This is a genomic window from Falsiroseomonas sp., from assembly GCF_041690465.1.
Taxonomy (GTDB): Bacteria; Pseudomonadota; Alphaproteobacteria; order Acetobacterales; family Acetobacteraceae; genus Falsiroseomonas.
On record NZ_JAWLHG010000003.1, the window covers coordinates 1 to 112,007 of the forward strand.

At 71.7% G+C, this 112,007-nt stretch carries 105 protein-coding genes, 1 tRNA gene and 1 pseudogene (1 of these 107 running past the window's edge); 55 read left to right on the top strand and 52 right to left on the bottom strand.

Translation table 11 applies throughout. From position 1 onward, the window contains the following. Window positions 1-88: 88 nt before the first annotated feature. The 9 genes from ACESM1_RS03885 to ACESM1_RS03925 form a co-directional block, all read right to left on the bottom strand. Window positions 89-970 carry a GTP-binding protein gene (locus tag ACESM1_RS03885; RefSeq protein WP_372617906.1) on the bottom strand — a complete coding sequence of 294 codons (882 nt, stop codon included), beginning with the start codon at window positions 968-970 and terminating at the stop codon, window positions 89-91. A 2-nt stretch (window positions 971-972) separates the two neighbouring features. Further along, window positions 973-3,039 carry a flagellar biosynthesis protein FlhA gene (gene flhA, locus ACESM1_RS03890; RefSeq protein WP_372617907.1) on the bottom strand — a complete coding sequence of 689 codons (2,067 nt, stop codon included), beginning with the start codon at window positions 3,037-3,039 and terminating at the stop codon, window positions 973-975. 3 nt (window positions 3,040-3,042) lie between these two features. Beyond that, window positions 3,043-4,428: a sigma 54-interacting transcriptional regulator gene (locus ACESM1_RS03895; RefSeq protein WP_372617909.1), complete on the bottom strand. Its 1,386-nt coding sequence runs from the start codon at window positions 4,426-4,428 to the stop codon at window positions 3,043-3,045. Then, window positions 4,425-4,751 carry a flagellar motor switch protein FliN gene (gene fliN, locus ACESM1_RS03900; protein ID WP_372617910.1) on the bottom strand — a complete coding sequence of 109 codons (327 nt, stop codon included), beginning with the start codon at window positions 4,749-4,751 and terminating at the stop codon, window positions 4,425-4,427. The genes ACESM1_RS03895 and fliN overlap by 4 nt, the downstream gene beginning before the upstream one ends. After that, window positions 4,748-5,353: a hypothetical protein gene (locus ACESM1_RS03905; RefSeq protein ID WP_372617912.1), complete on the bottom strand. Its 606-nt coding sequence runs from the start codon at window positions 5,351-5,353 to the stop codon at window positions 4,748-4,750. The genes fliN and ACESM1_RS03905 overlap by 4 nt, the downstream gene beginning before the upstream one ends. Beyond that, entirely contained in the window at window positions 5,350-6,354 is a 1,005-nt protein-coding gene (gene fliG, locus ACESM1_RS03910) for a flagellar motor switch protein FliG (RefSeq protein ID WP_372617914.1), read from the bottom strand. The genes ACESM1_RS03905 and fliG overlap by 4 nt, the downstream gene beginning before the upstream one ends. Further along, window positions 6,354-8,051 (bottom strand): flagellar basal-body MS-ring/collar protein FliF, encoded by a 1,698-nt coding sequence (fliF, locus tag ACESM1_RS03915; protein ID WP_372617916.1) that lies wholly within the window; start codon window positions 8,049-8,051, stop codon window positions 6,354-6,356. Before fliF ends, fliG begins: the two co-directional genes overlap by 1 nt. Before the next feature lie 104 nt (window positions 8,052-8,155). Beyond that, the gene (locus tag ACESM1_RS03920; RefSeq protein ID WP_372617917.1) at window positions 8,156-8,818 is read right to left on the bottom strand and encodes a flagellar hook assembly protein FlgD; all 663 of its coding nucleotides are present in this window, start codon (window positions 8,816-8,818) and stop codon (window positions 8,156-8,158) included. A gap of 15 nt (window positions 8,819-8,833) precedes the next feature. After that, window positions 8,834-10,342 carry a flagellar hook-length control protein FliK gene (locus ACESM1_RS03925; protein WP_372617919.1) on the bottom strand — a complete coding sequence of 503 codons (1,509 nt, stop codon included), beginning with the start codon at window positions 10,340-10,342 and terminating at the stop codon, window positions 8,834-8,836. A gap of 209 nt (window positions 10,343-10,551) precedes the next feature. Between ACESM1_RS03925 and ACESM1_RS03930 the strand changes: the two genes are divergently transcribed. The 7 genes from ACESM1_RS03930 (at window position 10,552) to ACESM1_RS03960 (ending at window position 18,422) form a co-directional block, all read left to right on the top strand. Next, window positions 10,552-11,919, top strand: coding sequence for a flagellar hook protein FlgE (locus tag ACESM1_RS03930; RefSeq protein WP_372617921.1), 1,368 nt, complete (start codon window positions 10,552-10,554; stop codon window positions 11,917-11,919). Between the two features lie 184 nt (window positions 11,920-12,103). Next, the gene (locus ACESM1_RS03935; protein WP_372617923.1) at window positions 12,104-13,633 is read left to right on the top strand and encodes a flagellar hook-associated protein FlgK; all 1,530 of its coding nucleotides are present in this window, start codon (window positions 12,104-12,106) and stop codon (window positions 13,631-13,633) included. Window positions 13,634-13,637: 4 nt separating this feature from the next. Next, entirely contained in the window at window positions 13,638-14,678 is a 1,041-nt protein-coding gene (locus tag ACESM1_RS03940; protein WP_372617925.1) for a flagellin, read from the top strand. 207 nt (window positions 14,679-14,885) lie between these two features. Further along, entirely contained in the window at window positions 14,886-15,377 is a 492-nt protein-coding gene (locus tag ACESM1_RS03945) for a flagellar biosynthesis repressor FlbT (protein WP_372617927.1), read from the top strand. A gap of 170 nt (window positions 15,378-15,547) precedes the next feature. Next, window positions 15,548-16,693: a flagellin gene (locus ACESM1_RS03950; protein WP_372617929.1), complete on the top strand. Its 1,146-nt coding sequence runs from the start codon at window positions 15,548-15,550 to the stop codon at window positions 16,691-16,693. A gap of 66 nt (window positions 16,694-16,759) precedes the next feature. Further along, the gene (locus ACESM1_RS03955) at window positions 16,760-17,137 is read left to right on the top strand and encodes a flagellar biosynthesis regulator FlaF (RefSeq protein ID WP_372617931.1); all 378 of its coding nucleotides are present in this window, start codon (window positions 16,760-16,762) and stop codon (window positions 17,135-17,137) included. A 1-nt stretch (window position 17,138) separates the two neighbouring features. Beyond that, window positions 17,139-18,422 carry a DUF1217 domain-containing protein gene (locus ACESM1_RS03960; RefSeq protein ID WP_372617933.1) on the top strand — a complete coding sequence of 428 codons (1,284 nt, stop codon included), beginning with the start codon at window positions 17,139-17,141 and terminating at the stop codon, window positions 18,420-18,422. Window positions 18,423-18,459: 37 nt separating this feature from the next. Here ACESM1_RS03960 and ACESM1_RS03965 read toward each other — a convergent pair whose 3' ends face one another. From ACESM1_RS03965 to ACESM1_RS03985, 5 genes are read right to left on the bottom strand one after another with little or no spacing between them, the layout of a single operon-like run. Next, complete coding sequence (locus tag ACESM1_RS03965; protein WP_372617935.1) at window positions 18,460-19,224, bottom strand: SDR family NAD(P)-dependent oxidoreductase; 765 nt, start codon at window positions 19,222-19,224, stop codon at window positions 18,460-18,462. 56 nt (window positions 19,225-19,280) lie between these two features. Continuing rightward, complete coding sequence (locus tag ACESM1_RS03970; protein ID WP_372617937.1) at window positions 19,281-20,276, bottom strand: TRAP transporter substrate-binding protein; 996 nt, start codon at window positions 20,274-20,276, stop codon at window positions 19,281-19,283. Between the two features lie 28 nt (window positions 20,277-20,304). Continuing rightward, window positions 20,305-21,576 carry a TRAP transporter large permease gene (locus ACESM1_RS03975; RefSeq protein ID WP_372617939.1) on the bottom strand — a complete coding sequence of 424 codons (1,272 nt, stop codon included), beginning with the start codon at window positions 21,574-21,576 and terminating at the stop codon, window positions 20,305-20,307. Window positions 21,577-21,579: 3 nt separating this feature from the next. Next, on the bottom strand, window positions 21,580-22,101 hold the full coding sequence (locus ACESM1_RS03980; protein WP_372618556.1) for a TRAP transporter small permease: 522 nt from the start codon (window positions 22,099-22,101) through the stop codon (window positions 21,580-21,582). A gap of 42 nt (window positions 22,102-22,143) precedes the next feature. Next, complete coding sequence (locus ACESM1_RS03985) at window positions 22,144-23,337, bottom strand: NAD(P)/FAD-dependent oxidoreductase (protein WP_372617941.1); 1,194 nt, start codon at window positions 23,335-23,337, stop codon at window positions 22,144-22,146. 91 nt (window positions 23,338-23,428) lie between these two features. On the opposite strand from ACESM1_RS03985, the gene ACESM1_RS03990 reads away from it, so the two are divergent. The 8 genes from ACESM1_RS03990 (at window position 23,429) to ACESM1_RS04025 (ending at window position 34,075) form a co-directional block, all read left to right on the top strand. Then, complete coding sequence (locus ACESM1_RS03990; RefSeq protein WP_372617943.1) at window positions 23,429-24,376, top strand: dihydrodipicolinate synthase family protein; 948 nt, start codon at window positions 23,429-23,431, stop codon at window positions 24,374-24,376. 3 nt (window positions 24,377-24,379) lie between these two features. After that, entirely contained in the window at window positions 24,380-26,110 is a 1,731-nt protein-coding gene (locus ACESM1_RS03995) for an FAD-dependent oxidoreductase (protein WP_372617945.1), read from the top strand. 94 nt (window positions 26,111-26,204) lie between these two features. Continuing rightward, window positions 26,205-27,338 (top strand): ATP-NAD kinase family protein, encoded by a 1,134-nt coding sequence (locus ACESM1_RS04000; RefSeq protein WP_372617947.1) that lies wholly within the window; start codon window positions 26,205-26,207, stop codon window positions 27,336-27,338. 19 nt (window positions 27,339-27,357) lie between these two features. Further along, complete coding sequence (gcvPA, locus tag ACESM1_RS04005) at window positions 27,358-28,767, top strand: aminomethyl-transferring glycine dehydrogenase subunit GcvPA (protein ID WP_372617949.1); 1,410 nt, start codon at window positions 27,358-27,360, stop codon at window positions 28,765-28,767. Then, complete coding sequence (gcvPB, locus tag ACESM1_RS04010) at window positions 28,764-30,323, top strand: aminomethyl-transferring glycine dehydrogenase subunit GcvPB (RefSeq protein ID WP_372617951.1); 1,560 nt, start codon at window positions 28,764-28,766, stop codon at window positions 30,321-30,323. Before gcvPA ends, gcvPB begins: the two co-directional genes overlap by 4 nt. Next, window positions 30,320-31,207 carry a polysaccharide deacetylase family protein gene (locus ACESM1_RS04015; protein ID WP_372617952.1) on the top strand — a complete coding sequence of 296 codons (888 nt, stop codon included), beginning with the start codon at window positions 30,320-30,322 and terminating at the stop codon, window positions 31,205-31,207. Before gcvPB ends, ACESM1_RS04015 begins: the two co-directional genes overlap by 4 nt. Then, window positions 31,197-32,915 carry an FAD-dependent oxidoreductase gene (locus ACESM1_RS04020; RefSeq protein WP_372617954.1) on the top strand — a complete coding sequence of 573 codons (1,719 nt, stop codon included), beginning with the start codon at window positions 31,197-31,199 and terminating at the stop codon, window positions 32,913-32,915. Before ACESM1_RS04015 ends, ACESM1_RS04020 begins: the two co-directional genes overlap by 11 nt. Before the next feature lie 2 nt (window positions 32,916-32,917). After that, window positions 32,918-34,075, top strand: coding sequence for an NAD(P)/FAD-dependent oxidoreductase (locus tag ACESM1_RS04025; RefSeq protein WP_372618557.1), 1,158 nt, complete (start codon window positions 32,918-32,920; stop codon window positions 34,073-34,075). Window position 34,076: 1 nt separating this feature from the next. On the opposite strand, the gene ACESM1_RS04030 is transcribed toward ACESM1_RS04025, so the two are convergent. Next, window positions 34,077-34,922, bottom strand: a complete 846-nt coding sequence (locus ACESM1_RS04030; protein ID WP_372617956.1) for an IclR family transcriptional regulator C-terminal domain-containing protein — start codon at window positions 34,920-34,922, stop codon at window positions 34,077-34,079. Window positions 34,923-35,109: 187 nt separating this feature from the next. Between ACESM1_RS04030 and ACESM1_RS04035 the strand changes: the two genes are divergently transcribed. Genes ACESM1_RS04035 through ACESM1_RS04070 form a run of 8 tightly spaced genes read left to right on the top strand, consistent with a single transcriptional unit; the run spans window position 35,110 to window position 42,687 of the window. Beyond that, on the top strand, window positions 35,110-36,438 hold the full coding sequence (locus ACESM1_RS04035) for an ABC transporter substrate-binding protein (RefSeq protein ID WP_372617958.1): 1,329 nt from the start codon (window positions 35,110-35,112) through the stop codon (window positions 36,436-36,438). A gap of 35 nt (window positions 36,439-36,473) precedes the next feature. Then, entirely contained in the window at window positions 36,474-37,439 is a 966-nt protein-coding gene (locus ACESM1_RS04040) for a carbohydrate ABC transporter permease (RefSeq protein ID WP_372617960.1), read from the top strand. Further along, window positions 37,436-38,266, top strand: a complete 831-nt coding sequence (locus ACESM1_RS04045; RefSeq protein WP_372617961.1) for a carbohydrate ABC transporter permease — start codon at window positions 37,436-37,438, stop codon at window positions 38,264-38,266. The genes ACESM1_RS04040 and ACESM1_RS04045 overlap by 4 nt, the downstream gene beginning before the upstream one ends. Further along, window positions 38,263-39,369, top strand: coding sequence for an ABC transporter ATP-binding protein (locus ACESM1_RS04050; protein ID WP_372617963.1), 1,107 nt, complete (start codon window positions 38,263-38,265; stop codon window positions 39,367-39,369). Before ACESM1_RS04045 ends, ACESM1_RS04050 begins: the two co-directional genes overlap by 4 nt. 16 nt (window positions 39,370-39,385) lie before the next feature. Beyond that, window positions 39,386-40,291, top strand: coding sequence for a dihydrodipicolinate synthase family protein (locus ACESM1_RS04055; RefSeq protein ID WP_372617965.1), 906 nt, complete (start codon window positions 39,386-39,388; stop codon window positions 40,289-40,291). A gap of 7 nt (window positions 40,292-40,298) precedes the next feature. Beyond that, window positions 40,299-41,081, top strand: a complete 783-nt coding sequence (locus tag ACESM1_RS04060) for an SDR family oxidoreductase (RefSeq protein WP_372617967.1) — start codon at window positions 40,299-40,301, stop codon at window positions 41,079-41,081. After that, on the top strand, window positions 41,081-41,818 hold the full coding sequence (locus ACESM1_RS04065; RefSeq protein WP_372617969.1) for an SDR family oxidoreductase: 738 nt from the start codon (window positions 41,081-41,083) through the stop codon (window positions 41,816-41,818). The genes ACESM1_RS04060 and ACESM1_RS04065 overlap by 1 nt, the downstream gene beginning before the upstream one ends. A gap of 20 nt (window positions 41,819-41,838) precedes the next feature. Next, the gene (locus ACESM1_RS04070; protein WP_372617970.1) at window positions 41,839-42,687 is read left to right on the top strand and encodes a sugar phosphate isomerase/epimerase family protein; all 849 of its coding nucleotides are present in this window, start codon (window positions 41,839-41,841) and stop codon (window positions 42,685-42,687) included. 15 nt (window positions 42,688-42,702) lie between these two features. Here the strand turns inward: ACESM1_RS04070 and ACESM1_RS04075 are convergent, their stop codons facing one another. The 5 genes from ACESM1_RS04075 to cysQ form a co-directional block, all read right to left on the bottom strand. After that, window positions 42,703-43,230, bottom strand: coding sequence for a chromate transporter (locus tag ACESM1_RS04075; protein ID WP_372617972.1), 528 nt, complete (start codon window positions 43,228-43,230; stop codon window positions 42,703-42,705). After that, window positions 43,227-43,796, bottom strand: a complete 570-nt coding sequence (locus ACESM1_RS04080) for a chromate transporter (protein ID WP_372617974.1) — start codon at window positions 43,794-43,796, stop codon at window positions 43,227-43,229. The genes ACESM1_RS04075 and ACESM1_RS04080 overlap by 4 nt, the downstream gene beginning before the upstream one ends. A 144-nt stretch (window positions 43,797-43,940) precedes the next feature. Further along, the gene (gene aqpZ / locus ACESM1_RS04085; protein ID WP_372617976.1) at window positions 43,941-44,717 is read right to left on the bottom strand and encodes an aquaporin Z; all 777 of its coding nucleotides are present in this window, start codon (window positions 44,715-44,717) and stop codon (window positions 43,941-43,943) included. Between the two features lie 165 nt (window positions 44,718-44,882). Next, entirely contained in the window at window positions 44,883-45,854 is a 972-nt protein-coding gene (locus ACESM1_RS04090; RefSeq protein WP_372617978.1) for an L-threonylcarbamoyladenylate synthase, read from the bottom strand. Next, window positions 45,851-46,615 carry a 3'(2'),5'-bisphosphate nucleotidase CysQ gene (gene cysQ / locus ACESM1_RS04095; protein ID WP_372617980.1) on the bottom strand — a complete coding sequence of 255 codons (765 nt, stop codon included), beginning with the start codon at window positions 46,613-46,615 and terminating at the stop codon, window positions 45,851-45,853. Before cysQ ends, ACESM1_RS04090 begins: the two co-directional genes overlap by 4 nt. 129 nt (window positions 46,616-46,744) lie before the next feature. Between cysQ and ACESM1_RS04100 the strand changes: the two genes are divergently transcribed. The 3 genes from ACESM1_RS04100 to ACESM1_RS04110 all read left to right on the top strand — a co-directional run bounded on the left by ACESM1_RS04100 (window position 46,745) and on the right by ACESM1_RS04110 (window position 50,233). Beyond that, window positions 46,745-48,220, top strand: coding sequence for a leucyl aminopeptidase (locus ACESM1_RS04100; RefSeq protein ID WP_372617982.1), 1,476 nt, complete (start codon window positions 46,745-46,747; stop codon window positions 48,218-48,220). 62 nt (window positions 48,221-48,282) lie between these two features. After that, complete coding sequence (locus ACESM1_RS04105) at window positions 48,283-49,761, top strand: leucyl aminopeptidase (protein ID WP_372617984.1); 1,479 nt, start codon at window positions 48,283-48,285, stop codon at window positions 49,759-49,761. 10 nt (window positions 49,762-49,771) lie between these two features. Next, a complete protein-coding gene (locus tag ACESM1_RS04110; RefSeq protein ID WP_372617986.1) occupies window positions 49,772-50,233 on the top strand; it encodes a DNA polymerase III subunit chi in 462 nt (153 codons plus the stop codon). On the opposite strand, the gene ACESM1_RS04115 is transcribed toward ACESM1_RS04110, so the two are convergent. Together ACESM1_RS04115 and ACESM1_RS04120 are read right to left on the bottom strand one after the other, a co-directional pair. After that, window positions 50,184-52,241: a sensor histidine kinase gene (locus ACESM1_RS04115; RefSeq protein ID WP_372617988.1), complete on the bottom strand. Its 2,058-nt coding sequence runs from the start codon at window positions 52,239-52,241 to the stop codon at window positions 50,184-50,186. The two genes, ACESM1_RS04110 and ACESM1_RS04115, sit on opposite strands and share 50 nt — an antisense overlap. Before the next feature lie 156 nt (window positions 52,242-52,397). Beyond that, on the bottom strand, window positions 52,398-53,378 hold the full coding sequence (locus ACESM1_RS04120) for a Bug family tripartite tricarboxylate transporter substrate binding protein (RefSeq protein WP_372617990.1): 981 nt from the start codon (window positions 53,376-53,378) through the stop codon (window positions 52,398-52,400). A gap of 143 nt (window positions 53,379-53,521) precedes the next feature. On the opposite strand from ACESM1_RS04120, the gene ACESM1_RS04125 reads away from it, so the two are divergent. Then, window positions 53,522-53,695: a hypothetical protein gene (locus ACESM1_RS04125; RefSeq protein ID WP_372617992.1), complete on the top strand. Its 174-nt coding sequence runs from the start codon at window positions 53,522-53,524 to the stop codon at window positions 53,693-53,695. Window positions 53,696-53,703: 8 nt separating this feature from the next. Here ACESM1_RS04125 and ACESM1_RS04130 read toward each other — a convergent pair whose 3' ends face one another. Beyond that, a complete protein-coding gene (locus ACESM1_RS04130; protein ID WP_372617993.1) occupies window positions 53,704-56,856 on the bottom strand; it encodes an AsmA-like C-terminal region-containing protein in 3,153 nt (1,050 codons plus the stop codon). A 17-nt stretch (window positions 56,857-56,873) separates the two neighbouring features. Here ACESM1_RS04130 and ACESM1_RS04135 point away from each other — a divergent pair, with 17 nt between their 5' ends. Both ACESM1_RS04135 and bcp read left to right on the top strand, forming a co-directional pair. Beyond that, window positions 56,874-59,876: a bifunctional [glutamine synthetase] adenylyltransferase/[glutamine synthetase]-adenylyl-L-tyrosine phosphorylase gene (locus ACESM1_RS04135; protein ID WP_372617995.1), complete on the top strand. Its 3,003-nt coding sequence runs from the start codon at window positions 56,874-56,876 to the stop codon at window positions 59,874-59,876. A 15-nt stretch (window positions 59,877-59,891) separates the two neighbouring features. Continuing rightward, window positions 59,892-60,446 (top strand): thioredoxin-dependent thiol peroxidase, encoded by a 555-nt coding sequence (gene bcp, locus ACESM1_RS04140; RefSeq protein WP_372617997.1) that lies wholly within the window; start codon window positions 59,892-59,894, stop codon window positions 60,444-60,446. A gap of 33 nt (window positions 60,447-60,479) precedes the next feature. Here the strand turns inward: bcp and ACESM1_RS04145 are convergent, their stop codons facing one another. From ACESM1_RS04145 to tyrS, 3 genes are all read right to left on the bottom strand, one after another. Then, window positions 60,480-61,313: a hypothetical protein gene (locus ACESM1_RS04145; RefSeq protein ID WP_372617999.1), complete on the bottom strand. Its 834-nt coding sequence runs from the start codon at window positions 61,311-61,313 to the stop codon at window positions 60,480-60,482. 147 nt (window positions 61,314-61,460) lie between these two features. Beyond that, the gene (locus ACESM1_RS04150; RefSeq protein ID WP_372618001.1) at window positions 61,461-61,955 is read right to left on the bottom strand and encodes an MOSC domain-containing protein; all 495 of its coding nucleotides are present in this window, start codon (window positions 61,953-61,955) and stop codon (window positions 61,461-61,463) included. Beyond that, window positions 61,955-63,187, bottom strand: coding sequence for a tyrosine--tRNA ligase (tyrS, locus tag ACESM1_RS04155; protein WP_372618003.1), 1,233 nt, complete (start codon window positions 63,185-63,187; stop codon window positions 61,955-61,957). Before tyrS ends, ACESM1_RS04150 begins: the two co-directional genes overlap by 1 nt. 104 nt (window positions 63,188-63,291) lie before the next feature. Here tyrS and ACESM1_RS04160 point away from each other — a divergent pair, with 104 nt between their 5' ends. Next, entirely contained in the window at window positions 63,292-64,413 is a 1,122-nt protein-coding gene (locus ACESM1_RS04160; protein ID WP_372618005.1) for an anhydro-N-acetylmuramic acid kinase, read from the top strand. A gap of 224 nt (window positions 64,414-64,637) precedes the next feature. Here ACESM1_RS04160 and ACESM1_RS04165 read toward each other — a convergent pair whose 3' ends face one another. Continuing rightward, window positions 64,638-65,306 carry an alpha/beta hydrolase gene (locus ACESM1_RS04165; RefSeq protein WP_372618007.1) on the bottom strand — a complete coding sequence of 223 codons (669 nt, stop codon included), beginning with the start codon at window positions 65,304-65,306 and terminating at the stop codon, window positions 64,638-64,640. Window positions 65,307-65,771: 465 nt separating this feature from the next. Here ACESM1_RS04165 and ACESM1_RS04170 point away from each other — a divergent pair, with 465 nt between their 5' ends. From ACESM1_RS04170 to ACESM1_RS04230, 13 genes are all read left to right on the top strand, one after another. After that, window positions 65,772-66,269, top strand: a complete 498-nt coding sequence (locus ACESM1_RS04170) for an Rrf2 family transcriptional regulator (RefSeq protein WP_372618009.1) — start codon at window positions 65,772-65,774, stop codon at window positions 66,267-66,269. A 19-nt stretch (window positions 66,270-66,288) separates the two neighbouring features. Next, complete coding sequence (locus tag ACESM1_RS04175) at window positions 66,289-67,380, top strand: cysteine desulfurase family protein (RefSeq protein ID WP_372618010.1); 1,092 nt, start codon at window positions 66,289-66,291, stop codon at window positions 67,378-67,380. Window positions 67,381-67,548: 168 nt separating this feature from the next. Then, window positions 67,549-68,757 carry a cysteine desulfurase family protein gene (locus ACESM1_RS04180; RefSeq protein ID WP_372618012.1) on the top strand — a complete coding sequence of 403 codons (1,209 nt, stop codon included), beginning with the start codon at window positions 67,549-67,551 and terminating at the stop codon, window positions 68,755-68,757. Between the two features lie 9 nt (window positions 68,758-68,766). After that, window positions 68,767-69,096, top strand: coding sequence for a ferredoxin family 2Fe-2S iron-sulfur cluster binding protein (locus ACESM1_RS04185; RefSeq protein ID WP_372618013.1), 330 nt, complete (start codon window positions 68,767-68,769; stop codon window positions 69,094-69,096). Beyond that, window positions 69,089-69,784, top strand: a complete 696-nt coding sequence (locus ACESM1_RS04190; protein ID WP_372618014.1) for a TenA family protein — start codon at window positions 69,089-69,091, stop codon at window positions 69,782-69,784. Before ACESM1_RS04185 ends, ACESM1_RS04190 begins: the two co-directional genes overlap by 8 nt. After that, window positions 69,781-70,893 carry a tRNA 2-thiouridine(34) synthase MnmA gene (gene mnmA / locus ACESM1_RS04195; RefSeq protein WP_372618016.1) on the top strand — a complete coding sequence of 371 codons (1,113 nt, stop codon included), beginning with the start codon at window positions 69,781-69,783 and terminating at the stop codon, window positions 70,891-70,893. The genes ACESM1_RS04190 and mnmA overlap by 4 nt, the downstream gene beginning before the upstream one ends. Window positions 70,894-70,936: 43 nt before the next feature. After that, window positions 70,937-71,013: transfer RNA gene (locus ACESM1_RS04200), tRNA-Met, on the top strand. 421 nt (window positions 71,014-71,434) lie between these two features. Beyond that, window positions 71,435-72,235, top strand: a complete 801-nt coding sequence (gene coxB, locus ACESM1_RS04205) for a cytochrome c oxidase subunit II (protein ID WP_372618018.1) — start codon at window positions 71,435-71,437, stop codon at window positions 72,233-72,235. 110 nt (window positions 72,236-72,345) lie between these two features. Further along, window positions 72,346-74,130 carry a cytochrome c oxidase subunit I gene (gene ctaD, locus ACESM1_RS04210; RefSeq protein WP_372618020.1) on the top strand — a complete coding sequence of 595 codons (1,785 nt, stop codon included), beginning with the start codon at window positions 72,346-72,348 and terminating at the stop codon, window positions 74,128-74,130. Continuing rightward, window positions 74,127-74,834: a cytochrome c oxidase subunit 3 gene (locus tag ACESM1_RS04215; RefSeq protein WP_372618022.1), complete on the top strand. Its 708-nt coding sequence runs from the start codon at window positions 74,127-74,129 to the stop codon at window positions 74,832-74,834. The genes ctaD and ACESM1_RS04215 overlap by 4 nt, the downstream gene beginning before the upstream one ends. A gap of 11 nt (window positions 74,835-74,845) precedes the next feature. Next, window positions 74,846-75,562 (top strand): heme-copper oxidase subunit III family protein, encoded by a 717-nt coding sequence (locus ACESM1_RS04220; protein WP_372618024.1) that lies wholly within the window; start codon window positions 74,846-74,848, stop codon window positions 75,560-75,562. Between the two features lie 10 nt (window positions 75,563-75,572). Continuing rightward, window positions 75,573-75,935: a cytochrome C oxidase subunit IV family protein gene (locus tag ACESM1_RS04225; protein ID WP_372618026.1), complete on the top strand. Its 363-nt coding sequence runs from the start codon at window positions 75,573-75,575 to the stop codon at window positions 75,933-75,935. A gap of 293 nt (window positions 75,936-76,228) precedes the next feature. Continuing rightward, a complete protein-coding gene (locus tag ACESM1_RS04230) occupies window positions 76,229-76,534 on the top strand; it encodes a hypothetical protein (RefSeq protein ID WP_372618028.1) in 306 nt (101 codons plus the stop codon). Window positions 76,535-76,586: 52 nt separating this feature from the next. On the opposite strand, the gene ACESM1_RS04235 is transcribed toward ACESM1_RS04230, so the two are convergent. The 6 genes from ACESM1_RS04235 to ACESM1_RS04260 form a co-directional block, all read right to left on the bottom strand. Beyond that, window positions 76,587-77,549, bottom strand: coding sequence for a Bug family tripartite tricarboxylate transporter substrate binding protein (locus ACESM1_RS04235; RefSeq protein WP_372618030.1), 963 nt, complete (start codon window positions 77,547-77,549; stop codon window positions 76,587-76,589). A gap of 63 nt (window positions 77,550-77,612) precedes the next feature. Next, window positions 77,613-78,752 (bottom strand): mandelate racemase/muconate lactonizing enzyme family protein, encoded by a 1,140-nt coding sequence (locus tag ACESM1_RS04240; RefSeq protein ID WP_372618031.1) that lies wholly within the window; start codon window positions 78,750-78,752, stop codon window positions 77,613-77,615. Next, window positions 78,749-79,918 carry a mandelate racemase/muconate lactonizing enzyme family protein gene (locus tag ACESM1_RS04245; RefSeq protein ID WP_372618033.1) on the bottom strand — a complete coding sequence of 390 codons (1,170 nt, stop codon included), beginning with the start codon at window positions 79,916-79,918 and terminating at the stop codon, window positions 78,749-78,751. The genes ACESM1_RS04240 and ACESM1_RS04245 overlap by 4 nt, the downstream gene beginning before the upstream one ends. Continuing rightward, on the bottom strand, window positions 79,915-80,922 hold the full coding sequence (locus ACESM1_RS04250; protein ID WP_372618034.1) for a hydroxyacid dehydrogenase: 1,008 nt from the start codon (window positions 80,920-80,922) through the stop codon (window positions 79,915-79,917). The genes ACESM1_RS04245 and ACESM1_RS04250 overlap by 4 nt, the downstream gene beginning before the upstream one ends. 3 nt (window positions 80,923-80,925) lie before the next feature. After that, complete coding sequence (locus ACESM1_RS04255; RefSeq protein WP_372618036.1) at window positions 80,926-82,065, bottom strand: mandelate racemase/muconate lactonizing enzyme family protein; 1,140 nt, start codon at window positions 82,063-82,065, stop codon at window positions 80,926-80,928. Then, complete coding sequence (locus ACESM1_RS04260) at window positions 82,062-82,835, bottom strand: FadR/GntR family transcriptional regulator (protein ID WP_372618038.1); 774 nt, start codon at window positions 82,833-82,835, stop codon at window positions 82,062-82,064. The genes ACESM1_RS04255 and ACESM1_RS04260 overlap by 4 nt, the downstream gene beginning before the upstream one ends. Window positions 82,836-82,933: 98 nt before the next feature. Between ACESM1_RS04260 and ACESM1_RS04265 the strand changes: the two genes are divergently transcribed. The 3 genes from ACESM1_RS04265 to ACESM1_RS04275 all read left to right on the top strand — a co-directional run bounded on the left by ACESM1_RS04265 (window position 82,934) and on the right by ACESM1_RS04275 (window position 87,904). Beyond that, window positions 82,934-83,257 carry an NIPSNAP family protein gene (locus tag ACESM1_RS04265; protein ID WP_372618039.1) on the top strand — a complete coding sequence of 108 codons (324 nt, stop codon included), beginning with the start codon at window positions 82,934-82,936 and terminating at the stop codon, window positions 83,255-83,257. A 407-nt stretch (window positions 83,258-83,664) separates the two neighbouring features. Further along, a complete protein-coding gene (locus tag ACESM1_RS04270; protein ID WP_372618040.1) occupies window positions 83,665-86,145 on the top strand; it encodes a PAS domain S-box protein in 2,481 nt (826 codons plus the stop codon). Between the two features lie 406 nt (window positions 86,146-86,551). After that, window positions 86,552-87,904: a replication protein RepA gene (locus ACESM1_RS04275; RefSeq protein ID WP_372618042.1), complete on the top strand. Its 1,353-nt coding sequence runs from the start codon at window positions 86,552-86,554 to the stop codon at window positions 87,902-87,904. 150 nt (window positions 87,905-88,054) lie between these two features. Here ACESM1_RS04275 and ACESM1_RS04280 read toward each other — a convergent pair whose 3' ends face one another. The 4 genes from ACESM1_RS04280 to ACESM1_RS04295 form a co-directional block, all read right to left on the bottom strand. Continuing rightward, window positions 88,055-88,885: a lytic transglycosylase domain-containing protein gene (locus ACESM1_RS04280; RefSeq protein ID WP_372618044.1), complete on the bottom strand. Its 831-nt coding sequence runs from the start codon at window positions 88,883-88,885 to the stop codon at window positions 88,055-88,057. A gap of 254 nt (window positions 88,886-89,139) precedes the next feature. Further along, entirely contained in the window at window positions 89,140-89,928 is a 789-nt protein-coding gene (locus ACESM1_RS04285; protein WP_372618046.1) for a response regulator transcription factor, read from the bottom strand. A 292-nt stretch (window positions 89,929-90,220) separates the two neighbouring features. Next, complete coding sequence (locus ACESM1_RS04290; protein WP_372618048.1) at window positions 90,221-91,030, bottom strand: slipin family protein; 810 nt, start codon at window positions 91,028-91,030, stop codon at window positions 90,221-90,223. Further along, window positions 91,027-92,586: an NfeD family protein gene (locus ACESM1_RS04295; RefSeq protein WP_372618049.1), complete on the bottom strand. Its 1,560-nt coding sequence runs from the start codon at window positions 92,584-92,586 to the stop codon at window positions 91,027-91,029. Before ACESM1_RS04295 ends, ACESM1_RS04290 begins: the two co-directional genes overlap by 4 nt. A gap of 138 nt (window positions 92,587-92,724) precedes the next feature. On the opposite strand from ACESM1_RS04295, the gene ACESM1_RS04300 reads away from it, so the two are divergent. Next, on the top strand, window positions 92,725-93,687 hold the full coding sequence (locus ACESM1_RS04300) for a Bug family tripartite tricarboxylate transporter substrate binding protein (protein ID WP_372618051.1): 963 nt from the start codon (window positions 92,725-92,727) through the stop codon (window positions 93,685-93,687). Window positions 93,688-93,708: 21 nt separating this feature from the next. On the opposite strand, the gene ACESM1_RS04305 is transcribed toward ACESM1_RS04300, so the two are convergent. Then, complete coding sequence (locus ACESM1_RS04305) at window positions 93,709-94,110, bottom strand: DUF4112 domain-containing protein (protein ID WP_372618053.1); 402 nt, start codon at window positions 94,108-94,110, stop codon at window positions 93,709-93,711. 377 nt (window positions 94,111-94,487) lie between these two features. Here ACESM1_RS04305 and ACESM1_RS04310 point away from each other — a divergent pair, with 377 nt between their 5' ends. After that, entirely contained in the window at window positions 94,488-95,876 is a 1,389-nt protein-coding gene (locus ACESM1_RS04310) for an L-serine ammonia-lyase (RefSeq protein ID WP_372618559.1), read from the top strand. A gap of 222 nt (window positions 95,877-96,098) precedes the next feature. On the opposite strand, the gene ACESM1_RS04315 is transcribed toward ACESM1_RS04310, so the two are convergent. Further along, a complete protein-coding gene (locus ACESM1_RS04315) occupies window positions 96,099-96,824 on the bottom strand; it encodes a glutathione S-transferase (protein ID WP_372618054.1) in 726 nt (241 codons plus the stop codon). A gap of 72 nt (window positions 96,825-96,896) precedes the next feature. Between ACESM1_RS04315 and ACESM1_RS04320 the strand changes: the two genes are divergently transcribed. After that, entirely contained in the window at window positions 96,897-97,133 is a 237-nt protein-coding gene (locus ACESM1_RS04320) for a hypothetical protein (RefSeq protein ID WP_372618056.1), read from the top strand. A 121-nt stretch (window positions 97,134-97,254) separates the two neighbouring features. Here ACESM1_RS04320 and ACESM1_RS04325 read toward each other — a convergent pair. From ACESM1_RS04325 to ACESM1_RS04335, 3 genes and pseudogenes are all read right to left on the bottom strand, one after another. Further along, window positions 97,255-97,371 (bottom strand): annotated as a pseudogene (locus ACESM1_RS04325) (IS630 family transposase); the annotation flags it as partial. Between the two features lie 90 nt (window positions 97,372-97,461). Next, window positions 97,462-98,094: a hypothetical protein gene (locus ACESM1_RS04330; RefSeq protein WP_372618058.1), complete on the bottom strand. Its 633-nt coding sequence runs from the start codon at window positions 98,092-98,094 to the stop codon at window positions 97,462-97,464. 86 nt (window positions 98,095-98,180) lie between these two features. Beyond that, window positions 98,181-98,885, bottom strand: a complete 705-nt coding sequence (locus ACESM1_RS04335; protein ID WP_372618060.1) for a VacJ family lipoprotein — start codon at window positions 98,883-98,885, stop codon at window positions 98,181-98,183. A gap of 233 nt (window positions 98,886-99,118) precedes the next feature. On the opposite strand from ACESM1_RS04335, the gene ACESM1_RS04340 reads away from it, so the two are divergent. Both ACESM1_RS04340 and ACESM1_RS04345 read left to right on the top strand, forming a co-directional pair. After that, window positions 99,119-99,919, top strand: coding sequence for a hypothetical protein (locus ACESM1_RS04340; RefSeq protein ID WP_372618062.1), 801 nt, complete (start codon window positions 99,119-99,121; stop codon window positions 99,917-99,919). Then, the gene (locus ACESM1_RS04345) at window positions 99,916-100,296 is read left to right on the top strand and encodes a hypothetical protein (RefSeq protein WP_372618063.1); all 381 of its coding nucleotides are present in this window, start codon (window positions 99,916-99,918) and stop codon (window positions 100,294-100,296) included. The genes ACESM1_RS04340 and ACESM1_RS04345 overlap by 4 nt, the downstream gene beginning before the upstream one ends. A gap of 7 nt (window positions 100,297-100,303) precedes the next feature. On the opposite strand, the gene ACESM1_RS04350 is transcribed toward ACESM1_RS04345, so the two are convergent. From ACESM1_RS04350 to ACESM1_RS04365, 4 genes are all read right to left on the bottom strand, one after another. Beyond that, window positions 100,304-101,299 (bottom strand): hypothetical protein, encoded by a 996-nt coding sequence (locus ACESM1_RS04350; protein ID WP_372618065.1) that lies wholly within the window; start codon window positions 101,297-101,299, stop codon window positions 100,304-100,306. Beyond that, window positions 101,296-101,712 carry a DUF6524 family protein gene (locus tag ACESM1_RS04355; protein WP_372618067.1) on the bottom strand — a complete coding sequence of 139 codons (417 nt, stop codon included), beginning with the start codon at window positions 101,710-101,712 and terminating at the stop codon, window positions 101,296-101,298. The genes ACESM1_RS04350 and ACESM1_RS04355 overlap by 4 nt, the downstream gene beginning before the upstream one ends. Window positions 101,713-101,814: 102 nt before the next feature. Beyond that, entirely contained in the window at window positions 101,815-102,582 is a 768-nt protein-coding gene (locus ACESM1_RS04360; protein ID WP_372618069.1) for a hypothetical protein, read from the bottom strand. Then, entirely contained in the window at window positions 102,579-103,523 is a 945-nt protein-coding gene (locus ACESM1_RS04365; protein WP_372618071.1) for a hypothetical protein, read from the bottom strand. The genes ACESM1_RS04360 and ACESM1_RS04365 overlap by 4 nt, the downstream gene beginning before the upstream one ends. Window positions 103,524-103,628: 105 nt before the next feature. Here ACESM1_RS04365 and ACESM1_RS04370 point away from each other — a divergent pair, with 105 nt between their 5' ends. After that, entirely contained in the window at window positions 103,629-104,228 is a 600-nt protein-coding gene (locus ACESM1_RS04370; RefSeq protein WP_372618073.1) for a hypothetical protein, read from the top strand. 122 nt (window positions 104,229-104,350) lie between these two features. On the opposite strand, the gene ACESM1_RS04375 is transcribed toward ACESM1_RS04370, so the two are convergent. The 6 genes from ACESM1_RS04375 to ACESM1_RS04400 all read right to left on the bottom strand — a co-directional run bounded on the left by ACESM1_RS04375 (window position 104,351) and on the right by ACESM1_RS04400 (window position 108,759). After that, the gene (locus tag ACESM1_RS04375) at window positions 104,351-105,145 is read right to left on the bottom strand and encodes a DUF4239 domain-containing protein (RefSeq protein WP_372618075.1); all 795 of its coding nucleotides are present in this window, start codon (window positions 105,143-105,145) and stop codon (window positions 104,351-104,353) included. Between the two features lie 83 nt (window positions 105,146-105,228). Continuing rightward, complete coding sequence (locus tag ACESM1_RS04380) at window positions 105,229-105,537, bottom strand: hypothetical protein (protein ID WP_372618077.1); 309 nt, start codon at window positions 105,535-105,537, stop codon at window positions 105,229-105,231. A gap of 22 nt (window positions 105,538-105,559) precedes the next feature. Next, complete coding sequence (locus ACESM1_RS04385; RefSeq protein WP_372618079.1) at window positions 105,560-105,994, bottom strand: hypothetical protein; 435 nt, start codon at window positions 105,992-105,994, stop codon at window positions 105,560-105,562. 57 nt (window positions 105,995-106,051) lie between these two features. Next, on the bottom strand, window positions 106,052-106,780 hold the full coding sequence (locus ACESM1_RS04390) for a hypothetical protein (RefSeq protein ID WP_372618080.1): 729 nt from the start codon (window positions 106,778-106,780) through the stop codon (window positions 106,052-106,054). Between the two features lie 36 nt (window positions 106,781-106,816). Beyond that, window positions 106,817-107,881: a PstS family phosphate ABC transporter substrate-binding protein gene (locus tag ACESM1_RS04395; RefSeq protein WP_372618082.1), complete on the bottom strand. Its 1,065-nt coding sequence runs from the start codon at window positions 107,879-107,881 to the stop codon at window positions 106,817-106,819. A 47-nt stretch (window positions 107,882-107,928) separates the two neighbouring features. Continuing rightward, complete coding sequence (locus ACESM1_RS04400) at window positions 107,929-108,759, bottom strand: hypothetical protein (protein WP_372618084.1); 831 nt, start codon at window positions 108,757-108,759, stop codon at window positions 107,929-107,931. 484 nt (window positions 108,760-109,243) lie between these two features. On the opposite strand from ACESM1_RS04400, the gene ACESM1_RS04405 reads away from it, so the two are divergent. The 3 genes from ACESM1_RS04405 to ACESM1_RS04415 all read left to right on the top strand — a co-directional run. After that, on the top strand, window positions 109,244-110,167 hold the full coding sequence (locus ACESM1_RS04405) for a LysR family transcriptional regulator (protein WP_372618086.1): 924 nt from the start codon (window positions 109,244-109,246) through the stop codon (window positions 110,165-110,167). Window positions 110,168-110,413: 246 nt separating this feature from the next. After that, window positions 110,414-111,661, top strand: a complete 1,248-nt coding sequence (locus ACESM1_RS04410; RefSeq protein WP_372618089.1) for an FAD-dependent monooxygenase — start codon at window positions 110,414-110,416, stop codon at window positions 111,659-111,661. Then, window positions 111,649-112,007, top strand: partial view of a M24 family metallopeptidase gene (locus ACESM1_RS04415; protein WP_372618091.1) — the 5' portion only. It continues 877 nt past the right edge of the window; 359 of the gene's 1,236 nt are visible here — the first part of the coding sequence; it begins with the start codon at window positions 111,649-111,651; the stop codon falls past the right edge of the window. Before ACESM1_RS04410 ends, ACESM1_RS04415 begins: the two co-directional genes overlap by 13 nt.

Consider the following 112,007-nt stretch of genomic DNA (forward strand, 5'->3'; position numbering starts at 1 on the left):
TCGCCAGACGACGCGTCACCGTCCTCTGGACCATGCTCCACTCGCGCCAGAACTTCGATCCAACCCGAAAAGCCGCTTGACTGGCGCATTACGCAGCCCCCTGCGCAAGTCTCTCGGCGAGCCAGGCCGGCGCCAGCGGCGTCAGGCCGGTGGCCACGTCCATGCCCGTGCCGGCTTCGGTGAAGGCGAGGTCCGCGGCCGCCGCGGCCGCCAGCACGCCACCCAGCCGCCTTGCCGCATCGAGCCGCGTCGGCAGCAGGTGGCGGCAGCCGAGCAGGTGGAAGGCGCGCGCCGTCTCGGCAGCCTCCTCCGCGTCGAGCCCGGCGGGCAGCACCAGCACGGAGGTGCCGCGCGCGGCCTCCGCCAGCGCGGCATGGCGGCGCGCGGCGGCGGAGTCGAAGGGGTCGCAGCCCGGCAGGTCCACCAGCGCCTGCTGCCCCGGCGCACGCCGCGCCAGCGCCTTGGCGAGCGACCCCGGCGAGGAGGCGATGGCCAGCGGCAGGTCCAGCACGCGCGCGAAGGCGGCAAGCTGCTCGGCCGCGCCGGCGCGCCGCCCATCCGCCGTGACCAGCAGCGGCGGCGTGCCGGCCAGCACCAGGCGCGTGGCGAGCTTGGCACAGCTCGTCGTCTTGCCCGCGCCGGGCGGGCCGGCAAGCAGCAGCGGCCCGCCATCGAGCGGCAGCTTCGCGAAGCGGAACTCACGCCCGATCGCCGTGTCCAGTTTCCCCCCGGTCAGGCGGTGCGCCAGCGCGGCGGGCAGGTTGTGCCGGCGCAGCACCGCCGGGATCGCGGCGGCCGTGGCGGCATCCGGCGCGAGCACCAGCGGCTCGTCGTCGCCGGTTTCCTGCGCGGCGGTCACCTCCACGCCGCCGGCCACGCGACGCGTGCCGAGGATCACCGCTTCCTCGCCGAGTTCGGTGCGCAGCACGGCCATGGCATCCGCCATCCGCGCCGCCGTGATGGTGCGCAACCTCACCCTGCCACCGTCCCCACCGTGCGGATGCGCGCGCGCGGGTGGATTTCGGCATGGGCGAGCACCGCGGTCTGCGGCCGGAAGCGCTCCACGACGGCGCGCACATGCGCGCGAATGCCGCCGGAGCACACCAGCACCGCCGGCTCACCGGCGTTGGAGGCCGCATCGAAGGCATCGCGCATCGCACCCATGAAGGCCGAGAGGCGGGACGGCGCCATCGCCAGCTGCTTCTCCTCCCCCGGCCCGACCAGCGCCTCGGCGAAGTCACGCTCCCATTCGGGTGCCAGCGAGATGATCGGGATGGCGCCATGTGGCGCGCGCGCGGCGTCGCTGATCTGCCGTGCGAGCCGCACGCGCACCGTCGCGACGATGCCTGGCAGGCTGCGCGTGTTCGCCGCCGCCGCTTCCTGGATACCCTCCAGGATGGTCGCGAGGTCGCGGATCGAGACGCGCTCGGCCAGCAGCGATTGCAGCACACGCTGCACGGTGCCGAGGCTGGCCTGCGAGGGGATGAGGTCGGAGACCAGGCGGCGATTCTCCTGCGGCAGGTCGTCCAGCAGCTTCTGCGTCTCCGCGAAGGAGAGCAGTTCCGGCATGTTGTCCCGCACGACCTCGGTCAGGTGCGTCGCCAGCACGCCGGCGGAATCCACCACCGTGCAGCCCAGCGCCAGCGCTTCCTCGCGGCGGGATTCCTCGATCCAGGCGGCGGGCAGGCCGAAGCTCGGCTCCTGCACGCGCTCGCCGGCGATGGGCGGCGGGTTGCCGGAGGGATCGATGGCGAGATGCAGCGGCGGCTTGAGCACGCCGCGTGCGGCCTCGATCTCCTTCACGCGCAGCACATAGGTGTCGGGTGGTAGTTGCAGGTTGTCCTGGATGCGGACGGAGGGCAGCACGAAGCCCATCTCCTGCGCGGTGGTGCGCCGCAATGCGCGGATCTGCTCCGACAGTCGCGGCGCGTCGCCGGCCGCCAGGCTGAGCAGCCCGTAGCCGAGCTCGAGCCGCAGCAGGTCCATCTTGAGCGCTTCCGCCGGCGGCGGCTCGGCGGGCGGGGGCGGGGGCGCGGCGGCTTCGGCTTCCTTGCGTTTCTCCTCGCGCCACTGCTCGCGCGCGATCCAGGCGGCGGCGCCGGCGAGGCCGAGAAAGGGCAGCATCGGCATGCCCGGCAGCAGCGCCATGAAGCCCGCCGCGCCGGAGGCCAGCGCCAGCGGCTTCGGTCCGCCAAGCTGCAGCGCCAGCGCCTTGTCGGCGCGCCCCTCCACGCCGCCCTTGGTCACCACGATGCCGGCGGCGACCGAGACCAGCAGCGCCGGGATCTGCCCGACCAGCCCGTCGCCGACGGTGAGGAAGGAGAAGGTGGAGATCGCCTCGCCGAAGGGCAGGCCGTGGCGCAGCGTGCCGATGCCGATGCCGGCGACCAGGTTGATCAGTGTGGTGACGAGCCCCGCGATCGCATCGCCGCGCACGAACTTCGCGGCGCCGTCCATCGCGCCGTAGAAGGAGCTCTCCTCCTCCAGCTCCTTGCGGCGCTTGCGTGCCTCGGCCTCGGTGACGATGCCGGCGGAAAGGTCGGCGTCGATCGCCATCTGCTTGCCAGGCATCGCGTCCAGGCTGAAGCGCGCGGCGACTTCGGCGATGCGGCCGGAGCCCTTCGTCACCACGACGAAGTTCACCACCAGCAGGATGGCGAAGACGATCACGCCCACCAGCACGTCGCCGCCCATCAGGAAGCCGCCGAAGGCCGAGATCACCGCGCCCGCCGAATTCGGGCCTTCATGGCCGGAGGTCAGGATGGCGCGCGTGGTCGCGACGTTCAGCGCCAGCCGCAGCAGGGTGGCCAGCAGCAGCACCGTCGGGAAGGAGGTGAAGTCCAGCGGCCGGTTCATGAACAGCGCCACCATCAGCACCAGCACGGAGGCGGTGATGGAGAGCGCCAGCCCCACATCGAGCAGCCATGGCGGCAGCGGCACCACCAGTACCGCGACGAGCAGCACCACGCCAAGCCCGAGCGCCACGTCGCCCGACGGCTTGGCGAGGCCGACCCAGTGCGGCAGGACGAGCGTGCGCATCGGCTACAGCGCGGGCAGCGGAATCGGCGCCTGGCCCGGCGCGGGCGGCACCGCGATGCCGGCAGCGCGATATTCCTGCAGCTTGTTGCGCAGCGTGCGGATCGAGATGCCGAGGATCTCCGCCGCGCGCGTGCGGTTGCCGAGGCAGTGCGACAGCGTCTCAAGGATCAGCTCCTGCTCGACCTCCTCCACCCTGCGCCCGACCAGCGCGGCGACGCGGCCGGGTGGCGTGGCCTGCGGCGTGGATGCGGGCGCGGCGGCGCCGGCTTCGGGCGCTCGGGGCGGTGTCAGCTCGATCGCCGCGATGCCGATCTCATGGCCCTCGGCCAGCAGCACGGCACGGTGGAGGCAGTTCTCCAGCTCGCGCACATTGCCCGGCCAGGGATGCGCGAGCAGCGCCGCGCGCGCCTGCGGCGAGAGCCGGCGCTGCGGCACGCCGTTCGCCTTGGCGTAGCGTTCGGCGAAATGCTCGGCGAGCGGCAGGATGTCCGCCGGGCGGGCGCGCAGCGGCGGGATGTGCAGCGCCAGCACGTTCAGCCGGAAGAACAGGTCCTCCCGGAAGCGCCCCTTCGCCACATCCGCGGCCATGTCGCGGTGCGTGGCGGCGAGCAGCCGCACATCCACCTTCACCGGCGCGCCGCCGCCCAGCCGGTCCACCTCCCGCTCCTGGATCACGCGCAGCAGCTTGGCCTGCAGGCGCGGGTCCATCTCGCCGATCTCGTCGAGCAGCAGCGTGCCGCCATCGGCCTGCTCGAACTTGCCCTTGCGCGCGGCGATGGCACCGGAAAAGGCGCCCTTCTCATGGCCGAACAGCTCCGACTCCAGCAGCGATTCCGGCAGGGCGGCGCAGTTCAGCGCAACGAAGGGGCCGCGGGCGCGGCGGCTCTTGGCGTGGATGTGGCGGGCAAGCACCTCCTTGCCGGTGCCGCTCTCGCCGGTGATGAGCAGGCTCGCCTCGGCGCGCGCGAGCTGGCTGGCACGCGCCAGCAGCATCGCCATCGCCGGGTCCCGCGCCACCGGCCCCTCCGCGGCGGGCTCCGCGCCGGCGGCTTCGAGCATCGCCACGATGAGGTCGGCATCCGGCGGCAGCGGCAGGAAATCGCGTGCACCCGCCTCGATGGCGCGCACGGCGGCATCGGCATCCTCGGCGCGGCCGCAGGCGACGATGGGGCAGGCGATGCGCTCGGCGGCCAGCGCGCCGACCAGCCAGGCGACGTCGTGCCGAAGGTCCACCAGCGCGAGGTCGGCACCGTCCAGGCGCAGCCGCGCAAGCCCCGCCGCAGCGCCCTCCGCATGCGCCAGCTTCGCGCCGCGCGCGATCGCCACGCGGGCGGCGGCGCCGAGCTCGCCTTCCAGCGAGCCGACGATCAGCAGCCTTGCCACGCTCATGCGCCCCCGCGATCGGCCTTGACGATCTCCGTCATCGTCACGCCGAGGCGGTTGTCATCCACCATCACCACCTCGCCGCGCGCGACCAGGCGGTTGTTGACATAGATGTCCACCGCCTCGCCCAGCTTGCGATCGAGCTCCACCACCGCGCCGCGGCCGAGCTTCAGCAGCTGGCTGACCTGCATCGTCGCGCGGCCGAGCACGGCGCTGACCTGCACCGGGATGTCGTAGACGGCATCCAGGTCGCGCTGCCCCGGCAGACCGCCGGCCGCCTGGGCCTCAGTGGCCGGCACCGGCTCGAAGCCTTGCTGTTCCGTGCTCATTCCTCATCGCTCCCGTAGCGGAAACCCGCCGCTTCCAGCGCCGCGCGCACGGCCTCGCGCCGGCGCGCCAGCGAGACGATCCGCGCACCGTCGCGCCATTCGATCCGCGCATCGCCGGGCGGCAGGGCAGGATCGCCCGCCACCTCCGGCCCGCCGGGCAGGCGTGCGGCGACGCCCTCCACCAGTGCCGGCGCGACCAGAAGCTTCGCCTCCGGCCGGTCCGTCAGCGCGGGCATCAGCGCGGCCGTGACGCGCGCGACCATCGCCGCGCCCGAGCGTGCGGCTTCCTCGGGCAGCGCCGCATCCATCGCGCCGAGCAGCGTGGAGGCCAACGCCTCGGCGGCTTCCTCGGCGACGCGCGCACCCTGCTGCGTCGCGGCGTCCAGCGCGGCGGCGATCACGCCGAGGCTCGCCGCGATGTGCGCCTGCTGCGCGGCGGCCTGCCGGCGCAGGCCTTCCTCCAGCCCTTCGGCGAAGCCGCGCGCGTGGCCATCGGCCTCGGCTTCCACGCGTACCGCCTCCAGCAGCGCCGGATCGGGCGGCGGTGGTGCTGCGACCGGCGGCGGCCGCGACAGGTCGGGCAGGGGCAGGGCGTATCTCATGAGATCATCTCATCCTCGCGCCCGTCGGCCAGCTGGATTTGGCCCTGCGCGGCAAGGTCCTTGGCCTGCGCGACGATGGTGGCCTGCGCCTCGTCCACCTCGCGCAGCCGCACCGGGCCGAGTGCCGCCAGGTCGTCGCGCAGCAGCTTCGCCGCACGTTCGGAGAGGTTGCGGAAGAACATCTCCCGCACGCCTTCCGAGGATCCCTTGAGCGCCAGCACCAGCTTGTCCTTCGGGACTGCGCGCAGCAGCACCTGGATGCCGGCGGAATCCAGCCGCTGCAGGTCGTCGAAGGTGAACATCAGCGCGCGGATCCGCTCCGCGCTTTCGCGGTTGCGCTCCTCCAGCGCGGCGAGGATGCGCGTCTCGGCGGTGCGGTCGAGGTTGTTGAAGATCTCCGCCATCACCTCATGCGCGTCGCGCCGCGAGCCGCGCGCCAGGTTGGACATGAACTCGAGGCGCAGCGTGCGCTCCACGCCTTCCAGCGCCTCCTTCTGCACGGTCTCCATGCGCAGCATCCGCATCACCACTTCCATCGCGAAGCCTTCCGGCAGCAGCGACAGGACGCGCGCGGCGTGGTCGGGCTTCACCTTGGAGAGCACGACGGCGACGGTCTGCGGGTATTCGTTCTTCAGGTAGTTGGCGAGCACCGCCTCGTTCACGTTGCCCAGCTTGTCCCACATGGTGCGGCCGGCGGGACCGCGGATTTCCTCCATGATCTGGCTGACGCGCTCCTTCGGCAGCGTCTTCAGCAGCAGCCGCTCCGTCACCTCGTAGGACCCGACAAGGTGCCCGGTCTGGCCGAGCGCCGCGCTGAATTCGCGCGCCACCTCCTCCACCTGCGCCGAGGAGACGGTGCCGAGGGCGGCCATGGAGAGGGAGAGGTCGCGGATCTCGTCCTCATGCAGGCGGGAGAAGATCTTCGACGCCTGCTCCTCGCCCAGCGCGAGCATCAGCGTTGCCGCCTTCTGCGGGCCGGTGAGGTCCTTGCCGCCGCTCATCAATCCACCTCTTTCGGGGTCAGCCAGCGGCGCAGCACGGCGGCGGCCTGGTCGGGGCTCTGGTCCACCAGCGCGGCCAGTTCCTGCAGCGCGGAGGCACGCATCTGCCCCTCGACCCGTGCGACGCTGATCATCTGATCCTCGCCGGGCTCGCCGCCCGCCGCACCGCCCGCCACCCCCGGCAGGGCCTGCGCGCCGGGGCTGCCAGGCAAGGCGGCGGTGCCGCCGGGACCTGCGGCTGCGGCGTCCGACATCGACCCGCCGGGCAGCGCGCCCGCCACGCCGGCAGCGGCGAAGGCCGGCGGCGGCGCCAGCGCCACGGCGAGGCGGCCGACGATCGGCCTGCCGAGCAGCATGATCGCCACCAGCGCCACCAGAGCCAGGATCGCGCTTTCCACGATGCGGCCCATCAGCGCCGGCGGCACGGTCTGGCCGAGGATCACGAAGCCCTGGGGCGGGATCTCGCCCGGCGGCGGCTCGGCGAAGCGCAGGCTCACCACCTCCACCCGGTCGCCGCGCTGCTCGTTGAAGCCGACGGCGGAGCGTGCGAGCGCTGCGATGCTCTGCATCTCATCCGCGGTGCGCTCGCGCCAGCGCGGCGGTCCGCCTTCCACCGGTTCCCACACGCCGTCCACCAGCACCGCGATGGAGACGCGGCGGATTGCAGGCTGCTCACGCGTGGTGTTGCGCGTGGTACGGCCGATCTCGAAGTTGGTGGTCTCCTCCTGCCGCGACTGCTCGGTGCGCGGACCGTTGTTCTGCGCATCGGCGCCGGGCAGCTGGTTGGCGACGGTGACGTTGCCGGGCTCGCTGCTGCGGCTGCTCTCGGTGGTGGATTGCGTGCTGCGCGGGACCTGGTTCTCCGGGTCGAAGCGCTCCTCCAGCGTCTGGACGCGGTCGAAATCCATCTCCACCGCGGCCTCGGCACGCACCCGTCCCGGGCCGAGGCTGCGCTCCAGCAGGTCCTCCACCGCACGCGCCAGACGCAGCTCCTGCGCGCGGCGCAGTTCCTCGCCGGTCTGTGCGGCAGCCGGACCGGCAAGCGGCTGGCCGCCGCGCGCCAGCAGCTCGCCGCGACTGTCCACGATGGAGACATTCTGCGGCCTGAGGCCGGGCACCGCGGCGGAAACCAAGTGCAGCACCGCCTGCACGCCCTCGCGGTCCAGCCGCTGCGCACCCTGCATGGAGAGCACCACGGAGGCCTGCGCCTCGCCCCGCTCGCGCGAGAAGGGCTCGCGGCGGGGCAGCACCAGGTGCACCCGCGCCTGGCGCACGCCGGCCAGGCCGCGGATGGAGCGGGCCAGCTCGCCTTCCAGCGCGCGCAGGCGGTTGATGTCCTGCTGGAAGGGGGTGGTGGTCAGGCTCTCGCCACGGTCGAAGATCTCGTAGCCGACGGAACCGCCGGCCGGCAGGCCATCGCGCGCCAGCAGCAGCCGCACGCGCGGCACCTCGGCTTCCGGCACCAGCACCTGGGTGCCGCCGCCGGCGATGCGATGCGGGATGCGCTGGCGTTCGAGTGCCGCGACCATCTGGCTGGCGTCGCGCTGGTCGAGGTCGCCATAGAGCAGCGCCATCGGCGGCTCGCTGGCGCGCATCGCCAGCACGACCAGCAGGCCGAGCACCGCGATGCCGACGCCGGCCAGCGCCGCCAGGCGCATCGGCCCGAAGCCGCGCAGCTGCGCGATCAGCCCGCCCATGCCACCGGCCCATCCATTGCGCATCCTGCGCGGTGCATTCGCTGCCCCCACCATGTCGGCGCTGCCGACCGGCAGGTTCTGCCGGGGGAGGAGTAACGGCCGGGTTAACTGCCGTCAGGAAGTTCGCGCAGACGGTCGAAGCCGACGGTCGCGCTGCCCAGGCGCAGCATCAGCGCATCCTCGATCCGTGCCGCGCCGGTGACGCGGCCGGTGACGGAGAAGTCGAGCGGCTGGGAGGTGCCGTCCGCCGCGCGGCCGGTCACCACGACGCGGTAGGCGCCGTCGGCGCGCTGCGTCCCGCGCGAGTCGCGCCCGTCCCATTGCCAGCTGGTCGGTGCGGCGCCGAGGGTCACGACCTCGCTGCGCAAGGTGGTGCCGCTGGAATCCTGCACCTCCACCAGCGCGCGGGCGGAGCGGCCGGCGGCGGGCAGCACGATCTCGGCGCGGCCACCCTGCAGCGGCAGCGAGTCGCTCTCCACCATGACGCGGCGGCCGATCAGGCTGGCGGTGTTGGCGAGCTGCCCGGCCTGCTGCAGGCCGAGCAGCCGTTCGAGCGTCTGGTTGCCGGCGATCTGCTGCTCCACCGTGGCGAACTGCACCAGCTGCTGCGTCAGGGTTTCGGTGTCCATCGGCTTCGTCGGGTCCTGGTTGCGCAGCTGCGTCGTCAGCAGCGTCAGGAATGTGCCGAGATCGGCCGAGAGTCGCGTGCCGCCGCTGCCGGAGGAGTAGGTGGTGGCCGTGCCGGCCGCGCTGATGGTGCCGCTCATCTTCTGGTGTCTCCGTCAGACCGCAAGGTCGAGAAGGCCGCGCGCCGTGGCGGCCGGGGTCGTCATGGGGATGGCGGCCTCCACCGCCTTGCGCGACGACGTTGCGCCGTTGCCGCCGCGTCGCTCACGACCTTGGGCACCCTCGCCGCCGAGGCCGAAGGAGAGCGTCGTGCCGCGCCCTTCGCCGCCGCCGAGCCCGGCATCGGCGAGCGCGCGCTCCAGCTCCGCGCGGTCGCGTTGCAGCAGGGCGAGGGTTTCCGGGCGCTCGGCGCGCAGGCTGATCAGCGCTTCGGCGCCGTTGCGCTCGATCGCCACCTCGACACGGCCGAGCTCGCCCGGTTCGAGGGTGAGGTTGATGCTGGCATCGGGGCCGAGCGCGAGCGCCACGGCGAAGGGCGCCACCTGGCGCGCCGGCCAGGGGACCGGCGTGGCGGGGCGGGACGGCGCCGGCGGCTCCGGGGCGCTTGCGGCAGGGCTGGGGGGGGCGGGCTGCGCGGGCAGGCCAGCGGGCTCGGTGCCGCCGGGGAGCGGCTCCGGCGCGACTGCGGCCTCAGGCGCGGGGCTGGCGAGAAGCGGCTCGGGGGAGGGCTCTGCGGGCAGGGGCGGCACGACTTCGGGCGTGACGGGTGGTGCTGCCGTTGGCAGGGCGGCCTTGTCGGCTGTTGCGCCGCCTGCGGCCGTGCGTTCCGGCGTGGCGCCACTCACTGCCGCGGCCGTCGTACGCGAGGCGGCCGTCGCCTGCGGGCGGGCCGGTGCGGCGGCCATGGCGACGATGCTTGCGGCACCGGGAGTGCTGGTCTCGATGGCCGCGGCCTCGGTCGGCGCGGGCGGTTTGACTGGCGGGGTGGTCGCGACGGCCGGCTCCCCGGCCGGCTGGGCGACCGCTGCGCCGGGCGTCGCGGTCTCGGAAGGCGTGACGGATGCGGTGGTCGGTGCCGCGGCCGCGATGGTGGGCGTCGCGACCATGGGCCTCGTGCCGCCGGCTTGCGGCAAGGCCGCTGCCGTCGCATCCGGCAGGGGTGCCGATGCGGCTTGCTGCGCCGTGCCCGCTTGCGCTGGTGCCGTTGGCAAGGTGGTGGGCGGCGGAGGCGTCGCGGACGCCGCCTCCGCCGTCGCGCCGAAAGCGACCGGCTCGGGCGGCGTGTCTGTGGTCGCGGGTTGCGTCTGCATTGTGAGCGGCGCCACCGGCATGTGGGCCGCCCCCGGCGGCAGCAGCGCAGCCGGCGCGTCCGACGGGGTGGATGGATGCGGCGAAAGGGGCAGCGGCGCCGGCAGCGCCGTCGGCGCCACCGCCGGGCCGGCGAATGGCAGGGCGATGGCGCGAGCCACATCGGGCAGCGGCGCGCCGGGCGCCGCTTCGGTCTCCTCCCCCGCATGCTCGGTTGCGATGCCTTCGGCGGTTGCCTGCGCCGGCGCGACGAGGCTGGCCAGCAGCGTGGCGAAGGCGCCGTCGCCGGGCGCGGCAGCCGCCGCGCTGGGCGGTGGTGGCGCTGTCGGCGGCAGGAGGGTGGCAAGAGCATCCATGGCAGTCGGCCTGGTCCGGGGCGATGCAGCGGGGCAAGCGCCGTGCCGCGCGCCGCGCCGCCACGCCGGGCAAGGCCGTGTCGCTCCCCGGCAGAAGCTGCCCAACCCCCCGGCAGGCCCCGCCGCCCGGGCTGCGCCGGGGCCGGGCCAGGGCTGGCACGCCGCTTGCGCTTCACGCTGCGACGATCCCTGTGAGGAAGAACTGAGACATGTCGCTGCTCGGCTCGATGACCACCGCGATCAGCGGACTTGCCGCCCAGGCGCGCGCGCTCGGTCACGTTTCCGACAACGTGGCCAACAGCCAGACCACCGGCTTCAAGCGCGTGGACACCAACTTCACCAGCTGGCTCACGCGCTCCACGCTGCGGCTGCACATGCCGGGCTCGGTGGAGGCGCGGCCGGACTACACCAACACCGTGCAGGGCACGATCGAGCAGGTGGAGAACCCGCTGGCGATGGCAATCGCCGGCCAGGGCTTCTTCTCCGTCGCCCAGGCGCGTGGCGGCCAGGGCGACGACGTGCTGTTCGACGATCGGCAGTTCTTCACCCGCGCTGGCGACTTTGCCATGGACCGCGACGGCTACATGGTGAACGGCCCGGGCTACTACCTGGAAGGCTGGCGCCTGCTGGCGAACGGCGAGCCGGACCGCACCACGCTGGAGCCGATCCGGATCAGCGAGCTGGTCTACAACCCGGTGCCGACCAGCCGCATCGACCTGGCCGCCAACGTCCCCTTCAACGTGCCGCAGGTGGCCGCCGTGCCGGCCGCCGCACCTTGGGCACCGGCCGAGGCGCCGGTCAGCAGCGTGATCCAGATCTTCGACGCGCTGGGCAACCAGCGGCAGGTGACGCTCGACTGGTGGAAGCTCGACGACGACACCTGGCGGCTGCGCATCGCCCCGGCCGATGACACGCTCGCCCCGGCCGATGGCCGCTTCGTGGACGTGAATTTCGGGGGCGTGATCGCCGCCGGGCCGCCTGTGGTCACGGCACCACCCGGCACCATCTCCTCCATCGTGCCGCTGGCCAACGTGACCGGCACGGTGCCTGCGCCGATCGCCGCCGGAGAGCCTGCCTCGCTCGGCTTCACCGCCGATTACGGCTTCGGCGCGCAAAACATCTCGCTCCGCCTCGGCGCCTTCGGCCTGCCGACCGGCCTGACCAACTACGCCGGCACCGAATACGGGGTGCGCGACCTGAGCCAGGACGGCGTGCCGCTCGGCGCCTTCTCCGGCGTGGCGGTGCGGGAGAATGGCGACGTCGCGGTGAACTACGACAACGGCCAGACGCGCATCGTCGCACGGGTGCCGGTGGTGGCCTTCAACGACCCGGACAAGCTGCAGCGGCTGGACGGCCAGGCCTTCCTGCGCACGGTGGAAAGCGGCGAGGCGCGGGTGACCGATGCGGCGTCCAACGGTGTCGGCAAGCTGGTCACCGGCTCGATCGAGCGCAGCAACGTGGACATCGCCAGCGAATTCTCGAAGCTGATCCTGGCGCAGCGCGCCTATACGGCGAACACGCGCATCGTCACCGCCAGCGACGAGATGCTCCAGGACACCATCAACATGCGCCGCTGATGCGGCGCATGTTGATGGGAGAGACTTCGTGATGCCCTCAGACGCCGGGCGGCCGCATCCGCGGCCTTGGCTTCGCGCCGGCCACTGGCGCGCCGGCGGCGCGGCTGGTCTGGGCGCGGCGCGCGTTCGCGCGCTCGGCCGGCCGGTGGCCGGCCGCCACCCCCATTTCCTGGAGTGACGTGCCATGTCGCTCGACCTTGCCCTCTCCGTCGCGCGCAGCGGTCTGCGGCTGCTCGATCGGCAGATGGCGCGCACCGCCGACGACATCGCCAATGCCGGCACGGAAGGCCACACCCGCAAGATCGTGCAGGGCACGGCACTCTCCGCGAACGGCGTCGGCATCGGTGTCCGCTCCCTGCCCGCCGCGCGCGACGTGGACCTTGCGCTCCAGGCCGCCGAGATGCGCGCGCGCGGCGATGCGGCGGCCGGCGCGCTGCGCACCCGGCTGCTCTCCGAGGTGGAGGTCGCGCATGGCAGGCCGGAGGATGGCGACAGCCTCGGCGGGCTGCTCGCCGACCTGCGCGCCAGCCTGGTCACGCTGCGCGAGGCGCCGGAGGATCCGATCCGCCGCAGCGGCGTGGTCATCGCCGCCGAGGATTTCGCCGCCCGCACCAACAGCGTCGCCGCCGCCATCGGCAGCACGCGCCAGGCCGCGCATGACGCGCTGGTCGCCGAAGCGCAGACGGCCAACGCCGCGCTCGCCGAGATCGGGAAGCTGACCCGCGACATCACCCGCGAGATCGCCGCCGGCCGCACCGCCGCCGACCTCGAGGATCGGCGCGACCTGGCGATCGGGCGGCTTGCGGAATCGATCGACCTCTCGGTGATCCGCGGCAACACGGGCGAGGTCACGCTGGTGGCGCGCGGCGGCCTGGTGCTGCCGCTCGACGGTGGCACCACCTTCTCCATCGCGCCCGCGACCGTCGGCGCCGGGGCGTATCACGGCGGGGCCGGCACGCTGCCCGGCGTGATGCTCGGCAACGAGGACGTGACGCGCCGGCTGCTCGGCGGGCGGATGGCGGCGGCGGCGGAGCTGCGCGACGTGACGCTGCCGGGCATGGCCGCCGAGCTCGACCTCGCCGCCGCGCACACCGCCACGCGCTTCGAGGCGCAGGGCCTGCGGCTGTTCACCGATGGCGCCGGCGCGGTGCCGGATGTGACGCTGCCCTATGCTGCGGCCGGCGGCGCGCTCGGTTTCGCGGCCGCGATCCAGGTCAACCAGGCGGTGGCAACGGATCCGGCGCTGGTGCGCAACGGGACGCATGCCGTCGTCGCGGTGCCGGGCGGGCCGACCGCCTTCACGCCCAACCCTGCTGCTGGCCCGGCCGGCTTCGCCACGCTGCTCGACCGCGTGCTGGACTTCACCTTCGGCGCGGAGGTCGCGCCGGGTGCGGCGCAGCCAGCCATCCCGACCGGCGGCCTTGGCCCGGATGGCACGTTGGTCTCCGCGCTCTCGGGGCTGTCGACGCTGGAAGCCTTCGGCGGCGCGCTGGTCGCTGCGCAGGCCGGCGCACGCAGCGAGGCGGAGGCGGCGCAGGGGCGCGCCGGCGCTCTGCGCGAACTTCTCGGCGCGCGCATGCAGGTGCGCTCGGGCGTGGACGTGGACCGCGAGGTGGCGGCGATGGTCGAGTTGCAGAACGCCTACACGATCAACGCCCGTGTCATCTCGACGCTGCAGGCGATGTGGGACTCCCTGTTCGGCGCGGTGAGGTAAGCGGATGGCAATGATCTCTACCATTGGCAGCCTGGCGCTGGACCAGGTGCGGCTGCGCGACCGGGTGGACCTGCTGACGCGCCAGCTCTCCACCGGCAACCGCGGCACCACCCATGGCGCGCTGGGCACGGAAGCCCGGCGCGCCATCGACCTGCGCGGCGACATCGCCCGGCGCGAGGCCTATGCCGGCGCCGCCGATACCGCGCTGGCGCGGATGGACCTCACGCAGGGTGCGCTCGGGCGGCTGGAGAGCATCGCCTCCGAACTGGCGTCCGAGGCGCTGCGCGCACGCACCCTGGGCGCCGCCGGCGTGGAGACGCTTGCCCGCAGCGCCCGCGCCGCACTGGAGGAAGCGGCGGCGGTGCTCAACACCCGCCATGGCGAGGACTACCTGTTCGCCGGCAGCGACCTCGCCGGCGTGCCGGTGCCGGATGCGGCGAACATCGCCACCGGCCCGATGGCGACCGCGATCGCGGCGGCCGTCGCCACGCTCGATCCGCTGAATGCGGCCGGCGTGCTGGCCGGCACCGCGCTGGCCGCAACCGACCCGGCGACGCGCCCCTTCAACGCCTTCCTCGAGGGCGCCGCGCTCGCCGAGCCACGGCGCGCGCTGCAGGTGGCCGATGGCGAGCGCATTGCCTGGGGCGTGCTGGCCAGCCAGGACCACACCGGCGAGGTGGCGCAATCCTGGGGCCGCGAATTGCTGCGCGGGCTGGCGACGCTGGCCGCGCTGACGCCCGCCTCCGCCGCGCAGGGGACGGGCTACGATGCGCTGCTGGACGGCGTCCGGCAGGGGCTGGATGGCGCCAAGCGCGGACTGGCGCAGGAACGCGGCATGCTCGGCTCGGCGGAGCGTCGCGTGGAGGCGGCGCGGGAAGGCCACCGCGACCTGATGGTGGCGCTGCGCACGCAGCTCGTCTCGGTGGAACAGGTGGACATCGCCGAGGTCGCCTCGGCGCTGCGCCAGACCGAGGCGCGGCTAGAGGCGTCCTATCAGGCGACGGCGACGGTCGCACGGCTTTCGCTGGCCTCGCTGCTGCGGTGACGGCGGGCCTTCAGGCCCGGTTAAGCCAAGGCATGCAGGATGCGGTCGTGCCACTCGCCGCGGAGTTCCCGCCCGGCGGGCGGCATGACCCGAGGAATGGGCACGCGGCTTTCCGCGTGGCGGCGACAAAACGCGCAACTGCCGGCGAGGGCCGGCTGCCGGCCTGGCGGCGCCCCCGCCGCCTGGTCGACAGGTTGGGAGAGTGGCATGTCCACATTGGTGCTCGAGATGCGGGCGGGCGACCTGATGGTGGTGAACGGCGCCTCGCTGCGCTTCCGCAGCCGGACGCGCGTGGAACTGGTGGCGCGGGCGCGCTTCCTGTTCGGCAAGCAGGTGATGTCGCCGGAGACGGCGACGACGCCGGCGCGCCGCATCTACTTCGCCCTGCAATGCGCCTATGTGGGCCCGGAGGAGGAGCGCGAGCAGGCGATGGCCGATGCGCACCGCCTGGTCGGCGAGTTCCAGGAGGCGACCACTTCCAACATGGCGCGCCAGCTGCTGGAACGGGCGCTGACGCTGGCCGAGCAGGATGAGTGGTACCAGTCGCTGCGTCTGATCCGCCATGTGATGCGGCACGAGGCGGCGGTGCTCGGTCTCGATCCCAACACCGGCACGCAGCTGCCGCCCGAGGCGTTGGCGCCGTTGCGCGCCGCCCCGGCGGCCGCGCATGGCGGCGCGCCTTCCGCCGCGCTGGGCTGAAGGAGATCGCGGCGCGTTCACCACTGCTTCATCCTCCCGTGCGAGGATGATGTCGTTCCGGTCCCCGAGCTTCGGGGACCGGCCCCGGTGCGGCAAGGCCCGCCGGATACCGTGATCGGGCGGCAAGATGCCCAACCCGTCGCGGACTCTGGACCAGGGAGATGGGGACCATGTCCTCCGTCAACACCAATGCCGCCGCGATGGCGGCCGTTCGTTCCTTGACCACGATCAGCCAGGACATGGGCAAGACCCAGCAGCGGATCGAGACCGGACTGCGCATCAGCCGCGCCAACGACGACCCCGCGGTGTTCTCGATCTCGCAGAACATGCGTGCCGACCTGAAGGGCATGATGGCGGTGAAGGACAGCCTGGCCTTCGGCAAGTCGGCACTAACCGTGGCGCGCGACGCGGCGACCAACATCTCGAACGAGCTGGCGACGCTGAAGCAGACGGTGACCCAGGGCCAGCAGCAGGGCCTCGACATCACCCAGATCAACAACCAGATCACCAACGCGCTGCAGAACATCGACGCCTTCGCGCGCTCCGCCACCTTCAACGGCGTGAACCTGCTGACCGCGGGCGTCGGTGGCGTGCCCGGCGTGACCGGCACCAACCTGAACATCGTGCGTGACATCAACGGTACGACCACCAACGTGACCGGCACCAACAGCACCGTCGCCGGCCTCGGCATCGACCAGCTGACGGCCACGACCGGTGCACGCCAGCTGACCTTCGACAACACGCTGGCGCCGGCACTGGGCGAGAACGTGACGGTGACGATCGGTGGCCGCGACCTCGTCTTCGAGTTCAATGACGGCTCGGCGCCGCTGACCTCGCAGCCGGATGCGACGACGGATGTGTTCGACGTGCAGTTCACCGGCACCGACAGCCCGCTGACGATGGTCTCCAACCTGATCACCACGATGCAGCAGAACGGCGTTAACGCGACGCTGAACAATCAGGGCCAGCTGGTCATCAGCGGCGCCGCCACGGCGCTGACCACCTCCGTAACCGGTGCCACCGCGGGCGTGGTGCCCGGCGGCACCGAGGCGATCACCGCGGTCGAAGGCGCCATCGACCTGATGGGCACGCGGCTTTCCAACCTCGGCGCCAACCTGCGCCAGGTGGAAGGCCTGCAGAACTTCACCGCGCAGCTGAACGACTCGATCAAGGAAGGCCTCGGCGCGCTGGTGGATGCCGACCTCGCCGAGGAATCGGCGCGGCTGACCAGCCTGCAGACCAAGCAGCAGCTGGCAACGCAGTCGCTCTCCATCGCGAACCAGCAGAGCCAATCGCTGCTCAGCCTGTTCCGCTGATCCACAAGGCGGCCGGGGCGCAGCGCGCGTCCCGGCCGTTTCCTTCACCGGGGAAAACCTCGTCGCATGAGCCTCGCCCGCTACACCGCCGTGCAGAACGCCGCCTCGCCGCGAGACATCGAGCTGCGCGCCTTCCGCTACGTCAACGGGCTGCTCGCCGCAGCCGGAGATACGGCGGCGCGCGCCATGGCGCTGAACAAGACTCACCAGCTCTGGTCGCTTTTGCTGGCCGACCTGATGCTGCCGGGCAACGCATTGCCGGCCGATCTCAAGGGCCAGCTCATCTCACTCGGCCTGTGGGCGCAGCGTGAGGCGGCGGCCCGGCTGGATGACGCCGGCGGTCTTGCACCGCTGATCGAATTGCACCGCGACATGATCGCGGGGCTGGAGGCGCAGGTCGTTACCGCCGCAACGGCGCCTGCCTTCGTCGTCGGCGCGGCCTGACATGCTGGCCGGCCTCGGCGCTGCCTCCGCCCTTGCGGTGGCCGAGCGTCAGGGCGCGGCGCTCCAGGCCCGCTTCGCGGCACGGCGCGACAACGCCGCCGATGCCGAACGCCTGCGCGAGGCGGCGGGCCGCATCACCGACGTCGAGGCGTTGCTGAAGGATCGCCGCGCGCTGACCATGGTCCTCGAGGCTTTCCAGCTTGAGCCCGAGATCAACAAGACAGCGATGCTGCGCAAGGTGCTCACCGAGGATCCGGCCGACGAGCGCAGCCTCGCGAACCGCATGGCCGATCCGCGCTGGCGCGAGCTGGCCAACGCCTTCGCCGCACGCCGCGCCGTGGCGCTGACGCCGGAGCAGGTTGCGGCGCAGACCACCGAACAGCTCCGGGCGCTGCCGCTCAACAGCATGGCGGGGCTGGGCTTCCTCCAGGTGCAGGCGCTGGAAGCGGAGCAGGTCGCTGCGCTGTCGCCGGAGCAGATCGCCGCGATCTCGCCGGATGCGCTGTTCGGCATGGACCTCGGCGACGTGACCGCGATGACCGCCGATCAGGTTGCGGCGCTGACGCCGGCACAGCTGCGCGGAATGACCCCGGCGCAGATCTGGGCGATCGAGCCGGCCGACCTGGCCACGCTTGGCGAGTCGCAGCTGCGCGCGCTGACGCCGCAGCAGATCGAGCTGATGAGCGTGGCGCAGGTCTCCGCGCTGCGGCCCGAGCAGCTCGAGGCCTTCACTGCCGGGCAGGCGGCGGCCTTCACCGCACCACAGCTCGACGCCATCGGGGAGCTTGGGCGGGCGACGCTGGCCGCCGCGCCCCGGCTTGTGGCAGAGGAGCCGGTCGCCGAGGCACGCCGGCCGCTGGCCGATGCGGGCCTGGTCGAGCGCGTCATCTCGCAATCCATGGTCAATCGCTACGAGAAGGCGATGGGCGATGCCAATCCGGGCCTGCGGGAGGCGCTGTATTTCCGCCGCATGGCCAGCAGCGTGACGACCATCGGCGGCCTGATGGCCGACCGCGCGCTGACCGAGGTGGTGCGGGGCGCGCTCGGCCTGCCGCAGCAATTCGGCCTGCTCTCCTTCGAACAGCAGCGCGACACGCTGACACGCCGGCTCGACCTGGCGCAGTTGCAGGACCCGCGGGAGGTGGCGCGGCTGGCGCAGCGCTATGTCGCGCAGCTGCAGCCGGCGGATACGGCCGCGAGCGGCGTGGCGGCGCTGTTCGCCAACTCCGGCGGGGTCGAGGGCGTCATCGCGCTGGCCGGCCAGCAGCTCTCGCTGCGCGCCTGACTGCGCTTATCCGCCGCGCTGCCTTGCCGGTCGCGCCTCAGCGCAGGTAGGAGGCGCCGTTCACGTCGATGGTCGCGCCGGTCAGGTGGCGGATACGGCCCGTCGCCAGGAAGGCGACCAGCTCCCCCAGTTCCTGCGGCGGCACCCATTCACCCATCGTCAGACCGGCGGTGACCCTCTCCTCCCCGCCGGCGACGGCTGCCGCGTCCACGCTCATCTGCGTGCGCACCACCCCGGGTGCCACGATGTAGGAGAGCACGCCGGCCTTGGCGTAGTGCCGCGCCACGGTCTGCGCCGCCGCCTTCACCGCGGCCTTGCTCGCGGCATAGGCAATGGTCGCCTGGCTGCCCGAGCCGCGCTGCGCCGCCCAGGAGGACATGGTGACCAGCACGCCACCACCCTGTGCGACGAAATGGTTGACCGCATGCTTCATCAGCCGTGTGGGTGCCGCGACATTGACCCGCCACTGCGTCTCCCAGGCGTGGTCCCAGGCCTCCAGCCCGTCTTCGATGCCGCCCGTGTTGAGAAACACCGCGGCGTTCAGCACGACGACATCTATGCGCGGCACGAGGGCGAGCGCCTGCTGCCAGAGCCCGTCCATCGCGCGCGGCTCGGCCTGGTCGGCGGTGAGGATATGCTGTCGATCGGCCGGCACCGCCGCGAGCGCGGCTTCAGCACCGGCATGATCGGCACGGCAATGCGCGAGCACCGTCGCGCCCGCCGCGCCGACCGCTCGCGCGATCTCCGCGCCGATGCCCTTCGAGGCGCCGGTGACGAGAACGGTCTTCCCTGCCAGCTGCACGCCTATCCTCCCGTGGTCCGCGGCGCGGGCCAGGTGGCCCGCGCCGTGTGCTCGCCTCAGGCGCGGCCTTTCGCTGCGTTGATCTTCTCCACCCAGGCGCGGCCGTTCGGCGCCTCGGCGAGGATCGCATCGTAGCTGCGGCGCGCGATGACCTTGAAGGGCTCGAGGTCCGGCTCGTGCACGGTGATGCCGCGCGCGCGCACGGTGGCCAGGCCGGCGACGTTCAGTTCGTCATGCTTGCCGAGGCCGTGGCGGATCGCCTCCTTCGCGGCGGTGCGCAGCGTCGCCTGCACATCGGCCGGCAGCGCCCGGAAGCGCGCGCCGCTGACGGCGAACACCGTGGTGGACTGGTGCACCTTGGTCAGGGCGTAGTGCTGGATCACCTCCACGAAGCGGTCGGCGACCACCGCGTCCGACGAGATCTCCAGCGCATCCACCACGCCGTTCTGCAGTGCGAGGAAGACCTCGCCATAGGCCATCGGCGTCGCCTGGGTGCCGAGCACGCGATAGGCCTCGACGAAGCCCGGCGTCTGCAGCACGCGGATCTTCAGGCCCTGCAGGTCGGCCGGCGTGCGGATCGGGCGACGGCCGGCGATGTTGCGCTCGAAGATCGCGCCGAAGCCGAGGCCCATCATGCCGAGAGGCTCGAGCAGGCCGAGCATCTCCTCGCCGACCGGGCCCTGCAGCACGCGGTTGGCCTGCGGGTGATCGTCGAAAACGTAGGGCAGCGAGAGCACGCGGTAGTCGCGCACCACCGTCTCCAGCGAGGAGCCGCCGACGAAGGCGCCGTCGATCACGCCGGTGCGCAGCGACTGGATCAGGCGGCCCTCATTGCCCGCGGCGCCGCCGCCCTGGATGTTGACGGTGACGCGGCCGTTGGTGCGCTGCGCCGCTAATTCCTTGAAGCGCTCGAAGATCACCTGATAGGCGCTGGTGGCGCTCAGCACATGGCCGAGGTTCATGGTGATGGCCTGCGCGCGCGCCACGCCCGGTGCGGCGAGCGCGAGGCCGGCGGTGGCAAGCCCGAGGCCGCGGCGGGTGATGGTGGTCATTCGGTGGGTCTCCTCTCCCTGGTTTGCTCTAGCGAACCAGCGCCAGGCTCAGCGCGGGCACGTAGGTGATGATCGCGAGGTTCAGCAGCAGCACGCCGAGGAACACCAGCAGCGGCCGCATCAGCTGCTCCATGCTGATCCGCGCGATGCCGCAGGCGACGAACAGGTTCACGCCGACCGGCGGCGTCACCATGCCGACGGCGAGGTTGACGATGACGATCAGCCCGAAATGCACCGGGTCGATCCCGAAGGACTGTGCGACAGGCGCCAGGATCGGCGCCAGGATGATGATGGCGGCGAAGGTCTCCATGAACATGCCGACGACGAGCAGGAACAGGTTGACCAGCAGCAGGAAGACGACCGGATCGGAGGACACGCCGGAGAGCATCGCCGCGATCTGCTGTGGCGCCTGCAGCAACTGCAGCGCATAGCCGAACATCGCGGCGAAGCCGACGATGATCATCACGACCGAGGAGGTCAGTGCGGCGTCGGCGAATATCTTCGGCACTTCGCGCAGCCGGATTTCCCGGTAGACGAACAGGCCGAGGAAGAGCGCATAGACCACCGCCACCACCGCCGCCTCGGTCGGCGTGAAGATGCCGCCATAGATGCCGCCCAGGATGATCACCGGCATCAGCAGCGAGAGGAAGGCGCGGCGGAACTGCACGAACAGGTTGGCCGCGTAGTGGCCGGCGCTCGGGCGGATCCGCTCCCCATGGCCGGCGGCCAGCGCCATCAGGCTTGCGGTCAGCATCAGCGACAGGCCGATCATCAGCCCGGGCAGGGCGCCGGCGATGAACAGGTCGGTGATGGAGACGCCGGTCAGCACCGCATAGATCACCATCGGGACCGAGGGCGGGATGATGACGCCGAGCTCGCCGGAGGAGGCGACGACCGCGGCGGAATAGGGCCGCGGATAGCGCTGGCGTTCCATCTCCGGGATCAGCACGCCGCCGATTGCCGCGGCCGTGGCGGCGGAACTGCCGCTGATGGTGGCGAACAGCATCGATGTGAGCACCACGGCCGCCGCCAGCCCGCCCGGCAGCACGCCGACCACCGCGATGGCGAAGCCCACCAGGCGCTGCGCGATGCCGCCCACCTGCATCAGCCGTCCGGCGAGCACATAGAGCGGCAGCGCCATCAGCGCGAAGCTGTCCAGGCTTTCGAACACCACCTGCGGGATGGCGATCAGCGGGATACCGAGGCCGAGCATGGTCGGCAGCGGCGCGATGCCCAACGCAAGCGCGATCGGCAACCCGCCGACGAACAGGACGGCCAGCAGGAGGAGGGCGCCGGCCATGGTCTATTCCACGCCCTCCGTGGTGGCGCCGACGGTGCGGATGTCCCGCCGCTGCGTCAGCGTCTCGGCCATCAGCGCGGCGGTGTTCAGGATCATCAGCGCGGCGCCGGCCGGCATGGCGGCATAGACCCAGGCCTTCGGGATCTGCATCACCGGGCTAGTCTCGACCGCGCCGAGATCCATGAAGGCAAGGCCGACGGAGATCAGCAGGCCGAAGAAGCCGAGGCAGATCAGCAGCCCGAGATACACGGCGCCCTGTCCCGCCAGGGAAGGCAGTGCGCGGACCACGAATTCCAGCGAGATCAGCTGCCGCTTCCGGCAGCCGATTCCCGCACCGATGAACACGATCCAGATCAGCACGTAGCGCGCGACCTCCTCGGTCCAGGCGGCGGAAAGGTTCACGCCCGCGGCGGTCAGCACGAAGCGCACCATCACCTGGGTGAAGACGGCCACCGTCATCACCGCCAGCAGCAGGCCGATGCCATAGGTCAGCAGCAGGTTGAGCCGGTCCACCAGCCACAACATCGCCCGCAAGCCGTTCTCGCCCCCATCCGCCCTGGCGAGAGACTAGGCATCCTGCGCGGCGGTTCGCAACGGGGGGTCATGTTCGCGGGGCGAACGGGCGAAGCGGTCCGCCCGGAACGGCGCGAGGTCGTGGCCCGGCGCTCGGCCGAGCAGCAGGTCCGCGGTGATCCGCGCGGTGACGGGGGCGCCGGTGAAGCCCATCCAGGGGAAGATGGCGTGGAAGAAGCCGGGCACCCCCGCCGCCTCGCCGAGGATCGGCAGCCAGTCATCGGTGCCGTTGACGATGGCCGGCCAGGTGCGCAGCAGCCTGAGGTCGGCGATCGCCGGCACCGCCGCGATGGCCACCGCGATGTTCTCCGCCATGCTGCGCGGATCGGGCACCAAGCGCCCATCGGCGCGGATGCGAGAGGGCCAGCCGCCGCCGATCAGCACGCCGCCGTTGCGCGCCTGCTTCAGGCTCAGCCGCTCCACCGCGTGATAGACCAGGTGCCGGATCAGCGGCGCGGCGGGTTCGGTCACGTTCACCTGGATCGGGTGTGCCTCGATCGGCAGCTCGAGGCCAAGCATGGCGGAGACGCGCGCGGCCTCCGCCCCGGCGGCGTTGACCACCCGCGCGGCGGTGATGTCGCCGGCCTCGGTCGCCGCCCGGAAGCCGCCGGCCACGCGTGCGAGGTGGCGCAGTCCGGCCGGCGCCAGCAACCGCGCCCCCGCCGCCGTTGCGGCGCGCGCGAGCGCCGGCGTGGTCACCAGTGGATTCGCCTTGCCCTCGGCGGGGCAGAACAACCCGCCGATCACCCGCGAAGAGACATAAGGCGCGATTCGGCGGATCCCCGCCGCATCCAGCAGCTCTACCGCCACGCCGGCCTCGCATTCGATCGCCGCCTTGCGGGCGATGTCGGCGAGCTGCGATTCGGTCTCCGCGACCAGCAGCCCGCCCGGGGTGGAGAGGTCGAGGTCGGTCGCCAGTTCCTCCGGCCATCCGCGCCAAAGCGTGATGGAGGCCGCCAGCAGCCCGAGGGTCGGCGCGTAGTTGCGCGCCCAGTCCTCGCCCTTGCCGAGGAAGGGCTCGTGGGGGATCTGCGCATGCAGGCTGCCCGCATTGGCGCCCGAGGCGCCGGAAGCGATCGCGCGGCGTTCAATGAGGGTGACGGCCACGCCCTCGCGCGCCAGCATCCAGGCGAGCGCGCAGCCGACGATGCCACCGCCCACCACCAGAACGTCGGTCGCGTTCGCCATGCGCACGAATGTCGCCCTCCGGGCCGATCCGTTTACACCGGGATGGGTGCCCTGTAACCTCCGCGCCCCGGTCCAGGACGAGGTCCCCGCCATGCCGAAGCAGTTCCGCGGCTCCTATTCCGTCATCGTCACGCCCTTCACCGAGGACGGTTCGGCGATCGACGTGCCCGCGTTGCAGCGCTTCCTGGACTGGCAGATCGGCGAAGGCGCGCCGGGCTTCATCATTCTCGGCACCACCGGTGAGTTCCTGACGGTGACCGATGCCGAGCGCACGCAACTCGTCGAAGCGACGGTCGCGCATTGCAAGGGCCGCGCCGACGTGCTGGTCGGTACTGCCAATGCGCATACGCCGAACGCCGTGCGCTACAGCAGGGAAGCGGAGCGGCTGGGCGCCGACGGGCTGATGATCATCCCGCCCTATTACTACTCGCCGACCGAGGACGAGATCCACGGCTACTACAAGGCGATCAGCGAGGCCGTGTCCATCCCGATCATGCTCTACAACAACCCGTTCACCTCGAACGTGGACATGTCGGCGAAGCTGGTGGCGCGGCTGACGCGGGACTTCCCGAACGTCCGCTACATCAAGGAAGCCAGCCAGGATGTCGCGCGTGTCTACGACATCATCGAGGCGACGGAGGGCGTGATGAACGTCTTCGCCGGCGAGCGCATCGTGGAAAGCTACGCGCTCGGCGCGGTCGGCTATGTGAACCCTTTCGGCAACTACATGCCGGCGCCATCGACGCGCATCTGCGAGCTGCTGGCCGCCGGCCGCGTGGCGGAGGCGAAGCGCATCCAGCGCTGCATCACCGAGATCGAGCACATCATCGCCGAGGGCCACCCGACCTATGGCCATCAATGCTACTCCAAGGCGCTGGCGGCGATCATGGGCTACCCGGTCGGCGATGTGCGCCCGCCGCTGACCACCTTCGCCTCGCTGGGACAGGAGGGGCGGGAGCGCGTGGCGCGGCTGAAGCCGATCATCGAGCGCGCCAACCAGCTTGCCCGGGAAGCAGCACTGCCGCGCGCGGCCGAGTAGGGCATGCGGATCGCGGGGCGCGGCAAGGCGCCGCAGGGCGCGCCCCTCGCCTTCCGCTTCGAGGGCGCGCCGATCGAGGCCTTCGCGGGGGAGACCATCGCCGCGGCACTGATTGCCGCAGGCCATCGCAGCTTCCGCCATTCCGCGCAGGGCGGGATGCGCGGCATCTGGTGCGGCATGGGCGTCTGCCAGGAATGCCTGGTCACCGTTGATGACGAGCCCAACCGCCGCGCCTGCATGACGGAGGTGCGCGCTGGCCAGCGCGTGACGGCGCAGGTCGCGCATCCGATGCCCTGCGCCACGGCCGTGCCCGCACCGACGCCGGGTCCCGCCACGCCATGCGACATCCTGGTGATCGGCGCCGGCCCCGCCGGATTGCACGCCACGCTCGCCGCCCGCGCGGCCGGCGCGCGCGTCACGCTGGTGGATGAGCGCGGCAGTCTGGGCGGGCAGTATTTCAAGCCGCTTGCCAAGGCGCACCGCCCGGTTTCGCCGCAGGACGCGCAGGCGCGCGCCGGCCTGGCGCTGGCCGAGCGCGTGCGCGCGAGCGGTGCCGAGATCCTGGCCGGCGCCGCGGTCTGGGGTGCCTTCGCGCCGGACGAGATCGCAATCGGCATGCCAAGCGGCGGCACGCGCTTCCTCGCGCCGCGGCGCGTGATCCTGGCGACCGGCGCGCATGAGCGCGCGCTGCCCTTCCCCGGCTGGACGCTGCCCGGGGTGATGACGACCGGTGCCGGCCAGACGCTGGCGCGCGCCTGGCGCGTCGCGCCGGGGCGCCGCGTGGTGATCGCCGGCAACGGGCCGCTGAACCTGCAACTCGCCGTGGAACTGCTGGAAGCGGGGATCGAGGTGGTGGCGCTTGCCGAAGCCGCGCCGCCGCCGCGCGATCCGGCGGCGCTTCTGGCAATGGCGCGCAGCGCGCCGGGACTGCTCGCGCGCGGCCTGCGGGACCGGCTGCGGCTGCTGCGCGCCGGCGTGCCGGTGCTGCACCGCCACCTCGTGCGGCGCGCGGAAGGCGAGGGTGCGCTTGCCCGCGTCACGCTGATGCGCATCGATGCCGCCGGCGTGCCGGTTCCCGGCAGCGAGCGTATCTTCGAAGCCGATGCGCTCTGCTGCGGCTACGGCTTCCAGCCACAGAATGAACTTGCCCGCGCGCTGGGCTGTGCGCAGCATTGGGACGCACAGCGCCGCATGCTGGTCACCACGCGAGACGAAACCGGCCGCAGCAGCCTCGACCAGGTCTTCGTGGTCGGCGACGGCGCCGGCCTCGGCGGGGCGCGCGTCGCAGCGGCCGAGGGCCATATCGCCGGCGCCGTCGCCGCCGCCGATCTCGGCCACGCGCCGGACGAGGCGGCGTTGCGGCGGGTTCGGCAGGAGCTGGCGCGCGCGCGGCGCTTCCAGGCGGCGCTCTGGTCGCTCTACCGCGCGCCCGATCCCGGCTGGCAGCTGGCGGAGGGCGACACGCCCATCTGCCGCTGTGAGGGCGTCACGCGTGGCAGCCTGGAAGCGGCAATCGCCGCCGCGGCCGATTCCGGCGCCGCCAAGCGCGCGACGCGCTGTGGCATGGGGCGATGCCAGGGGCGCTACTGCGCGCCGCTCCTCGCCGCCGCGGTGGCCGCCGCGCAGGGCGGGCAACCAACCGAGGAGGCGTATCTCGCGCCCCGCGCCCCGGCAAAGCCGGTGGCGCTGCGCGACATCGCCCAAGGGGCCGAGGTGACGGCCGACGCTCGGTAGTTCCCATTTGCCTCGGTCCGGGGCTGGCGTAGGATGCGCGCAGCGCGGTCAGGCGTTCGGCCTCCGCACAAAATGAGAGGGCGGTCGGGATTCGGTGCGGCGCGTCGGCATCATCGTGAACCCCATCGCGGGCATGGGCGGGCGCGTCGGCCTCAAGGGTACCGATGGGCCGGATATCTTGCGCCGCGCGCGTGAACTCGGCGCCGTGCCCAACGCCGCGGAACGCTGCGCCCTCGCGCTGGCGGCGATGGTGCCGCTCGGCACGTTCGATCTGGTCGCGCCGCCCGGCGCGATGGGCGAAACCGCGCTGGCGGCCGCCGGCCTGCAGGGCCGCGTCCTGCACGGCCTGCCCCAGCCACAGGGCACCGGTGCGGACACCGCGGCCGCGGCCGAACGGCTGCTGCAGGAGGACGTGGACCTCATCCTCTTCGCCGGTGGCGACGGCACTGCGCGCGACGTTGCCGGCGTGGTCGGGACATCGCGGCCGATCCTCGGCGTGCCGACGGGGGTGAAGATGCATTCCGCGGTGTTCGGCACCTCGCCAGGCGCCGCCGGCCGCCTTGCCGCGCACTTCCTCGGCGACGCCGCCGGCGTCACGCTGCGCGAGGCAGAGGTGATGGACCTCGACGAGGCGGCGCTGCGCGAAGGCCGGATCGCCGCGCGCCTGTTCGGCCTGGCGCGCGTGCCGCATGAGCGTGGCTTCCTCCAGGCCTGTAAGGCCGGCGCGCGCACGGATGACGAGGCCGCGCTGGACGCGCTGGCGCGCCGCATCGTGCGCGAATGGCCGGCGGAGCGGCTGATGATCCTCGCCTGCGGCACCACGACCCGGCGCATCAAGCGCGCCATGGGCTTCGATGGCACGCTGCTCGGCGTCGATGTGGCGCTCGGCGGGCGGCCGATAGCGCTCGACGCCAATGAGAGCCAGTTGCTGCGCCTGCTCGACCGCGCCGGCGAGGGCGGCGCGGGCATCGTTGCGAGCGTCACCGGCGGCCAGGGCTTCCTGTTCGGCCGCGGCAACCAGCAGATCAGCGCGGACGTGCTGCGCCGCGTCGGGCGCGACGGCATCATGGTGGTGACCGGCGCGGGCAAGCTCGCCGCGCTGGATCCGGCGCTGCTGCATGTCGATACCGGCAGCGCGGAAGCCGATGCCATGCTGTCGGGCTACCACCAGGTGCACACCGCGCCAGGGCAGCGCATGGTGATGCGGGTCGCCGCATCGGGACATTGAAGCGGGAAGGGAGAGGCGGATGGCAACGCAAGGCGGGGTCGCACACCCCTGGATGGCGAGTTCAACGCCCGAGGCGAAGGCGGCGATGCTGCGCGAGATCGGCGCGCCGGACATCGCCTCGCTGTTCGCGCAGATCCCGGCGGAGCATCGCTTCCGCGGCACGCTGGACCTGCCGCCCGCGCTGTCTAGCGAGGTCGCGCTGAAGCGGCACATGCTCGGGCTGCTCAGGAAGAACCAGGATTGCGAGCAGAACCTGTCCTTCCTCGGCGCCGGCATCTGGCAGCACCATGTGCCGGCGGTCGTGGACGAAGTCGTGGGCCGCACGGAGTTCCTTACCAGCGTCTGGGGCACGCCGATGTCCGACCACGGGCGCACCCAGGCCTGGTTCGAGTTCTGCTCGATGATGGGCGAGCTGGTCGGCATGGAGTTCGTCGGCCTGCCCGTCTATTCCTGGGGCTGCGCGCTCGGCAATGCCGTCCGCATGGCGGCGCGGCTGAACGGAAGGCGCGAGGTGCTGGTGCCGGCGGGCATGGATCCCGAACGCCTGGACGTGCTGCGCCAGTATTGCGAGCCGCAAGGCAGCCATGGCCACATCGCCGTCGTGCCGGTGGCGTTCGAGTCGGCGAGCGGCATGCTCGACATGGCGGACCTCAAGGCAAGGCTCTCGGCGCGCACGGCCGCGGTCTATATCGAGAACCCCGGCTTCCTCGGCGTGATCGAGGCGCGTGGTGCGGAGATCGGCAGGCTGGCGCGTGCGGCCGGCGCCGAGTTCATCGTCGGCGTGGACCCGATCTCGCTCGGCGTGCTTGCGCCGCCGGCGGAGTATGGCGCGGACATCGTCGTCGGCACGATCCAGACGCTTGGCGCGCACATGGCCTGCGGCGGTGGCGCCGGCGGCTTCATCGCCTCGCGCGACGAGGAGCGCTACGCGCGCGAATACCCGACGCTGAACATATCCATCGCGCCGACGGAAAAGCCCGGCGAGCACGGATTCGCGCTCAGCCTGGCGCACCAGTCCAGCTACGGCATGCGCGAGGAAGGCAAGGACTGGACGGGCAATTCCGTCTATCTCACCACCATCGGCTGCGCTGCCTACATGGCGCTGATGGGGCCGCAGGGTTTCGCCGAGATCGGCGAGGTGATCCTCCAGCGCAGCCATCATGCGGCAAAGGTGCTCGGCGGCATCAAGGGCCTGCGTCTGGCCTTTCCCTGCGGATTCTTCAAGGAATTCGTACTGAACTTCGACGGCACCGGCAGGACCGTGTCGCAGGTGAACGACGCGCTGCGCGCGCGCGGCATCTTCGGCGGCCGCGACCTGTCGGCCGATTTCCCGGCGCTCGGTCAGAGCGCTCTCTACGCGGTGACGGAGGTGCACACCGCGGAGGACATTGCCCGGCTTGCCGGCGCACTGAAGGAGATCGTGGCATGACCGACCCGCGCGAAGTGCACCAGGCCCGCTGGAACGAGCCGGTGGTGATGGAGCTCGGCGCACCCGGCCGCCGCGGCATCACCTTCGCCGCGCCCGAACCCGAGGTTGCCGCCGTCGGTCCTGCCGCGGACCTGCTGCCGCCGGCGATGCGCCGCAAGGCTCCGCCGGCGCTCCCCGAAATGACCGAGCACGACACGCTGCGGCACTATGTGCGCCTTTCGCAGCAGGTGCTCGGCATGGTCGGAATCAGCCTCTTCGGCACCTGCACGATGAAGTACAATCCGCGCCTCAGCGAGGCGCTGGGCCTGCGCCCGCAGATGGCGGAGCTGCACCCGCTGCAGCACCCGGCGACGCTGCAGGGGATGCTCGAAATCGTCTGGAATTTCGAGCAGACCCTGAAGGCGCTGTCCGGCATGGACCGCTTCACCTTCCAGGCGGCAGGTGGCGCGGATGCGGCCTATACCCATGTCTGCGTCACGCGCGGCTGGCTGGAGGCGACGGGGCAGCTCGGGCAGCGCGACGAGATCGTCACCTCGATCCAGGCGCATCCGTGCAACCCGGCGACCGCAGCGGCCGGCGGCTTCAAGGTGGTCAGCCTGCCGCTGGAGGAAGGCGGATACCCCTCGATCGAGGCGCTGAAGGCCGCGATCGGCCCGCGCACCGCGGCGCTGATGATCAACAACCCCGACGACATGGGCATCTACAACCCGCACATGAAGCAGTGGGTGCGGCTGGTGAAGGAGGCGGGCGCGCTCGCCTTCTACGACCATGCAAACTTCAACGGCGTGATGGGCAAGATCCGCGCCCGTGACCTGGGCTTCGATGCCTGCATGTTCATGCTGCACAAGACCTTCGGCGGCCCCAAGGGTGGCGGCGGGCCCGCGACGGGCGCCTATGGCTGCACCGAGGAGCTCGCGCGCTTCCTGCCGAAGCCGATGGTCAACAAGACCGCGTCCGGATTCACGCTGGACGTCCCGGAGAACTCGGTCGGCAAGGTCCGCGAGTTCATGGGGAACCTGCACATCGTCATGCGTGCCTATGCCTGGGCGCGCGGCATGGGTGCGGACGGCATCAACGAGGCGTCCGACATCTCCGTGCTGGCGAACAACTACATGGAGAAAGGCCTGCTCGCGATCCGCGGCGTCTCCAAGAGCCACCCCGGCATCGGTGACCCCCGCATGGAGATGACGCGCTATTCGCTCGGCCAGTTGAAGGAAGACACCGGCATCGGCGTCGGCGAGGTGGCGAACCGCATGACCGATTACGGCGTGGACGCGCCCTGGCTCGCGCATGAGCCCTGGCACTTCCCCGAACCCTTCACGCCGGAAGCCGGCGAGCTGTGGTCGAAGGAGGACATCGACACCTGGGTCGCGGTGGTGCGCAAGGTCTGCGAGGAAGCCTACGCCAACCCGGATCTGGTGCGATCCGCGCCGCACAACGCCGCCATCGCCAAGGTGAACGCCGAGGGCTGCGAGGATCCGGCGCGCTGGGCGACCACCTGGCGCGCCTATCTCCGCAAGCACCGCGGCGGGGCGCAGCAGCAGGCGGCGGAGTGAGCCAGCCGCCCTGGCTCTGGCCGGAGGAACACTGGCGCGGCCTCGTCTCGCGCGTACGCGCGGGGCGCCGGCTGCGGCCGGCCTCCTGGCCCGGCGGCGCGCGGTGCGCCGTCGCGCTCTCCTTCGATTGCGACCACGAGACCTTCGAGCTGGGCGCCGGCGGCGAGGCGGTCGGCCGGCTCGCCTGGGGCGAGTTCGGACGGCGCGTCGGCGTGCCGCGCATCCTGGCCGTGCTGCAGAAGCACGGCGTTCCCGCCACCTTCTTCTGCCCCGCCGTCGCGGCGCTGATCGGGCCGGAAGAGCCGGCGCGGATCGCGGCGGCCGGCCACGAGATCGGCATCCATGGCTGGATCCACGAGAACACCTCGCTGCTCGATGCGGCAACCGAGCGCGAGTTGATGCTCCGCGCGCGCGACACCCTGGAGCAGCTCAGCGGCCGGCAGCCGGTCGGTCATCGGGCGGCGCAATGGGACACCAGCCCGAACACGGTCGCGCTCGTGAAGGAGCTCGGGCTGCTCTACGACAGCAGCCTGATGGCCGATGAGGAGCCGTATGAATTGCTGCTCGACGGCGCGCCGACCGGCGTGGTGGAAATCCCGGTCGAATGGCTGCGCGACGACGCGGTCTATTTCCTCTTCAACCGCAACCCCGCCACGCGGCCGCATGCAACGCCGGATGACGTGCTGTGCATCTTCCTCCGCGAGTTCGACGCGGCCTGGGAAGATGGCAGCGTGTTCCAGCTGGTGATGCATCCCTTCGTCATCGGCTATCGCTCGCGGATCTGGATCCTGGAGGAGATCATCCGCCACGCGACCGCCCGCGGCCGCGTCTGGTTCGCCACCCATGCCGACATCGCCCGCCACGTGCTTGCGCATGCCGCCTGACGCCACGCTCACCTGGCGCGATGCCGCCGGCCTGGCGCGCGCCATCCCCTTCCGCCCCGGCCAGACCGTTGCCGCCGCGCTGACGGCAGCCGGCATCCGCGAGCTGCGTGCCACGCGGCGCACGCTGGATGGTGAAGGCCGCGGCATGTTCTGCGGCATGGGCGTCTGCCAGGACTGCCTGGTGGATGTGGATAGCGAACCCAATACGCGCGCCTGCACCACCAAGGCGGTGCCCGGCATGGAGATCCGGCACCAGGATTTTCCGGGCACGGCGCGCCTGCCGGCGACCCCCGTACCGCTCCCCGAGGATTCGCCGCTGCCGGCCCCGGAAGCGGTGGATCTGCTGATCCTCGGCGGCGGTGCCGGCGGGCTCTCCGCTGCGATCGCGGCCCGGCAATGCGGCCTCGACGTGCTGGTGGTGGAGGAGCGCAGCGCGCTCGGCGGGCAGTACTACAAGCAGCCGGCGCCCGGCCTGGACGCCGCGCCGCTCGACGCGCAGCAGGCGGAAGGCGGAGCGCTCGCGGCTGCAGCCGAGGCCTCCGGGGCCCGCATCCTGCGCGGCTGCGAGCTCTGGGGCGCTTTCGAGCTGGATCGCCTGGCCGTGTTCGACGGAACGCGCTCGCGCCTGTTCGCGCCGCGCGCCGTGCTCGTTGCCGCCGGCGCCTATGAACGGCCGCATGTCGTGCCGGGCTGGACGCTGCCCGGCGTGATGACGACCGGCGCCGGGCAGACGCTCTGGCGCAGCCATCGTGTGCTGCCGGGGCGTCGCGTGGTGGTGGCGGGCAACGGGCCGCTCAACATGCAGGCGGCCTGCGAGCTGGCGGCGGGCGGCGCGCATGTCGTCGCGGTGGCGGAGGCGGCGCCCGCGCCCGTTGCGCGCTGGCGCGACGTCTTGGCGACGGCGGCGGCCGGTCCGGTGCTGGCGGCGAGGGGCGCGCGCTATCTGGCCGATCTGGCGCGCTGGCGCGTCCCGCTGCTGCACGAGACACTGCTCCATCGCGTGGTGCGCGCGCCAGATGGCGGCTTGCTCGCAATGCTCCGCGGGCCGCGCGGCGAACGGCTCATGGAGGTGGATGCCGTGCTGCTCGGCTACGGATTCCTGCCGAGCCAGGAGGTGCTGCGTGCGCTTGGCGCCGACTGTGCCTTCGATTCGGCGCGCGGCCAGTTCGTGCCGCTGCGTGACGACGACATGATGACGAGCGTGCCCGGCCTCTACGCCGTCGGCGATTGCGCCGGTCTCGGCGGCGCCCCGGCGGCGCGGGAGGAAGGCACCATCGCCGCTGTCGCAATCACCCGGCGGCTCGGACGCGCCGTCCCCGCCGCGATGCACGCGGCAATCGAGGCGGCGCGGCGGCGCCTGGCACGGCACCGCCGGTTCCAGGCTGCGCTCTGGAAGGTCTTCGCCGCACCGCGGATCGGGCTCTCTCTCGCCGATCCCGCGACGGTGGTGTGCCGCTGTGAGGAGGTGACCAGGGGCGAGATCGACGCTGCGCTGACCGATGGCGCGCCCTCCCTCGCGGAACTCAAGCGCCGCACCCGCTGCGGCATGGGAAGATGCCAGGGCCGCTATTGTGCGCCGCTGCTGGCCGAGCATCTGGCGGCGATGCAGGGAAGGCCGCTGGACGGCTTCGCACTGTTCGCCCCCCGCGCGCCAGTGAAGCCGATCGCCATTGGCGACATCGTCGCGCTGTCGGAGCGCGCGCCGTGAGCATGCCGTCCGCCGTCGAGATCGCGGTGGTCGGCGGCGGCATCGTCGGGCTCTGCGCCGCGCTGGAGCTGGCGCGCGACGGCGCGGAGGTGCTGGTGCTGGACAACGCCGCCCGCCACGCCGGCACCACTGCCAATGCCGGCAGCCTGCACGTGCAGATGCAGAGCCGCTTCATCCGCATGTATCCCGCGCAGGTGCCGGGGCTGGAACGCTCGCTGCCGCTCTATGTCGCGGCAGCACGGCGCTGGGCCGAGATGGAGGCGGAACTCGGCACCAGCTTCGAGCTGACGGCATCGGGCGGGTTGATGGTGGCGGAAACCTCCGACTCCTACGAGTTCCTCGCTCGCAAATGCGAACGTGAGAAGCGCCTCGGCCTGCAGGTCGAGATGCTCGGCCGCGCCGAGCTGGCGCGCATCGCGCCGTATCTCGGCGAGGCGGTGATCGGCGCCGAGTTCTGCGCCGAGGAAGGCAAGCTCAACCCCCTGCTGGCGAACCAGGCCGTGCGGCGCGCGCTGCTGGCGCACGGCGGCGTGCTGCTGCCGGAAGCGCGGGTGGACAGGCTGGAGCGCGCGACAGGTGCCGGCTGGCTGCTGCATGGTCCATTCGGCACGCTGCGGGCCGGCCGGGTGCTGTTGGCCGCCGGCGCCGGCACCGGCACGTTGCTGGCCCCGCTCGGCCTGGAGGTGCCGACGGTGGCGGAGCCGCTCCACATGAACGTCACGGAAGCGACAGCCCCGCTGATCGGCCACCTCGTGCAGCATGCGGAACGGATGATCACGCTGAAGCAGCTCGCCGCCGGCCAGGTGGTAATCGGTGGCGGCTGGCCGGCGCGCTTCGCCGGACCGCGCGAGCATCCGACGGTGGAGGCGTCCAGCCTGATCGGCAACCTGCGCCTCGCCAGCCACATCGTTCCACGGCTCGCACGGCTGCGGCTGCTGCGCAGTTGGGCCGGCGTGAACACCACGGTGGACGGGCGATGCGTGCTGGGCGAGGCCCCAGGCCTGCCTGGCATCTTCCTCGCCGTGCCTGGCGATGCCGGCTACACGCTCGGGCCGCTGGTCGGCCGGCTTGCCGCGGCGGCGCTGCGCGGCTGCGACGGGGGCTTCGACATTGCGCCCTATTCCGCCGTGCGCTTCGCCGGTGCCGCCGCGACAGCGTGACCTACTCGATCGCCGCCTGGATGCGCGCGGCGGCTTCCAGCAACTCACCAAGAAAGCTGGTGCGCAGCTCCTCGAGCGAGACACGCGAGGTCGGGCCGCAGATGTTGATCGCACCCACCGTCACGCCGCCACGTCCGCGCAACGGCACCGAGAGCGAGCGCAGCCCGAGTTCCAGTTCCTCGTCCACGATGCACCAGCCCTGGCGTCGTGCCTGTTCGACCGCCTCAAGCAGCCTGCCCTTGGCCGTCACCGTCTTCGGCGTGCGCGGCTCCGGGCGGGCCGAGGCCAGCACGCGCTCCGCCGCCGCGGGCGTGAGGCCGGCGAGCAGGACACGGCCGACCGAGGTGCAATAGGCCGGCGTGCGGCTGCCGACGCGCAGGTCCACGTTGATCAGGTGCCGCGCGCTCGGGATGTGCAGCACGTAGAGCACGTCGGCCCCGTCGAGCACCGCGCCGTAGCAGGATTCCCCCAGCCGCTCCGAAAGGCCCGCGAGCACCGGCCTGGCGATGTCCCACACCGATGAGCCCGCCATCACGGCATGGCCGAGTTCGAGCAGCCGCGGTGTCAGCGCGAAGCGCTTGCCATCCGTCTCGGCGTAGCCGGCATGCGTGAGCGTCAGCAGGAAGCGGCGCGCGCTGGCACGGGTGAGGCCGGCATATTCCGCGACCTCGCTGAGCGTCATGCGCGGCCGTTCGCGGCGGAAGGCCTTCAGCACCTCGAACAGGCGCAGAACCGAATGGACCAGCTCGCGGTCCGCGCCGGTCCGCGCCTCCGTGTCGAGGTCGTCGGCCGCGAAGGTGGCGACGGAGACCGTCTCGCCGCGCAGCCGCGCCTTGTCATGCTCCATCTCGCAACCTTCCCGTCTGGCGGGCCGATCCTGTCCTCCGTTCGCGCTGCGAACAAGAGGGGCCACGGCGAGGCCCGACCCGATGGCCCCTCTTGCTGGACGCCGAGCAATCCTGTTCACTCTGCGAAAGAGTGTTCGCATAGCAGCAAGGCCCGCCAAGGGGCGGGACCGTCACGGGAGAGAAGGCATGTCCGATCGCAACATGACGGTCCTTGGCCGTCGCTCGGTGCTCGGTGGCGCCGTAGGCCTCGGCCTCGGTGCGCCGATGCTGGCGCGGGCGCAGGCGCAGACGACGCTGCGCTGGTGGTCGCCCCAGACGGCACCGGCGCAACGCGAAGCCTACAACTTCCAGATCCGCGCGTTCGAGCAGGCGAATCCGGGCGTGCGCGTGGTGTTCGAGGCGACCAGCGACGAGGGCTACCCGGCCCAGATGGCCGCCGCCTTCGCTTCGCAGCAGGTGCCGAGCGTGGTGACGCACCTGCCTTCCTTCGCGCTCGCGACCTATTGGCAGAACGGCCTGCTGGAGCCGATGAACGACGTGATCCAGGCGGTCGGCCCGGAGAACTACTACGAGGGCGCGAACCGCATCTACGAGATCACGCCGGGCCAGTATTGCGGCACCGGCATCGGCAATTCGGCGGCCAACATGATGTGGGTCCGTACCGACCTGATGCAGGCGGCGGGCATCGCCGAGGCGCCGCGAACCTGGGACCAGCTGCGCGACGCCTGCCGCAAGATGCAGGGCCGCGGCGTGTTCGGCGCGCCGCTGCCCTATGGCCGCAACTCGATGACCAGCCTGATCTTCATCTGCTTCGTGCATGGCGCGGGCGGGCAGATCTTCTCGCCCGACCTGCAGGTGGCAGTGGACAGCGATGCCTTCCGCAACGCGCTCGAATTCTACAAGTCCATGCGCGAGCTCTGCCCGCCGGGCGCGACGAACTATTCCTGGGGCGACAGCCTAACGGCCTTCGTCTCCGGCGCCACGGCGACCGGCATCTACACCGGCCGCGTGCTGGCGAACGTGAACGCGCAGAATCCGCGCATCGCGGATGCCATCGCCTGCCACCGCTACCCGACCATCTCGGCGAACGTGCCGCATTGGACGTTCAACGACTTCCCGAGCGTGATGATCCCGAAGGTCGCGCCCAACATGCCGCTGGCCAAGCGTTTCGCGGCGCATCTCTTCCAGCCGGAAGGTTACATCCGCCAGCTGCACGCGGCACCCGGCCATGTGTTGCCGGTGCTGAAAACCATCTCGGCGATGCCGCAGTACCAGGAGAACGCGCTGATCAACAAGTATCGCGCAATGGTCGACCTGATGTCGGAGAGCGCGGCCGCCGGCCACAACCTCGGCTGGGAAAGCCCGCGTCACCGGCCGAACGTGCATGCCGGCCGGATCATCGCCAGCCATGTGCTTTCGGAGGCGGTGCAGCGCTACGTCCTCAACAACGAGCCGATGGCGCAGGTGGTCTCCACCACGGCGCAGCGGCTCGACCAGCTGATGAAGGCGTCCTGACCGGGCCAAGTCGGCAGGGGAGGGCGGCGGAAGGCATGTCGGCACGCGGCGACCCTGCCGTATCCGGACGCGTTGATCCATCGGGCGTCACCGCGGCAGACCGCGCCGCGGTGAACCCGCTCGACCGCGGCTATGCGTTGCTTGGCGTGCTGCTCATCGCGCCGACGGTGCTGATCTTCTGCGCGGTCATCGTCTATCCGCTGGTCTCCGCGCTCTATCTCAGCCTGTTCACGATCTTCACCCCGACCCTCTCCGGCAACTTCGTCGGGCTGCGCAACTACGCGGAGCTGGCGGGCTCGCACGAGTTCTGGCGGTCGCTGCTGAACAACCTGATCTGGACGCTGATGACGCTGTCCCTGCAGATCGTGCTCGGCGTTGCGGCGGCGCTGATGTTGAACCAGGCGATCTTCATGCGGTCGCTGGCGCGCAGCCTGATCCTGTTTCCCTATTTCGTCTCCACCGTGGTCGCCGTGCTGGTCTGGCGCTGGCTGTTCAACGACCTCTATGGCGTGCTCAACCATTTCCTGATGTGGGCGGGCCTGCTCGACATGCCGCTCGATTGGCTGGGCACGATGCCGAATGCGATGGTCAGCGTGGTGCTGGTCGGCGCATGGAAATACTTCCCGTTCGTCGTCATTGCCGTGCTTGCCCGGCTGCAGACCATCCCCGAACAGCTCTACGAGGCCGCGACGATCGACGGTGCCGGCGCCTGGGGCCGCTTCTGGGACGTGACCTTGCCGCAACTGCGCGACGTGCTGGTGGTGGTCGTGCTGCTGCGCGCGATCTGGGACTTCAAGGAATTCGACCTGATCTACCTGCTCACCGGCGGCGGGCCGATCATCGGCACCCAGACGCTGCCGCTGATGGTCTACAAGGAAGCCTTCGGCATGAACGAGATGGGCCGCGCTTCCGCTGTGGCCGTCGCGATGATGCTGGTGATGCTGGTCTTCATGCTGGCCTATTTCCGCGTGCTGCGCGCCCGGGGGGAGGAGCCGCGGTGAGGAAGCTGGCCGGCCGCCTCGCCTTCAACCTGTTCGCCTGGACGATCGTTCTCGTCACCGCCTTTCCGCTCGTCTGGATGGTGATCACCTCGGTCAAGCCGCAGTTCGAGCTGTTCCGCATCCCGCCGACCTTCTGGCCGGAGCAGATCACCTTCGAGCACTACGCCCGCCTGCTGTGGGACACGCCCTTCCTGCTCTACATGCGCAATTCGCTGGTGCTCTCCACCGCGACGACGCTGCTGGTGGTGGCGGTGGCCACCCTCGGCGCGCACAGCCTGGTGCGGTTCCGCTACCGCGGGCGGGAGAGGCTGGCGCAGCTGGTTCTGTTCACCTACCTGTTGCCATCCGTCGTACTGATCCTGCCGCTCTACCTGATGATGGTCTGGCTCGGCGTGGCGAATTCGCTGCTGAGCCTGGTGATCGCCTACACCACCTTCGCGCTGCCCTATGCGCTGTGGCTGCTGCGCAGCTTCATGCAGGGCATTCCGGACGATCTGGAGAATGCGGCGCTGGTGGATGGCGCGACGCGCATGGGCGCCTTCTTCGACGTGATCCTGCCGCAGGCGCTGCCGGGCATCATCTCGACCAGCCTGTTCACCTTCATCCTGTCCTGGAACGAATACCTCTACGCGCTGGTGCTGGTGAATACCGACGAGGCGCGTCCGCTCACCACCGGCGTGATGAACATGCTCATCAGCGCCTTCAACATCGAATGGTCCCTGCTGATGGCCGCTTCGGTCATGATGAGCATTCCCCTGATCATCATCTTCGCATTCCTGCAGAAATTCCTGACGCGCGGCTTCGGCGCTGGCGGAGTCAAGGGATGACCCGCAGCGAGGAAGGCGAGGTCCGCTTCGAGAAGGTCCGCAAGGCGTTCGGCACCGCCGTCGCCGTGCGGGAGCTGGACCTTGCGATCCGTGGCGGGGAGTTCGTCAGCCTTCTCGGCCCCTCCGGCTGCGGCAAGACCACCACGCTGCGCATGCTGGCGGGGCTCGAGTTTCCCACCTCCGGCACGATCTCGATCGGCGGTCGGGTGGTGAACGAGGTGGCGCCCGGCGCGCGCGACGTGGCGATGGTGTTCCAGTCCTACGCGCTCTACCCGCACATGACCGTGGCGGAGAACATCGCCTACCCGCTGAAGAAGCGCGGCGTCGCGCGCCTCGAGCGCGAGGCGCGCGTGCGCCAGGTTGCGGAGACGCTGCAGCTTTCGGCCCTGCTGCCGCGCAAGCCTCGCCAGCTCTCCGGCGGCCAGCAGCAGCGCGTCGCGCTGGGCCGTGCGCTGGTGCGCGATCCCCGCGTCTTCCTGCTCGATGAGCCGCTCTCCAACCTCGATGCCAAGCTGCGCGCGCACATGCGCTCTGAGCTGATCGAGTTGCACCGGCGCGTCGGCCGCACCTTCGTCTATGTCACGCACGACCAGCTCGAGGCGATGACGATGTCGGACCGCATCGCGGTGATGCATGAGGGCGTGCTGCAGCAGTTCGGCACGCCGGGCGAGGTGTACAACCAACCGGCCAACCTGTTCGTCGCCGCCTTCATCGGCGCACCCGCGATGAACCTGCTGCGCGGCCGTGCGGCGGAGGGCGGCTTCACCCACCCGACGGTGCGTCTCGGCTTCGCAGGAGCGGCGCCTGGAGCGGGGCGCGATCTGGTGCTCGGGCTGCGGCCGGAGGATGTCACGCTCGGCACCGGTCCCTTCGCCGCGCGCGTACGCCTGGTGGAGCCGACCGGCCATGAGCAGATCGCGCAACTCGATATAGAGGGGGGCGATACGCTTACCATTCGCGCAGATGCCGAGGCGCCGCTCACCGCCGGCGAAACGCTGCGGTGGGGCGTGCGCGCGCCGCGGCTGCACCTGTTCGACGCGACGACGGGCAATCGGCTGGAGGCCGCGGTGATGATGCCGCAGGCCGCCGCCGCGTCCGGCTGAGACATCGGAGGAAAACATGGACCGCAACAGTATGGACTGGTCTGGGCCGATGCCCGCCGTGACCACCCCCTTCGACGCGCAGGGCCGCATCGACGCCAGTTCCTTTCGCGCCAACGTCGCGCGGCTGCTCGATGCCGGCGCCACCGGCATTGTCGCCTGTGGCTGCACCGGCGAGTTCTGGAGCCTGTCGCTCGATGAGCGGAAGTCGCTCTACGCCGAGGCGGTCGCCGGTGCGGCAGGCCGCGGCACGGTGATCGTCGGCACCGGCTGCGTCGGAGCGGCCGACACCATTTTGCTTGCGCACGCCGCGAAGGCAGCGGGCGCAGATGGCGTGCTGGTGCTGCCGCCCTATTTCGTGAAGCTCACCGATGACGAGATCTTCGCGCATTTCGAGGCGGTCTCCGCCGCCTCGCCGCTGCCGATCGTCGCCTACAACATTCCGGGCAATGCGGTGAACGCGATCTCGCCGGCGCTGGCCTCGCGCCTTGCCGAACTCGACAAGGTGGTAGCGATCAAGGAGAGCAGCGGCGACTGGAACAACTTCTACGCAACCCTGCTCGCGGTGAAGGATCGCATCCGGGTCTTCTGCGGGCCGTCCTCCGTGTTCGGCGTGCCCGCGATCCATGCTGGCGCGGACGGCACGGTGGATTGCTTCCCGAATGTCTGGCACGGCACGCTCGACCTCTGGTACGCGGCCCGCGATCCGGCGCGGCTGGCGGAGGCGGAGAAGCTGCAGGCCACCTCGCGCAGGCTGACGGATCTCTTCGTCACCGGCGGGCGCACGCTCTATCCCGCGACCAAGGCAGCGATGGACATGCTTGGCTTTCCCGGTGGCGGCGTACCTCGGCCGCCGCTCCAGCCGCTGAGGGGCGAGCCGCTCGCCGGGCTCCGAGATGGCCTGGCGCAGCTCGGGATCGGGTGAGGCGATCATGGATCTCGGAATCCGCGGCAGGCAGGCGATCGTCTGCGCAGCCAGCAAGGGCCTCGGTCGCGCCTGTGCCGAAAGCCTTGCGCGCGAGGGCTGCGACCTGACGCTCAACGCGCGCACGCCCGGCCCATTGGAGGAAGCGGCCGAGGCGATCCGCCGCGCCCATGGCGTGCGCGTGACGACGGTGGCCGGCGACATCAACAGCGAGGCCGGGCGCGACGCGCTGCTTGCCGCCTGTCCTTCGCCCGAGATCCTCGTCACCAGCCCCGGCACGCGCCAGGTTCCCGGCGATTTCCGCCAATGGGACCGCGCCGAGTGGGACAAGTGGTGGAACGAGCATTTCTACACCGGGGTCGAGCTGATCCGCCGCACCGCGCCCGGGATGTGCGAGCGGAAGTTCGGGCGGATCGTCAACATCTCCGTCTCCTTCATTAAGTTCCCGCAGGTCGGCTTCGCGCACAGCCATTCGGCGCGCGCCGGGCTTGCCGCCGCGATCGCCGCGATGGCGCGGGAGCTCATCCCGCACAACGTCACGGTGAACAGCGTCTGCCCCGGCCTGTTCGACACCGAGGCGCTGCGCGTGAACCTGCACGGCCACGCAAAGCGCGGCAACACGACCTATGAGGCCATCGTGGCGGACCGGCTGAAGACCTGCCCGGCCGGCCGCTTCGCCGATCCGTCGGAGTGCGGCGACCTGGTCGCCTATCTGTGCAGCGCCCAGGCGGGCTTCATGACGGCGCAGAACATCGTCAACGATGGCGGCTTCTACCAGGGCCTGTTCTGATGCCTGACGCGGCGCTGCTGCCCGCCAACGGCCGCGTCGCGGCGGTCTCAGGCGCCGGGCGCGGCCTCGGCGCGGCCATCGCGCGGCGCCTGCACGCGGAGGGATTCGCGCTCGCGCTCGGCGTGCGCGATCCGGCGCGTGCCGAAGCCGCGCTCGCGTTGCAAGGCGGCGCGCCCGTCACCTGGCACCGCTACGACACCGCGAAGCCGGAAACCGCCGCGTCCTGGATCGCCGAAGCGGTCGCCGGGCATGGCCGCCTCGATGCGCTGGTGAACAATGCCGGCATCCTCCGACGTTTCACGCTGGACGAAGGCGACGAGGCCGATCTGGACGAGATGTGGGCGGTGAACGTGAAGGGGCCGCTGCGTGCCATCCGCGCCGCCATGCCGCATCTGCGCGCCGCAGGACACGGGCGGCTGGTGAACATCGCCTCCACCGACGGCAAGCGCATCCGCGATCCTTCCGCGCCGGTCGGCTATGCCATGACGAAGCACGCGCTGATGGCGCTGACGCATGCGGCGCGCTTCGCCGGCCATGCCGATGGCGTGCGCGCGACGGCACTCTGCCCCGGCGCGATCGACACCGACCTGATCGCAAGCCTGCCGGGTGCGACGCCGGCGGCGGGGCGGATGCAGCCGGAGACGGTGGCGGAGCTCGTCTGCCTGCTGCTGCGCCTGCCGGACCAGGCGGCGGTCGCCGAGCTGATCGTCAACACGCGCTTGGAATCCACGCTCTGACCCGCAAGGAGTGAACCGCCATGGCCGAGCTTCGCGTCGCCGCTTCCACCTTCCCGTTCCTCTACTCGCATTCCGGCCCGGATGCGCTGAAGCACCTGGCATCCCAGGGTTACCGCAACTTCGAGCTGATGATCTTCCCGCCGCATCTCTGGCCATCCTCGATGACGCCGGCGGAGAAGGCGGCGCTGAAGTCCTGGCTGGATGGCGAGGGGATGCGCATCACCAGCTTCTGCTACCCGCTGCTCGACAACAACCCGAACAGCACCTGCCCGATCATGCGGCGCTACACGCTCGATCGCTACAAGGAGGCGATCGACCTCGCGGCCTATCTCGCCTGCCCCTATGTCTGCGCCATCCCCGGCCCGGTGAACTCGCTGATCAACCCGCCGGTCCCCTGGATGCGCGAATGGTTCGTCCAGGGCATGAAGGAGCTGGTGGCGCACGCCAGGGGCAGCGGCACCGAGGTGATCCTGGAGAACGTGCCCTTCACCTTCCTGCCCACCGCGCAGGACATGCTGGACGTCGCCAACGAGATCGATCCCTCGGTCGGCATCAACTTCGACGTCTGCAACAGCGCCTACATCAAGGAGGATCCGGCCGCCGCGATCCGCATGCTCGGCGCACGGGTGAAGAACGTGCACATCAGCGACAGCGGCTATGAGGTCTTCAAGCACGACCGCCTCGGCACCGGCATCGTGCAGCCCGGCCCCGCCGCGGCGGCGCTGAGCGAGATCGGCTACACCGGGCTGACGGTGCTGGAGATCATCACCGATGCCTGCCAGCCCGGCACCGACCCGGATGGCGACCTCGCCGCCAGCCACGACATCCTTGCCGCGCATGGCTGGGAGAAGCGGCCGCGCGCAAGCTGAGCGCGGCGCCGCCTGTCAGAGGAACAGCGCCCCCGCGGCCGCGCCGATCCCGAGCACCCAGAGCGGGCTGTAATCGGTCAGCCAGACGAACAGGCTGGAGGCCGCCGTCACGGCGAGCGCCAGCCAGGTCGTCCCCGCCGCCTGGGCCAGGATCAGGCCCGAGGCGAGGATCAGCCCCACCGCCACCGGCACCAGGCCCTTCTCCCCCAGGCGCAGCCAGGCCCTGCCGGCGAGCCGTGTGCGCATGCGGAAGAAGCCGAAGGCGAGCAGGCCGGAGGGCACGGTCATCGCCGCGATGGCGGTGAGCATCCCGACCACACCCGCCACGTGCCAGCCGATCAGCCCCACCACCAGCACGTTCGGCCCGGGTGCCGCCTGCGCCAGCGCGAAGAGCTGGGCGAAGCGCGCATCGTCCATCCAGCCATGCACCTCCACCACCAGCCGGTTCATCTCCGGCACCACCGCGATGCCGCCGCCGACCGCGATCAGCGAGATGGAGACGAAGCCGATCGCCAGCTGCCAGAGAACGCCGTCGTCATTCATCGCCGTGTCTCCACCCGGCGCCTGTCGCTCCACCAGACCGCGGTGATGCCGAGCGGCGCCAGGCCGAGCACGATGACCGGCAGCGGCAGGCGCAGCACCGCCGCGCCGAGCAGCGCGCAGAGGCCGACCGCCAGCACGGCGGGCGGTGGCCTCAGCTTTCCCACCATCTTGAGCGCGGTGCCGATGATCATGCCCGCGGCGGCGGCGGCGGTGCCGGCCAGCACGGCCTTGACGAGGGGGATCTCGCCGTAGCGGTCATGCGCGATGGCCATCAGCATCAGCACCGCCATCGGCCCTGCGAACAGGCCGACCGGTGCTGCGATGGCCCCCGCCGCGCCGCGCCAGCGCTCGCCGAGCTGGATCGCGACGTTGAGCGCATTCGGCCCCGGCAGCGCCTGGCCGAGGCCGAGCGCCTCCGCATAGTCCTGGTCGGAGAGCCAGCGCTTCTCCTCCACGATCACCCGCCGCGCCCAGGCATTCACGCCGCCGAAGCCGATCAGTCCGATGCGGAAATAGGTAAGGAAGAGCTGGGAGACGGTGGGGCGCGGCGGCGAGTCGGGTGACATGCCCTCAACGGAGCCCCGCGCGTGGCGGCGATCAAGCCCTGCAGGCAGCCCCGTCCGCGGCGCCCACCCGCTCGGAGCCCGCCGGTGCGCGCCACCGGCGGCCCGCGCCGCTCGCCGCCGCCCCGCGCCGGGGCGGCCGTCCGCTCAGCGCGGCTGCCGCGCCGTGGCGGGCGCCAGCGGCTCGCCGGGGGTCAGCGCGCCCGCGCGGGCCGCCGCGTCGCGGTCGGTGGTGCTGTCCTCGGCGCCGAGCCAGGCATGCACCAGCCCCGCCAGCACGGCGCCGGAGATCGGGGCGACCCAGAACAGCCATAGCTGGCCTAGCGCCACCTCCGGCCCGAACACCGCCACGCCGCTGCTGCGGGCCGGGTGGACGCTGGTGTTGGTGACCGGAATGGAGATGAGGTGGATCAGCGTCAGGCCGAGCCCGATGGCGATCGGCGCGAAGCCCTTCGGGGCGCGGACGCTGGTTGCGCCGAGGATGATCAGCAGGAAGAAGAAGGTCATGACCACCTCGGTCACCGCCGCGGCCATCAGCGTGTACCCGCCGGGCGAGGCGGCGGCGTAGCCATTGGTGGCGAAGCCCGCGGTCGCGTCGAAGCCGGCCTTGCCGGAGGCGATGATGAGGAGGATGCCACCGCCGGCGATGCCGCCAAGCACCTGCGCGACGATATAGCCCGGCGCTTCCGCTGAGCGGAACCGTCCGGCGGCGACCAGACCGAGCGTCACCGCCGGATTCAGGTGGCAGCCGGAGATATGCCCGACGGCATAGGCCATCGTCAGCACTGTCAGCCCGAACGCCAGCGACACCCCGAGCAGCCCGATGCCGACCGCGGGGAAGGCGGCCGCCAGGACGGCGGCGCCGCACCCACCCAGCACCAACCAGAGCGTGCCCAGGAATTCGGCGGCGAGCTCGCGGGACATCGTGAACCTCGTGCGGCGTGCAGCTTTGTGGCGCGCCGTGCGGAAGGCGCCGATGGCGCCCCTCCGTGCCGAGCGGCCGCAAGCCATGCGGTCAATGCACCAGCAAAGGTTGCACTTTCCGCGCCGCGTATCGCTTCAACTCCGTGGGATATGGATGAGGGATCGTCAACGCGGCGCCGCCGCGCGCGCCAGCCGGTCATTGATGGCCGCGCCGAGCCCCGTCTCCGGCACGGCCATGGCCGCGATCCGTTTCAGGCCAAGCCGGCGACCCTCCGCATCCAGCCAGTGCAGGCCGGCGAAGAGCCGCGCCGCGGCCTCTTGCGTGTCGCCAGCGGGTGAGAGGTTCCAAAGCGCGCCCGCACCCGGTAGCGGATGCGGGCCGAAGGCGAGCAGCGCCTCCTCCGCCGTCACCACCTGCGCATCCAGGCGCACTGGCAGCGAAGGCGCGTAGTGGGAGAGCAGCATCCCCGGGCTGCGCAGGCTGCGGGTGGCCTCGCCGGCCGTCAGCGGGATCGGACGGCCCACCGGGCCGATCGCCGCCTCGATCGCCTCCACCGGCACGCCGCCCGGCCGCAGCAGCACCGCGCCGCCGGCGGAGAGGTCCAGCACCGTGCTCTCCACTCCCACGGCACATGGGCCGCCATCCAGCACCGCGGCGATGCGGCCCGAGAGCCCCTCCAGCACATGCGCCGCCGTGGTCGGGCTGACGCCGCCCGAGCGGTTCGCCGAGGGCGCGGCCACCGGCCGATCCACCAGGCGCAGCAGGTCGAGCGCCAGGGGATGGGCCGGCACGCGCACCGCCAGCGTGTCGAGCCCGGCGCCCGCCAGCAGGTCCACCCGGCACCCCGGCCGCCGTGGCAGAACCAGTGTCAGCGGGCCGGGCCAGAAGCGGCGGGCAAGTTCGCGCGCCCGTTCGTCCGCCACCACCTCTTCGTCGAAGGCGCCTTCAGCCCGGGCGAAATGGCAGATCAGCGGGTTGAATTGCGGCCGGCCCTTGGCGGCGAAGACGGCCGCCACGGCGCGACCATCCCGCGCATCGGCGCCGAGGCCGTAGACGGTCTCGGTCGGGAAGGCGACCAGTTCGCCCGCGCGGAGCAGCGCGGCGGCCTCGGCGACCTCGGTGATCAGCCGCGTCACGGCAGTCCGCGCGCCAGGAAGGGCGGGGTGCGCCAGCCGGGCTTGCCGTAGCGCAGCAATGCGCCCTCCCAGTCCGCCATGCCGCCGCCGGCGGCGATCAGCACCGCCTCGGGCGCGGCGGTGTCCCACTCCATCATCGTGTCGAAGCGCGGGTAGAGGTCGGCCATGCCTTCCGCCAGGCGGCAGAATTTCTCGGCCGAGCCGATGTTCAGCACCTTCTGCGCGCCCTGCGCGCTTGCGAATTCGGCGTTGCGCGGATCGGCTGCGTGGTGGCTGCTCGCGACGATGACGGGCCCCTCGGGCGGCACGCGGCGGGCGGAGATGGCGCGCCGCCCGGCGGCATCCTCCTTCCAGGCGCCGGCGCCGACCCGGCCGGCGAAGACCTCGCCATGCGCCGGCAGGGCGACCGCGCCGAGGATCGGCCGACCGGCCTCGATCAGCCCGATGTTGATGGTGAAGTTGCCGGTGCCGGCAGCGAATTCGCGGGTGCCGTCCAGCGGGTCCACCAGCCAGAAGCGGCCCGCGCCCAGCTCGGCGGCCTGGCCGGCCGCCACCTCCTCCTCCGCGATCACCGGGATGGCGGGCGCGGCCTCGCGCAGGCCCTCCACGATCAGCGCCTCGGCGATCCGGTCGGCGGCGGTCACCGGGGAGAAGTCGCGCTTCCGCTCCACCGCGAAGCCGGCGGCGCGCACCGCCATCACCGCCGCGGCCGCGCGGCGGGCGAGCCCTGCCGCCAGCGTGACCAGCCCATCATCATCCATGCCGCGGGCTTACCGCCGCCGCGCCGGCACGCCAAGCCGGAACGCCAAGCCGCGCCCGCCGCCTTCGCCCCGCCCGCCGCGGGTGATAGGCTGGCGCACACACAACGGAACGATGGACGCTCCCCCCGCATGCCCGACATCGCCTTCGTGAAGCCCGCCCTGCCGAAGAACGGCGTCCTCGTGCTGCCGATGACCGAGGGCGATCCGCCCGCCGGCCTGGCGCGGGAGGCGGAGGAGGCCGGCGGCGGCCTGCTCTCCCGCGCGCTGGAGGCTGCCGGCTTCAAGGGCCGCAAGGGGCAGGCGACCACGCTCCATGCGCTCGGCGGCTGGACCAAGGTGGTGGCGGTCGGCCTCGGCAAGGCGGCCGAGCTCGGGCCGGAGGCCGCCGAGGCGGCGGGCGGCGCGATCGCACCGGCCATCGCGCAGGATCGCGAGGCGACCGTCGCGGCCGATACGCTCGATCCGAAGCTCGCCGCGCAACTCGGCTTCGGCGCCCTGCTGCGCGCCTGGCGCTTCGACCGCTACCGCACCAAGGAGAAGGAGGAGGACAAGCCGAAGCTCGAGCGCATCGCCATCGCCAGCGGCAATGCCACCGCGGCGAAGGCCGCCTTCGCGCCGCTGCGCGCCATCGCCGACGGCGTCTTCCTGGCGCGCGAGCTGGTGAGCGAGCCGCCCAACGTGCTGCACCCCACCGAATTCGCCGAACGCTGCAAGGGCCTCGAACGGCTCGGCGTCGAGGTGGAAGTGATGGGGCCGAAGGAGATGAAGCGCCTCGGCTTCGGCGCGCTGCTCGGCGTTGCGCAGGGTTCCGTGCAGGAGCCGCGGATGGTGGTGATGCAGTGGAAGGGTGCGCCGAAGGGCAGGAAGAACGGCAAGCCGCTGGCGCTGATCGGCAAGGGCGTCACCTTCGACACCGGCGGCATCTCCATCAAGCCCGCGGGCGGCATGGAGGACATGAAGTGGGACATGGCCGGCGCCGGCGCCGTGGTTGGCGCCATGGCCGCGCTCGCCGGGCGCAAGGCGAAGGCGGATGTCGTCGGCCTGGTCGGGCTGGTCGAGAACATGCCATCCGGCACCGCGCAGCGCCCCGGCGACGTGGTGAAGACCTATTCCGGCCAGACGGTGGAGGTGATCAACACCGATGCCGAGGGCCGGCTGGTACTCGCCGACGTCATGTGGTACTGCCAGGAGCGGTTCGACCCGCGCGGCATGGTGGACCTCGCCACGTTGACGGGTGCGATCATCATCGCGCTCGGGCATGAACATGCCGGCCTGTTCAGCAACGACGACGAACTGGCGCAGCGCGTGATCGCCGCCGGCGCGGCGGTGGGCGAGAAGTGCTGGCGCATGCCGCTCGGCGATGCCTACGACAAGCAGATCAAGTCCGAGATCGCCGACATGAAGAATGTCGGCGGCCGGCCGGGCGGCTCGATCACCGCGGCGCAGTTCATCCAGCGCTTCGCCAACGGCAAGCCCTGGGCGCATCTCGACATCGCCGGCACCGCCTGGAGCAGCAAGGACAATGCGACGGTGCCGAAGGGCGCGACCGCCTTCGGCGTGCGGCTGCTCGACCGGCTGGTGGCGGACATGGCGGAGGAAGGCTGACGCGCCCGATCGCAGGAGCGCGAAACCCGGATGCGTGAATCGACCGCGCCAGGGATGCCTCGATGTTGAAGGTCGCGATCCGCCGCGTCTCGCCGGACGGTTCGCTGCCACGGCTGGTGCCGGTGGTGGATGGCAGGCTGCCGCCGGGCTTCGCGGCGGCGGCGCAGGCGGCGGGCTTCCGGGGCGAATGCGGGCAGGTCTTCGAACCCGCCTCCGCGCCGCGAACCATCCTGCTCGGGCTCGGCGGGCAGCGCCGGCGGCGCGACGTGCAGGAGGCCGGCGCGAAGGCGGCGGCGCATGCGGCGGCGATCCCGCATCTCGTGCTGGAGGCGGGCGAGGCGCTGACCGCCGAGGAATCCGCCTGGCTCGCCGCCGGCATGGCGTTGCGCGCCTGGCGTTTCGATCTCTACCGCACGCGCGACATCCCCGCGGCGCTGCGGCGGCTGACCATCGTCACCGCGCGGCGGGAGGCGACCGAAGCGGCGTGGGAGCATGAATCCGCTTCGGTGCGCGGCTGCCTCTTCGCCCGCGAGTTGGTGGCGGAGCCGGCGAACCACCTCACCACGCGCAGCTTTGCCAGGCGGCTGGAAGCGCTGGCCGAGTTCGGCATCCATGTGGACGTGCTCGGCCGCAAGCGGCTGACCCGCGCGGGCTTCGGTGCGCTGCTCGCGGTCGGGCAGGGGAGCGAGACGCCGCCGCGGCTCGCCGTGTTGCGCTGGCGCGGCAGCTTCGACGCACCGCCCGTGGCTTTCGTGGGCAAGGGCATCGTGTTCGACACCGGCGGCATCTCCATCAAGCCGGCGCAGGGGATGGAGACGATGCGCGCCGACATGGCGGGTGCGGCGGCCTGCGCCGGCGCGATGCTGGCGCTCGCCCTGCGGCGTTCGCCGGCGCCAGCGGTGGCGGTGCTGGCGCTGGCGGAGAACGCGACCGGGGCCGAGAGCTACCGGCCCTCCGATGTCATCCGCACGCTCTCGGGCCGCACGGTGGAGGTGGTGGACACCGACGCCGAGGGCCGCCTGGTGCTGGCCGATGCGCTGCACCACGCGGCGAGCCGGTTCCGCCCGCGCGCGATGCTGGACCTCGCCACGCTGACAGGCTCCATCGTCACCGCGCTCGGCCATCACCGCGCCGGGCTGTTCGGCAACGACGCGGCGCTGATGGCCGCCTGCGCGGCGGCGGGGGAGGAGGTCGGAGAGCCGCTCTGGCCGATGCCGATCGGCGAATCCCATCGCGAGGATCTGCGCTCCGACATCGCCGACCTGCGGCAATGCGTGCCGTCCGCGCGCGGCGAGGGGGGCTGGGCAGGGCGCTTCATCCCCGATGCCTGCCACGCCGCCGCCTTCCTGCGGGAATTCGCCGGGGACACGCCCTGGGTGCATCTCGACATCGCCGGCGTGGACACGGCGGAGAAGGCGCATGCGCTCGGCCCCGCAGGCCCGACCGGCTTCGGCGTGCGGCTGCTGGATGCGCTGGTGGCGGCGCGGTTCGAGGAGGCGGACCACCACGCGCCGCTGGCGCCGCCCTCGCCCGCGGTGTAGGGCGCGGCGCATGGCCGAGTACGGCTTCTACCACCTCACCCGCACGCCGCTGGAGCAGGCGTTGCCCAAGCTGCTCGGCCGCGTGCTCGGCAGCGGCGGCCGCGCCATGGTGCTGCTGGCCAGCCGCGAAAGGCTGGAGGCGATCGACGCCGCGCTCTGGACCTGCGCCGATCCGGACTGGCTGCCGCATGGCACGCCGCTGACCGGCCATGCCGAGCACCAGCCGATCTGGCTGACCACCGAGGATGCGACGGAGGCCGGCGCGCCGAATGGCGCACGCTTCCTGTTCCTGCTGGAGGGCAGCGAGAGCGCGCGGCTCGACTGCTTCGACCGGGTGCTCGACCTGTTCGACGGCGGCGACGAGGCGGCAGTGCAGGCGGCGCGTTCGCGCTGGCGCGCCGCCAAGGCGGCGGGCCACCTCCTCACTTATTGGCAGCAGGGCCCGCGTGGCTGGGAGAAGGCGGGCGGATAGGGAAGCGCACGACAACGCACGCCCCTGGCCCGATGGTGAGCTCGCCGCGCAACTGCCGCGCCATGGCCAGCGCCACCCGCATGCCGAGCCCGGTCGAGCGGGCGGGGTCGAAGCCATCCGGGAAGCCCTCGCCCTGGTCCTCCACCTCGATCACCGCCTGCTCGCCCCCTGGTCCGTCCCCGGGTCCGCCCTCTGGCGCGCCGTCCAGGCGCAGCCGCAGCACCACCGTGCCCCGGCCGTATTTCAGCGCGTTGGTCACCAGCTCCGTCACCAGCAGGCCGAGCGCGGCCATCCGCTCCGGCGGCAGCCTGACACCCGGCACCGCTTCCAGCACCAGTTGCCGGCCGGAGGAGGCGACCGACTGGCGCAACTCCTCGAGCAGCCCCGCCAGGTGCTCCGCCGCATCCTGGACCGGCCCCACCCCACCCTCGTAAAGGCGGCGATGCACCGCGGCGATGGACAGGATCCGCGCCGCCGCGTCGCGCAGCCGCGCGGCCAGATCGGGCGCGGCGTCGCGGGCCTGCAGCAGCAGCAGCCCCTGGACCAGCTGCAGGCTGTTCTTCACGCGGTGGTGGATTTCCGCCACGAGCAGGTCCTTCTGCGACAGCAGGCTCTCCCGTTCCTCCTCCAGCGTGCGCCGCTCGGTGATGTCGAGGTTGGCGCCGAGTATCCGCCGCGGCGCACCGTCCGGCCCGCGCTCGAGAACGCCCTGGGCGCGGATCCAGCGCACCGCGCCATCGCCACGGCGGATACGGAACTCGGCCTGGTAGATGCCGCTGCGCTGCGCCTCTGCCGTGGCGGCGTCGAGCCGCCAGCGGTCCTCCTCCAGCACCAGGGCGGCGAAGGTGGTCCTGCTGACCAGGCCTGTGCCATCCGGCTCCAGGCCGAACAGGCGATGACAGCCGTCCGACCATCGAAGCATGTCGGAAACCATGTCGCGTTCCCACACGCCCATCACGGCGGCGCGCTGGGTCTGCTCCAGCCAGGTCTTGCGGTCGCGCAGCGCCGCCTCGCTCTCCGCCCGCGCCTGGTCGGATGCCGCAAGAGCATCCCGCAACCCTTCCACCTCGGCCAGCCTCGGACCCGCGGCGCCGGAGGACAGGCTGGCAAGCGCCTGGCGCAGCCGGAGAGACAGCAGCAGCGCCAACACCATCCCCAACCCGGCCACCGGCGCCGCGAAGGCCGCGAGCCATGCCAGGGCGGCGTTGCGCGTGCGCACGAACACCGCCTCCGGCAGGGCCATTGCGACGGCGTAGCCGGAGACCGGCGCACGGGCGAAGGCGATGGTTCCGCGCTCGCCCTCCAGCATCGTCACCCGCTCCACGATCCCGCCATTGGCAGTTGCCAATGCCTCGCCCAGCGGCGCCGGCGGGGCCAGCCCGACCGCCTCGTCGGCCCGGCGGCTGCGCGCGACGATGGTTCCGTCGCGGTCGTGCACCGAGGCGATCGCCCCCTCGGGCAGGTGCTGGCGGGTGAGCGCATCGGCAAGCGTGTCGCGTTGCAGCGCGATCCAGATCGCGAAGCGCGGCGGGCCGCCTTCGCGCCGCGCCACGGGATGCACGACCGCCACCACCGGCGCCCCGGTGGAAGGGCTGCGGAACAGGTTGCTGATCGTGGTGGCCCCTTCGGTGAACACCGCCGCCAGTCCGGCGGGCATCGGCTCACTCTGGGCGAGGCGGCCGTGGACGCTGTTGGCGATCTTGCGTCCGGGCGCCTCGGCCATCCCCATCGCCAACCCGGCCGTTTCGCCACCGAGCCGGCGCGCGGCCGCCAGGAAGACCTCGACATCGCCCTCCGCCAGCCGCGGATCCGCGGCAACGCCGCGCAGCAGCGCCTCGGTGCGGGCGAATTCCTGGTCCACCAGCAGCGCCAGGGCACGCACGGTGCCGAGCATCTGCTCCGCCACCCGCGCCTGCGCCGCCGCATGGGCCTGCCAGGTGGCGATCCCGGCGAGCAGGAACAGCCCACCCGTCAGCAGCCCCACCAGCAGCAGAAGCCGCAACCGCAAGCTGGGTGCGCGGCCCTCCGCGCGTCGGGGCGTGATGTGCATTGCGGTGAGAATACGGTTCCCTTTCCGCGTCTCGGCACAACAAGAAGTTACGAATTTTCGCAAAAAGTCCAGACGAAGTTGAGCGAGCGAGCCGGAAAGGACGCAAACGGCGCGTCAATCGTTGAGCCGCACGCCAGTGAGTTGAACCATCTCCGCCCAGCGCACCGTCTCGTTGCGCTGGAACGCCGCGAAGGCAGCGGGCGGCAGCGGGTCCAGCGTGAAGCCCGCAGCGGCCAGGCGGCGCTGCACCGCTTCGTCCGACAGCGCGCCGATGAAGGCGGCTGCCAGCCGCTCCGTGGTCGCCGGCGGCATCCCGGCTGGGCCGAACACGCCGAACCACGCATCCACCGCCATGTAGGGCACGCCGGCCTCGGCCGTGGTGGGGATGTCCGGGAAGGCGGCCAGCCGCCGCGGCGCACCGACCGAAAGCGCGCGCAGCCGCCCGTCGCGGATCAGGTTCGCCACTGTGGGGAAGGTGGAGACGTAGAAATCCACCACCCCCGCCACCGTGTCGGTCGCCGCCGGTGCCGCCCCGCGATACGGCACATGCGTCGCATCCATCCCCGACCGCCGCACGAAGGTCTCAGCGATCACATGGCTGGCCGAGCCGGCCTGGGAGGATGCGTAGCTGACGCGCCCGCCGTTGCGGCCCATCGCCTGCAGTTCCGCCATGCTGCGCGCGCGCGAATTCGCCGGCACCACCGTCGCGTGGTGCACCGTGCCGAGCTTGGCCACCGGCGTGAACCCGTCCACCACATGGAAGGGCAGCCGCGCCATCATCGCCTGGTTGGAGGCATGGGTCTGGTTGTGGCCGATCATGATGGTCAGCCCGTCCGGCGCGGCGCGGTGCGTCGCCTCGGCGCCGATCACCCCGCCGCCGCCGGCACGGTTGTCCACCACCACCGGCTGGCCGAGCGTGGCGGCCGCCTTCTCCCCGGTGACGCGGGCGAGGATGTCGGTCGGGCCGCCGGGCGGCGCCGGGACGATCAGCCGGATCGGGCGGTCGCCGCCCTGGGCGAGGCCCGGCCGCGACAGCGCGGCGAGGCCGAGGGGCAGCGCGGCAAGCCCGAGCGTCCGGCGGCGTGTGGTCCACATGGCGGTTGTCCTCCCGAGATGCATCGCCGTCTCGCAATGCCGGCGCGGCCGGTCAAGTCCGCGTCAGATTACAACCAATCGTTGCGTCGGGCCGGCGCGATTCGGCAATCTTAGGTCGTTACCGGCCCAGGAGGGGCACGCCGATGACGGAGGCCTCCAACAACCTAGCCGAGCGGCCGCAGGACGCCGAGCGTGACACCGCGCCGGAGCCCGCAACCCCGCGGGCACTCTGGCCCACCTTCATGCGCCGCACCCTCGCCGAGGAGTCGCTGCGCCCCCTGATGCGCCCGGAGCCGCCCCGCAGGCCGCGGGAGTAATCGGCCCGTTACGGCGCCGGCTGCTGGCCGATGCCGAACAGGCCGCGCAGGAAGCCCGGCGTCAGCGCCGCGAGCGGGTTCACGCTCACCTGCGGATCGTCGAGCGGCCCCTGCACGCGGAAGGTGGCGGCGAAGACGCCGCCGCCCGCCTCGGGCGAGAACAGCCGCCCGAGGATCGGAATGTTCCCGAGCAGGGAATTGAAGATGTAGGCGGGCACGATCGTCCCCTCCATCGCCAGCCGCCGCCTCCGCCGGTCCAGCGTGCCCTTCGCCGTCAGGCCGAGCGAGGCGGAGAAGGCGCGCGCATCCTCCAGCGCCAGCGTGTCCGGCGTCAGGGCGAAGGGCGCGACCATGCGCGCGAAGTTCAGGCCCGGCCCGGACAGGGCCTCCAGCAGCCCGTAGAGCGTCATCGCCTGCAGCAGTTTCCCGAGCGCCGGCGCGTTGCGCACCGCGAAATCATCCATCTCGGCGTTGCCGAGTAGTGGCGCGCCAGGTCCATTATGGGTGTAGCGCGCCGCCACGCTCAGCCGGCCGCCTTCCAGGTGTTGCAGCACGTCGAAGGCGGCCAGCAGCGCACCGGCATCATCCGCGGTCAGCTGCAGCGCGCGGCCGGTGCCATCCGGCGTGATGCTGGCCCGGAAGGGACCGCGCGGGCCGGCGCGCCCGGCCACCTGCCCCTGCCGCACCACGCCCCGCCCATCCACCAGCACCTGCGCCTCCACCGAGCCCAGCTCGCGCCCGGGGCCGAGCAGCACGCGCTCGAACCGGCCATCGAGCGCGAGCGCCGGGCCGGGCTCGGCGGCGGGCGCGCCGGCCGGTGCGTCGTCCCCGAAGGCGCCCCGCAGGTCGAGCGCGGCGCCGCGCAGCGTCACCTGCCAGGGTGCGCCCGGCTGCCCCGGCGGGCGGGCCTCGCCGGCAAAGCGGCTGGCCTCGATGCGGCCCTCGTTGATTGTCACGCGGGTGAGCCGCGTCCCGCGGCCGAAGGCAGCATTGCCGCGCAGCAGCAGCGACGGCGCCTCGATGCGGAAGCTCTCGATGGCTTCCAGGTTCTCGCCCGAGAGGCGCAGCAGCGCATCGGCGCCGGCATTCTGGCCGGGCGGCTTGGCCCAGCCCAGCGGCTCGACCGCCAGCGCCGCCTCGCGCAGATCGGCGCGGACGGCGACGCGGCCGGCGCCGTTGCGGCGCCGTTCGGTCCGCACGTCGAGCCCGACCGGGCCGCGCACCAGCTCCTCGCTCGCCAAGCCGAGCGCGGCGAGTTGCGCGGCGGTGGGGCGTGCCACCACCGTTTCGCGCATCACCACCTGCGTCGCCGGCCCGGAGCGGAAATCCATCTCCACGCCCAGCCGCGCCGGGATCTCAGCCAGCGTCGCCGTGCCGGTCACCCGCAGCCCTTCGGTATCCACCGTGAGGTCGAACACCCCGCGCTCCAGCGGGCGGTCCAGCAGGATGTCGGCCAGCCGCACCTGGCGCAGCTGCGCCTGCGCGGCGACGCGGATCTGCTCCACCTGCAGCTCGTTGAGCAGCGGGAAGCCGAGGGTCACCGTGCCTTCCAGCACCCCGCGCGGGTCGCGCAGCGGCAGCGGCCGTCGTTCGAACAGGCGCAGCCGTGGATGTTGCAGCACGGCGAGGATGTCGGGCACCGGGCCCGCGATCCCGATCCGCATCTCGGTCGTCGCCAGATCGCCGGGGGGGAAGAGGAAGCGCAGCGTCGCGTCGCGCGCCTGCACCGCCTGGCCCTGCTGCCGTGCCGAGGCCACGCGGACCTCGACCTCCGACAATCCGAAGCCGATCGTGCCGGTGACGGCCTCGACGGGCGGGATCGGCCGCAGCCAGTGCACCGTGGCGTCCGCCACCTCGAGGCTGCCTTCCGCCGCGGTCAGCTCCAGGCCGGACAGATCCGGCCCGGCCTCGGCCGCCAGCCGCCAGCTGCCGTTGCGCACGGTTCCGGCGGTGATGTTGGGCAGGATCCAGGCGCGCGGGCCGGCGGCGACGTCCTCCGGCCACCAGCGATGCAGCTCTGCGATCGGCGCGGCGTCGAGCGTGAAGGCCGTCTCGGCCCGCCAGCGTTCGCCCTCGCGCCGCGCGGTGGCGCGGGCGTTGAGCGTCGGCGTGCCCGGCCCGGCCAGCCGCAGCACGGCGCCTTGCAGGCTCAGCCCCTGCTCCGGCCGCCAGGCGAGGCGGCCCTCCACCCCGGCGAGCGGCACGCGCCGCCCCTCGCCGAGGTCGAGCGCGCCGGCGCCCGCCGCCAGCGTCATGGCCGCCTCGCGCATCGCGCCATCGGCGCCGAGCCGGGCCGACAGCGCCACCTGTGCCGGCGCGTCGAGATGCGCGAGCGGTGCGAGCGGCGGGGCGAGGGTGGCCAGCGCGGCGGGCCGCAGCGAGGGCAGCAGCAGCCGGAACGCGATCTCCGCCGGGCTGCCGCTGGCCTCCGCGGTGCCGGAGACCGGGACCCGCGCCGCACCGAGCCGCAGCATCGCCGCGCCGCTCCCGGCCAGCCCGCCCTCCCGCAGCCGCCGCAGCTCGATGTCCGCCGCGTCCAGCGCCCAGGTGGCGCCGAGCACCGCATCCTCCACGGTCACCCGCGCGCCGGTCACGCCGAGCCAGGTGAGCGCCGAGAACGGCGTGTCGTCCGAGGGCGGGCGCATCATCTCCGCCAGCAGCGCATCGAGCGCGGTGGCCCCGCCCGGCGCGGCGGGTGAGGATGCGGCCTCGTCGCCGCCCAGCAACAGGGAGAGACCCCCATCCGCCGCCCGGCGCAGCCGCAGCACGGGGTTGCGCAGCTCCAGCCGGCTCGGCGCCAGCTCGCCGCGCAGCAGCCAGGGGATGGCCAGACTCACCGAGGCGTCCGGCAGCTCCGCCTGCATGGTGCCGTCGCGGTCGAGCAGCCGGACGGCGGAAACCCGCAGGTCGAGCGGCGTCAGCCCGCCGCCCAGCCAGCCCTCCCAGCCGATCGAGACCTGCCCGATCTCCAGCCGCGTCTCCGCCGCCGGCGTGTTCACCTGTTCCTCGATGATCCGCGCCAGGGCGGTGAGCTCAATCGGGCCCTGCGCCAGCCGCCCGCCGAGCACCGCGAGGCCCAGCAGCGCCAGCATCGCGGCGCCGAGCGCGAGATGGGCCAGCCGGTGCGCGCGCCGCGCCACTTGACCGGCGGCCTGCCTCACCGCTTCCCTCCAAGGGCATGCCGAAGACCAGAGAGGCGGCCGCTGTCGCGCCGGCCCGCACCGCCGCCCCGCTCTCCGCCGCACGGCTGCCGCGCGCCTTCGACGCGGCCGGCGCCGAGCTGCTCGCCCAGCGCTTCACCGAGCGCGGCGCGGCGGAGCGCGCCTTCGCCACAGCGCCCGCGGGCGCGGCGCTGCTCGCGGCGCTGGGCGGCCACTCGCCCTATCTGGCCGACCTCGCCGTGAAGGAATCGAGCACGCTGCTGCGGCTGATCGAGCGCGGGCCGGATGCCGCCTTCGCGCTGGCCCTCGATCCCCTCGGCCGCGCCGATCCCGATGCCGGGCGGGCGCAGGTCGCCGCCCTGCTGCGCCAGGCGAAACGCCAGGCGGCGCTGATCGCCGCCGCTGCCGATCTCGCCGCGCTCTGGCCGCTCGACCGCGTCACCGGTGCGCTTTCGGACCTCGCGGATGGCTGCACCGACTATGCCTGCGCGCATCTGCTGCGGGAGGCACAGGCGCGCGGCGACCTGAAGCTGGCAGGCGGCGGGGCGAAGTTCGATCCTCGCGCCACCGGCCGCGGCTCCGGCCTGGTGGTGCTCGGGATGGGCAAGCTCGGCGGGCGCGAGCTCAACTATTCGTCGGATATCGACCTCATGGTTCTCTTCGACCCCGGTGCGGCAGCCTACGACGCCGACCGGGCGGGCGCCATCTACGTCCGTCTCGCTCGCGATCTGGTCAGGCTGCTGGAGGACCGGACGGAGGATGGCTACGTCTTCCGCACCGATCTCCGCCTGCGGCCCGACCCGGCGGCGACGCCGCTGGCGGTCAGCCTGCCGGCGGCGATCACCTACTACGAGAGCATGGGGCAGAACTGGGAACGCGCAGCGATGATCAAGGCGCGGCCGGTGGCCGGCGACCGCGCGCTGGGCGATGCCTTCCTGCGCGAGATCCGCCCCTTCGTCTGGCGCCGCCACCTGGACTTCGCCGCAGTGGCCGACATCCACTCGATCAAGCGCCAGATCCACGCCCACAAGTCGCACCAGGGCGCGCATGCCGAGGTGCAGGTGGCGGGCCACGACGTGAAGCTCGGCCGCGGCGGCATCCGGGAAATCGAGTTCTCCACCCAGATCCTGCAGCTGATCTGGGGCGGGCGCGATCCGGCGCTGCGCGACCCGACCACGCTCGGCGCGCTGGCGGCGCTGGCGGCGGCAGGCCGGATCGAGCGGCGCAGCGCCGCCGACCTCGCCGACGCCTATGTCTTCCTGCGCAATGTCGAGCACCGGCTGCAGATGGTCGCCGACCGGCAGACCCATCGCCTGCCGGAGGATGTGGAGGGGTTGTCGCGAATTGCCTCCTTCCTCGGCTTCGCGGATGTGGAGGGCTTCTCGGCGGCGCTGATGGGCCATCTGCAGCGTGTCGAGCGCTGCTATGCCGGGCTGTTCGAGGCAGCACCCGACCTCGGCGCCGGCGATGGCGTGTCGGGCGACCTGGTCTTCACCGGCGTCGAGGACGACGCGGCGACGATCGCGACGCTGCGGCGGATGGGCTACCAGAACCCCTCCGCGGTCGCCGGCGTGGTGCGCGGCTGGCACCATGGCCGCACCCGCGCCACCCGCAGCGAACGCGCGCGCGAGCTGCTGACCGAGATCATGCCCGCCCTCCTCGCCGCCTTCGGCCGCCAGCCGCAGCCGGACCAGGCGCTGCTGCGGCTGGACGCCGCCTTCGCGCGGATGCAGGCCGGCGTGCAGACGCTGAGCCTGATGCGGCGCAACCCGGCACTGATGGACCGGCTGGCCTTCGTGCTCGGCGCGGCGCCGGCGCTGGCGGACCATGTGGCGCGCGACGCGGCGGCGCTGGATGCGCTTCTGTCCGGCACGCTCGCCGCCGGCACCGACGCCACCGCCGCGCTGCCCGCCCTGGTGAAGGAGGCGCGCTACCTCGAGGAAGCGCTGGACGCCACCCGCCGCGTGGTGACGGAGCGCCGCTTCGAGATCGACGCCGCGGCGCTGGAAGGACGGCTGGATGCGGATGCCGCCGGCGCCGCGCGCAGCGCGCTGGCCGATGCCGCGATCGCCGCGCTGTTGCCGCGCGTCGCGCAGGATTTCGCGCAGCGCCACGGCAAGGTCGCCGGCGGCGCGATGGGCGTGGTGGCGCTCGGCAAGCTGGGCGGGCGGGACATGCTGCCGGCCTCCGACCTCGACCTGATCCTGATCTACGACCATGCCGCGGAGGCGGCGGAAAGCCGCGGCGGCGCGAAGCCGCTGGCGCCGAGCCAATACTACGCCCGCCTGGCCAACCAGCTGGTCGCGGCGCTCACCGCGCCGGGGCCGGAGGGCAAGCTGTTCGACGTGGACATGCGGCTGCGTCCCTCCGGCTCGAAGGGGCCGGTGGCGGTCTCGCTGGCGGGCTTCGCCCGCTACCATGCCGAGAGCGCCTGGACCTGGGAGCGCATGGCGCTGACCCGTGCCCGCTTCGTCGCCGGGCCGGCCGGGCTGAAGCGCAAGGTGGAGGCGGCGATCCGTGCCACGCAGACGCGCCCGGCGGATCCGGCACAGGTCCTGGCCGATGCCGCTTCCATGCGCGCGCGCATGTTGCGCGAGCTGCCGCTCGATGGGCCGTGGGACGTGAAGCTGATGCCGGGCGGCCTGGTGGAGGCGGAGTTCGTCGCCCAGGCGCTGCAGGTGGCGCATGCCTGCCGCGTGCCGGCGGTGCTCTCGCCCACCACGCGCATCGCGCTGGCGGCGCTGGCGAAGGCGCGGCTGCTGACGCCAGGGGAGGCGGATGCGCTCATCGCGGCCGAACGCCTGTGGCGGGCGGTGGTGGCGCATCTGCGCATGACGGTCGGCCGCTGGCGGGAGGAGGCGCTGCCCGAGCCGGTGGCGGCGGCACTGCTCAACGCGGTGGCGCCGTTGCTGCCACGCCCGGCGGTTGACCAATCCGACCTGCGCGCACAGATGCGCGAGGTTGCGGAGGCGGTGCGGGCGATCTTCGTCCGCCGTGTCGGGCCGCTGGACCAGGGATGACGGGGGATTTCCGGGATGGCGACCACGAAGAAGCCGGCGGCGAAGGCGGCCGCGGCACCGAAACCGGCCACCAAGGCGGCCGCCGCAGCCACGCCGGCCGCCGGCCCGGCCGAGGGCGCCAAGGCGCCGGCCTTCTCGATGCCGGCCTCCGGCGGACGGACGGCCAGCAGCGAGGCGCTGAAGGGCAAGGCCTACCTGCTGTATTTCTACCCGAAGGCCGACACGCCCGGCTGCACCAAGCAGGCCTGCGGCGTGCAGGAGGCGCTGCCGCAACTGGGCAGGCTGGGGCTCGAGATCATCGGCGTGTCGCCGGACCCGATGAAGCCGATCGAGAAATTCGCCGACAAGTACAAGCTGACCTTCCCGCTCGCCTCCGACGAGGACCACAAGGTCGCCGAGGCCTATGGCGTGTGGGTGGAGAAGTCCATGTACGGCAAGACCTACATGGGCATGGAGCGATCCAGCTTCCTGGTCGGGCCGGACGGCGTGGTGCGGAAGGTCTGGCGCAAGGTGAAGCCGGAAGCCCACGCCGCGGAGGTGATGGCGGCGGCGAAGGACCTGCTGGGCTGACCCCGCATGCGGCGCGGGTGGGCCGTTTCGGCCCTACCCGCGCACCCAGTGGACCGTGGTGAGCGCGACGATGAGCATGAACAGCCCGGCGCCGATGGCGCCCACCGTGCCGCCCATCATCAGCAGCGACGGCAGAAAGCCATCGGTGCCCGCGCGGCGCAGCAGATAGCCGCCGAGCGCGGCACCGACCGAGAGCATCGCCACCGCCCCGCCGCCGCCGATCACCAGCCAGGGATGGCGGTCCGCCAGGCCCTCGGGCGGCACCAGGTTCGGCGCGCGGTAATGCTCGAAGGCCTTCGCCGCCGGGCCCTGGGCGGCGGCGGGCACCGGCACCCGCAGCCTGGCCGGGATGACCCAGCCGGTGTTACCGCGCGGATAGGCGAGGTCGAATTCCAGGCACTCCGGACGGCCCGGCAGCCGCAGCCATCCGACCGCGCGCAGCTCCGGCACGCCGAAGCGGTTCAGCGCATGGTACGACCCGTCCACCAGGATCTGCCGATGCCCGACGATCACGCCGACTGGCCGGCGCGGGCGCCGCTTGCGCTTGCGCAGCACGTTCAACGTGCCCTGCTGTTCGGCGCCACGGGCGGCATCGAAGGCGCGGAACAGCTCCCAATCCTCCGGCGGGACCGACCAGCGCGCGATCACGCCGAAGCCCGCGCGCAGCCTGGCCTCGCCGAAGGCCGGGCGCAGCAGGATCAGCAGGAAGATGCCGCCGAGGACGAACAGGCCGAGCCCGGCCAGGCCACCCACGATGATGGCCGCCTTGCCCAGCTCGCCGCGCTGCGACACCACGGCAACGAGAAGCGCAGCACCCATCAGGGCTGCCAGGAGCCAGAGAACGGCCTTCAGAAGCGGGCTGCGCATGTTGGCGCAGGCATCGCACGGCCGCGCCGGGCCGGCAAGCGAAGCCTCGGCTTTCCAGGCGCTTCCAGGGCATCGTCGCACGATGACCAGCGTGAAGAAGGCGGCGCCAAGACCGGTGGGGATCGCGGTGCGAAACGTCCGGGCAAGCTATCCCACGCGCAGCAGCGGATCGCCGAGGCGGATCGAGCCGGGCTCAAGGACGCGGGCAGTGATGCCGCCATGGCCGCGCACGGCGTTGTAGCCGCCGGGACCGAACTGCTCCTCCATGCGGGAGCAGGGGTGGCATTCGCCGCTGAACTCCAGCAGCGCGGCACCGAGGCGGAAGCGCTGGCCCTTCAGCGCGAGCAGGTTCACGCCCTCCATCACCAGGTTCCGCCGCAGCCGCGCCGGGGCGACGGCATCGAGCGCGAGGAAGCTGCCGAGCGCGCGAAGATGCTCCGCGCTGGCGAGCGTGACCTGTCGCGCGCCGGTCGCCGCGCCGCGCCAGCGGTCGCCAACGAGGCCGCTTCCAGGCTCCAGCATCGCCTGCTCCACCGCCACCATCGGCGCGCGGCGGGCGGGGCGCAGCCCGATCCAGGTGAGCCGGCCCGGCCGCATCGGCGCCGCGAACAGCGCCGCGAGCGGCGAGCCGGCCGGCAGCATCAGGCCGGGCGCACCAGCAGGTGCCGCTTCCTGCCGAGCGAAAGCTTTGCCGAATCGTCGCGCAGGTCGGCCGGCGTGACCGATGCGGCCGGGTCCGTCACGGCGACGTCGTTCAGCCGCACGCCGCCCTGCGCGATCAGCCGGCGGGCCTCGCCCTTGCTGGCGACGAATTTCGCCGCGACAAGGATGTCCACCACGCCGGCGGGCAGCGCGACGAGATGCGTCGGCAGCGTCTCGGCCGCGACGCCTTCCTCGAAGGTGCGGCGCGCGGTCTCCGCGGCCTGGGAAGCGGCATCGCTGCCGTGCAGCAGCGTGGTGGCCGCGGTGGCCAGCACCTTCTTCGCCTCGTTGACCTCGGCGCCACGCAGCGCGGCGAGGCGTGCGACCTCCTCCATCGGCAGTTCGGTGAACAGGCCGAGGAAGCGGCCGACATCGGCGTCCTCGGTGTTGCGCCAGAACTGCCAGTAGTCGTACGGGCTGACCTTCGCCGCATCGAGCCACACCGCGCCCTGCGCCGTCTTGCCCATCTTGGCGCCGGAGGCAGTGGTGATCAGCGGCGTGGTGAGGCCGAAGGCTTCCTTCGCATCGATGCGGCGGATCAGGTCGGCGCCCATGATGATGTTGCCCCACTGGTCCGACCCGCCGGCCTGCAGGACGACGCCGTAGCGGCGCGACAGTTCGAGGAAGTCGTAGGCCTGCAGCAGCATGTAGTTGAATTCGAGGAAGGTGAGGTTCTGCTCCCGGTCCAGGCGCAGCTTCACGCTCTCCATGCCCAGCATGCGGTTGACGCTGAAATGCCGGCCGATGTCGCGCAGGAAGGGAATGTAGAGCAGCCGGTCCAGCCACTCGGCATTGTCCACCATGAGCGCGTCGGTCGGCCCGTCGCCGAACCGGAGGAAGCTGTCGAACACCTTGCGGATGCCGGCCTTGTTGGCCTCGATCCGGGCGTCGTCGAGCAGCGGGCGGGCCTCGTCGCGGAAGGAGGGGTCGCCGACCTTGGTGGTGCCGCCGCCCATCAGCACGATCGGCCGGTTGCCGGTGCGCTGCATCAGGCGCAGCAGCATGATCTGCACCAGGCTGCCGACATGGAGGCTGTCGGCGGTGGCGTCGAAGCCGATATAGCCGGTCACCGGCCCGGCCGCGAGGCGCGCGCGCAGCGCCTCCTCCTCGGTGGCCTGGTGGATGAAGCCGCGGGCGCGGGCCTCGTGCAGGAGATCGGTGGTGGCGCTCATCGGGGTCGAGGTCTTCCGGCAGGGGCAGGGGCGTAGCACACTCGGAAACATGCTGCGAACCGTCAGGCCGAAGGCCTGCCCCCGGAAGGTGAGGCCGAAGGCCCGTGCTTAGAACCATCGGCCTGATGAGCGGGACGTCGCTGGACGGGGTGGACGCCGCCTGGGTGGAGACCGATGGCGAGCGCATCGGCCGCTTCGGGCCGGCGGTGACGCTGCCCTACGACCCGGCGCTCCGGCGTGACCTGCGCAGGCTGCTGGACGTCGTTTCCCGCGCGCCGTCGCGCGACGCGCCGGAGATCGGTCCCGACGATCCCTTCCTGGCCGATTGCGTGACGCGGCTGACGACGCGGCATGTGGAGGCGGTGAAGGCGATCGGCTGGCAGGCGGACCTGATCGGCTTCCACGGCCAGACCATCCTGCACCGGCCCGCCAAGCCAGGCGCCAACGCGCCCGGCCTCACCTGGCAGGTGGGCGACGCGGCGCGGCTGGCGCGGGAGACGGGGCTTTCCGTGGCGCATGATTTCCGCTCGGCCGATGTCGCCGCCGGCGGGCAGGGGGCGCCGCTGGTGCCGATCGTCCATGCGGTGATGGCGCGCGACCTGCCGAAGCCGCTGGCGGTGCTGAACCTCGGCGGCGTGGCGAACGTCACCTGGATCGGTGCCGATGGCGAGCTGGTCGCCTTCGACACCGGCCCGGCGAATGGCCCGCTGGACGATTGGGCGCGGCGGGCGACCGGCGAGCCCTATGACCGCGATGGCCGCCTAGCGCTGGCCGGGCAGCCCGATGGCGGGGTTCTGGCACACCTGATCACGCATCCCTACCTGGCCGCACCGCCGCCGAAGTCGTTGGATCGGCTGGATTTCGACCGCGCGCTGAAGGAGGCCGGCGCCGCCGCGCTCTCGCCCTGGGACGGGGCGGCGACGCTGGTGGCCTTCTGCGCGGTCTGCGTGGCGGCGGCCTCGCGGCACTTCCCGGCGCCGCCGGTGCAATGGCTGGTCGCCGGCGGTGGCCGGCGCAACCCGGCGATCATGCGCGCCTTGGCTTCGGCGCTGACCGAGCCGGTGCGGCCGGTGGAGGTGGCGGGCTGGAACGGCGACGCGCTGGAGGCGCAGGCCTTCGGCGTGCTGGCGGCGCGCGTCTGGCGGGGGCTGCCGATCACCTTCCCGGGCACCACGGGCGCGCAGCAGCCGCTGCGCGGCGGGCGAATCACCGGCCCGCTGCTCTAGACCCGAGCTGCCCGGACTGGTCCGGGCAGCTCGGGTCCAGCCTTTCGAGCCGGCGATTCACGCCCTGGCGTGCCCGCCCGCGGCGTGCACACCCAGGGCGATCGCGGGCCAGCATTTCGCCGCTTGCCCGCTTCGGCCCACGCGGCTGCGGCCGCGCCGCCGAAAACGCCGAACGGCCGCCCCCTTGCGGAAGCGGCCGTCCAGACCTGGCAGCGAGGCGCCGCTCAGTCGGCGGCGAGCGCCATCCGGTTGCGGTTCAGCATGGTGTTCACATGGTCCTCGGCCGCGTCGGCCACCTGTTCGGCCTGCGGCGGGGTGAAGATGTGGCCGGCGGCGGGCATCACCCGGTAGTCGATCTTGATGCCCTTCTGGGTGTTCAGCTTTTCGACCAGCTTCCGCACGCTGCTCTCGGGCACCAGCTCATCGTCGGCGCCGTGCAGCATCAGGCCGTTGCAGGGGCAGGGGGCGAGGAAGCCGAAATCATAGTGGCTGGCCGGCGGGCTCACCGAGACGAAGCCGCTCATCTCCGGCCGGCGCATCAGCAGCTGCATCCCGACATAGGAGCCGAAGGAATAGCCCGCGACCCAGAGCGAGGAAGCGCTCGGGTTCACCGCCTGCAGAAAGTCGAGCGCGGCCGCAGCGTCCGAGATCTCGCCGATGCCGCCGTCATAGCGGCCCTGGCTGCGGCCGACACCGCGGAAGTTGAAGCGAAGGGTGGAAAAGCCCATCGCCTGGAAGCGCTGGTACAGCGCGTGCACCACCCGGTTGTTCATGGTGCCGCCGTGCAGCGGGTGCGGGTGCAGGATCAGGGCCACGGGCGCGTTGGCCTGCTTCGCGTGGTGGTAACGGCCCTCAAGGCGACCATCGGGGCCGGCGAACATCACTTCGGGCATCGCGCGTCAGGTCCAGTCTCGGTTGGGGCTACAGCGCTGTCGCGCTCACAGCCAATTGGGGAGCCACGCCTGCCGCCTCAAGCGCCGCCGCCGCGACGTGACCGGCCGAAGGGCCGCATCCGCCAGCTTCGACACCGACCGCTATGGTTCCTGTATCCCACCCCATAGTTGACGAGGGAGGTCAGGAACAATAGCCTCGCCCGCTGACACGCTGCCGCAGTCATCGGGTTCCGGTCTGGTTCTGGCGGGTGCGGGATGGCCCGCGCCCGGTGGACGACCCCCAGGGCGGGCTCCCGAGCCCCAGGGTTACCGCAATATAGGGATCCGGAGGCTGGTTTCATATCGGATTCATGGCATGGGGCCCATGTTCCTGCGTCTGAACCCGCGAGACAGCGCTCATACTGCGCACAGGACCGTGAACGCGGCCTTAACGGGCCAGCCGCGATCCTGCGGCGGGAGGTACGGATGAGGCTTTCCACCCGAGGGCGCTACGCGGTCATGGCCATGGTGGAACTCGCCGCCCGCGAGCACGGCCTCGGCCCCGCCGGAGCCGGTCGAAACCAGGTGAGCCTTGCGGAGATCGCCCAGGCGCAGCACCTCTCCCTGGCCTATCTCGAGCAGCTGTTCTGTCCTCTGGGGCGGGCCTGCCTGGGGTCGTCCGCGCGCGGCCCGGGCGGCGGCTACCGGCTGGCGCGCGGAGCCGACCGTATCTCGATCTCCGAGATCGTGCACGCAGTGGACGAGCCCATCCAGGCCACCCGCTGCGAGGAGGGCGGGCCCGGCTGCCTCGCAGGCCAGCGCTGCCTGACGCATGACCTCTGGGCCGAACTCGGCGATCAGATCCGCCTGTTCCTCGAGGGGCTGAGCCTTGCCGACGTGATCGGCGGCCAGGTGACGGGCCGCGCCGCACCGCCGCGGAGCGCCGGGCCGGCGCCCGAGGGGCCGGGCGAGGCGGCGCGCTAGGCCGCGCCCGGGACGGGCGATGACCGAGCTTTATCTCGATGCCAACGCCACCGAGACGCTGCGCCCCGAGTCGCGGGCGGCGGTGCTCGCGACGCTCGACCTGACCGGCAATCCGTCCTCGGTGCATGCCGCGGGCCGGGCGGCGCGGCGGGTGCTGGAAGCGGCGCGGGAGCGTTTGGCCGTGCGCTTCGGCGGCAACCCGGCCGACCTCGTCTTCACCGCCGGTGGGACGGAGGCGAATGCGCTCGCCATCCATGGGCTTCGGCAGGGCCGCCGGGTGCTGGTGGGAGCGACCGAGCACCCGGCGGTGCTGGCGGCGGCGCCGGGGGCGGAGGTGCTGCCGGTGCGGCCCGACGGCACGCTCGACCTCGATGCCTTGGAAGCGGCGCTGGAAGGCGGCGCGCCGGCGCTGGTCTGCCTGATGGCGGCGAACAACGAGACGGGGGTGCTGCACCCGATCGAGGCGGCCGCCGCGCTGTGCCGGGCGCATCGTGCCTGGCTGCATGTGGATGCGGTGCAGGCGGCAGGGCGGGTGCCGGTTTCGCTGGCGGCGCTGGGTGCCGAGTCGCTGGCGATCTCGGGGCACAAGCTGGGCGGGCCGAAGGGGGCGGGGGCGCTGCTGGTGAGGCCCGGCCTGCAGCTGGAGGCGATCATCGCCGGCGGCGGGCAGGAGCGTGGCCGCCGGGCGGGGACCGAGCCGCTGCCCGCCATCGCCGGCATGGCGGCGGCGGCCGAGGCGGCGGCGCCGCAGGCGGCAGCGCGGCTGGCGGCGATCCGCGATGCGATCGAGGCCGGTTGCATCGCCCAGGGTGCCCTGGTCGCCGGCGCCGGCGCGGCGCGGCTGCCGAACACCACCAGCCTGGTGCTGCCTGGCGTGCCCGCCGAGACGCAGGTGATCGCGCTGGACCTGGCGGGGGTGCGGGTTTCGGCCGGGGCGGCGTGTTCCTCGGGCAAGGTGGCGCGCAGCCATGTGCTGGCGGCGATGGGGTTTTCCGAGCTGGCCGGCTGCGCCATCCGCGTGTCGCTGCCCTGGGATGCGCCGGACGATGCGGCGGAGCGGTTCCTGGGCGCGTGGGAGGCGATGCGGGCGCGGGTGCGGCCGGTGGGGTGAGGGCGGCTCCGCTTGCGCGGCCGGGACGCCGTCGTCGCCTCCCGGGCGGATGACGAGGACGCGAGGCAACGCATCCGGAAGGGCTCGACGAGGTGCTGAGCCATTTCTGATGCGGGCTTCCCCGCGGCCGGCAACAGCGCCACATAGGCGGCGCCCAAGGGACGCAGGATGACCCGGCCGAACCGCCCGATCTATCTCGACAACCACGCCACCACGCCGCTCGATCCGCGCGTGCTGGCGGCGATGCGCCCGTGGTGGGAGCAGAACTTCGCCAATCCCGGCTCGGTCGAACATGCGATGGGGCGCGCGGCGGAGGAAGCCGTGGAACAGGCGCGCGGCCAGGTCGCGGCGCTGATCGGCGCCGAGGCGTCCGAGATCCTGTTCACCTCCGGCGCGACCGAATCCAACAACCTGGCTGTCAAAGGCGCCGCCCGCTTCGCGGCGGCGCAGGGGACGGATCGCCGGCGCGTGGTGACGCTGGCCACCGAGCACAAATGCGTCCTGGAGAGCGTGAAGGACCTCGGCGCCGAAGGGTTCGAGCCGGTGGTGCTGCCGGTGCGCCCCGACGGGCTGCTCGACCTCGACCTGCTGGAGGCGACGCTGGCCGAGCGGCCCACGCTGCTGGTCTCGGCGATGGCGGTGAACAACGAGATCGGGGTGATCCAGGACCTGGAAGCGATCGGGGAGATCGCCAAGCGGCATGGGACGCTGTTCCACACCGATGCGGCGCAGGGCTGCGGGCGCATCCCGCTCGATGTCGGAGCCATCCGGGCGGACCTGGCCTCGATCTCCGGCCACAAGCTCTATGGGCCGAAGGGCATCGGGGCGCTGTATGTGCGTCGCCGGCCGCGGGTGCGGCTCAAGCCGCTGTTCTCCGGCGGCGGGCAGGAGCGGGGGCTGCGCTCCGGCACGCTGCCGGCGCCGCTGATCGTCGGCCTTGGCGAGGCCTGCCGGATCGCGCTTCAGGAGATGCCGTTGGATGCCGGGCGGATCGCTGGCCAGCGCGACCGCTTTCTCGCCGCGCTGGCGGCCGAGGTGCCGGGGGTGGAGGTCAATGCGCACCGCGAACGGCGCGTTCCGGGCAACCTCTCGCTGGCCTTTCCCGGCGGGGTGACCGCGCAGCAGTTGATGGACGCGGCGCCGGAGCTCTGCCTCTCGACCGGCTCGGCCTGTTCCTCGGCCGAGGTCGAGCCGTCCCATGTGCTGAAGGCGCTCGGCCTTCCGGAGGCGCGGGCGCGCGCCACCTTGCGGATCGGGATCGGCCGCTTTACCTCCCCGGCCGAGGTGGATCTGGCCGCCGCGGCACTTGGCGCCGCCTGGCGAGGGGCCATCGCAGCAACCGGCGCCGCGGCCGAACCGGCGGGCGCGGCGGAATAGGGCCTTCAGATGCCGAAGATGACGTTCATCGAGCGCAATGGCACGCGCAAGGAAGTGGATGCGCCGCTCGGGCTCTCGGTGCTGGAGATCGCGCACAAGCACGGCGTGGACATCGAGGGCGCCTGCGAGGGATCGCTGGCGTGCTCGACCTGCCATGTGGTGGTGGACGGGGCCTGGTTCGGCAAGCTCGCCAAGCCGACCGAGGACGAGGAGGACATGCTCGACCTGGCCTTCGACCTGCAGGAGACCAGCCGGCTGGGCTGCCAGATCATCATGACCGAGGCGCTGGACGGGCTGGTGGTGAAGCTGCCGGCCGGCACGCGGAACGCCCTTGGATAGCAACGACGGGCTTGGCGCCTATGGCCGCGACGGCGGGCTGTTCCGCCGGCTGAAGGACGCGAACGCCGCCGACTGGCGCGCCTACACCTGGCATCCCTTTGTGCAGGGGATCGCCGGCGGCTCGCTGCCGCTGACGGCCTTCAAGCGCTACCTGGTGCAGGATTACCTGTTCCTGGTGCAGTTCACCCGCGCCTTCGCGCTGGCGGCCTACAAGGCGGAGAGCCTCGATGCCTTCCGCGACAAGGCCGCCGCCATCCAGGCGCTGCTGCACGAGATGACGCTGCACCTCGGCTATTGCGCCGAATGGGGCATCTCCGAGCGCGCCGTCCTCGCCGAGCCGGAGGCCGCGGAAACCGTGGCCTATACGCGCTGGGTGCTGGACCGCGGGGTCGCGGGCGATATCCTCGACTTGGAAGTGGCGCTGGCACCCTGCACCGTGGGCTATGGCGAGATCGCGCTGATGATCGAGGCATCGCCCACGCGTTCCCGCGACGACAACCCCTATGAGAGCTGGATCGCGATGTATGCCGGCGCTGAATACCAGGCGCTTGCCCGCGGGGCGGCGGCGCGGCTGGATGCGCTGGGCGAAAGCCATGGCGGCGAAGCGCGCTTCGCGTCCCTCAGCGCGGATTTCGCGAAGGCCGCGCGGCTGGAGGCGGCGTTCTGGCAGATGGGGCTGCGCGGATGAGGATCCTGGTCGCCATGTCGGGCGGTGTGGATTCCTCGGTCGTCGCCGGGCTGATGAAGCAGGCGGGCCACGAGGTGATCGGCGCCACCCTGCAGCTGTACGACCATGGCATGACCGTTCAGAAGAAGGGTGCGTGCTGCGCCGGGCAGGACATCCACGATGCGCGCCGCGTGGCCGACACGCTCGATATCCCGCACTATGTGCTGGACCGCGAGGCGCGCTTCCGCTCCGCCGTGATCGCGGATTTCGCCGACAGCTACGCCCGCGGCGAGACGCCGATCCCCTGCATCCGCTGCAACCAGACGGTGAAGTTCCAGGACCTCGTCGCGCTGGCCCGCGACCTCGGCTGCGAGGCGCTGGCGACCGGGCATTACGCGCGCCGCATGGACGGGCCAGCGGGGCCGGAGTTGCATCGCGCCGCCGATCCCACGCGCGACCAGTCCTACTTCCTGGCGATGACGACGCCGGACCAGCTCGCCTTCGCGCGCTTCCCGCTGGGCGACATGCCGGACAAGGCGGCGGTGCGCGCCGAAGCTGCACGGCTCGGCCTGGCGGTGGCGGAGAAGCCGGACAGCCAGGACATCTGCTTCGTCCCCGCCGGTCACTACGCCGAGACCGTGGCGAGGCTGCGCCCCGAGACCGCCGAGCCCGGGGAGATCGTTGACCTGGAAGGCCGCGTGGTGGGCAAGCATCGCGGCATCGGGCGCTACACGGTGGGGCAGGGCAAGGGGCTGGGCATCGGCGGGCCGGGCGAGCGGCTGTTCGTTGCCGCGGTGGACGCCGCGCGCCGCCGTGTCGTGGTCGGCCCGCGCGCCGCGCTGCCGCGAGCGGAGGTGGTCGTCGGCGAGGTGAACTGGCTCGGCCCGCCGCCGGCGGCGCCACGGCGCGTGCAGGTGAAGCTGCGGGGGCGAGAGGTGCCGCGCCCTGGCCTCGCGATGTGGGACGCCGCGGCCGGGCTGCTGCGCGTGGTTCTGGAGGCGCCGAACGTGGTCGCGCCCGGCCAGGCCTGCGTGCTGTACGACGGTGAGCGCGTGCTGGGCGGCGGCTTCATCCGAGTGCAGCCCAGCCGTGACGCCGCGGGCGTTGACAGCGAAGGGGCTGCGGCGTAACCGAGCGCCCTCGCGGACGGAAGGCACGGGCCTTCCGCTTTGGGGCGGCGTAGCTCAGCTGGTTAGAGCACGGCACTCATAATGCCGGGGTCAGCGGTTCAAGTCCGCTCGCCGCTACCATCCGAATTCCCTCCTTTCCGGCCTCTTGCGGACAGCCCCGTCATCGTCGTCCGGTTCGTGGCTCGCGAGGAATCGGACATTGACCGGACGTCTGGGTCAGGAGGGTGCCTCGCCCGTGCCGGGCAGCCCGAGCCCGGGCCTGCGTATCGCCATCCCGGTTCGTCGGCAGGCGCCGAGCCATCACATGCCGCTGACATCGGGCAAATATTGTTGTCGGCCATGGTCGAGTCAGGCAACGTACTGGGACGTGTCTTGCCTGCTGCATCCCATGCTTCGAAGCGCGTGGCAGAGGGTCGGTCCATGGCGAAGGCCGAACAGCTTCCTGACCGAGGCGCCGCGCCGATAGCCCACCCCCGCGGCGCGGCATGCCCGGTGGCGCCTGTCGGCAGCCGCGACTGCGTGTGGCGGGGATGACGCCGCGATGATCGTCGCCCTCGTCTTCGTGCTGGTCGCCGTCGGGTCGGTCGTCTTTCACCTGCTCAGTCCGTGGTGGTGGACGCCGATCGCCTCCAACTGGGACTACATCGACGCGACCATCACCATCACCTTCTGGATCACCGGCGTCGTCTTCGTCGCCGTTGTGCTGTTCATGGCCTGGTGCGTGTTCCGCTACCGCGCCGCACCCGGCCGTCGTGCCGCCTACGAACCGGAGAACAAGCGCCTCGAGGTCTGGCTGACCGTCGCAACCGCGCTCGGCGTGGCGGCGATGCTGGCGCCCGGGCTGATCGTCTGGCACCGCTTCGTCACCGTGCCGGCGGATGCCGCCGAGATCGAGATCGTCGGCCAGCAATGGCAGTGGAGCTATCGCCTGCCTGGCGAGGACGGCACGCTCGGTGCGGTGGACACCCGGCTGATCGCGCCGGAAAACCCGCTCGGCCTGGTGCCGGGCGATCCCGCGGGACAGGACGACGTCATCATCGAGGCGGAGGACCTGCACCTGCCGATCGGCCGGCCGGTGAAGGTGCTGCTGCGCTCCATCGACGTGCTGCACGATTTCTACGTGCCGGAGTTCCGGGCGAAGATGGACATGATCCCGGGCTCGGTCACCTATTTCTGGTTCACGCCCACCCGCACCGGCACCTTCGACGTGCTCTGCGCCGAGCTCTGCGGCTCCGGCCACGCCATCATGCGCGGGCGCGTCGTCGTGCAGACGGAGGAGGAGTACCAGGCTTGGCTCGGCGGGCAGCGCCGCTTCGCGCAACTCGCGGCGGCGCAGCGATGAGCGGCCACAACGCCATGGCCGCGGAGCACGTCGCGGCGGGAGAAGAACGACCGGCACGGTGAGCCCGCGCCTTCGGGCATCGCCGGCCGGAAGGGAAGGAAGGCGAGGCGATGAGCGAACTCGCGCACGGCGCCGGCGGTCCGGTCCCGGCGGCGGAAGTTCCGGAGATGGAGCTGCCCCACCCGCACGGCTGGTGGAGCACCTACGTCTTCAGCCAGGACGCCAAGATCATCGGCATCCAGTATTCGCTGACGGCGACCGCCATCGGGCTGGTGGCGCTGGTACTCTCCTGGCTGATGCGCCTGCAACTGGGCTTCCCCGAGACCTTCACCTTCATCGACCCGCAGGCCTACTATCAGTTCATCACCATGCACGGGATGATCATGGTGGTGTACCTGCTGACCGCGCTGTTCCTCGGCGGCTTCGGCAACTACCTGATCCCGCTGATGATCGGCGCGCGGGACATGGTGTTCCCCTTCGTCAACATGCTCAGCTACTGGGTGTACCTGCTGGCCGTGCTGGTGCTGGTGGCGAGCTTCTTCGTCCCCGGCGGCCCGACCGGAGCGGGTTGGACGCTGTATCCACCACAGGCGATCCTCTCCGGCACGCCCGGGCGCGAATGGGGCATCGTGCTGATGCTGGTCTCGCTCTGCCTGTTCATCGCGGGATTCACCATGGGCGGGCTGAACTACGTCGTCACCGTGCTGCAGGCGCGCACGCGGGGGATGACGCTGATGCGCATGCCGCTGACCGTCTGGGGCATCTTCACCGCGACCGTGATGGCGCTGCTGGCCTTCCCGGCGCTGTTCGTCGGTGCGGTGATGATGCTGCTCGACCGGCTGCTCGGCACCAGCTTCTTCATGCCCACCCTGGTCGAGCTTGGGCAGCAGCTACGCTACGGCGGCGGCAGCCCGATCCTGTTCCAGCACCTGTTCTGGTTCTTCGGCCATCCGGAAGTCTATATCGTGGCACTTCCGGCCTTCGGCATCGTCTCCGACCTCATCAGCACGCACGCGCGGCGCAACATCTTCGGCTATCGCATGATGGTCTGGGCCATCGTCATCATCGGCGCGCTCAGCTTCGTGGTCTGGGCGCACCACATGTACGTCAGCGGGATGCATCCGTGGTTCGGCTTCTTCTTCGCCACCACCACGCTGATCATCGCCATCCCGACGGCGATCAAGGTCTACAACTGGCTGCTGACGCTCTGGCACGGCAACATCCACCTCACCGTGCCGATGCTCTTCGCGCTCGCCTTCATCGTCACCTTCGTCAATGGCGGGCTGACGGGCCTGTTCCTCGGCAATGTCGTCGTGGACGTGCCGCTCTCCGACACCATGTTCGTGGTGGCGCATTTCCACATGGTGATGGGCGTCGCGCCGGTGCTGGTGATCCTCGGCGGGATCTATCACTGGTACCCGAAGGTCACCGGGCGGATGCTCGACGAGACGATGGGGAGGATCCACTTCTGGATCACCTTCCTCGGCGCCTACCTCATCTTCTTCCCCATGCACTATCTCGGCCTGCTCGGGGTGCCGCGGCGCTACCACGAGATTGGCGAGACCTCCTTCGTGCCGGCCTCCGCTGCAGACCTGAACGCCTTCATCAGCGTGGTCGCGCTGGTCGTCGGCGCGGCGCAGGTGCTGTTCCTGTTCAACCTGGCCTGGAGCCTACGCCACGGCAGGGAGTCGGGACCGAATCCCTGGCGCGCCACCACCCTCGAATGGCAGACGCCCGAGACGCCGCCCGGCCACGGCAACTGGGGCCGGGAGCTGCCGGTGGTCCATCGCTGGGCGTACGACTACGCCGTTCCCGGCGCGGAGGAGGATTTCGTGCCGCAGAACCAGCCTCTGCCGCCGCCGGCGGATGTCGCCAAGGGCGAGGCCACGGCATGATCGTCATCCTGCTCTTCGTCGCCGCGCTCGCTGCCGTCGCGTTCTGGTGGCTGGGCCGTCAGGGCCTGGCGAGCAGGCCCTGGCTCGAGACGGGACCGATGGACCACCTGCCGCTGCGCGGTGCCGTCGCCATCCCCGCGGCGAAGCTCGGCCTCGGCATGTTCATGGCGGTCGTGGCGACGCTGCTGCTGCTTCTCCTCAGCGCCTACTCGATGCGGATGGAGATGGCGGACTGGAGCCCGACGCCGCGCCCGGGCCTGCTCTGGGCCAACACCGCGGTGCTCGTGCTGGCGAGTGTCATGCTGCACCGCGCTGCCCGTGCGGCGCAGAGTGGCGAGCGCGAGGCGGTCGCGTCCAACCTGCGGCTCGGCGCGGGCGCGAGCCTGCTTTTCCTGCTCGGCCAGCTTTTTGCCTGGCGGGAACTCGCGCGCGCGGGCTACCTGCCGGCGAACAACCCGGCGGACGCGTTCTTCTATCTCATCACCGCCGTGCACGGCCTGCACCTGCTGGGCGGCCTCGTCGCGCTGGGCAGGGCAGGAGCGAAGCTGCGCCATGCCCCCCCGGACCGACTCCAGCTGAGCATGGAGCTCTGCGCCGCCTATTGGCACTTCCTGCTGCTGGCCTGGATCGTGCTGTTCGCGACGCTGTCCTTCTCGCCCTCGCTCGACTGGCTCGTCGCGCTCTGCACCGCCCCGTTCAGGTAGGAGGAAGGCCGATGGACACCGCGCCGCTGCATGCCCCGACCGTTGCCCGGCCCGCGGGCTGGCGCGGCGTCGTGGCCGACTGGTCCTCCGACCAGCGCTCCTTCAAGGGGGCCTCCTGGGGGAAGACCATGATGTGGATCTTCCTGCTCAGCGACACCTTCATCTTCGGCTGCTTCCTGCTGAGCTACATGACGGTGCGGGCATCCACGACCGTGCCCTGGCCGAACCCGAGCGAGGTCTTCGCGCTCGAGGTCGCAGGCACGAACTTCCCCCTGCTGCTGATCGCCATCATGACCTTCGTGCTGATCAGCAGCAGCGGCACGATGGCGATGGCGGTCAACTACGCCTATCGCCGCGACCGCGTGCGGACCACGGCGCTGATGCTGCTGACGGCGCTGTTCGGCGCAACCTTCGTCGGGATGCAGGCCTTCGAATGGTCGAAGCTGATCCATGAGGGCGTGCGACCCTGGGAGAATCCCTGGGGTGCTGCGCAGTTCGGCGCGGCCTTCTTCACCATCACGGGCTTCCACGGCACGCATGTGACGATCGGGGTGATCATGCTGCTGATCGTCGCCCGCAAGGTCTGGCGCGGCGACCTGGAGGCCGAACGGCCGGGCGGCCTTACCGGCCGTCGCGGCCGCTACGAGATGGTGGAGATTGCAGGCCTCTACTGGCACTTCGTGGACCTGGTCTGGGTCTTCATCTTCGCCCTGTTCTATCTCTGGTGAGGAGATCGCCATGGCGCAGCCATCCGCGAGCGTGCATGCCGCGACGACCGCCCCGCACGAAGGCCAGCAGCACCCGATAAGGGTCTACCTGGTCGTCTGGGGCTGGCTCTTCGTCCTGAGCCTGTTCTCCTACCTGGTGGACTACTTCCATCTCCAGGGCGCGCTGCGCTGGGGTCTCATCCTGCTGTTCATGATGCTGAAGGCCGGGCTGATCGTCGCCATCTTCATGCACATGGCGTGGGAGCGGCTGGCCCTTGCCTACGCCATCCTGCTGCCGCCGCTGCTTGTGCTGGTCTTCGCCGCGCTGATGCTGTTCGAGTCCGACTACACGCTCTTCATGCGTCAGGCCTTCCTGGGACCGCAGGGTGGCTGAGATGGCAACCGCTGCGCCGCCCCGAGAGAGGCTGCCATGACACAATCCCGCCCGCGGCGGCTCAGCAATCGCGCGATCATCGGCTTCGGCCTGGCGCTCTGCGTCGTGGCGGCGCTCCTGCTCGCCTGGTACCTCGACGTCTTGCTTTAGCCGTCATTGCACCCGGCGGCGCACGAGGCGGCCGGCCAGGCTGGCGATGACCATGGATTTCTGCAAATTCGCGTAGAGCAGGTCGAACCCCGCAGATCCGCGAGGGGGCCGCGCCGAAGCCCTCGCCCGGGTTCTCCAGCCCCATGCGCCGCCTGCAGCTCCGCGGAGAGGCGGACTATTTCGCCGGACCGGGCGACCTCGCCGCCTGGGCGGGCCATGCCAACCCGCACACCTACTTCCCGTCGGGCGCACCGGCGCCGGGCTCCCACGCCTGGGGTGGGATCACCTTTCTCAACGACCGCTGGGGCGGAACGCCGGATACTAACCGCAACCTGTATGTGGAGGGCATCTCGTACAACGCCGCTGTCGTCGAGGGCGGCGAAGTTGCGCTCTGGTCCAACGGCAGGGTCAGTATTTCCACTGCCCAACCCAGCGTCGATCTCCTCTGACGGGCGCCCGCCACTGGCGCTGCGACCGGACGGCCGCAGCGCCGCGCCGCGGTCAGTCCGCGCGGATGTTGGCGTCGCGGATGACGTTGCCCCAGCGCGCACGGTCGGCGCGGATGGTCTCCAGGAATTCCGCCTGCGAGCCGATGATGATCTCCATGCCGTTCTCCGTCATGCGGCGCTGGAAGGCGGGGTCTGCGCCGACCCGCTGGAGCGCATCCGTCCAGCGCGCGACGATTGCGGGCGGCAGGTTGCCCGGGCCGGCGATGCCGAACCAGTTGCGGATCTCGAACTCCGGCAGGACCTGGTTGATCAGCGGCAGCTCGGGAAACAGCGGGCTGCGGCGGGGTGCGCCGAAGGCAAGCGGCCGCAGCCCGCCGCCGCGGATCTGGCCGAGAAACTCGGGCATGTTGCCGAACATCATGTCGGTGCGGCCCGCCACGATGTCCACGATCGCCGGCGCGCCGCCGCGATACGGCACATGCAGGATCTCGAGTCCGGTGATGCGCTTGAAATACTCGCCGGAGAGATGCTGGCTGGTGCCGTTGCCGGCGCTGGCATAGGTCAGCCGACCGGGATTGGCCCTGCCATAGGCGATCATCTCCTCCACCGTCCGGAACGGCGCGTCCGGGCGAACGACGAGCATGTTGTAGATGTTCGCGACATTCGCGATGGGTGTCACGTCGCGATCGATGTTGAAGGGGATCGGCACGCCCGGCATCACCGGCAGGATGGTGTGGAGCGCCATGGTTGCGAGATAGACCGTGTGGCCGTCCGGCGCGGCCTTTGCGACAGTGTCGGCGGCGATGATGCCGGAGGCGCCGGTGCGGTTCTCCACCAGCACGCGCTGGCCGAAGATCGGGGTGAGATGCTCGGCCAGGATGCGGCTGAGCAGATCGCAGGTGCCGCCGGGGGAGAAGCCGCAGAGGAAGCGGATCTCCTTGCTCGGGAAGTCCTGGGCTCGCGCCGGAAGCGCGGCCAGCAGCAGCAGGAACACGGACAGCCTGAGATATTTCATGGTTTTCCTCCCTCGTTTCGGCGGGCCGGTGGACCGGGCCTTCCGCCGCGTTGCAGTCAGCCGTCAGACATAGCCGGGCCCCTCGATGGCCGGGTGGGCGCGCAGGAACTCCTCGTCCACCTCCACGCCGATCCCCGGGGCTTCCAGCGGACGCACGCAACCATCCGCGCCGATGCGCCAGGGCTCGCTGCACAGCCGGTCTCGGAAGAGGTTGCCGCGCGAGACGTCGGCCTCGAAGTAGCCGCCATTGTCCAGCGCCGCGAGCAGGTGGATGCTGGCCGCCTGGTTGATGCCGGTCATCGAGCTGTGCGGATGCACCGGGATCTTGAAGGCGGAGGCCATGGCCGCGATCCGCATCGTCTCCGTCACGCCGCCGCATTTCGACAGGTCGGGCTGCCAGATGGTGATTGCCCCGTCCTCCAGCACGCGCGTGAATTCGAAGCGCGTGAAGTGGTTCTCGCCGGCCGCCAGCGGCGTGCGGCCGTAGCCGCTGGCCTGCGCATAGGCGTGGTGGTCGTGGGCCGGGAAGGGCTCCTCGAGCCAGCCGATGTCGAGCCCGTCCATCGCCGGCATGACGCGCCGCACATCCTCGATGCGGTAGCCGGTGTTGGCGTCCGTCAGGATCGCGAGGTCGTTGCCGAAGGCCTGTCGCACCGCCTCCATCCGCTCGATGTCGCGCGATACCGTGTCGCCGACGCGCAGCTTCACGGCGCGGTAGCCGGCCTCGACATGCGGCCGCGCCTCGTCCACCAGCTGCGCGGGCGGCTGGTAGCCGAGCGCGACGCCGCCGGCATAGGCCGGGATCGGGCGCGCGCTGCCGCCGAGCAGGCGGTAGAGCGGCCAGCCCACCGCCTTGCCGCGGATGTCCCAGAGCGCCATGTCGAGGCCGCTCATCGCCATCGCGCAGCCCGCGCCCATGCCGTGGCTGCCGAGCTGGAACTTGTAGATCTTCGCCCAGACGCCATTGACGTCGGCAGCATCCATGCCGAGCACGAGTTGCTTCAGCGTCGTCTCGATCAGCTTGGCGATCGCGGTATGGGCACGGCCGTGATGGCTTTCGCCCCAGCCGACGATGCCGTCCTCCGTCACCACCTTCACCATCACCGCGTCGCGCTTCACCGCGCGCCCAATGCCGAGCGTGACGCCGCCATCCGGCGGCACGGGGAAGCTGGTGGGATAGGCCTTGATCTCGACGATCTTCATGCGGTCTGTCCGTACTGCTCGACGAATTCCTCCCGCACCGTGATGCCGAGCCCGGGGCGGTCGGGGATGTCCACCATGCCGTCGGCCACCGGAAAGTCCTCCTCCACCAGGTCGTGCAGCATCGGGTTGTGGCCGAGGGAGTATTCCAGGATGAAGCCGGCGCTCTGGCTCGCGGCCAAATGCAGCCCGGCGGCGAAGGCCGGCGCGCCGGACCAGAGGTGCGGCGCGAGGCGGAGGTTGAAGGCCGACGCGATGGCGGCGATGCGCACGCCCTCGGTGATGCCGCCGGCGATGGCGAGGTCGGGCTGCAGCACGTCGGCGCCGCGCAACTCGGCGATCTCGCGGAAATCGTGGCGGGTGAACTCGCTCTCGCCGGTGCTGATCGGGACGGCGGAGGAGCGGCGCACTTCCGCCAGCCCGGCCTTGTCGTCGGCGGTGACCGGCTCCTCGAACCAGAACAGGTCGCAATCCTCGACCATGCGGCAGAAGGCCTTCGCCTCGGCCACCGTCCAGGTGCCGTGCGCATCGGCCATGAGCTTTACCTCGGGGCCGAGCGCCCTGCGCGCGGCGCGGACGCGGGCGGCGGAGCGGGCAGGGGAGCCATCCATCACGCCGACCCGCATCTTCACGGCGCGGAAGCCCGCCTTGTCGCAATAGCCCTTGAGCTGCGCGCCGATGCCGTTCTCGTCGGCCCAGCCGCCGGAGGCATATGCAGGCATGCGCTCGGCGCGGCGTCCGCCCAGCAGGCGCCAGACCGGCACGCCGAGCGACTTGCCGAGGATGTCCCACAGCGCGACGTCCACGCCGGCAATGGCGGAGACCGAGAGGCCGCGCCGGCCGAGCTGCGGCAGCACATGGCCCTCGGCGACCGCATAGCCCTCGCGCGGCGTGTTGTACATCACGTCCCACAGGCGGGAGATGTCGCGCGGGTCCTGCCCGACCAGCAGCGGCGCGTAATCCAGGTTGATGATGGCCGCGAGCCCGGCACAGGCGGCGGCGCTGCCGACGCCCGCCTTGGCCTCGCCCCAGCCGGTGAGGCCGGCATCCGTCTCCACGCGGACGATGACGGAATCGAAGCTGGCCACGCGGCCGAAATCGCTGGTGTGCTGCTTCTCCCAGGGAATCGGCACACGGCACCAGGTGGCCTGGACACGGGTGATCCTCATCGGGCGGCGCGCTCCTCGACGGGGTGGCCGAGCCGGTGCCGGCGCTCGCGGGCGGCCTGCCAGGCCTCGGGGTTGATGAAGTTCACCGGGCGGTCGCCGCGCAGGATGCGCACCACCTCCTCGGTCGCGATGCGGCTCATCTCCGTGACGCTCTCGCGCGTCAGGCCCGCCGCGTGCGGCGTGAGCAGCACGTTGTCGAGGCCGCGCAGCGGATGCGTCATGGGCAGCGGCTGCTCCCAGTACACGTCGAGGGCGGCGCCGCCGATGCGCCGCGCGCGCAGCGCCTCGACCAGCGCCGCTTCCTCCACGACCGGGCCGCGGGCGACGTTGAGCAGCCAGGCCGTCGGCTTCATGCGCGCGAGCAGCGCGGCGGAGACGATGCCACGCGTCTCGGGCGTCAGCGGGCAGGCGAGGGCGATGTAGTCGCTCTCGGCGAAGAGGTCGGGCAGCGCGGCATGCGCGACATGCGCTGGCAGCCCCGCCGGATTGCGCCGGTGGCCGAGCACGCGCATGCGCAGCCCATGCGCGGCGATCTCGGCCAGGCGCGAGCCGATGGCGCCGACGCCGAGGATGCCGAGCGTCTTGCCGCGCAGCTCCGTCGCGGCATCCGCGCGCCGGCGTGCCGGCGCCCAGCCCTGCGCCAGGTGTTCCGCATGCATCGCCTCGACATGACGGGCGATGGCGAGCATCTGACCGAGCAGGAATTCGGCTACCGCGTCGGCATTGGCGCCCGGCACGTTGGCCACCAGCACGCCGTGGCGCGAGCAGGCCTCCACGGGGATCATATCCACGCCCACGCCGTGGCGCACCGCGGCGAGCAGGCGCCGCGCATGCTCCGGCAGGTCGTCGGGCAGCTTCTGGCGGACGATGACGGCGTCGGCGTCGCGGCAGAGTGCGCGGAGGGCATCCGGGCCAGAGCCGGCCATGCGCAGGATCTCGTGGCCGGCGTCCCGCAGGATGGCCTCGCCGATCGGCTCGATCGGGTCGGTGAGTGCGATGCGCATGGCTCAGGCCACCTTCCAGCGGGCCAGCGCATCGCGGTCCACCTCGATGCCGAGGCCTGGTCCATCGGGGATGCGGACGATGCCGCGATTCTGCACGATCGGCTCGCGGGCGAGCTCGTCGCGCAGCGGGTTCGGGGTCTGCTCGAACTCCAGCATGGGCGGGATCGGGCGGAAGGCCTGCGGCATGTCCGGCAGCGCGGCGATGAACTGCAAGGTCGCGGCGAGGCCGATGGCGCTGCCCCAGGCATGCGGCACGCATTCCACGCCATGGGCGGAGGCCAGCGCGGCGATCTTGCGGCATTCGCTGATGCCGCCGGCGGCGCAGACATCGGGCTGGACGATGTCCATCGCCTTGCGCGCGATGACGTCGCGGAACCCCCAGCGAGTGAAGTCGTTCTCGCCGCCGGCCACCGCCATGTCGAGCGCGCGTGTCACCTCCACGTAGCCGTCATGGTCCTCGGGGCTGATCGGCTCCTCGAACCACATCAGGTCGAGCGGTTCCATCGCGCGGCCGAGGCGGATGGCCTGGGGCACGGTGAAGCAGTGGTTGGCGTCCACGGCAAGCTGGATGTCGGGGCCGATGGCGTCGCGCACCGCCTTCACGCGCTCGAGGTCCTTGCGCATGTCGCCGAGGCCGATCTTCATCTTGATCGCGCGGAAGCCCTGGCGCGCGTACTCCTCGGCTTCCTCCACCGCTTCCTCGACCAGGCGGTCCATGTCGATGAAGTAGAGGCCGGTGGCGTAGGCCTGCACCTCGGTCCGGTGGGCGCCGCCGATCAGCTTGTGGACCGGCTTGCCGACGGCGCGGCCGATGATGTCCCAGAGCGCGATGTCCACGCCGGAGAGCGCGGCGATCGTCATGCCGGTCAGGCCGTAATCCTTGATCCGGTTATAGAGGTCCTCCCACACCACCTCGACGTCGAAGGGGTCGCGGCCAAGCAGGCGCTGGCGGTACTGTGTCTCCACGATCGTCTTGTTCACCGCGGCGGGGCCATAGCATTCGCCCCAGCCGGTGATGCCGGCATCGGTCGCGATCTCCACGATGCAGGAGGAGCGCGTCGTGTAGAGCCACCCGCGCGCCGAGGTGAAGGGCTTGTCCACCTTCGCCTGGAGCAGGTGGCAGGTGACCTCGGTAATCTTCATGCCGGCATTCCCCCGGTGCTGGTTTCGGCGCGGGCCGGCCGGCGTTCCAGCAATTCCCGCCAGTAGCTCTCGACGCCGCGCAGATGGCCGCGCATCAGCTCCGCCGCGCGCGCCGCGTCGCGCGCCGCGATGGCCTCGCCCATCGCGCGGTGCTGCGCCTGGGAGAGGGCGGCGCGCGAGCCGTCCGCGAAGTAGTGGCGCCGGCGGGTGCGCGAGATGAGGTAGAAGGAGTTGACGACGCGCAGGAAGACGCGGTTGCCGGTCGCCTCCGCGACGGCGAGGTGGAATTCCGCGTCGGGCTCGGCGAAGTTCCCGCCCGCCTCGATGCAGCGCTCGCCGCCGGCGAGGGCCTCCGCGATGCGGGCGAGGTCATCCTCGCCGCGGCGCTCGCAGGCCAGCGCGGTGCCCTGCACCTCCATCAGCCGGCGCAGTTCCACCACCTCCTCCACCTCGGCAGCGGTGAGGGGAACCCCGAGATCGGCGCTGAGCACCAGCGCATCAAGGCTGCCATGCCGGGCGACGGCGCGGAGGAAGATCCCGGAATTCGGCCGGCGCTCGATGACGCGCACGGTCTCCAGCACGGCGAGCGCCTCGCGCAGGGCGTTGCGCCCGAAGCCGAAGCGCTCGGCGAGATCGCGTTCAGAGGGCAGGCGCTCGCCGGGCGCGAAGCCGCGCTGGGCGATGAAGGTGAGGATCCGCCCGACCAGGGCCGAGCGCTCGTCCTCGCGCGCACCGCGCCCCTGCTCGGCGACGTTCTGCAAGTCTGCCATTCCCTCCCGCGCACTCTGGCCCTACCAAATTGGTAGGACCAGATCTATGCTGCGCGCAAGCCCGTTCTGCCAACACATGCGAGAGGGAGAGGCATCGGATGATCGTCGAGGAGCGGATCTACACGCTGCATGCGGGCCAGGCGCCCGCCTATCTGCGGCTCTACGAGGCGGAGGGGCTGGCGATCCAGAAGCCGATCCTGGGCCGCATGGTCGGCTATTACAGCACGGAGTTCGGCCCGCTGAACCAGGTGATCCATCTCTGGGCATATGAGAGCCTGCAGGAGCGGGAGGAGCGGCGGGCCAGGCTGCTCGGGGACGAGCGCTGGAAGGCCTATGTCGCGAAGGTCCGACCGATGGTGCAGAACCAGGAGAACAAGCTGCTGATGCCCGCCCCCTTCATGACGGTGAATTGGCAGGACTGACGCGAGCAGCCCGACTGGGCCGCCCTGGCGCGTGAGATCGCCACGCGCTGATGCGCGGCCAACAGGGAGCCACGCCCTGCAACGACGCCACCTCCTCGCCCTCGCGCCAGCGCTCCTCTTGCCCAGGGCCGTGCGCGCGCAGCCCACTTCAGAGATAATCCGCGAGGCACTGCTCTACTTCCTCATCGGGGCGATCTACGCCCTCATGCTGCGCGCCGTGGTGGAGCGCTTCGCGAAGACCGACCCGGCGCGTGCGTCTTCCGCCCGGACTCCCCACTTCCTCTCGCAGGCACCGGACCACGTGACCGGCACAGCGCTTCTTCAGGGTCAGGCCAGATGCTTTAATTCCCGGCGGCCCATCGCCTCGACGCCGGCCATTGGGCGCCCAGAGCACCGGACGGAGCCCAATGCCAGACCTCGATCAGATGGTGAAGCGACAGCGGGTGCTCGCCGATTTCGGCGAATTCGCCCTGCGCAGCGAGAACCTGGACGAGATCCTGACGGAGGCTTGCCGCCTTGTGGCCGAGGCGCTCGGCACCGGGCGCGCCAAGGCGATCGAGATCCAGCACGAGGAACGGTGCGCCCTGGTGCGGGCGGGCGTCGGCTGGCAGCCGGACATCGTGGGCGAGCTGCGCCTTCCGCTCGGCGATCGCTCGTCCGAGACCTTCTCGATCGAGGCAGGCGGACCTGTCATCAGCCGGGACATCAACCAGGAGGACCGGTTCGAGGTGCCCGCCTTCATGAAGGAGGCCGGAGTGGTCGCGCTGGCAAACGTGCCGATCTTCCTGCCCGGCGGGCAAGCCTACGGCCTGCTGCAGGTGGACAGCCGCGAGCCGCGCGACTTCGGCAAGGAGGATGCGGAGTTCCTGCGCACCTACGCCACGCTCCTGGGCCCCGTGATCGACCGGCTGCACAAGCTCCGCAGGCTGCGCGCGACCGAGGAGCGGTTCCGCCTCATCGTCGAGAATGCGCGCGACTACGCGATCTTCGTCACCGACCCGGAGGACCGGATCACCGACTGGTTTCCCGGGGCGGCGGCCGTCTTCGGATGGACGGCGGCCGAGGCGGTCGGGCAGCCAGGCAGCATCCTGTTCACGCCGGAGGACCGGGAGAGGCACCAGGACGCCGAGGAGGTCGAGACGGCCCGCACCCGCGGCTCCGCGCTGAACCGCCGCTGGCACCTGCGCAAAGACGGCGCGCGGGTGTTCATCGAGGGCAGCGTCATGGCGCTGCGCGACGAGCACGGAGATCTACGCGGCTTCCTCAAGATCGGCCAGGACGTCACCGAGCAACGCCGGACCGAGGAGCAGCTGCGCGAGAGCGAGGCGCGGTTCCGCCACATGGCCGACAGCGCCCCGGCGCTGATCTGGATGACCGACGCCGATAGCCGTCTCGTCTTCGCCAATATGCATTTCGACCACATGTTCGGGCGCCCCGCGGCGGAGATGCTGGGGGACGGGTGGGCAAGCTTCGTGCTGGAGGAGGATCTCGAAGCGTTCGAGGCCGCGTTCCGGACCGCCTTCCGGGCCCGGCGGCCCTTCATGACCGAGACGCGGGTACGCGACAGGACAGGCCGGATAGCCTGGCTGCGCTGCGAGGGCGTCCCGCGCCTGGACGATGCGGGCAGGTTCCTCGGCTACACCGGCTGCAACGTCGACATCACGGAGGCCCGCCTGGCGGCCGAGGAGCTGGAGCGGCGCGTCGCCGAGCGCACGGCGGAGCTCATGACCGCCGAGGAGACGCTGCGGCACGCGCAGAAGATGGAGGCGGTGGGCCAGCTCACCGGTGGCATCGCGCACGACTTCAACAACATGCTCCAGGGCGTGACAGGCGGGCTCGACATGGCGCGGCGCCGCGTGGCCGAGGGCCGCGCCGAGGAGGCGCTGCGATACCTCGACGCCGTGCAGCAGGCGGCGGAGCGCGCGGCGGGCCTGACGCGGCGTCTGCTGGCCTTCGCGCGGCGGCAGCGCCTGGAGCCGAGGCCCGTCAACGCGGACGGGCTGGTCGCGGGATTGGCGGACCTGATCCGCCGCACGGTGGGACCCGGCGTCGCGGTGGAGCTGCGGCTGCGTGATGGGCCCGGCAGCGTGCTGTGCGACCCGAACGAGCTCGAAAGCGCGCTGCTGAACCTTTGCATCAATGCCCGCGACGCGATGCCCGACGGTGGGCGGCTGGCAATCGGAACGGAGGAGGTGGAACTCCTGGCCGCGGACATCGAGGAGGAGGCCCCGCCTGGCCCCTACGTGGCGATCTCGGTCACTGACACCGGCACCGGCATGCCGCCGGAGGTGCTCGGACGGGTGTTCGAGCCGTTCTTCACCACCAAGCCGCAGGGCGAGGGCACGGGGCTGGGGCTCAGCCAGGTCTGGGGCTTCGTGCGGCAGTCAGGTGGCCTGGTGCGGATCGAGAGCGCACCGGGGCGGGGCACGACGGTCCGCCTCCTCCTGCCGGCGCACGGAGAGATGGAGGCGGGCGGGAAACCGACGGCGTCGCCGCCGCGGCGGGCCGCCTCGAGCAGGACGGTGCTGCTGGTCGATGACGAGGATGCGGTGCGCCGGCCGGCGGCCGATCGGCTGCGCGAGCTGGGCTATGCGGTGCTGGAGGCGCGGGACGGGCCGGCGGCATTACGAATCCTGGGCGCCGCCCGCCCCGACCTGCTGGTCACCGACGTCGGGCTGCCGAGCGGCATGAATGGGCGGCAACTGGCCGAGGCGGTGCGCGAGCGGGTGCCCGGGCTGGCGGTGCTGTTCATCACCGGCTACGCCGGCACGGCGCTGCCGCCGGGGGCCGAGGTAATCGGCAAGCCTTTCGAACTCGACACACTGGCGCGGCGGGTCCAGGCCATGTTCCAGACCGGCAGCCGCCTCGATGGTGCGCGGGCGGAATAACGCGCAGCGGCGCCTGTCAGGCGGCAGGGAGCTTCCGGACCGCGAGGGTTGGCGACTTGGCCAACCCGGCCCGACCTGCTGACCGCAGGCTGTTCGGACCGCCTCAGCCAGGATCGGGATCTTCAATGCCCGGCGGAGCAATCTCCCGAGGCTGTCCAGAGTTTGTCCGGGTTGCGGACCCGCACGACGCCCCGCGGCGCGCCGCTCGGCCCGACTCGTCGGGAGCGTCTCCAGCAACGCCGGCGGCGTCAGCCGCGGCACCTGGCGGGGCCAGCCACACCTGCTGGCCTTTTCTCATCGAGCGGCATGGCCTATCTGCAGGACGCGGCGGTGGTCAGGAAGCTTGTTCGCCCTTTTGGCTTGGACCGTTCGCCATCCTGTCATCTCGAAGTGAGTCTCGGCATACATGAGCCTGAATCGCCCTCCGCGCCCATTGGCGCAGGATGCCGGCCCAACGCAACCGAGCGACGCCGTCATCTGGCTGCATGCGGCATTCTGCGGCCTGGGATTGCCGATGCGAGCCACGCGCGGAGCGTGGCAGCGCGACATCGGGACGGCATCCGTTCGCATCGAACCCGGCGCGAGCGACGAGGTGGTGCCAAGCGGGCGAGTCCTTCGGCTGAGCCTCTTGCACATCTGCGATGCCGCCTTCCGGGCGAACAGCCCGGTGGTCGAGCTTGCGGATGATCCATCCCGGCTGGCTGCCGCACTGGGCATCGAAGCGAACACGCGCGATCTGACCGACCAGTGGGAGCGCATGCACGCGGCGCGCATCCTGCTGTCATGGGATGGCGGGCCCGCATTCAGCGTGTTCGATGCGCGAAGCAGGGCGCGAGCAGGCAAGCCCGCGTGGCGCTCGGGCGTCCGGCTCAACAGCAGGTTTCTCGCCAGCCTGCTCAACCATGCCATTCCGCTCGACCGACGCGTCGTGCGCGAGCTGTCCGCGTCGCCGGCTGCGTTGGACGCATATGCCTGGATCAGGCTGTCGCTCCGCGGGGCGGCGCCGGACCGGATCATCACGACGACCTGGGAGGAGTTGCTGAGCCGGTTCGGCACCGCCTCGCAGGATGCCGGGGCATTCCGGGTTGCCTTCGAGGCGGCCTTGCGGCTCGTCTTCGATGTGGATCGCTCAATCGATCTGGCCGTTGACGATGACGGCGTCAGCGTCCGCCTCGCACCACCTGCCGACGACGAGAGCGTCGCGGACGGTACGCCCCCGGCGCAACCCGGTACGGATGCGGTGGCCGATGGCACGGCGGCACCGGCCGAGCCGCTGGCGGTGCCCCCAGCCGCGTCCCCTGCCGTTGAGGCTGCTGCCGCCGAACCCGCTGAGAGCATCCGTGAAAATCCGGAGGTGGACTGTCCGCCGCGCTCCGAACCGCACCCTCCGGCCCAAGCCGAAGCTGCAACCGTGGCCCCAGTTCCGGAAGACCGGATCACGCAGAACAGCATCAGCCTGCCGCGTCACCTGACCGGCTTGGCGCTCGTGGTATGGCTTCGGCGTGGACACGGCGAGGAGAGCGTCCTGGTCGGCATCACCCCCAACCCGCGCTTCGAGGCCGAAAGGCTGACGCTGCTGGCGGTGGAGCCGATGGTCATCCAGGTGAGCGGCGGATTGAACGAGAGGGATTTCGAGCGCGTCTCTGCCTGGGTGATGACCAATCGCGACGTCATCGATGACTTCTGGGAAGGCCGGATCACGTCATTCGCGGAGATCAATCGGCGCGTCCGCAAGGCACCGGCCCCGGGCTGGCGGTGACGGCGTAGCCGGGATCGTCTGCTCGGCCCACCTGACCGGAAGCGGTGCCAATGGTGCCGGCATAGCGTCACGGCTTCCGGTGGCCGCCCGGCTAGGATCGCCGGAACGGGCGGTACCGCGCCGCGCCGATCTGCGCCGGTTCGACAAGGATCAGCGATAGGGCGCCGTGAGCGTGCCGGTCGGAGCTGCGGGGGTGACCAATCCACCGCCCTCGAAGGCGCGAAGCGACGGGTCATCGGCCATGGAGATCCCTCGGGCCGAGGCGAAGTAGTCCATGCCGGTCATGCCCCCTCCGGCATAGGCAAGATCATCTTCGCCAGCCGAGGCGAAGCGGTATCCCGAGAGCGGCGCGCCGTTCGCATAGGAAGCGAATGGGCCTGTCATCGCGCCTCCCATCCCGAGGCGTGGGCCGATACTGGCGAGGTAGTTCACCGTCTCCTGCGGCAGCACGGTGATGCCGGAGAGGACGGCGTCCACGCGGTCGGGCCCGGCATTGTAGGCGGCCAGGAATCCGGGCGCCCCGTATCGGTCATGCATCTCTCGGATGTATGCGGCGCCGGCCAGGATGTTGTCGCGTGGCTCATGCGGGTCGCTGCCCAGGCCGTGTCGCATCCGCAGGGTGGCATAGGTTCGCGGCATCACCTGCATGAGGCCCATGGCGCCGGCCCGCGAGGTGATCGGCAGGCCGTCGGAGCCGTAGAGGCGCCCGCCACTTTCCTGACGCATGACCTCGCGGATCCAGCGCTCCGGCACGCCGAAGCGGTGGGCCGCGTCACGGATGTAGGGCCCCCACGGATCATCCGGCGTTCCGGGCGCATGGTAGGCGCGTGAGGCCTGCACCTGATAGCCATGGGCCGCGGCGCGCGAGGCGTTCAGATCGTAGCCGTAGTCACCGTTCCCGTCGTAGCCGCGCCGGCCGTCCCAGCTGGCCCCCTGCCACGACGCACCTCCGCATGCCGACAGCAGAAAGCCGGCGAGCAATGCCGTGCTCCGGAGGGCGACCCGCCACCGGCCGCAATCGCCACCCACCCCTGCCCGTCGCGCCACTTCGCCCGCTCCCCGCTACGGGTGTCACCCTACCCGCGCGCCATCAAAGCAAGCCCATCAAAGTGGCTCCAGTGGATATCTCGCGAATTCAACCGCTCTTCCGCTCATGCACCGATGCGCGGCAGGATGTGGTCGAAGAGGCGCGTCGGCTCGCGCGTGCAGTGCAGTTTGCCGCGCCTGCCCCGTGGCTACTCGTCTCGCCCGGGCACGCTCCTCTCGCCTGCCTGCTGATGGAGAGGTCGCGGCGTGCCGCCCGCCGGGGATCGAGGAAACTGGGTCGTGGCGCGGTCGAGTATGTAGCCGCCCATCACGGTCCGCAGCAGGGTGGGGCTGCCGGGGTTCGCCTCGATCTTCTGCCGCAGGCGGTACATGTGCGTTTCGAGCGTGTGCGTCGTCACGGCGCTGTTGTAGCCCCATACCTCATCGAGCAGGACTTGCCGCGGCATCGGCTTGCCGTCAGCCCGATAAAGGAATTTGAGGATCGCCGTTTCCTTGTCGGTCAGCCGTATCTTGCGACCGCGGGCCGCATCATGCAGCAGCTTCGCGCTCGGGCGGAAAACATATGGCCCGATGCCGAAGGCGGCATGTTCCGAATTGTCGAAGGTGCGAAGCTGCGCGCGCATGCGGGCCAGCAACTCAGGCAGGCGGAAAGGCTTGGCGATGTAGTCATTGGCGCCGGAATCGAGGCCGCGAACGACATCGAGCTCGCCGTCGGCGCCGGTGAGCATGATGACCGGCATGTTCTTTCCGCCGCGCCGGAGCCTAGCGCAGAGCTCGCGGCCGTCGCCGTCCGGCAGTCCGACGTCGAGCAGGACGGCGTCGAACCGCGCGTCGGCGTCGGCGAGCTTCGCTTCCGCTTCGGCAGCGCTCTCCGCCTCGTGAGGGAGGAAGCCGCCTTCGGCCATCAGCTGCTCGGCCAGGGTGGCTCGAAGCGCCGGGTCGTCCTCCACGATGAGGATCGGGCGGGATGCGGACATGGAGACCTCCACGGGAGCCTGGTATTTCTGAGTTCATCCAGCTAGCGCGCGGCCGCCTCGATGGTTCCGCGTGTGGTCTGAAAAAAGATGCCAGATCGGATCTTTGCGCCGCAGGGGCGTTCCATCCTGCCCGGCAGGCCTGAGTCTCGTATGCCGAGGCGAGCCGGGCTGGCTTCGCGGCAGTCACCGGCGACAATGTGGTGCGAACCGTGCTGCGCCTCGCTTGCGGAGATGCCACGGCTCCTGCGCTCGCCGGCCGCGAGCCGGCCGGTCTGGCTGCGCGGAGGGCCGCTTACCGACCTTCGCGCGGCGCTTCCCGCACCGCGCCCATCCCGGCCGCGGATGCCATGGCGCCGAGCCCGCGCAGCAGGTCGATCGGCACCGGGAAGACCACGGTCGAGCTGCGGTCGCCCGCGATCTGCTGCAGCGTCGCCAGGTAGCGAAGCTGCATGGCCTCCGGCACGGCGCCGAGGATGCGCGCCGCATCGGCGAGCTTCTCCGCCGCCTGCTGCTCGCCCTCGGCGTCGATGATGCGACCGCGGCGGTTGCGCTCGGCCTCGGCCTGCCGGGCGATGGCGCGGACCATGCTCTCATCGATGTCCACGTGCTTGATCTCGACGGTGGCGACCTTGATCCCCCAGGCATCGGTCTGGCTGTCCAGGATCTCCTGGATGTCGCGGTTCAGCCTGTCGCGCTCGGCCAGCATCGCGTCGAGGTCATGCTTACCGAGCACGGAGCGCAGCGTGGTCTGCGCCAGCTGGCTGGTCGCCGCCATGAAGTCGTCCACCTCGATGACGGCGCGGTCGGCATCCACGACGCGGAAATACACCACCGCATTGACCTTCACCGAGACGTTGTCGCGCGAGATCACGTCCTGGCTGGGCACGTCCATCACCACGGTGCGCAGGTCCACGCGCTGCATCTGCTGCACGGCGGGGATCAGCAGGATCAGGCCGGGGCCGCGCACGCCGGAAAATCGCCCGAGCGTGAACACCACGGCACGCTCGTATTCGCGCAGTACCCGCACCGCGGCCCACAACAGCGCGACCAGGACGACGAGCAGGATGAGATAGCCGATGTTGCCGGTGAGATCCCCGATCATGATGGCTGCGCTCCCTTGCGATCCGCTTCCGACGTGACTTCCAGGCGCAGGCCGCGCCGGCTCGTGACGCGCACCGCCTGTCCGGGGCTCAGCGCAGTCTCGGCTTCGGCCGCCCAGCGCTCGCCATGCACCAGCACCACGCCGGTGCCGCCGTTCCAGGACAGGACCTTGCCGCGCGCGCCGATCATGCCTTGCCCGCCGGTGACCGCCGGCCGCCCCCGCGTGCGCCAGACCGCGCGGATCGTCGCCAGCAGCAGCAAGCCCCCCAGCACCGCGGACCACCCGATCACCCATGGCGAGAGCTGGAACCCCGGCACCTCGAAGTCGAAGGCGATCGCGCCGCCGAGCGCCAGTGCCGCCAGGCCGCCGACACCGAGCACGCCGAAGGCGGGGATGAACGCCTCGGCGACCAGCAGCGCGATCCCAAGCCCCATCAGCGCAAGCCCCGTGACATCCACGGGCAGCAGGTTCACCGCGAACAGGCCGAGCACCAGCGCGATTCCGCCCACGACCCCGCCGACCCCGATGCCGGGCGAGGCGAACTCCAGCAGCAGGCCATAGGCGCCGACCATCAGCAGCAGGAAGGCGATGTTGGGATCGGAGATGAAGGCCAGCAGCCGGTGCCGCCAGTCCGGGTCGAAGCGCAGCGGCGCCAGCCCGGCCGTCTGCAGCGTCGCTGCCCCGGCGGGGAGTCGCACGCGGCGCCCCTCCGCGCCGGCGAGCAGCGTCGGCAGGTCGGCAGCCAGCATTTCGACGACGCCGAGCCGCAGCGCCTCCTCGGCCGGCACGCTCGCCGCCTCGCGCACCGCCCTCTCCGGCCAGTCCGGGTTGCGGCCGTGGTACTCGGCGAGGCCGCGGATATAGGCCGCGGCGTCGTTGACGGTCTTGGCGCGCATCGCCTCGTCATCGCCGCCGCCGAGGCGCACCGGCGTGGCGGCGCCGGTGGCGGTGCCGGGTGCCATCACGGCCAGGTGCGCCGCCGAGAGCAGGAATAGCCCCGCGCTCGCCGCCCGCGCACCCCGCGGCGCGACCCAGACCGCAACCGGCACGGGGGAGGCAAGCATGGCCTGCACGATCGTCCTGGTGGCCGCATCGAGGCCGCCGGGCGTGTCGAGCCCGAGCACCACCAGCGAGGCGCCGCGCGCCACGGCGTGCTCCAACCCGTCCGTCACGTATTCGGCAACCCCGGGCCCGATCGCACCGTCCACCCTGAGCAGCAGCACGACCCGCTCCGGCGCGCCGGGCTGCTGAGCCGCCGGCATGGCCGGCCAGCCCGCGAGCAGCAGCAGGGCCAAGGCCAGGAACATCGCCGCGCGACGGGCGGATGACGGCCTCCGGCCGCCAGGCCCGGACGCCTGCTGCATCGCCGCCTCCCGCCAGTCGGCGGCGCCCGCCCTGCAGGGGCAGGCGCCTGCGGCAGAAACCGGCCGCTGGGCGCTTCGTTCCGTGCCGGGCGTGCGCGGGAACAGCTCGGCGCGGCCGCGACAACAGTTCACCGCCTTCACCGCGGCGAGGTTCTCCATCGTCTGCGGGGTGATCTGGATGCGCGGCCGCAAGGGGACAGCGGCGCGCTGCGCGAGGGGCAAGGGCTCGGCCGGAGCGGCCACGTTGCCGCTGGCATGGGTCTGCCACCCTGAGGGGCGACGGGCGTTGTCGCCCCTCTGGGCCGCATGCCCTCAGCTGGAGAGAACACGATGCGCCGTCGCACGCTGCTGGGAGTCGCTGCCAGCTCTGCCACCGCTCTTGCCATCACCGGGCCCGCCCGCGCCGCGTGGCCCGAGCGCCCGATCACGATGATCGTCGCCTTCCCGCCTGGCGGCGGCACCGATGTCGCGGCCCGAACCCTGGCGCGCTTCCTCGAGCGCGAGCTCGGGCAGTCCGTCGTGGTGCTCAACCGCGGCGGCGCCGGCGGCGAGATAGGCTGGGCGGAACTGGCCCGGGCAAGGCCGGACGGCTACACGGTCGGCTTCATCAACACGCCCAACCTCCTCACCATCCCGATCGAGCGGCGGGCCCGCTACAAGCTCGAGGATTTCGCGCCGATCGCCAACATCGTGGACGACCCTGGCGGCTTCTTCGTCCCCAACGACAGCCGCTTCCGCACTCTCGCCGATCTGGTCGCCTACGCCCGCGCCAATCCCGGCGACGTGACCTACGGGACCACCGGCATCGGCTCGGACGACCACCTCGCAACCCTCGCCTTCCAGCGGCTCGCCGGCGTCGAGCTGACCCACGTGCCGTTCTCCGGTGCCGCACAGGTGCGCAGCGCCATCCTCGGCAAGCAGATCGACGTCGCCGCCATGAACATGGGCGAAGGGCTGGCCGACATGCGGCAGGGCCAACTCCGTCCGCTCGGCCAGATGGCGGAGGCTCGCTGGGACCAGGCGGCGGATGTGCCGACGTTCCGTGAGCAGGGTTTTGACGTGGTCCAGGGCTCGATGCGCGGCCTGGCCGCCCCCGCAGGCGTGCCGGCCGAGACGCGCGAGCGCCTCGCCACCGCCGTCCGCCGCGTGATGGAGGACCCGGAGTTCCGCCGTCTTGCGGAGCAGCAGGCGCTGCCCCTGCGCTATCTCGGCCCGGACGAGTACGGTACGGAGCTCAGCCGCATGCGGGAGGAGTACGGGCGCCTCTGGGCGGCGCATCCGTGGAAGGAGTAGCGGCCCGGCGGTCGGTACCGGTCATCCGGCCGGCATTCGATCGCGATCGAGGTGCCGACGCAGCAGTGCCATGTTGCGCAGGTTGGCGCGGAAGAAGATGTCGCCGATCCAGCCGGCAACCGGTACCGCGCTGATCAGGGCGTCCACGCCGACATTGCCGACCATGCGCAAAAGCGTGCCAGTGGGCACGCCGAGCCGGCGCGCTTCCAGGATCAGATATGCCGACACGCCTTTCGAGGCGACCAGGCCCAGGCCCGGCAGCAGGTTCAGCGCGGCATCTGCTCCGAACCGGATGCCGGTGCCGGGAATGCGCCACTTGCTGTCGAGGACGCGCGCAATCGCCTCCAGCCGCCTGCGGGCGCCTTCCTCCCGATGGGCGTTCGCCAGTGGCTGCGCGCTTGAGGCCCTGCGGCCGCTCATCATGCTCGCTCCTGCCGGCCGGCACGGCCCGCCGGTCCAGCAACGTCAGCGCGCGGCGTCGGGTGCCGGTCCTCCCGGCATGGTGCGGTGCGGCGTCACCGTCCGATGCAGGCGGCCGTGGCAAGCCTCCAAGGGGGGCGAGCCTCGCTGCAAGCTCGCCGGCCTGGAGCGTCGGGCGATGATTTATCAAGTTGAGGCGGTCGTCTCCGCGCGGCGTCCCGCAGTGCACCACCCAGCGCTGGAGTGGCTGCTCACCGCAATGCTGGCACCACAACCCGCGCCGCCTGGCGGCGCACCGGACGGCCTGCTCCCATAGCGTTACCGCGGAGCCAGCATCAGATACCCTATTTATGAGTCAGGCATCACAGTTGGCGAGCGCGATGGGCAAAGAAGCACAGGGTTGGATCGGCCTGTTCGACCTGTTCCGGATCGGGGTTGGCCCCTCCAGCTCACACACGGTCGGCCCCATGGTGGCAGCTGCGAGCTTCGGGGGGACCCTGGATCCGGGCCTGCCGGTTGACGGTCTGCGGGTGGAGCTCTTCGGCTCCCTGGCACTGACTGGCAGGGGCCATGCAACTGACACCGCAGTCATCCTCGGCCTGAGCGGGGCGCGGCCCGACACGATCGATCCAGACGTGGCGAGGGCTACGATCGAGGCGGTACGCCTCAAGCGGCGCCTGGAACTGCCCGACGGGCGGCGGGTTCCATTCGATCCGGCCACCGACATCGTCTTTCTGCCGCGCGAGATCCTGCCGCGGCACCCGAATGCGCTCCGCATTACGGCGTTCACGGCCGGGCAGCCTGGCCACACCCTAACCTACTACTCGGTCGGCGGCGGCTTCGTGCTGGACGAGCAAGGCGAGCCGCTTGGCGGCAGTGCCTCTGGTGGTGACGGGCCCGTGCCCTATCCGTTCACCAACGCTGCCGATCTGCTGTCTCGCGCAGAGGCCGGGGGACTTTCCATCGCGGAGCTCATGCGGGCGAACGAGGCCAGCCGGCGCCGCCCGGCCGAGATCTCCGCCGGCATCGCCCGCATCCGCGAGGCCATGCAGGCCTGCGTGGCGCGCGGCCTGCGAGGGGAGGGCGAACTGCCGGGCGGTCTCCGCGTTCGCCGACGCGCGCCGGACCTGCACCGCAAGCTGATGGCGCAGGCAGGGCGGAACGAGGCCGACCCGCTGCTCGCGATGGACTGGGTGAATCTGTGGGCGCTGGCAGTGAACGAGGAGAACGCCGCTGGAGGTCGAGTCGTCACCGCGCCGACGAACGGCGCTGCCGGCATCATCCCTGCCGTGCTGCACTACTACGAGCGCTTCGTGCCCGGTGCCAGCGCGGCCGGCGTGGAGGTCTTCCTGCTGGCTGCGGCCAGCATTGGTGCGATCATCAAGCGCAACGCCTCGATCTCGGGTGCCGAGGTGGGTTGCCAGGGCGAGGTGGGGTCCGCCTGCGCAATGGCCGCCGCCGGCCTCGCTGCGGCGCTGGGCGGCAGCAACGCCCAGGTGGAGAATGCTGCCGAGATCGGACTCGAGCACAATCTCGGCCTCACTTGCGATCCGGTGGCGGGTCTCGTCCAGGTGCCCTGCATCGAGCGCAATGCCATCGCCGCAGTCAAAGCCATCAATGCCGCGCGGCTGGCGCTCCACGGGGACGGACGGCACCTCGTCAGCCTCGACCAGGCGGTCGCGACCATGCGACAGACCGGGCTCGATATGTCGCACAAGTACAAGGAAACCTCGCTGGGCGGCCTGGCGGTGAACGTTGTCGAGTGTTGATCCACCAGAGGCTGCACGACGGACCGCAGCCGCCACGCTGCCGAGGAACGGCGGTGAGAGCGGATCTCCGGGCGTGCCGAACCACGGCATGCGCCCCCAGTGGAGCCATCTTCGGCCTGAATACGCCAGTAGCAGGCCGCGGCGGAGTGCGCGTGAGGCAGCTCAGCGGCAGGCCAGCCCGGACGATCCTGCGAGCATCCCGGAGGCCCTTCCGCGGGCATGCTACAGGTCGAGCTCGGGATAGTGCCGAAAGATCCCGTACTGGTTGAACGGAATGCGGCGCTCGCTGGCGAGATAAGCGGCGATGCGCTGGCGAGCGGCGATGGCCTGGACGAGCGCGGCGACCTTCGGGGTCTTCCTCAGGGCCGCCCGGGACGCCTTCGGGAAGGCGTAGGTCAGGCCGGAGACAAGCTGGAAGAGCGAGAGGTCGGCATAAGTCACTCGGGCGCCGACCAGATGGAGACTGCCTTTTGGATTCCGCTCGAGGACCGTCTCGAACCAGCGGAGGAACTTCGGCATGCGGTGGTGGCAGAAGTCCTCTGCCCGCCGCTTCGCCTCGGGCTTCTGGTCCTCGTAGTAGAGGCGCGAGGCGATCGGGTGATGAGTGTCGTGCCCCTCGCTCACCGCATCGGCGATTGTCAGCTGCAACTGATGCGTCCAGAGCCGCCCAGCCTCGGTCTTCGGCGCCAGGCCGTGCCGGTCGCCCAGATAGAGAAGGATTGCTGCGGTCTGTCCGATGATGCGCTTGCCGTGCTTCAGGTAGGGCGGTGCGAAGGGAGGTGTCGCAATACCCGCAGCGCTGAGACCGGCAGCAACGAGGCCAGGCCCTTCGGCCTTCGGCCCCTGGGCGACATCGCGGTAGGGGACACCCGCTTCCTCTAGCGCCAGCCGGACGAATTCCCCGCGGCCCGGTAGGCCTGGCCAGTAGAACAGTTCGTAGCCAGCCATCGTTCAACTCCTCCACCGAGACTTGCGCTCGGCACATTGGGTGGGCTGCGCACGGGAGGCGAACGTCACGCCGTGAGCCTCGAAAGCCTGTTCGGCGGCGGCCTCGGCGGCGAAGGTGAGAACGACGACGCGGCGATGCCGTTCTTCCTGCAGAGCCGGGTCGAGGCGCTGCGCGACGAGGTCGCACCCGAAGCGGGCATCATCCTCGCGCACCACAGCAAGAAGCCGAGCAGGCAGCAGGTCAAGGATGATCCCTTCCTGTCGCTCTCAGGCGCCAGCGCGCTGCGCGGCTTCCAACCTCGGGCATGATCATCTTCCGCTCGGAAGAAGAGCAGACGCCGCGCAAGCTGCACCTCGATGCGCGACGAACGGCGATCGCCCCCGAGCGGGCCGGGCGCAGTCGATCCGGCACCCCAGCCAGAGCGCACGAGCGCATCGCGCGTGAGGCGCTGGCCCCGAACCGCGGCGCCGCCGCGCGCCAGGACGCCCTCGCCGCAACCGCAGCGACCACCCTCTCCCGCAGATCGGCCGACAGCAGCTTCGCCATGCCTGTCGGCCTCTTCGCCGACAGGCACCTTGAATCAGATCCGCCCCGCGTCGGGGTATCCCCGCCGATTCACTCAGCTCGGAAACCGCTCTACCCGACGCGCTCGATGGTGCCGTCGAGGTCCATGATGGCGAGCGTCACTGCGAGCCTGGGTTGCCGGCGCGCCGCCTCGGCGCGGAAGGTGCGCAGCGCCTCGGCATGGGTGGCGGTTTCTGCCGCCCGCCCGGCGACGGCGACCTCGCCGAAGGCGAGCTTCGCCGCGCCGCAGTCGCGGTGGGTCATCGCCACCACGCGCCGGATCGCATGCAGCCCCACCGTGATCTCGAGGTTCTCCCAGAAGGCGGCATGCCAGGCGGCGAAGCGCGGATGCACGGCGCCGATCGGCCCGCCCGCGATCACGAAATGGCTGTAGCTGTCGCGCAGCCCGTGCGAGCTCATCCACAGGAAGCTGGGCGTGGTGAGGCGGGGATCGATGCAGTTCACCAGCATCGCCTCGTACTGACCGGTGCCGGCCACCGCCTCGCGCGCCAGCAGCGCCGCACCGCCGGCCACGAGGCCGAGCAGGCCGCGCCGGCCGGGGTGCGCACAGCCGCAGCCCGGGCCATGCCGGTAATCCGGATCAGGGTTTCGGCGCTGCCGGGGCTCCGCCGGGAAGCAGGTGCGCATGCGGTGGTCTCGCCGCCCGCGCGGCAGGATCGCCGCGGCCGGGGTCTCGACCAGCATTCGCCGCCGCCGTTAGCAAAGCGTTACGGCTGCCCGCGCGCGCCCTCACGCCCCGGGGGCGCGGCGGCCACCCGCACCGGCCGGCTTCACTCGACCTCCTCAGCCTCTGTGGCAGCGTGACGATCCACCGCGCAGGCGGCTGCGCGGCGCTGGAGGTAGGCGCTGCGATGGATGGCGTAGGAATCCAGCGCCTCGGCGTCGATGCGGCGGAGCTCGTGATGGACGTTGGCGTAGCCGGTGAAGAGGTCGCTTCCGCGCCAGCCGAGGAAGAGTTCCTGGCCGACCAGCTGCGACAGGGCCGCGCTGGTCAGCGCCACCGTGCCGGCATCGCGCAGCGTGGAGGGCCCGAGCAGCGGCAGGACGAGGAAGGGCCCGCTCGGCACACCCCAGCTGCAGACTGCATCCGCCGGCGGCAGTGGCCGGCGCGGGAAGCCGAGCGGCGTTGCCGCGTCGTGGATGCCGCCGACGCCGAGCGTGGTGTTGATGCCGAACCGCAGCGCTGCATTCGCCGCCCGTCCGAAGTCGCCGGCGGCGATGCTGCTGACTGCGGAGACTGGCTCGCCGAGATTGCCGAGCGCATTCGACAGGCCGGTGCGGAAGCCCGGCGTCGTCGCGGCCATGTAGAGCTCGACTGCCGGTCCCAGCAGCCATGCCTGGAGCCCCTGATTCAAGGCATGGATGCGCCGGTTCACCGGCTCGAGCGGGTCCCGCGCGGCGGCAGCCGGCGAGGCGAGCTGGCAGATCGCCAGCAGCGCGAGCAGGGGAAGGGAGAATCGGGTCCGGCTCGGCATGCGCGCGCCTCAGGCTGGCTACCCCTGGCCGTCGACCTCTTGTGGTGCCGGGGGTGGGTCAGGCGCCGCTCATGGCCGCCGAGTGCATAGACTAGTTCACAAATCGTAAACGCGCCAGCGATCGCAGCGCGGCACCGGCGCCAGCGTCCGGCGGCCCTGCGGCGCTAACGTCCTGGTGAAGACCGGCATGGCAGGGTGCCGGTGCCGAGATCCAAGCCTGCAGGATGCCTGTGTTGCCCTTCCTCTACCACCTGCCGTCGAGCCTGATCTATGCGCTCTTCATGGGGCTCGCCGCCGGCGCCGCGGCGCTTGCCTGCCTGATCTTCGCGCCGCTGGTGCGCGCGCCGCAGACCAAGGAGATGCTCGACGTCGCCATGCGCACCACCGGCGCGGTGACGGCGGCACTGACACTGACCCTCGCCTTCTGCGCGGTGCAGGCACGCAGCCAGATGGCCGATGCGCAGCGTCAGGTGCAGGCCGAGGCCGCGGAGATCGGGGGGCTGTTCCGCCTGGCCGAGCGGATGGGCCCCACCGGACAGGTTCTCCTGCCCGTGCTCGGCCGCTACCTGCACAGCGTCTCGACCGAGGAGTTCACGACCATGGCCGCCTCCGGCCGCCACCCGGCCACGCAGCGCGCCGCGGAGGCGCTGGAGCATGCGGTCTACGCCGCCGCGGCGACGCTGTCCGACCGCGTTGCAGCCGACCTGCTGGACGAGGCCGACCAGGTGGAAGCCGCGCGCGAGGCCCGGCTGCATGCGGCGACGGCGGGGCTGCCGGCGCAGTTCTGGACGCTGATCCTGGTGCTGGCGGTGCTGATGGTGGCGACGGGCCCGCTCTATCCGGCGCGCGCCCATGTCGTCGCCATGCTGGCGGTGCAGGCGGCCGGGCTCGGCGCGCTGGTCGGCTTCGTCTTCCTGATGGACCAGCCCTTCCGCGGCAGCATCGCCGTTTCCACCGAGCCCTACCAGGCGGTCGAGCGCAGCATCGCGCACCGCGCGGCGGCGCTGCACCCGGCCCGCCACGTCAGCCATTGAACGCCGGGGCCGCTCCGCAGGCCGCGATCGCCACCCTGCACGGCATTGGCGGTCACCTCGTGCTGCATGCCGACCGCATCACGATCCACCGGCACGGCGCCTGGTTCACCGCGGTCAACCTGCTGTCGCACCTCGAACGCGAGATGGAGACCACGATCCTGCTCCGCCGCCTGGTCGCGGTGCATGTGGTGCGCTCGCTGCTGCTGGTGCAGTTCCTGCGCTTCACCTATCCCGGCGCGCCAACCGAGACCGGCCACTACCTGCGCGACGCCTTCGCCGAGAACGCCTTCATGCTGAGCCTGGTGGACAGCCGGCCGCTGCTGGCGATGAAGGCGCGCATCATCGCGGCGGCACGCGCGGCCGGCGCAGGGGCGTAGCTGCCGATCATCCCCGCGCCATGCGCCGGAACCAGGCGGTCGAGCGCAGCAACCCGTCGCGGCGCGGCGACAGCCCTTCCTCCTCGAGTAGCGCGGCGACGCGCCGCTCTGCCTCTCCCTGGCTGGCGTGGCGGCCGCTGAGGTTGCGGTAGAGCGCCGCCGCCCGCGCCGCGTCCTCACGCGCGACCCGCCCGCGGGCGTCCGCCGCCGAGCGCAGGAAGACTCGCGCTTCCCGCGCGACGGCGCCACCGCCGGCCACGCCGCGGCGCCTGCCTTCCGCCTCCAGCATCGCGCGCGCCTCCGCGGCGCCGAGACCGTAGCGGGTGACGCCTTCGGTCAGCAGCGCCAGCTCTGCCTCGGCGTTGGGCAGCCCGCCCCCGGCGCGCAGCCGCACGAGTTCGGCGAAGCCCGCCGGATCCGGCTCGATGGGCGCGGGACGCGGCGGGGCTATCCAGGCACCACCCCCGGCCGCGCGCGCGACCAGGCCGCCGGCCGGGTCCTCCACCGCCTCCGCCCGCAGCCCGGGCGCCGGCGCGCAGGCGGCGCAGGGCAGGATGCGCACGGAGCCGTCGAGCTCCATCAGCTTGACCTCGACGCTCATGTCGGGATGCCGCGCGCGCACCGCCTCCGCCGCGCGGGTCAGCACGGCATGGTGCTGGCGCAGCTCCTCGGCCGGATCGTCGGACAGCCGCCGCCCGGCCCAGAGATGCATGGCGCCGCAGTCCCGGTGATTGATGAAGACCACCTTGCGCACGCCATGCAGCTGGCGCGAGGCTGCGAGATTCTCCCACAATGCAGCGTTCCAGGCGGGCCGCCCCTCATCCACCGCGGCCAGCGCCGCGCCGGCGATGCGCATCTCGCTATAGCGCCCGGCCCGGCCGAGCGCGGTCATCAGGTAGGTCACGTCGTCGGTCAGCCGCGGGTCGATGCAGCTGACGACGAATGCATCCGCCTTGCGCGGCGTCGGCTCTGCCGGGGTGCCCATGCCCTGTGTCGCGCTCACTTCGAGACCTCCTCCGTATGGCTGATGCCGCCCAGCCGGTGATGCAGGTGCGAGTAGCAGAGCCCGGCCGTGAACAGGCCGGCGAGGCCGATCAGCGCCCAGAGCAGCAGCGTCTGGCCGGCGAGCAGCGAAGCTCCGGTCAGGTGCAGCAGCGTCATGCCGGCCCCGAGGTTGAACAGCGCCACCAGCACGATGCCGCGCCGGCCGAGCACGCCCACCGTGGTGCGCCACAGCACCACGCAGATCGCCGCCAGCAGGGCGCCGGTCGCGAGCTTCAGCCAGAACCACCCGAAGCCGCCGAGCACCCAGTGCAGGAAGGAGGTGCCCGAGGGGTTGTAGATGGCGAAGACGATGAAGAGGCTGAACAGCGCGCGTGCCACGACGCCGCGCCAGTCGAAGCGCTGCTCGCTCATCGCGCCGTGCCGCGCGTGGGGGTCATCGCGCGGTACCGCGCGTGGGGGGTCATCGCGCGGTACCGCGCGTGGGGGGTCATCGCGCGGTGCCGCGCGTGGGAGTCATCGCGGCGATTCCTGCGCCCGCGCAATGGCGAGGGCCGCCAGCTGGGTCGCGGCCGCATCGGCCGCGATCCGCCGGGCGAGCCCGCCCCGCCAGGCGGCGAGCGCCTCCGCCGTCGGCCCCGACAGCGTCGCCAGCCGCGCCTCCGCGGCCGCCGCCCGGCCAGCGGCCAGCTCGGCCGCCGCGTCACGCAGCGCGGCGAGCGCCGGCGTCCCCGCCGCGCCCATCGTGGCGCCGAGCCGCATCGTGCCGGCAACGCGCCGCGCCAGCCAGCCGGCATCCGATGCGAAGCCGAGCTCGGCCAGCACCGCCGCTTCGGCGGCCGGCCCGAAGCTCGCCACGAGATCGCGGATCGTTGGCGCGCCCTCCGCCGCGGCGGCAGCGAGCGTCATCAGCAGCCGCGTCGCCTCGGCATCCCCCGAGGCCAGTGCGATGGCGACCGCGAAGGCGCGTGGGAAGGGCGCGGCGCGCTGGAGCTGCGGCATCAGCAGCTCGATCGCGACCAGTTGCCGTGCGGAGTCCGGCGCGAGCGGCGCTTCGGGCCGTGGCATCTCGGCCCAGGGCGGCGTCGCAGCATGCGCAGCGGTGGTGACAGGCGGCGCCGTGCCGGCCAGCGCGACCACCAGCGCCAGCGCGGAGAGCAGGCAGGACAGCGCGGCCAGGGGCAGCGCGAGCCGCCCCTTCCATCCGCGCTGCGCATTCAGCGGCGGCGGCTCTGGCGGCGGCGGGGGCGGCGGGGTTTCCTCGGGCGAGGGGAGGTCGGTCATCTGCAGTCTCCTTCCGTCGCGAGCGCCTCGATCCTTGCTGCCAGGGCGGTGGCCGCGGCCGCTGCCGATCCCGCCGCCAGCCGCCGTTCGGCGCGCGCGATGGCCTCGAGCGCCTGGGCCTCGAAGGCGGCGCGGTTCAGCGAGGCATCCAGCCGGTTGATCAGCCAGTCGATCGCCCAGGAGGTGCCGACGCCGCCCGCGATGCCGACCGCGCTGCCGGGCAGGCCAGCCATGGCGAAGCCGAAGGCGCCGCCCGCCGCGATGAAGGACCCGGCCTCGCTCGCCCGCACCAGCACCGCGCCGAGCCGCGCGGCGAGCGGGCGCATCGAGCGCACGAAGACCGTGCCTGCTTCGGTGCCTTCCTCGGCAATCAGGGCCAAGGGGTCGGTCGGCGCGCTGGCGGCGAGGTCGGGTGTGACGGCCCGCGCCGCCGCCGCCAGGTCGAGCCGATGGGTCGGGCGCGCCTCGGCAGGCGCCGGTGGCAGGCGCGCGAGCCGCGCCGCGCTGGCCGCGAGCGCGGCGGCCCAGGCGGCGTCGAGCGCCGCGCCGACATGGGCGAGGTCGGCGGCGATGACGCGATCGCCGAGAGCCGGATCCAGCACGCGGCTGCGGAACTCCTCGCGCATCGGCGCCGCCATCTCCTCGGCCAGGCGGGCGCCGAGCGGGACCTCCGGCTCCGTCACCGACTGCGCCAGCCCCGCCACTGCGCGCGCCAGGATGCGGTAGGAGGTGACGTAGCTCTGCACCCACCCATAGGCCCAGTCGCCGAAGCCCGGCACGCCCTCGCGCGCCGGGGCGAGCCGCATCGCCGCGGCATCCGCCAGCAGCCGGGTCGCCAAGCCGCCGAGTTCCGCCGCCTCCGCCGCGAGCGCCGCGCGTTCGGCGGCCTGGGTGCCCTCGGGTGCGGCGCGCAGCACGCAGCCGCCGGAGGGCGCGACCACGGCCAGCGTCTCCGCCCGCGCGCCCGCACCGAGAAGCAGCGCCAGCGCGACGACGACGCCGCGCCATGAACGTCGCGTTAACGCCGCACGTCCTATCCGGCGACCATGGCATCCGGCCTTCTCGAACTGCTTCTGGACGGCTTCGCGATGCTGGCGGCACTGCTGCTGGCGGTCGCGCTGCTGCGCCTTGGCCTCGCCGCCCATGACATGGCGGCGCCGCGCGATGCCGAGGCGGTGCCGCTGCTGCGGCTGCTTGCGCTCGGCACCGGCACCGTGGCGGGCGCCGGGCTGCTGGCCGCAGCGCCGGATCCCTCGATCTTCCACCCCGCCCGCATCTTCGCGGCCGAAGGTCCCTGGGCGATCGGTCTCGGGGAACTGCTCGGCCAGCATGCGCTGCCGCGCGCCGAGGCGCTGCAGGCCCTGCCCGCAGCCCTCTTTGCCCTGCAGGGCACCGCAACGGCGGCGGCCTGGATCGCCCTGGCGGGGCTCGCCTGCGGCGGCGTACTCGCTCGTCGGCTGTGGCGGGGCAGGACACGGCTGCGCGCCTTCGCGGCCTTCCTGCTGCTGGTCCTGCTTTCGATGGTGCAACTGCACTACACCGCGCATCTGCTGGCCTGGCTGGCGGCGCAGCTCGGCTTCTGGCTCTTCGCGCTGGCGCTTTTGCTGTTCCAGCGCTGGCGCTACGCGCGGTGCGCCGCTCACTGATGCCGAGCGCACCGGATCCTCACCTGCGGCGGGCGTCGCGACGCAGGCATGCCTTCGGCACGACGCCGGCGCTCGAGGCATGACGTGCGTCGGCACGTCAGTGACGGGGGATGAGACCGCCATCAGCGCAGGTCCATCATCGAGAGGAAGGGCGCCGGGGTAAGCATCGGCGGCTCGCCGACATAGGGGAAGGCGAGCTTGATCGCGACCAGCAGAACCGTGCCGACGATCACCGCGATCACCGCCGCCATCGCGTAGTGCATCGCCGCGCTGGCGCCGCCGAAGAACCACTGGAAGGCGATCGCCGAGACCGAGACGGTCATCACCAGCACCCAGATCAGCCCCGACAGCGTGCGCGAGCCGACCGACAGCCGCGCGATCCGCGCCTCCGCCACCTGGCCCAGCCAGTCGGCGGTCTTCTGCTGCAGCACCTGCTGCGCCGTGCGCTCGCCCTCGGGGTCGAGGAAGGCGCGGGTCAGCCTCTGGAAGGCGGCGTCGGACCCGCTGGAGGGCGTGCCGGCCTGCATCGCCGGCCAATCCTGCGACACCACCGCGGCGGCGTAGTCGCGGATCGCGCCGCGCATCTCGGCACGTACCGGTGCAAACCGCTCGCCGTCATAGGTGTCGACGGCGAGCGCCAGCATGTAGAGGCCCGAGGCCTCCTTCTGCAGCGTGTCGCGCGCGGTCTGGTAGATGTCCCAGGCGCCAACCAGCGTCAGCGCCGCCACCGCCGCGTAGATTTCGACGACGAAGCCGTACTTGACCGCGCCGACCACCGCATTGGCCTGGAACTCGGCCGGCGTGAACAGCGCGTACATGACTTGGCCGAGCAGCAGCGCCAGCAGCACAGGCGCCGCGACGGTCAGCAGGATGCCGAGCCAGGCCGGCAGGGTGGCGAGCCCGTGGGGCAGCAACAAGTCCAAGGCCGGGATCCTCCGCGGCGCTTCGAGGGGCGGTCGACGTGCCGGCGCGCTGCGTTCTGCGCGGCCGGCGCGCCGGCTCAGTCGGTCTCGTCGGGGCGCTCGGTCCAGTACCAATGGCCGATGGTCAGCCCCGCCGCCGCGCCGACCAGCGCGGCCACCGCGCCGCCATTGATGAGCGCGGAGCCCGCCATGGCGCCGACGAACATCCCGGCCCCGAGGGCCGCGGCATGGCCGGCGGTGATCCCGGGCAACGCCGCCTCGACCGCATTGGGCGCAGCGGTGGGCGCCATCGCGGGAGCAGCGGGCGGCGGCGCGGCGGCCGGCGACTGCGCCGCTGCCGGCAGCGCCAGCACCAGCAGGGCGAGCAGAACGAGAATGCGTGTCATGGGAAGCCTCCTCGGGGGTGGGTCATGCCTCGATCGCGCGGTACCAACGGCGGGAACGGAGCACCCAGCCCGCCGGGCGCGGCTTCAGGTCGAGTTCCTCCATCAGCCGCTTCACGCGCCGCTTCGCCTCCGCCTCGGTGATGCCGCCGCCGGCGCGGGCGCGGTAGAAGGCCACCGCGCGGCCGAAGTCGCCCTGCGCGACGCGGGCACGCCGGTCGGCGAAGGTCTTGAGCAGTTCGCGCGACGCTGCGCCGAGTTCGCCCTCGAGCGCGATCGCGTCCTCCTGCGCCGCGCCGCGGAGCATGCCGCTCGCTTCCTCGAGCGTCAGGCCGTAGCGGGTGAGCCCTTCCTCGAGCAGCTTGCGTTCCTGCTCGCGATCAAGGAAGCGGCGGCCCTGCATCTGCAGCTTCACCAGCTCGGCAAAGCGGCTGCGGGCCGTCTGGTCGGTGGCGGTCATCGGGCATCCTGCCTGTTGCGCTGCGCGCCCTGCTGGCGCGGCGGATGTTGAAGGGGATCAGTGGCCGATCGTCGCCGGCACCAGCGGCGGCGCTTCCGGCGCCGGCAGCTCCAGCAGCTGCCGCCCGTTGCCCGTGCCCGCCTGCCGCTGGGCCATGGACGTGACGCGCTGGTTCAGCCGATCGATGGCCCGCAGGATGCGGCTCGCCTCGATGCCGAGCGGCGCGTCGCTCGGCGTGAGCTGGAACTTCACTCGCGGCAGCGGGAAGAGATCCACCTCGACCTTGTCCACCGCGAAGTGCCCGAGCTCACCGGCATCCATCACGCCGCGCACGATGGTCCGCTGCATTGCGGCGAGCGGGCCGGGATTGCGCAGGGCGTGGCGCTCCAGCATGCGCTCCACGTATTCGCGGTCGGCTTCCGTCAGCTCGCGCGCCTGGCCGAAGGTCAGGGAGAGACTCGGCAGCAGGCTGACGGAGGATTCGATCTCCTTCAGCTTGTAGCCGGCGATGTCCATCAGCCAGGCGAAGTCGTCGCGCGCCTGCTGCTGGTGCTGCAGCGCCACGTGTCCGCGCGTGAGGGATCCCGTGCCGAAGCCGAAGCCGAAGGCGTCCATCACCCCGCTCCAGAGCCGCTCCGCGCGTGCCATCACGCTGTCGTCGGAGGGCAGGTCCTGCAGCGGCGCCGGGATGACGGAGTGTGGCTGGCTGCCGGCAGGCAGGCTCTGCGCGCCGGCCGCGAGCGGCGCGGCCAGCAGGATGGCGAGGGCGATGGCCTTGGCGTTCATCGGTGCGGGCTCCGTTGGCGGGTTGCGGCGGGCGGTTCAGCGCGACATCACGGTGGAATGCTCGGCGATGCGGCGCTGCGCGGCGCGGTCGGCCGGCATCAGCGGCAGGAGCCCGGCGGCCGTCAGGTAGCCGCCCGGACCGCCGGCCTGCTCGCCCGTGGCTTCCAGCAGGAACTCGCGGATGCCGCGCACCACGCCCACCCCGTCCTGGCTGCGGCTGTGCTGCCGCTTGGCGTAGAGGTAGAAGGTGCGCACCGGGCCGTAGTCGAGCGAGCCGATGGTCGCCGCCGTGGGCGGCGTGCCGTCGAGTGCCAGCGCCACCAGGTTGCCGCCGCTGGAAACCAGCTGGTCGTAGCTCATCGCCGCAATCGTGCCCGGCGGTGCGGAGAGCAGCGCCGCCACGACGTGGTCGCTCGGCACCGCGATGAGGCGGCCATCGATGCGCGAATTGACGCATTTGCCGCGCCGATAGGCCGCTTCGAAGAGCAGCCTGATCTCCTTCACGTAGCGGCAGCCGGATTCCATCACGAGGTCGTCGAACAGCGCGCGCGTGCCGGCGCCATGGTCCGGCACGATCACCCGGATCTCGCTGCGCGGCAGGCCGGGCGCGATGTCGGACCAGAAGCGCGTTGTGTTGGGGACGAACTCCTCGTCCACCGGGCGCTCCGCGGCGACCGCCTCCCAGACCTGGCGCGAGCTGAGCGCGGGCATCGCCTCGCCGCGCCGCGTGACGAGCACCACGGCGCCCAGGCCGATCTGCACCTCGACGATGTCGCGCACGCCGTTGGCGCTGCAGTTCTCCACCATGGCGCGCGGCATGCGACGGGTGACGATCGCGAGGTCCGGCGTCTGCGGGCCGATGCCGGTGCAGAACCGCTCGAGCGCGGCGGCCGAGCCGACGGCCTCGGTCGCCGGCGGCACCACGCCAGCGAAGCGTTCGGTGAAGTTGCGTGTCAGCAGCTGCGTCAGGCCCGCCGAGGAGGCGGAGCTGACCACGACCAGGCGGTCGCGCAGCGTCATCGCGGTCTGCGCAGCGGCGTCGGCGGCGACGCCGGCCAGCGCAAGGCCGCCGGCGGCCAGGGCGAGGACGAGTTGACGCAAGGAAGCCTCCTTTCTGGATGCCGGCGGGCGGAGCCGCAGCGGATTCGTCATGCCGGCTGCCCCGGCGCGAGCAAGGCGCGAAGCAGCGTTTCGTGGATGGCCTGCTCGACAGCGAGTCGCGCGGAGGCCTGCGCAAGCCAGCCGGCAAGCAGCGGCTGAAGTGCGGCATCGAGCGCCGAGGCATCGGCGACGGCCGCAGCGAGGTTGCCGCGGCGCAGTTGCTGCGCAACGCCGGCGATCGCCTGTTCCTGGTTCGAGGGCGAGGGCGGGGCGGCCAGCCCGATTCCGGCGGCGGTGCTGCGCACGGCCGCCAGCGTCCGGCCGAACACGTCCTCGTCGCGCGGCGCGCGCGCCAGCAGTTGCGGCATCAGCGCCGCGTAGCGCTCGCGCAACTCGGCGTTCGTCGGCAGGCCGCGCGCGGCGTGGCTCAGCAGCATCTCGGCGAGCGGCGCGGGCAGCGCGCCGGGCGGGGCGAGGCTGGCGAGCGCCTGGTATTCGCGCAGCCACGGCCGTGGCGTGGCGACGGCCGCCTGCAGCAGCAGCGCCGCGGCGATGAAGCGATCACCCCGCGGCCCGCGCAGCGTCTCCGCCTGCTCGATCCGGCGGACGAGGGCCTCGGCGCGCTCCGTCGCCGCAGCGGCCTCGGCGAGCGCGGCCTCCATCGCGCCGATCGGCGGCGCAATCGCGCCGGCCTGCGCGCCGGCCTGCCCGGCACGCAGGCCGCCACCCAGGAGCGGCCCGGCTGCGGCGAGGCCGCAGGTGAAGCCGAGCGCGGGCAGCGCGAGGCGCCGCATTGCGGCACGAGAGCGCGCGTGCCAGCCACCGGCCGCCCAGGGCGTGCTGTGGGGCGCGGTGTCTTCGTGCGAAGTCACGGTCATGCTGACACGGTCATTCTGTCCGAGGCGTCCGGTGCGGTCCCGGCAAGCGCCCGGGCAACTGGCTGGTAGCAGGCGTTCCGTTGCGGGACCCTTAATCGCGCGCCTCGCGGCAGAAGCGTCAGTGACGTGTCGCCGGGCGCCGTGCGGCGTGCCGCATGCGGAGCGCGACGCAATGACAGCGCTCCCCTCGGGCGTGGATCTTTGCGACGGCGCCGGTCTGGGCGACGTCCCCGGTCGTGGGGACAATGGCGGAAGGCGATGTGTGGACGAGCAGTCTTCCGCCGCCGTCACCCACGACCAGCAGATCAAGACGCCTGGGTTTCCGTGCGTTGAACATGCGCCCTCAAACCGCTGCGCAGGAGCGCAGGGCAGCACGCATCCCCAAGGCGGCGTCTGGCCGGAGTAGCTTGATGGCGCGCAGCGTCTTGCCTCGGCGGGGCGGTTCCGACAGCCTTTCCGGCGCGGCCCTGGCCGGGGAGGATAGATGCCGCTCGACCTGCGGAAGATCCGTTACTTCGTCGCCGTCTACGAGGAAGGCAGCCTGAGCCGGGCCGCCGCGCGCGAGAAGGTGGTGCAACCCGCCCTTTCCGTGCAGCTCCGCCAGCTTGAGGCCGAGCTGTCTGTGCGGCTATTCGACCGCTCTGCCCAGGGTGTGCAGCCAACTCCGGCCGGACATCATCTCTACACGCTCTCCTCCGGCATCCTGCGCGACCTCGAGGGGATGCGGCGAGAGATGCTGGATTTCGGTGGCACCATCGCCGGCACGATCCGCGTGGGCCTGATGCCATCGATCTGCCGCGGCCCGATCGCCGGCCTGCTCGATGGCTATCTCGATGCCTACCCGCGGGTGGAGGTGAAGATACTGGAGGCCTATAGCGGGACGCTCGCGCGGCTGGTGATCGATGGTGAGCTCGACCTCGCCGTCTGCAACCGGCCCGCTCCGCAGACCAGCCTCAAGCTGCGGCTGCTGCTGCGCGATCGTATCGTGCTCGCTTCCGGCCCGGCGAGCCGCGGCCTGCGGCCGGGTGAGCCCTGCCGGCTGGCAGATCTGACCGATCTCAAGCTGATCCTGCCTTCAGGCCAGCATTCGCTGCGCCGGGTGCTGGATAGGCATGTGAAGTCTGGTCAGATCGCGCCCGCGCGGGTGATGGAGGTGGACGGGCTTGGCGCCACGCTGCGCCTGGTCGAAGCGACGGGTTGGGCAACGCTGCTGCCGAGCATCGCCGTGGCAGAGGAGGCCCGCGCGGGCCGCTTTCTTCTGAATCCCGTGGCGGAGCCGTCCAACCTGACATCCGACATCTATGCCCTGCACGTGCCGGAGCGGCCGCCCTCCCTGGCCGCACAGCGGTTCATCGAGGTGGTGGAGCAGGAACTGCTCCGCACGGCCGGCAGTCTCGCGGGGGTATAGCGCAGCACTATAGCCCGTATAGGGCGATAGCATTTGCGCTGCAGACCCGGAGGCGCGCAGAGTTCCTTCAGCAAGAGTTCCGGCAGCACCGCCGGGCCAGCTGAAAGAGCGCTCGCGGCACGCCCGCGTCGGCGCCGGGAGGAAGACAGTGCCAGGAAGCGCCGAAGCGCCCGTCGGCGATACGCGTACGGCCCACATCGGCCTCGGTTGAGCGGCAGGCGCGCAGTGGACGCATCGGGCACGAGGTTGTCGCAAGCGGTCCGGCTGCGTACGGCGGCGGTGGTCGGCGGCTCGGTGGGCGGGCTTTTCGCGGCGAACCTGCTCGCGCGGCGCGGATGGCATGTCACGGTGTTCGAGCGTGTCGCGGAAGGTCTGCAGTCCCGCGGCGCCGGCATCGCGATGCATGACGAACTCGAAGCCCTGATCACCGCCGCAGGGGCGCATCTGAGCGGCCCGGGCGGTGGGCGCGTGGACGGCCGGACCGCCTATGACCGCAGCGGCCGGCGCCTCGCCTATTTCCACTACCCGCAGGTGCTGACGTCCTGGGCGCGCGTCTTCAACGCGCTGCAGTCCGCCTTCCCGCCTGCGGACTACCATGGCGGGCGGGAGGTTGCGGCCATCGAGGACGGGCCCGAGGGCGCTCTGCTGCGCTTGGCCGATGGGCATGAGGTGAGGGCGGACCTCGTGGTCGGCGCCGACGGTTTCCGCTCCACCGTCCGCGCGCAGGTCGCGCCCGAGGTTCGGCCGCGCTACGCCGGCTACGTCGCCTGGCGCGGGCTCGTCGAGGAGAGCGAACTCTCGGAGCGCTTCCGCTCGGAGGTATTCGAGCGCTACGCCTTCATCTTCCCCGGTGGCAGCCAGTTCATCGGCTACTGCGTGGCGGGCAGCGACGATTCCCTCACGCCCGGCCGCCGCAGGTACAACTTCCTCTGGTACTACCCCGTGGACGAGGACGGGGAGCTTGCGGATCTGCTGACCGACGCCGCCGGGCGGCGGCACGAATTCTCCATACCGCCCCCGCTGATCCGACCGGGCCATGGGGAGACGCTGCGCCGCCGCGCCGCGGCGCTGCTGCCCGCCCCGTTCCACGAGGCGGTGCAGCGTGCGACCCAGCTCATGATCCAGCCGATCTACGACGTGGAGAGCCGCCGCATCGCCTTCGGCCGCATCGCGCTGGTCGGCGATGCCGCCTTCGTCGCGCGGCCGCATGTCGGCATCGGCGTGCTGAAGGCGGCGCAGGACGCCGCGGCGCTCGCCGAGAGCCTGTCGCAGGAGCCCGATGTGCAGCGTGCGCTCGCCCGCTACCAGGCGCTGCGCATGCCGGCAGGGATCGCCGCGGTTCGGCTCGGCCAGCGCCTCGGCGCCTTCATCGAGCGGCGGCTGGAAGCGCCCTGGACCGACCCGGCGCTCGGCCTGCGCGCCGAGCGCGTCATCGAGATCAGCGCCCGCCTGCCCGCGGAGCACGAGGTCGGAGACCCGGCATGCACGACATGACGCGCGACACCCCCGGCGCCATGCCTGATCGCGACGGCAGCCTGCCGGCCTTCCCGCCTCCGCGCCGCGGCATCGCACCTTTCGACACGGCGCGGCTGGACGCGCTGATGGAGGAGGCCGGCCTCGACGCCCTGGTCGCCACGTCGCGCCATAGCGTGCAGTACCTGCTCGGTGGCTATTACTTCTTCTTCTTCCAGGGGCGCGACGCCATCGGGCTCAGCCGCTACCTGCCCGCCGTGGTCTATTGCCGCGCGCGGCCGGAGCTCACCACCTACATCGGGAACCGGCTGGAGCGCTACGAGCTCGAGCAGGGCCGCATCTGGGCGCCGGAGATCGAGACCGTCAG

Coding starts and splice junctions, on each gene's coding strand:
- ACESM1_RS04235 (WP_372618030.1), bottom strand. CDS start 77,549: ATGAAATATCTCAGGCTGTCCGTGTTCCTGCTGCTGCTGGCCGCGCTT.
- ACESM1_RS04305 (WP_372618053.1), bottom strand. CDS start 94,110: ATGATGAGCGGCCGCAGGGCCTCAAGCGCGCAGCCACTGGCGAACGCC.
- ACESM1_RS04390 (WP_372618080.1), bottom strand. CDS start 106,780: ATGAACGCCAAGGCCATCGCCCTCGCCATCCTGCTGGCCGCGCCGCTC.
- ACESM1_RS04380 (WP_372618077.1), bottom strand. CDS start 105,537: ATGACACGCATTCTCGTTCTGCTCGCCCTGCTGGTGCTGGCGCTGCCG.
- ACESM1_RS04180 (WP_372618012.1), top strand. CDS start 67,549: ATGACCCGGCCGAACCGCCCGATCTATCTCGACAACCACGCCACCACG.
- ACESM1_RS04030 (WP_372617956.1), bottom strand. CDS start 34,922: ATGGAGCATGACAAGGCGCGGCTGCGCGGCGAGACGGTCTCCGTCGCC.
- ACESM1_RS04245 (WP_372618033.1), bottom strand. CDS start 79,918: ATGAGGATCACCCGTGTCCAGGCCACCTGGTGCCGTGTGCCGATTCCC.
- ACESM1_RS04025 (WP_372618557.1), top strand. CDS start 32,918: ATGCCGTCCGCCGTCGAGATCGCGGTGGTCGGCGGCGGCATCGTCGGG.
- ACESM1_RS04290 (WP_372618048.1), bottom strand. CDS start 91,030: ATGATCGGGGATCTCACCGGCAACATCGGCTATCTCATCCTGCTCGTC.
- ACESM1_RS04300 (WP_372618051.1), top strand. CDS start 92,725: ATGCGCCGTCGCACGCTGCTGGGAGTCGCTGCCAGCTCTGCCACCGCT.
- ACESM1_RS04385 (WP_372618079.1), bottom strand. CDS start 105,994: ATGACCGCCACCGACCAGACGGCCCGCAGCCGCTTTGCCGAGCTGGTG.
- ACESM1_RS03955 (WP_372617931.1), top strand. CDS start 16,760: ATGAGCCTCGCCCGCTACACCGCCGTGCAGAACGCCGCCTCGCCGCGA.
- ACESM1_RS04355 (WP_372618067.1), bottom strand. CDS start 101,712: ATGAGCGAGCAGCGCTTCGACTGGCGCGGCGTCGTGGCACGCGCGCTG.
- ACESM1_RS03960 (WP_372617933.1), top strand. CDS start 17,139: ATGCTGGCCGGCCTCGGCGCTGCCTCCGCCCTTGCGGTGGCCGAGCGT.
- ACESM1_RS04145 (WP_372617999.1), bottom strand. CDS start 61,313: ATGCGCAGCCCGCTTCTGAAGGCCGTTCTCTGGCTCCTGGCAGCCCTG.
- coxB (WP_372618018.1), top strand. CDS start 71,435: ATGATCGTCGCCCTCGTCTTCGTGCTGGTCGCCGTCGGGTCGGTCGTC.
- ACESM1_RS03975 (WP_372617939.1), bottom strand. CDS start 21,576: ATGGCCGGCGCCCTCCTCCTGCTGGCCGTCCTGTTCGTCGGCGGGTTG.
- gcvPB (WP_372617951.1), top strand. CDS start 28,764: ATGACCGACCCGCGCGAAGTGCACCAGGCCCGCTGGAACGAGCCGGTG.
- ACESM1_RS04110 (WP_372617986.1), top strand. CDS start 49,772: ATGGCCGAGTACGGCTTCTACCACCTCACCCGCACGCCGCTGGAGCAG.
- ACESM1_RS04080 (WP_372617974.1), bottom strand. CDS start 43,796: ATGTCACCCGACTCGCCGCCGCGCCCCACCGTCTCCCAGCTCTTCCTT.
- ACESM1_RS04040 (WP_372617960.1), top strand. CDS start 36,474: ATGTCGGCACGCGGCGACCCTGCCGTATCCGGACGCGTTGATCCATCG.
- tyrS (WP_372618003.1), bottom strand. CDS start 63,187: ATGAGCGCCACCACCGATCTCCTGCACGAGGCCCGCGCCCGCGGCTTC.
- ACESM1_RS03920 (WP_372617917.1), bottom strand. CDS start 8,818: ATGAGCGGCACCATCAGCGCGGCCGGCACGGCCACCACCTACTCCTCC.
- gcvPA (WP_372617949.1), top strand. CDS start 27,358: ATGGCAACGCAAGGCGGGGTCGCACACCCCTGGATGGCGAGTTCAACG.
- ACESM1_RS04105 (WP_372617984.1), top strand. CDS start 48,283: ATGTTGAAGGTCGCGATCCGCCGCGTCTCGCCGGACGGTTCGCTGCCA.
- ACESM1_RS04335 (WP_372618060.1), bottom strand. CDS start 98,885: ATGCCGAGCCGGACCCGATTCTCCCTTCCCCTGCTCGCGCTGCTGGCG.
- ACESM1_RS04035 (WP_372617958.1), top strand. CDS start 35,110: ATGTCCGATCGCAACATGACGGTCCTTGGCCGTCGCTCGGTGCTCGGT.
- fliN (WP_372617910.1), bottom strand. CDS start 4,751: ATGAGCACGGAACAGCAAGGCTTCGAGCCGGTGCCGGCCACTGAGGCC.
- ACESM1_RS04225 (WP_372618026.1), top strand. CDS start 75,573: ATGGCGCAGCCATCCGCGAGCGTGCATGCCGCGACGACCGCCCCGCAC.
- ACESM1_RS04170 (WP_372618009.1), top strand. CDS start 65,772: ATGAGGCTTTCCACCCGAGGGCGCTACGCGGTCATGGCCATGGTGGAA.
- ACESM1_RS03935 (WP_372617923.1), top strand. CDS start 12,104: ATGTCGCTCGACCTTGCCCTCTCCGTCGCGCGCAGCGGTCTGCGGCTG.
- ACESM1_RS04135 (WP_372617995.1), top strand. CDS start 56,874: ATGCCGAAGACCAGAGAGGCGGCCGCTGTCGCGCCGGCCCGCACCGCC.
- flhA (WP_372617907.1), bottom strand. CDS start 3,039: ATGCGCACGCTCGTCCTGCCGCACTGGGTCGGCCTCGCCAAGCCGTCG.
- ACESM1_RS04255 (WP_372618036.1), bottom strand. CDS start 82,065: ATGAAGATTACCGAGGTCACCTGCCACCTGCTCCAGGCGAAGGTGGAC.
- ACESM1_RS04055 (WP_372617965.1), top strand. CDS start 39,386: ATGGACCGCAACAGTATGGACTGGTCTGGGCCGATGCCCGCCGTGACC.
- ACESM1_RS04360 (WP_372618069.1), bottom strand. CDS start 102,582: ATGACCGACCTCCCCTCGCCCGAGGAAACCCCGCCGCCCCCGCCGCCG.
- ACESM1_RS04220 (WP_372618024.1), top strand. CDS start 74,846: ATGGACACCGCGCCGCTGCATGCCCCGACCGTTGCCCGGCCCGCGGGC.
- ACESM1_RS03980 (WP_372618556.1), bottom strand. CDS start 22,101: ATGTTGTGGCTGGTGGACCGGCTCAACCTGCTGCTGACCTATGGCATC.
- ACESM1_RS03945 (WP_372617927.1), top strand. CDS start 14,886: ATGTCCACATTGGTGCTCGAGATGCGGGCGGGCGACCTGATGGTGGTG.
- ACESM1_RS04050 (WP_372617963.1), top strand. CDS start 38,263: ATGACCCGCAGCGAGGAAGGCGAGGTCCGCTTCGAGAAGGTCCGCAAG.
- ACESM1_RS04230 (WP_372618028.1), top strand. CDS start 76,229: ATGCGCCGCCTGCAGCTCCGCGGAGAGGCGGACTATTTCGCCGGACCG.
- ACESM1_RS03990 (WP_372617943.1), top strand. CDS start 23,429: ATGCCGAAGCAGTTCCGCGGCTCCTATTCCGTCATCGTCACGCCCTTC.
- ACESM1_RS04275 (WP_372618042.1), top strand. CDS start 86,552: ATGAGCCTGAATCGCCCTCCGCGCCCATTGGCGCAGGATGCCGGCCCA.
- ACESM1_RS03970 (WP_372617937.1), bottom strand. CDS start 20,276: ATGACCACCATCACCCGCCGCGGCCTCGGGCTTGCCACCGCCGGCCTC.
- ACESM1_RS04125 (WP_372617992.1), top strand. CDS start 53,522: ATGACGGAGGCCTCCAACAACCTAGCCGAGCGGCCGCAGGACGCCGAG.
- mnmA (WP_372618016.1), top strand. CDS start 69,781: ATGAGGATCCTGGTCGCCATGTCGGGCGGTGTGGATTCCTCGGTCGTC.
- ACESM1_RS04405 (WP_372618086.1), top strand. CDS start 109,244: ATGCCGCTCGACCTGCGGAAGATCCGTTACTTCGTCGCCGTCTACGAG.
- fliF (WP_372617916.1), bottom strand. CDS start 8,051: ATGGGCGGGCTGATCGCGCAGCTGCGCGGCTTCGGGCCGATGCGCCTG.
- ACESM1_RS04100 (WP_372617982.1), top strand. CDS start 46,745: ATGCCCGACATCGCCTTCGTGAAGCCCGCCCTGCCGAAGAACGGCGTC.
- ACESM1_RS04060 (WP_372617967.1), top strand. CDS start 40,299: ATGGATCTCGGAATCCGCGGCAGGCAGGCGATCGTCTGCGCAGCCAGC.
- cysQ (WP_372617980.1), bottom strand. CDS start 46,615: ATGGATGATGATGGGCTGGTCACGCTGGCGGCAGGGCTCGCCCGCCGC.
- ACESM1_RS04120 (WP_372617990.1), bottom strand. CDS start 53,378: ATGTGGACCACACGCCGCCGGACGCTCGGGCTTGCCGCGCTGCCCCTC.
- ACESM1_RS04285 (WP_372618046.1), bottom strand. CDS start 89,928: ATGTCCGCATCCCGCCCGATCCTCATCGTGGAGGACGACCCGGCGCTT.
- ACESM1_RS04150 (WP_372618001.1), bottom strand. CDS start 61,955: ATGCTGCCGGCCGGCTCGCCGCTCGCGGCGCTGTTCGCGGCGCCGATG.
- ACESM1_RS03930 (WP_372617921.1), top strand. CDS start 10,552: ATGTCGCTGCTCGGCTCGATGACCACCGCGATCAGCGGACTTGCCGCC.
- ACESM1_RS04065 (WP_372617969.1), top strand. CDS start 41,081: ATGCCTGACGCGGCGCTGCTGCCCGCCAACGGCCGCGTCGCGGCGGTC.
- ACESM1_RS03925 (WP_372617919.1), bottom strand. CDS start 10,342: ATGGATGCTCTTGCCACCCTCCTGCCGCCGACAGCGCCACCACCGCCC.
- ACESM1_RS04215 (WP_372618022.1), top strand. CDS start 74,127: ATGATCGTCATCCTGCTCTTCGTCGCCGCGCTCGCTGCCGTCGCGTTC.
- ACESM1_RS04270 (WP_372618040.1), top strand. CDS start 83,665: ATGCCAGACCTCGATCAGATGGTGAAGCGACAGCGGGTGCTCGCCGAT.
- fliG (WP_372617914.1), bottom strand. CDS start 6,354: ATGAGCGGCGGCAAGGACCTCACCGGCCCGCAGAAGGCGGCAACGCTG.
- ACESM1_RS04075 (WP_372617972.1), bottom strand. CDS start 43,230: ATGAATGACGACGGCGTTCTCTGGCAGCTGGCGATCGGCTTCGTCTCC.
- ctaD (WP_372618020.1), top strand. CDS start 72,346: ATGAGCGAACTCGCGCACGGCGCCGGCGGTCCGGTCCCGGCGGCGGAA.
- ACESM1_RS04175 (WP_372618010.1), top strand. CDS start 66,289: ATGACCGAGCTTTATCTCGATGCCAACGCCACCGAGACGCTGCGCCCC.
- ACESM1_RS04240 (WP_372618031.1), bottom strand. CDS start 78,752: ATGAAGATCGTCGAGATCAAGGCCTATCCCACCAGCTTCCCCGTGCCG.
- ACESM1_RS04020 (WP_372617954.1), top strand. CDS start 31,197: ATGCCGCCTGACGCCACGCTCACCTGGCGCGATGCCGCCGGCCTGGCG.
- ACESM1_RS04165 (WP_372618007.1), bottom strand. CDS start 65,306: ATGCCCGAAGTGATGTTCGCCGGCCCCGATGGTCGCCTTGAGGGCCGT.
- ACESM1_RS04070 (WP_372617970.1), top strand. CDS start 41,839: ATGGCCGAGCTTCGCGTCGCCGCTTCCACCTTCCCGTTCCTCTACTCG.
- bcp (WP_372617997.1), top strand. CDS start 59,892: ATGGCGACCACGAAGAAGCCGGCGGCGAAGGCGGCCGCGGCACCGAAA.
- ACESM1_RS04260 (WP_372618038.1), bottom strand. CDS start 82,835: ATGGCAGACTTGCAGAACGTCGCCGAGCAGGGGCGCGGTGCGCGCGAG.
- aqpZ (WP_372617976.1), bottom strand. CDS start 44,717: ATGTCCCGCGAGCTCGCCGCCGAATTCCTGGGCACGCTCTGGTTGGTG.
- ACESM1_RS03940 (WP_372617925.1), top strand. CDS start 13,638: ATGGCAATGATCTCTACCATTGGCAGCCTGGCGCTGGACCAGGTGCGG.
- ACESM1_RS04310 (WP_372618559.1), top strand. CDS start 94,488: ATGGGCAAAGAAGCACAGGGTTGGATCGGCCTGTTCGACCTGTTCCGG.
- ACESM1_RS04250 (WP_372618034.1), bottom strand. CDS start 80,922: ATGCGCATCGCACTCACCGACCCGATCGAGCCGATCGGCGAGGCCATC.
- ACESM1_RS04400 (WP_372618084.1), bottom strand. CDS start 108,759: ATGACCGTGACTTCGCACGAAGACACCGCGCCCCACAGCACGCCCTGG.
- ACESM1_RS03950 (WP_372617929.1), top strand. CDS start 15,548: ATGTCCTCCGTCAACACCAATGCCGCCGCGATGGCGGCCGTTCGTTCC.
- ACESM1_RS03995 (WP_372617945.1), top strand. CDS start 24,380: ATGCGGATCGCGGGGCGCGGCAAGGCGCCGCAGGGCGCGCCCCTCGCC.
- ACESM1_RS04265 (WP_372618039.1), top strand. CDS start 82,934: ATGATCGTCGAGGAGCGGATCTACACGCTGCATGCGGGCCAGGCGCCC.
- ACESM1_RS03985 (WP_372617941.1), bottom strand. CDS start 23,337: ATGGCGAACGCGACCGACGTTCTGGTGGTGGGCGGTGGCATCGTCGGC.
- ACESM1_RS04185 (WP_372618013.1), top strand. CDS start 68,767: ATGCCGAAGATGACGTTCATCGAGCGCAATGGCACGCGCAAGGAAGTG.
- ACESM1_RS04330 (WP_372618058.1), bottom strand. CDS start 98,094: ATGCTGGTCGAGACCCCGGCCGCGGCGATCCTGCCGCGCGGGCGGCGA.
- ACESM1_RS04315 (WP_372618054.1), bottom strand. CDS start 96,824: ATGGCTGGCTACGAACTGTTCTACTGGCCAGGCCTACCGGGCCGCGGG.
- ACESM1_RS04370 (WP_372618073.1), top strand. CDS start 103,629: ATGGCATCCGGCCTTCTCGAACTGCTTCTGGACGGCTTCGCGATGCTG.
- ACESM1_RS03895 (WP_372617909.1), bottom strand. CDS start 4,428: ATGAGCGTGGCAAGGCTGCTGATCGTCGGCTCGCTGGAAGGCGAGCTC.
- ACESM1_RS03905 (WP_372617912.1), bottom strand. CDS start 5,353: ATGAGATACGCCCTGCCCCTGCCCGACCTGTCGCGGCCGCCGCCGGTC.